Origin of the sequence: Streptomyces sp. NPDC006332 (genome assembly GCF_040612855.1) — a bacterium.
GTDB lineage: Bacteria > Actinomycetota > Actinomycetes > Streptomycetales > Streptomycetaceae > Streptomyces.
In genome coordinates this window covers 57330-152201 of the sequence record NZ_JBEXRA010000021.1, presented here as the reverse complement: position 1 = coordinate 152201, position 94872 = coordinate 57330, and the positions used below count along the sequence as shown (strand labels likewise).

Sequence of the window (94872 nt, the reverse complement as noted above, 5' to 3'; positions counted from 1 at the left end):
TGCGGAAGCGGCACGTCGAGGAGACGGTCGAGGTCGCGGTGCCGGTGCGGACGGCCGACCACGTCGCGGGCCGACCACGGGCCGGTCGACGGCGTGTTCCACGAGCAGTGAGCACTCGACCGTCGGGCGGCCCCGGCAGGTGCCGTACCGCCCGTCGACGTGCCGACCGGCCGCTGCGGCGCGACCGGTCGGCACGGCGTCACAGCGGGCGTACGGCCATCTTGTCGAGTGCCTCCAGCAGACCCGGCAGCTCCGGCCCACGGCCCACCGGGAGGACCTCACCGGGCTCGTCGTCGAGGAGGACGAACGCGATGTCGTCGGTCCGCGCCACGAGCGACCAGCCGGGGCCGTCGGCACGCAGGGTCCGCGCGTCTCCGGGGGCGAACGACGACCTGACCCGGCCGAGCGGCGGCGGCGCGTCCACGTAGGCACGCGCCTCCGCGAGGACACGCCGGATGCCACTGTGGCCGCCCGGGGCCCCCTCCTGCCGCGCAACTCCGCTTTCGGTCTCCTCCGAGGAGGTGCCCGCCTCGGGAGCGTCGGCGGACTCGCTGTCCCCCGAGACGGAGGAGTCATCTCCGCCCGCAGTCGGGAACTCGGCGTCGTTGATCTGCTCCCGCCAGGTCGCCCACTGGAGCGCGATCTCGTCGGCGCCCAGCCGCCGCTGCGCCGGCCCCCACCTGGAGGTGTCCGGTGGCGTCAGCGGAGCACGGTCCGCGATCTCGGGACCGGGATCGTGCGGGGCCGGCACGCCCGGGGCCGCCACGGCGACCGCGAGGGGCCAGCCGGGCAGTGCGGCGACCACCGTGCGCTCGTCCGGCGACAGATCGTGCTCCATGCCGCAGTCCCAGGACGCGATGGCGACGGCGACCAGCGACACGTCGTCGACGACCACCGTCCACCTGGAGCCGTCGCCGTCCTGGCCGAGCACCAGACCGTATCCCTCGGCCATCGGCGCGAGGCCCAGCGCCGCGCAGGCCTCCGGATAGTCGTCGCCCAGCACGCTCGGGAACTTCGCCGGCGTCAGCAGCACCGCCGTCAGCACATAGAGCGCCTCGTCCGCGGCGGCGACGGTGTCCTCGTCCGTCCCGGCCATCCCAGCCTCCCCTTTGGTTCGTCCAACGGCGCGCACCCTAGTGCGCCCGGAAGGCGCTTGTCACGGTTCTGCTGCCCGACCGGCCTGCAGTTTTCCGGCCGGAGGGGGCGAATCGACCATCAGCCGCCGCTGCCTCAGGCTGTCGGCAGGCCCAGAAGCGCACGCGCCACCGTTCGGGGCGACTCGTCGCGCTCCCTCGCGAGCGCGATCACGGCCCGGCACGCCAGCTCGTTCACCCCGAACGACAGGGCCTCCGGGGACACCCAGCCCGCGGTCTCCTCGATCCGTTCCTGGTCGTCCTCCGCGCAGGCCGCGACATGGGCGGCCGCGGCCTCGAACAGGTTGTGCGAGCGAACCTCCCGGCCGGTCTTCGCCTCGGTGCGTAACGCGTTGAACAAACCGGCACCCGACTCACGGACCCTGCCCCACATACTGACCATCGTGCCCCCTTGGTTGCCCTGACTGGTCGTGCATCTCCTGCTACTCAACGTAGAGTTGAAGCTCCGGCGGCAGAAGGGGGACAGCGCGGTGAAGCGCTTCGCGCGGCTCGAACACATCCGGAGCATGGACCCGGAGAAGGACGCTCTGGAGATCTATCGCCTCTCCTCCGCGTACGAGTTCCCCTGGGACTTCACCCGCGCACTCGAACTGGCCCTGTACCGCACCTACGCCGTGCCCCGCATCGGGCGCCTGCTCGCCGAGACCGCGGAGTTCACGGACCGGCCCCAGAAGCGCTACGACGACACGGCGCTGCTCCTCGACGCCATCGTCGAACACGGCTTCGACAGTGAGCAGGGCCGCACCGCGATCCGCCGCGTCAACCAGATGCATCGCAGCTACGACATCAGCAACGACGACATGCGGTACGTGCTCTGCACGTTCGTCGTGGTGCCCAGGCGCTGGATCGACGCCTACGCCTGGCGCAGGCTGTCGCGCCACGAGATCATCGCCTCCGCCGTCCACTACCGCACCCTGGGCAGGCACCTGGGCATCAAGGACGTACCGGAGTCCTACGAGGAGTTCGAGACCTGCCTCGACGCCTACGAACAGGCACACTTCGCCTGGGACGAGCAGGCCCGACGGGTCTCGGACGCCACGCTCGACCTGATGGCCTCGTGGTACCCACGCCCCCTCGCCCCGCTGCTGCGCGCCTCCACGCTCGCCCTGCTCGACGAACCACTCCTGAAGGCCTTCCGCTACACACCTCCGGGCCCCCTCACCCGCGACCTCGTCCGCGGCGCGGTCCGGATGCGCGGACGAGCCGTCCGGCTGCTGCCACCCCGGCGAGCGCCACATCACGCGCGGCAGAACTGGGAGATCAAGGGCTACCCGAACGGTTACCGGCTGGAGGACCTCGGCACCCGCCCCGTCCCGGGCCTGCGGGGCTGCCCGGTACGCCACCCGGCCCCGGGGGCGGTCACCTCCACGGACTGACCGGCGCGGCGGTCGTTGTTCCACGGACGGACCGACGCGGCCGCCGAGTTCTACGGCCCGACCGAGGCGCCGGTCGTCTCCAGGGCCGGGCTGACCGGCGCGGGGGGACGCTGGACGAAGACCGTCAGCCCTCGCGGACGGCCAGGGCCAGGAACCGGTCGTCCTCGTCGACGTACGACGTCATGCGCCACCCGGATCCGGCCAGCAGCGGACGCAGGTTCTGTTCCGCGCGCAGATCGTCCGGCGTGACCCGGCGACCCTGGCGCGCGGCCAGCGCCGCCCTGCCGATCGGGTGGAACAGGGCCAGAGTGCCGCCATAACGCACCACGCGCGCCAACTCGCGCAGATCCTTGGCCGGTTGGGCGAGATGGGAGACCAGCCCTGCCCCGAACACGGCGTCGAGCGACTCCGAGCGCAGCGGCAGCGCTGCCACATCGGCGCGCACCAACTGCCCGTCGCGGTCCCGCCCGGCCCGTACTGCGGCTTCCAGCATCGCCGGGGTCAGGTCCACCCCGACGACCACTCCCGTGGGCCCCACGGCCGCTCGCAACGGCGTCAGGGCCCGCCCGGTGCCGCAGCCGGCGTCGAGCACCCGGTCTCCCGCACGCAGCCCGAGGTCCGTGACCGCCGCGGCGTAGGCGGGGCCGTCATCGGGAAACCGCCTGTCCCAGTCGGCGGCCCGGGCCGCGAAGAACTCCCGCACGTGTGTCTGGTCGTCGCTCATGCCCCGCATGATCCCTCACCGACACGGATGACAGCCGGGTGCACACGTTCGAGCGTGCCGCGATCGTTCAGCTACACCTCTGCGCCATATTCCAACCGCTTTCGAAATGAGCCCTCTTTGTGCGCCCCTGTCCCGACTAGCGTCCCGGGGCCATGGGACACCTGGACCACGCAGCCCTGGGGTGGCTGACCCCCGTGCTGTCGTACGTGATGGCCTGCATCGGCGCCGCCCTCGGGCTGCGCTGCACCGTGCGCGCGCTCGGCGCCACCGGACGCTCGCGCCGGAACTGGCTCGTCACCGCCGCCTCCGCGATCGGCACCGGCATCTGGACCATGCACTTCGTGGCGATGCTCGGCTTCAGCGTCCACGGCACCGACATCCGCTACGACGTGCCGCTCACGATCGCGAGCCTGCTCGTCGCCGTGGTGGTCGTCTGCGCCGGCGTCTTCGCCGTCGGCTACAGCCGCGACCGCACCCGCGCGCTCTTCCTCGGCGGGCTCACCACCGGGCTCGGCGTGGCGAGCATGCACTACCTGGGCATGGCCGCGGTGCGCCTGCACGGTGACGTCGCCTACGATCCCGCGCTCGTCGGGCTCTCCGTCCTGATCGCGGTGGTCGCGGCGACAGCGGCCCTGTGGGCGGCCCTCAACATCAAGTCACCCGTCGCCGTCACCCTCGCCTCACTGATCATGGGGGCGGCCGTGAGCAGCATGCACTACACCGGCATGTTCGCGGTGAGCGTGCGCGTCGCCCCGTCCGGGGCGCCCCTGCCCGGAGCCACGGCGATGCAGTTCATCTTCCCCCTCGCCGTCGGACTCGGGTCCTATCTCTTCCTGACCTCTGCCTTCGTCGCACTGTCGCCCACCACAGGGGAGCGTCAGGCCTCCGCCTCGGCCCAGCGACCGGTCGAGAGCGCGGCCTCCTAGGGGGCGTCCGCGACGTCCCGCCCGCCCCGCCCGTACGGGCGCCCCGACCCACTCCCGAGCGAGGAGGCCATGCCTACACCACGTAGGACCCCCGAAGCCGACGCCGAGACGCCGGACCAGGCCCCGGTGCGCGGCCGCCGCGCACACGCCGGACCGCCCGCCGACGAACACCCCGACGAACAACCGGACGAACCCATGGACGCGATACCGGACGCGCCTCCCGCGCACGGGGGACGCTGGCGCCTCCGGCCGCGGACGGTGCGAGCCAAGATCGTCTGCCTGTTGATGGTTCCGGTCGTCTCGCTGCTCGCCCTGTGGGCGTTCGCCACCGTCTCCACCGCCCAGGACATCTCCAGGCTCCGGCAGTTGCAGCGCGTGGACACCACGATCCGCACCCCGGTCGCGGAGGCGGTGGCCGCGCTGCAGACCGAGCGGGCGGCCGCCGTCCGCTACGCGACCGACCCGGCGGCCGGGCAGAGCGGCGACCTGAGGAACCTCGCCCTGCGCACGGACCGCGCTGTGGCGAAGCTCCGGCTCGGCGACGGCAACACCGTCGCCGACAGCGAGGAACTGCCCGCCGGAGTGGCGCGGCGGCTCGAGACGTTCGTCGCCGGCGCCGAACAACTGCCCGCCCTGCGCACCGCCGTACGCGACCATCGAGCGGACTGGCACCAGACGTACGGGCGGTACACGAAGACCATCGCCAACGCCTTCGGCGTGGGCGGCGCACTCACCGGCATCCAGGACGCGGAACTCGGCTCCGACGCACGCGTACTGCTCGAGTTCTCCCGCGCGCAGGAGGCACTGGCCCAGGAGGACGCCGTCCTGGGCAGCGCACGCCTGGCCGGTGGGCTGTCGGGCGAGAGGCTGCGGCTGTTCACCGGCGCCGTCGACACCCGCCGGGCCCTCACCGAATCCGCCGTGGCCGACCTGCGAGGCTCCGAACGCGCCGCCTGGCGCGACGTCGCCGGGGGCAGCTCCTACGGCACCGTCGGCGCCACCGAGGACAGGGTCCTCGCCGCGGGCCCGGGCGGTCGGGCGCTCGCCGCGGCACCGCAGGCCGCCTGGGAAGACGCCCATGCGAGGGTGCGGGACGACATGCGGGCGATCGAGGCGGACGCGGGACGCGAAGTCTCCGAGCGGGCCGACCCGTTCAGCCGTGGTCTGCTCACCCCGGCCGGCGCCGCCGTCGTCCTCGGCCTCCTCGCCGTCGCCGCCTCCCTCGTGATCTCCGTGCGCATCGGCCGGGGCCTGGTCGTCGAGCTGGTGAGCCTGCGCAACAGCGCCCTGGAGATCGCCCGCCGCAAACTCCCCGAGGCCATGCGGAAACTTCGCGCGGGCGAGGAGATCGACGTCCGGGCCGAGGCACCGCCCGGACGGCCCGCGGAGGACGAGGCCGGACAGGTCGCCGAGGCGCTCGGCACCGTGCACCGCGCCGCGCTCCGGGCCGCCGTCGAGCGCGCCGAACTCGCCAGCGGCATCTCCGGCGTCTTCGTCAACCTCGCCCGCCGCAGCCAGGTCCTGGTCCATCGCCAACTCAGCCTCCTCGACAGTATGGAACGCCGCTCCGACGACCCGGACGAACTGAGCGACCTGTTCCGGCTCGACCACCTCACCACCCGGATGCGGCGGCACGCCGAGAGCCTGATCATCCTCTCTGGCGCCGCTCCCGGCCGCGCGTGGCGCCTGCCGGTCTCCCTGACGAACGTGGTCCGTGCGGCCGTCTCCGAGATCGAGGACTACGCGCGCGTGGAGGTGCGCCAACTGCCGGACGCGTCCGTCACCGGCACGGCCGTCGCCGACCTCACCCACCTTCTCGCCGAGGTCATCGAGAACGCCGCCCAGTTCTCGCCGCCGCACACCCGTGTGCGGGTCACCGGCGAGCCCGTCGGCAACGGCTACGCCGTCGAGGTCGAGGACCGCGGCCTGGGCATGGGCAAGGAGACCCTCGCCGAGGCGAACCGACGCATCGAACAGTCCGAGGCACTCGACCTGTTCGACAGCGACCGGCTCGGGCTCTTCGTGGTGAGCAGGCTCGCCGCCCGGCACGACATCAAGGTGCACCTGCGTACCTCCCCCTACGGCGGCACCACCGCGGTCGTCCTGCTGCCCACCGCGCTGCTGCACGCCGGAGCGTCACAACCGGCGCCGCATCGGTCGGTGGACGCGACACGGCGGGCTGAACCCGAGCACGCACGCGTGCCCGCCGCCGACCCGCGCCAGGAGTCCGTCCCCGCCTCGGCCGACCGGCCCGCACTGGCAGCTCCCCGGGCCACCACGAAGCGCCGTGCCCCGGTCGGCGACTCGCCTCCCGCGGGTGACCGGGCCCGCACGGATGCGCGGGCCACGGCCGACAACTCGCCTCCCGGAGTCGCCACCTTGCGTCTGCACCGTCCTCCGCACGACCTCGACGACGTCTCCCCGGACAGCCCCGACGACGCCTCCCACGACGCCTCCGACGACGCCTCCCATGGCGCCTCCCCGGAGGAATCCGACGACCTGCCCCGCCGGGTCCGGCAGGCCAGCCTCGCCCCGCAACTGCGCGAACGGGCGGCCGAGGAACCGGCGTGGACTACCGCCCGCCCACACGACGAGGGGCGCACCCCCGAACTCGTCCGGGACCGCATGGCGGCCTACCGCGACGGATGGACCCGCGGCGGCGGCAGGCGGCCCGGCAACGGTGCCTTTCCAGACTTCCCAGCGGGCAGCGACAGCAGCGAAGGAGACCCCGCATGATCCAGGACTCGAGCATGAGAGCCGCCCAGAGGTCCGGCGAACTGGACTGGCTGCTGGACGACTTGGTGGTGCGGGTGGGGGAGGTGCGGCACGCGGTCGTCCTGTCCAACGACGGCCTCGCCGTGGGCGCCTCCAGCGATCTGCACCGCGAGGACGCCGAACACCTCGCCGCCGTGGCCTCCGGTTTCCACAGCCTGGCCAAGGGCGCGGGCCGGCACTTCGGGGCTGGAGGCGTGCGCCAGACCATGGTGGAGATGGACGACGGTTTCCTGTTCGTGGCCGCCGCGGGCGACGGTTCCTGCCTTGCCGTCCTCACCGCGGTGACGGCGGACATAGGCCTGGTCGCCTACGAGATGGCACGGCTGGTCAAACGCGTCGGCGAGCACCTGTACACGGCCCCCCGCATGGGCGCGCGGCCCCCCGCAGCCGGATGAGGCCACGAGGCGGTCCACTCAGATGACCGAGAACCTGATCCACGCCGCTCAGATGACCGAGAACCTGATCCACGCCGCGCGAGAGCCGGGCAGCCAGTGGTACGACGGCGAGGCCGGGCCTCTGGTGCGTCCCTACGCCATGACGGGCGGACGCACCGAACCGGGCCCCACCGGAGTGCGTTTCGACCTGATCGCCCTCGTGACGCTGGACCCCGGCGCGCCCGGTTGCGACGACGACACCGCGCTCGGGCCGGAACACCGCGCCCTGGTCGACCTGTGCCGCACGGAGACCCAGTCGGTCGCGGAACTCGGCGCGGGCGCCGATCTGCCGGTGGGCGTGGTCAGGGTCCTCCTCGGCGACCTGCTGGAACTCGGCCTGGTCACCATCAGCCGCCCGGTGCCGCCCGCGCGGCTGCCTGACGAACGGATCCTGCGTGAGGTGATCGAAGGACTGCGAGCTCTGTAGATGAAGGTTCACCACCACCCGGACGCGTACGACGCCGACTCGACCCGGCCCTCCCGAGAGAAGTGATCGATGGTCTCCGAGCACTCCGACGCCCAGGACGGCGACACGACCGCGCTGGCGTTGAAGATACTGGTCGCCGGCGGATTCGGCGTGGGCAAGACCACCCTGGTCGGTGCCGTCAGCGAGATCCGGCCGCTGCGCACCGAGGAACTGCTCAGCGAAGCGGGCCAGTTGGTGGACGACACCGAAGGCGTGGACCACAAGGTCACCACGACGGTCGCCATGGACTTCGGACGGATCACCATCCGCTCAGGTCTGTCCCTCTACCTGTTCGGCACCCCAGGCCAGGATCGTTTCTGGTTCCTGTGGGACGAACTGTCGCAGGGCGCGCTCGGGGCGGTGGTCCTCGCCGACACCCGCCGCCTGGAGGACTGCTTCCCCGCGGTGGACTACTTCGAGCACCGGCACATCCCGTTCGTGGTGGCCGTGAACTGCTTCGCGGGCGCACGGTCCTACGGGGCCGAGGACGTCTCGCGCGCCCTGGATCTGGACCCGGGCACACCGGTGGTCCTCTGCGACGCCCGTGACCGCGACTCGGGCAAGGAGGTCCTGATCAGTCTGGTCGAGTACGCCGGGCGGATGCACACCGCCCGGCTGCTCGACTCGGTGGGATGACCCGCCCGTGACCAGGTACGGGCGGGTGCTCAGTCGGCGAGGTCCTTCTGCGCCAGGACCTTGTCGATCGTGACGCGGACCAGCAGTTCGCCGGGGACGCCGTTGCGGGCGCCGAACTCCTCGGCCCGCTCCTCGCCCATGTACCGCGCCCCGATACGGCCGGCCCAGTGCCGGACCTCGTCGAGTTCCTCGATCACCTGGGCGTGACCCTGGAGGACCACGAAGTGGAAGGGCGGCCGGTCGTCGTCGACGCACAGCGCGACCCGGCCGTCCCGGGCCAGATTCCGCCCCTTCACCGTGGTCTTGCCGGTGTTGAACACCACCTCGTTCCCGTCGAGCAGGAACCAGATCGGTGCGATGTGCGGGCTCCCATCGGCCCGTACGGTCGACAGCTTCGCGGTGCGGGTGCCGTGCGAGACGAACTCCCGCCATTCGGTGTCGGTCATGTTCTGTGCCATGTACCCATCCTCCTTGCCCGGACGCCGGTCGTGGGGAAGGGTGGCGAGGAGAGTCCTCCGGCCAGGGAGGAGACGTCGCACGGGGAGACGGGGAACGATGCTGCACAACCAGGGACTTGGCTGGCTGCTGGACGACCTGACCGAGCGGGTGGAACACGTACGGCACGCTCTGGTCCTGTCCACCGACGGGCTGGTGACGGGGGCGAGCACGGGACTGCGCCGCGAGGACGCGGAGCATCTCGCCGCCGTCTCCTCGGGCCTGCACAGCCTGGCCAAGGGCTCGGGACGGCACTTCGGCGCGGGCCAGGTGCGCCAGACCATGGTCGAGTTCGACGACGCGGTGCTGTTCGTCACCGCGGCGGGCACCGGCAGTTGCCTGTGTGTGCTCAGCGGCTCGGAGGCGGACATCGGTCAGATCGCCTACGAGATGACGCTGCTCGTCAACCGGGTCGGCGAGCACCTGGCCGTGGACGCCCGACAGCCCGAGCGAAGCCCGGCATCGGACCTCTGACCTGCTGCTTCGGCAGCTCAACTGGAGTTATCCACAGGCTCGCCAGGCGGCGGGCCGGACCGGCTACGGTTTGTGTCACGGCGAGCGCACACAGCGTGAGCACTGACTCCACGGGGGAGACCGGACATGCCGACCGACACCATCACGAGGCCATACCACCTTGCCTGCGCGGCCAGTCGCGCGGCCCGTGAACTGGGCCTGAAGCAAAGCGAGTTCGACCTCGCAGTGAACCTCGGCCACATCCGCACACTGCCCGACGAAGGAGGCGGAGGCCGACGCGTCCCGCGCTCCGAGATCGAGCGGCTGCGGGCGAGCGAGGGCTTCCCCGGCTCCTTGCGGGCGCGGGTGAGGACCGTGGGAGCCGAGGAGGGCGCGGCCGTCATGGAGGTGAGCCCCGGCCGTTTCACCTGCCTCGCCCGGCTGGGCATGGTGTCGCCGGTGACCTTCCGTCTCACCCGCCACCACGCCGTGATCTGGCTCTACCTGGCCGAAGAGCTACGGGAGGTCGCCGCCGAGGATCACGCCCCGCGGCTCGACGCCCGTATGCAGGCCGGACCACGCGAGCTGCTGGGGGAGGGCCTGGACCTGCGTCGCCGCAACTGGCGCACACGCCACCTGGGGTTCTTGATGCGACGGACCGAGGAGCCATGGGGGCGTGCCGGGGCGGTGGCCGCCTTTCTCGATCCGGTTCACGTCGCGGAGATCGTCCCGGACCCCTATGAGCGCTCCCATGTGAACCGTTTCCGACCTGGGCCGCCCGCCCACGGCGTGCCGGGCTCGCCCGTCGCGCGCCTCACCCAGCGGATCATGACGGCGGAGCACGCGGACGAGATCGGCTTCTTCAGGGCCGAGCTGACCGCGTTCGTGGCGGTGGCGCGCGATCACCGTCCCGCCCCTCGCTCCACACCTCGCCCCGCCCCGAAACCGTGCCACCCGGCACCGCGGCCGGCCACCGCCGTGCCCCACGGGCCGCAGCCGTCCCGGGTACTGTTCGGCCGGCTGCGGCGCCTTAGCCCCCGGCCTAGAGAGCTCTGAACAAGCCCTCCTGGACGACCGACACGAGCAGCCGGCCCTCCAGGTCGTAGATCCGGCCCCGGGCCAGCCCGCGCCCACCCGTGGCGATCGGTGACTCCTGGTCGTACAGGAACCACTCGTCCGCACGGAACGGGCGGTGGAACCACATGGCGTGGTCCAGCGACGCCATGTCGAACCCGCGCGGACCCCACAGGGGCTCGACCGGGATACGGACGGCGTCCAGCAGGGTCATGTCGCTCGCGTAGGTCAGCGCGCAGGTGTGCACCAGCGGGTCGTCGCCCAGCGGCCCGACCGCACGCATCCACACCGCGCTGCGCGGCTCGGCGTCCTTGACCTCTTCGGACGTCCAACGCAGCCGGTCCACATAGCGGATGTCGAAGGGCTGACGCCTGGCCATCCGCTCCAACTGCTCCGGCAGCGCGCCCAGATGCTCCCGGATCTCTTCCGTGACCGTCGGCAGGGAGTCCGGTGCCGGAACCTCGCGGGCCGGCGGCAGTTGGTGCTCGAAGCTCGCCTGTTCAGGTTTGTGAAAGGAGGCGGTGAGATTGAAGATCGTGCGGCCCTGCTGCACCCCGGTGACCCGGCGGGTCGTGAAGGACCGCCCGTCCCGCACCCGCTCGACCTGGTACACGATCGGCACACCGGGCCGGCCCGGACGCAGGAAGTACGCGTGCAGTGAGTGCACGGGACGGTCGCCCTCCGTGGTGCGGCCGGCGGCGACCAGTGCCTGGCCGGCCACCTGGCCGCCGAAGACACGCTGCAGCGACTCCTGCGGGCTGCGGCCGCGGAAGATGTTGACCTCGATCTGCTCGAGGTCGAGCAGATCGACGAGCTTCTCGGCCGGATTCGTCATGGGTGGGATTCTCCTGTGCTCACAGCTGTCCGACTTCGGTGACACGAACGATCGCACGCCCCTCGGCGTCGGAGGCCGTGAGGTCCACCTCAGCGCTGATGCCCCAGTCGTGATCGTCGTTCGGGTCGTCGAAGATCTGGCGGACCCGCCACAGCGCGTTCTGCGGCTCCTCCTCGATCAGCAGCAGCTTCGGACCGCGGGCGTCGGGCCCGGTGCCGAGGTCGTCGTACTCGTCCCAGTACTTGTCCATCGCCTCGCCCCAGGCGTCGGCGTCCCACCCGGCGTCCGCGTCCATCTCGCCGAGCTCCTCGACCTGGTCGAGGGCGGCGAGCTCGACACGGCGGAACATGGCGTTGCGGACGAGGACGCGGAAGGCGCGCGCGTTGCTCGTGACGGGCTTGACCTCGTCGGCCTTCTCCTGAGCCTCCTCCGCGGTCATCTCCTCCGGGTTGGCGAGCTGCTCCCACTCGTCCAGCAGGCTGGAGTCGACCTGGCGCACCATCTCGCCGAGCCACTCGATCAGATCCTGGAGATCCTCGGACTTGAGGTCGTCCGGGACGGTGTGGTCCAGGGCCTTGTAGGCGCCGGCGAGGTAACGCAGCACGATGCCCTCGGTGCGGGCCAGCTCGTAGAAGGACACCAACTCGGTGAAGGACATGGCCCGTTCGTACATGTCGCGGACGACGGACTTCGGGGACAGCGGGTGGTCACCGACCCAGGGGTGGCTCTTGCGGTAGGTGTTGTACGCGTGGAAGAGGAGCTCTTCCTGGGGCTTCGGGTAGCTGATGTCCTGGAGGCGCTCCATGCGCTCCTCGTACTCCACGCCGTCCGCCTTCATGGCGGCCACGGCCTCCCCGCGCGCCTTGTTCTGCTGGGCGGCGAGGATCTGCCGCGGATCATCCAGCGTCGACTCTACGACGGACACCATGTCCAGGGCGTAGGACGGCGACTCCGGGTCGAGGAGCTCGAACGCGGCGAGCGCGAAGGTGGACAGCGGCTGGTTCAGCGCGAAGTCCTGCTGGAGGTCCACCGTGAGGCGGACGACGCGGCCGTCGGCGTCCGGCTTGTCGAGCTTCTCTACGATGCCGCCGTCCAGGAGCGAGCGGTAGATGGCGATGGCACGGCGGATATGCCTGAGCTGCTGCTTGCGCGGCTCGTGGTTGTCTTCCAGAAGGTGCCGCATCGCCTCGAAGGCATTGCCGGGCCGGGCGATCACCGACAGGAGCATGGTGTGCGTCACCCGGAAACGCGACGTCAGCGGCTCCGGGTCGGAGTTGATGAGCTTCTCGAAGGTGCTGTCCGTCCACCCGACGAAGCCCTCGGGCGCCTTCTTGCGGACGACCTTCCGGCGCTTCTTCGGGTCGTCGCCCGCCTTGGCGAGCGCCTTTTCGTTCTCCACCACGTGCTCGGGAGCCTGCGCGACGACGTAGCCCGCCGTGTCGAAGCCCGCGCGTCCGGCGCGGCCGGCGATCTGGTGGAACTCACGGGCCCGCAGCGTGCGTACGCGAATGCCGTCGTACTTGGCCAGCGCGGTGAACAGCACGGTCCGGATGGGCACGTTGACGCCGACGCCGAGGGTGTCCGTACCGCAGATGACCTTCAGCAGACCGGCCTGGGCGAGCTTCTCCACCAGGCGCCGGTACTTGGGCAGCATCCCGGCGTGATGGACGCCGATGCCGTGCCGCACGTACCGGGAGAGATTGCGGCCGAACTTCGTGGTGAAGCGGAAGTTGCCGATCAGGTCGGCGATCTGGTCCTTCTCCTCGCGCGTGCACATGTTGATGCTCATCAGCGCCTGCGCCCGCTCCACGGCCTGCGCCTGCGTGAAGTGCACGATGTAGACCGGCGCCTGCTTGGTGTCCAGCAGCTCCGTCAGTGTCTCCGTGAGCGGAGTGAGCCGGTACTCGTAGGACAACGGCACGGGGCGGGTCGCCGAGCGGACCACGGACGTCGGCCGGCCGGTGCGCCGCGTCAAGTCCTTCTCGAACATCGCGACGTCGCCGAGGGTGGCCGACATCAGGACGAACTGCGCCTGGGGAAGCTCCAGGATGGGGATCTGCCAGGCCCAGCCGCGGTCCCCCTCCGCGTAGAAGTGGAACTCGTCCATCACGACCTGGCCGACGTCCGCGTGCCGTCCGTCCCGCAGCGCGATCGAGGCGAGCACCTCGGCCGTGCAGCAGATGACCGGGGCGTCGGCGTTGACGGACGCGTCGCCGGTCAGCATGCCGACGTTCTCCGTGCCGAACATCTTGCACAGCTCGAAGAACTTCTCCGACACGAGCGCCTTGATCGGTGCCGTGTAGAAGGTGACCTCGTCACGGGCCAGTGCCGCGAAGTGGGCGCCCGCTGCGATCATGCTTTTGCCGGAGCCGGTGGGCGTCGACACGATCACGTTCGCACCGGAGACCACCTCTATCAGCGCTTCCTCCTGGTGCGGGTAGAGCGTGAGACCGCGCTCCTTGGCCCACGACTCGAAGGCGTCATAGAGGGCGTCGGGGTCGGCGGTCGGCGGCAGCTGATCGATGAGGGTCACCCACCCATCTTGCCTGCCCTCTGGCCCGATGGGGGAATCGGCTGCGGGCGCGAAGATCACGAACGCTACGCTGTGTCGCCGACGGCGCGTCAGCGCGCCGTTTCAACTGGACAGTGGCACACGAGGAATGGGGCGGACACCGGCCATGATGGGACCAGCACACTCACTGTCGGGCGCCGCCGCCTGGCTGGGCGTCGGCGCGGCAGCCGCGGCTGCCGGGCACACGATGCCCTGGCCGGTCCTCCTCGCCGGGGCTCTGATCTGCGCGGGCGCCGCGCTCGCCCCCGATCTCGACCACAAGGCCGCCACCATCTCGCGGTCCTTCGGACCCATCTCCCGCTGGCTGTGCGAGATCGTCGACAAGCTCTCCTACGCCGTCTACAAGGCCACCAAGAAGCAGGGCGACCCGCGTCGTTCCGGTGGGCACCGGACGCTCACGCACACCTGGGTGTGGGCCGCGATGATCGGCGCGGGCGCCTCGGCGGCGGCGATCACCGGTGGCCGCTGGGCGGTGCTGGCGATCCTGTTCGTGCACATGGTGCTGGCCATCGAGGGTCTGTTGTGGCGGGCGACCCGTGGCTCCAGTGCGGATGTGCTGGTCTGGCTGCTGGCCGCGACCAGCGCGTGGATCGTCGCCGGCGTCCTGGACAAGCCGGGCAACGGTTCAGACTGGCTGTTCACGGCGCCGGGCCAGGAGTATCTGTGGCTGGGGCTGCCGATCGTGCTGGGCGCGCTCGTGCACGACATAGGGGACGCGCTGACGGTCTCGGGCTGCCCGATCCTGTGGCCCATCCCGCTCGGCCGCAAGCGCTGGTATCCGATCGGTCCGCCGAAGTTCATGCGCTTCCGGGCGGGCAGCTGGGTCGAGCTGAAGGTGCTGATGCCGGCGTTCATGCTGCTCGGCGGAGTGGGCTGCGCGGCGGCGCTCAACTTCATCTGAGCGGGCCGCGAAACGCGACCGCCGTCCTCAGCCGCGGGGGCTCACGATCCGCCGGTGCCGGCCCCCGGGACTCACGCCCCGCCGGATCGCCGGCCCGCCCCGCCACCGTAGCGCCGTTCGAACCGGGCGACGCGGCCCTCCGCATCCACCGTGCGTGCCCTGCCGGTGTAGAAGGGGTGGCTCTCCGAGGAGATCTCCACGTCCACGACCGGGTACGTCTCGCCGTCGTCCCACTCGATGGTCCGGTCGCTGGTCGCGGTGGACCGGGTCAGGAAGGCGTAACCGGCGGAGCGGTCGCGGAAGACTACCGGGTGGTAGTCGGGCCGTTTGTCCTGCTGCATGGGTCCTCCTTGTGCGACGCCGACCGGACGGCCGGCGGCACGGGGCCGGTGGGATCAGCCGGGCCGCGCCTCCTCGTCGACGATGTGCACCGCGGCCTCCTCGGCGGAGGCGGCAGCGCCGTCGATACCCACGTCCGTGGCGACCAGAGCGCTCTCCTCGTCCTCGTGAGCCCCCTCGTCCGGCGCCACGAGACGGCCGGAGCGGGCGGCCCCGACCTCGTTGTCGAGGAGTTCCCCGTCGGTTCCGTCGCAGTCACCGAGGCCGTCGCCGTCGGGCTCGGGCGGGTCGGGACGCTCTTCGGCGAGCCGCTGGTCCAGTGTCTCGCCCGTGTGGCGCTCCGCGGCCGTCACACCGGTGTGCTCCACCGCCCAGGGGCGTTCCGGAGGCGACCAGCCGCGGTCGAGGGGGTCACCGACTCCGTCGTTGTCCAGGGTGTCCTCCGCGTCGAGCAGCCCCGCGTCGTCCTGGATCTCGGATCCGTCGGGCTGGTAGACGTCGTCTCCCCATCCGTCGGCGCTGTTCACGGGTACCTCCAGGTGATGGGGCCGGGCTCCTTCTCCCCGTGGCCGGCGGCGGAGGGCGGACGTACGGCGCACAAGCCGCGCCCGTCGGTGAACCGCGCGGTTCGCGAACGCTCCCCGAGCCGGTGCCGCTTTCCAGCCTTCCACTCGACTTCGGCACCGCGCAACGGCACGGGCCGGGGACCACTCGTCCTCGACCCGCGCCGCCGCCGACACCGCACTCGCTCCGGCAAAGCCGCGCCGTCAGCCGTGCCAGGACCGCCACAGCGCCGCGTACGCCCCGTCGGCCGCGACCAGCTCGTCATGGCTGCCCAGCTCGCTGATCCGGCCGCTCTCCACGACGGCGATCACGTCCGCGTCATGGGCGGTGTGCAGCCGGTGGGCGATCGCGACCACCGTGCGGCCGTCGAGGACCCGGGCCAGGGACCGCTCCAGGTGGCGGGCCGCTCGCGGATCGAGCAGGGAGGTCGCCTCGTCCAGGACCAGGGTGTGCGGGTCGGCCAGCACCAGCCGGGCCAGGGCGATCTGCTGCGCCTGGGCGGGAGTGAGCGCCAGCCCGCCCGAGCCGACCTCGGTGTCCAGGCCGTCGTCCAGGGCGCGTGCCCACCCGTCCGCGTCCACCGCGCCCAGCGCCGCCCACAGCTCGGCGTCGGCCGCCTCGGTCCGGGCGAGGAGCAGGTTGTCGCGCAGGGACCCCACGAAGACGTGGTGCTCCTGGTTGACGAGGGCCACATGCGCACGGACCCGCTCGGCCGGCATCCGGGAGAGCTCGGCGCCGCCCAGGGTGATCCGGCCGTCCCGGGGCGCGTAGATCCCGGCGAGCAGCCTGCCCAGCGTGGACTTGCCCGCGCCGGACGGGCCGACCAGCGCCATCCTGGTGCCGGGCGCGACCTCCAGGGAGACCTCACGCAACACGTCCACGCCTTCGAGGTAGCCGAAACGCACCTGGTCCGCGTGCACGTCCCGCCCGTCGGGGGCCACCGTGTCGTCACCGGCGTCGGGCTGGATCTCCCGGACACCGACCAGCCGGGCCAGCGACACCTGGGCCACCTGCAGCTCGTCGTACCAGCGCAGGATCAGCCCGACCGGGTCGACGAGCATCTGCGCGATCAGCGCGCCCGTGGTGAGCTGCCCGATTCCGATCCAGCCCTGCAGCACGAACACACCGCCGACCATCAGCACCGAGGCGAGGATCATCACATGGGTGACGTTGACGACGGGGAAGAGCACCGACCGCAGCCAGAGCGTGTAGCGCTCCCAGGCCGTCCATTCCTTGATGCGCCGGTCCGACAGGGCGATGCGGCGGGCGCCGAGCCGCTGGGCCTCGACGGTGCGTCCGGCGTCCACGGTCTCCGCGAGCGCGGCGGCGACGGCGGCGTACCCGGCGGCCTCCGAGCGGTAGGCCGATCCGGCCCGTCTGAAGTACCAGCGGCAGCCCACGAGCAGCAGCGGTACGGCGAGCAGCACCGCTGCCGCCAGCGGCGGCGCGGTGATCACCAGCCCGCCCAGCAGCAGGACCACCCACACCACGCCGATCGTCAGCTGTGGCACGGCCTCCCGCATCGCGTTGGACAGCCGGTCGATGTCGGTGGTGATCCGGGACAGCAGGTCGCCCGTCCCGGCTCGCTCCAGGACCCCCGGAGGCAGTCCGACGGACCGGATGAGGAAGTCCTCGCGCAGGTCGGCCAGCATCCGCTCGCCGAGCATCGCCCCGCGCAGCCGTACCTCCCGCACGAACACCGCCTGGACGGCCAGCGCGCACAGGAACAGTCCGGCCGTCAGTTCCAGGTGGAGCTCGCGGGCGCCGTCCGAGACCCGCTCCACGAGGCCGCCCAGCAGCCACGGTCCCGCCATCGAGGCGACCACGGACACCGTGTTGACGGTCATCAGGAGCAGGAAGGCACGGCGGTGCCGGTGGAACAGTTCGGCCACGTAGGCGCGGACGGTCGCGGAGGTGCCGACGGGCAGGGTGTTCGCCGTCGTCGGGGCCGCCGGGTCGTACGCCGGGGGCGCCACGCCGATCATGCTGTCTCCTCGATTTCTTCCAGTGCGTCCAGTTCGGCGGTGTCCAGCGCCGGTCCCGCGCTCCATGCCTGGCCGGAAGCCGGCACGCCGCCCGCCTCCAGCACGTCGTCCCGCTCGGCCCTGGCCGTCACCTGCTCCGGTTCGGCGGCCTCCGCGTCGGTCTCCCGGGTCACCACGGCCCGGTACCGGGGCTCCTTGTGCACCAGCTCGCGGTGCACCCCGACCGCCGCGACCTCGTTCTCGTGCACCAGGACGACCTGGTCGGCCCGGTCCAGGAGCAGCGGGGAGGAGGTGAACACGACGGTCGTGCGTCCGGTGCGCAGCTCCCGCAGCCCGTTGGCGATCCGGGCCTCCGTGTGCGAGTCGACGGCGGAGGTCGGCTCGTCCAGGACGAGCACCTCCGGGTCCGTCACCAGCGACCGGGCCAGTGCGAGCCGTTGGCGCTGGCCGCCGGACAGGGACCGTCCCCGCTCGGTGATCCGGGCGTCCATCGGGTCCTCGGCGTCGATCGACCCCTGCACGAGGGCGGTCAGCACGTCCCCGCACTGCGCGGCCGCCAGCGCCTCCTCGGCGCTGACGCCGCCCGAGGCGGGCACGTCGAGCAGTTCACGCAGCGAGCCGGACAGCAGGACGGGATCCTTGTCCTGGACGAGGACGGCCGTACGGGCCGAGTCGAGCGGCAGGTCGTCGAGCGGCACACCGCCCAGCAGGACCGACGCGCCCTCGTCCGAGGGGTGTCCGCCCAGCCGCTCCGCCAGCAGCCCCGCCGCGTCCGGGTCGCCGCACACCACGGCGGTGAGCCGGCCGGAGACCGCGAGCAGACCGGTGGCTGGGTCGTACAGGTCACCGGACGGGGTCTCGGCGGCGCGCGAGCCCCCGGTGTCCGTGGCGCGCTCCAGCGACAGCACGCGCGCGGCACGCCGGGCCGACGGGCGGGAGAAGGAGTAGGCCATCGCGATCTCTTCGAAGTGCCTCAGTGGGTACGTGAGGAGCATCACCGAGCTGTAGACGGTGACCAGTTCACCGACGTCGATCCGGCCCTCCCGAGCCAGGCGGACGCCGTACCAGACGACTCCGATCAGCAGCAGCCCGGGCAGCAGGACCTGGATCGCGGAGATCAGCGACCACATCCGGGCGCTGCGCACGGCCGCGTGGCGCACCTCCTGGGAGGCGCGGCGGTAGCGGTCGAGGAAGAGGTCCTCGCCGCCGATGCCACGCAGCACGCGCAGACCGGCCACGGTGTCCGAGGCCAGTTCGGTGGCGCGCCCTGCCTTCTCCCGCTGGATGTCGGCACGTCGGGTCGCCCGGGGCAGCAGCGGCAGCACCGCCAGAGCGAGGAGCGGCAGGCCCACCGCGACGACCACGCCGAGCGCCGGCTGGTAGACGACCAGGCCGACACAGACCAGCACGATGGTGACGACCGCCGCGGTGAACCGGGAGACGGACTCCACGAACCAGCCGATCTTCTCGACGTCGCCCGTGGAGACGGCCACGACCTCGCCGGCCGCGACCCGTCGGGTCAACGCCGAGCCCAGCAGGGCGGCCTTGCGGGCCAGCAGCTGCTGGACGCGCGCGGCGGCCGTGATCCAGTTGGTGATCGCCGTGCGATGCAGGAAGGTCTCGCCGACCGCGTTGCCGACGCAGCACACCGCGAGCAGGCCACCCGCGAGGGCGAGCCGGTGACCGGAGCGGTCGACGACGGCCTGCACGGCCAGGCCGACACAGAACGGCAGTACGGAGACGGACCCGAAGTGCAGCAGGCCCCAGGCAAGCGACTTGAGCTGTCCGCGCAGCTGGTTACGGAAGAGCCACCACAGGAAGCGGGGACCCGAGCGCGCGTCCGGCGAACCGGGGTCGGGGTAGGGAAGGTCTTGAATCTGCATGACGGTCCAGTGGCTCGTGTCAGGGGGGTGGGGGGAGGGGGTGGGGGGACCGCGAACGGCGGCAGCAAACCGTGAAAGGTTCGCGTTCCGGCGTGGTCGGAAGCAACCGGTTTTCCGTAGCGGCGAACAGAACCGGCTGCCCGCGATGCGACCATGGAGCGATGCGCAGTGGTGATGTACGGCGTGCGGCGCTCGTGACGGCGGCCCTGGGAGCCCTCCTGGTCTCGCTGCCCGGCTGCGGCGGTCCTGGCCCGGCTGGACGAGGCGCGACGGGGACGAGAGCCGTGGGCAACCCGGCCGACACCCGCCAGGACACCGGCCCGACACGCATCCCCCATGTGGGCGACCGGCTGCTGCGGCGGATCCCCGCCGACACTCGCCAGGTTGTCGCCGTCTACGGCGACGGCAGAAACTCCGCCGAGTCCACCGTCGTCCTCTACACCAGGCACGGCACCACCTGGGAGCGCACCGGCAACTGGCCCGCGCACAACGGCAAGAAGGGCTGGACCACGAACCACCACGAGGGGGACCACCGCAGTCCCGTCGGCGTGTTCACGCTCAGCGACGCGGGCGGTGTGCTCCCGGACCCCGGGGCCCGGCTTCCCTACACCCACTCGGCCGCCTTCGCGGCCCCGCGCTGGTGGCCCAAGTCGTACTGGCACGACTTCGACTACGTCATCGCCATCGACTACAACCGCGTCAAGGGCGCCCCGCCGAACGACCCGACCCGCCCACGGGGACAGTCCGAGGGCGGCGGGATCTGGCTGCACATGGACCACGGCAGCGGTACGTCGGCGTGCGTCAGCCTGTCCAGGCCGGCGATGCGGTATCTGCTGCGCACCCTCGATCCGCGGCGGCATCCCGTGGTCGTCATGGGGGACAGGGCCGACCTGCGGACCTGAGGTGGCCGGGGGAGGCCTCATTGCGGAGGGCGCCCGACTCGCCGTAGAACACCGGCCATGAAGAGACGGATCACCATGTCCATGCTCGCCGGAGCGACCCTCCTGGCGAGCACCCTCCTCGGGACGAGCCCGGCCCAGGCGGCTTCGGCCCTGACCCAAGCCGACTCAGCCGCAGCGGCGTCAGCCGTGCGAGGCCCGGTCCAACCCGCGCGAGCCGAGGCCGTATCCGGGGACACTCCGGCCCAACCCGCCGACATACCGGCCGAGTTCGGGACCAACTGGCACGACCCGGTCACCGCGGCTCCACCCATATCGAAGCCCGCCGGGAAGTCCTGCCGAGTCACCCTCGCCGAGGCGCAGTTCCGTGACTTCACACCGTACCGGGGCTCCTACACGCCCCCCGAGCGATGCGGCGACCGCTGGAGCAAGGTGGTGCTGCGCTTGGACGGCAAGGTCAAGGGACGGCAGTTCGACCGGCTCGGTTACGTCCATGTCGGTGGCGTCGAGATCCTCCGTACGTCGACGCCCCAGCCCTCGCCCGACGGCATCGAGTGGTCCGTCGAGAAGGACGTCACGCGCTACAGCGACACCTTCCGCGGCAGCCGGGATGTCGAGATGCTGATCGGGAACGTCGTCGACGACACGTACACCGGCGTCATCGACGTGAAGGTCACGCTCACCTTCTACGCGGGAAGGCAGGCTCCGGCGCCGGACCGCGTGCTGACCCTCAAGGACGACACGCTCACCACTCCGCGCAACAGCGAACGCATCGTCGCCGAGGTGTACGCCACCGGATCCGGCGGCGGCTGTGAGGAGTACTGGTACCTGACGGTGCCCGATTCGGCCCCGTACTCCTGTCAGGCAGCGGGCGGCCCCTACCGTGAGGTCCAGATCAAGGTCGACGGCCGCCTCGCCGGGATCGCCGCACCGTTCCCGACCGTGTGGACCGGCGGCTGGTCCAACCCCTTTCTCTGGTACGTGGTTCCGGGACCGCGCGCCCTGGACATCAAGCCGATCGAATACGACCTGACGCCGTTCGCCGGGATCCTCAACGACGGCCGCCCGCACCGGGTCGAGGTCTCGGTCGTCGGCGTCCCCGAGGGGCAGAGCGGCTGGAGCACCCCGGTCAACGTCCTCGTCGACCAGGACACCAGGAGCACGCGCGTGGGCGGGAAGCTCACCACGCACAGGAGCACGGACGTCGTGAACTCCTCGACGTACACGCCCGGTACGGAACACCGCGTGGCCACCGAGGGCGGTCATCGGCTGACCGTCGCCGGATACGTCGACACCTCGCACGGCAGGGTCACCACCACCGTCAGCCGCGCACTCGCGAACACCTCCACGCACCGCTGGACCGACGGAGAAACCCTCGACGCGCTGAACGCCACCTGGGCGGACGACGAGTCGGTCACCGTCGACGGGCGCGGACCGGCCCGTACGACGCACACCCGGCGGACGTACACGATGGACGGCACCACCACGCTCGGCGCCGGCGACCGGCTGCGGACCGTGTTGACCCTCGGTGACCGTGCCGCGGTGACTCAGGCACACGGCGGTCGGCGCACCGCGTGGACGCGGCTCGACGACACCTACACGGGCGACGCGACGTACACGGTGAACGTGCCCCGGGACCAGCGCCACGCGGTCGGTACGACGAGCGAGCGCTATCGGATCCACGGATCATCCGGGTGCTACGACCGCTCTCTGACGGCCGTTCAGGGACTGCTCACCCGGGATCACCGAGGCTGCTGAGGACAGTTGCGTGCGATGCGTCACATGCGGGCGGGATTAACGCGAGTGAAACACGGTGGTCTTGTGTGGGGTCGGCGAGACCCCCAAAGTGAACGGCACGGAATCCGCCTTCCGTATCGCAGAAGTCCTGATCAGGCTTCTGAGTGCCACCGTCCCCCCTCAAGGAGTGCCCGTGCCGCCGTCCGTCCCGTCCCTGCCGCGACGCGTCGCACGCATACTGCGTACCTCTCTCTTCGCGCAGGTCGCCTGCGCGCTCGTCCTCGGAATCGTCGTCGGAAAACTGTGGCCGGACGCGTCCACGCAACTCCAGCCGCTCGGCGACGGTTTCACCCGGCTCATCAAGACGATCATCTCCCCCCTCGTGTTCTGTGTGGTCGTCGTCGGCATCGCCAAGGCCGGTGACCTGAAGGCGTTCGGCCGGATCGGACTCAAGGCCCTCGTCTGGTTCGAGGTCGCGAGCACCGTCGCCCTGATCGTCGGGCTGCTCGCCGCCAACGTCGTGCAACCCGGCTCGGGAATGCACGTCGACCCGTCCCAGCTCGACACCTCGGCGGTCGACGCGCAGACCGGCGGCGGTTCGCTGCCCTCGACGACCGAGTTCGTCCTCAACGCGCTGCCGCAGAGTTTCCTGGGCGCCTTCGCCGAGAACGAGCTTTTGCAGGTACTGATCCTTGCCTGCCTGGTCGGCGCCGCGCTGCTGCACCTCGGCCACACCAAGGTGCCGAAGGTGCTGCCCGCCGTCGAGCAGGCCCAGGAGATCATCTTCGCGATCGTCGGCTTCATCATGCGCCTCGCCCCGATCGCGGTGTTCGGCGCGATGGCCTCCCTCATCGGGCAGTACGGACTCGGCGTGATCGAGACCTACGCCAAGCTGATCATCCTGTGCTATGTCGCCGCCGCGTTCTTCCTCGTGCTGCTCGGCGTCGCTCTCAAGGCGGTCACCGGGCTCAGCCTCTGGAAGTTCGTCCGCTACATCCGCGAGGAGATGCTGCTCGCGCTCGGCACCGCGTCCACCGAGTCGGTCATGCCGCGGGTGATGCAGAAGCTGCGCCGGGCCGGTGCCCGCGACGACGCGGTGGGTCTGGTGCTGCCCACGGGTTACTCGTTCAACCTCGACGGCGCCTCGCTCTACCTGTCCATCGGCACGCTGTTCATCGCCCAGGCCGTGGGCGTGGACCTGAGCCTGAGTCAACAGATCACGGTGGTCCTGGTGCTCATGCTGACCAGTAAGGGCATGGCGGGCATCCCCGGTTCGGCCTTCCTCGCCCTGGCCGCGACCGCCTCCTCGCTGGGTGCGATCCCCGCCGGCGCCGTCGCCCTGCTGCTCGGCGTGGACCGCATCATGGACTCGATGCGCGTGGTGACCAACCTGCTCGGCAACTGCGTCGCCGTGTTCGCCGTGTCCCGCTGGGAGGGCGCGCTTGATACCGACAGGGCGAAGAAGGTCCTGGACGGCGCGATCGTGCCGACGGAGGGCGATGGCGAGAGCGTGCCCGTCGTCCCGGAAGCGGACGGCGGCAAGGGTGAGCCGTCCGCGACGAAGGCGCCGGGCGCCGACGCCCCGGTGGCGCCGGTCGCGGCCGATAGCGACGGCGGGCTGGCGGCCGTACCGGCCCAGCCGGTCAAGGAACCGGCCTCGGAAGCCGACTGACGACCACGACAGGACAGACCGTGGGCCGCGCTCCAGCAGCAGGGAGCGCGGCCCACGGCGCGTTGGATCAGCCGCTCAGCCGCTCAGCCGCTCAGCCGCTCAGCCGGCTCAGCCGGCTCAGCAGCCTCGCCCCCGCCCCGGCTCCGGTACCCCGTCCACCAGCGTGTCCAGCAATCCGCCGAGCAGCTCCCGTTGTCCGCCCGTCAGCGGGGCCAGGATCTCCTCCGCGGCGGACCTGCGTGCGCCGCGCAGCTCCAGCACGGCCTTGCGTCCGTCGTCGGTGAGCTCGACACGGATCACGCGGCGGTTGGTCGGGTCCGGTGCCCGGCGCACCTTGCCGCCGGCCTCCAGCCCGTCGACGAGCGTGGTCACGGCCCTGGGCACCACCTCCAGCCGCTGGGCGAGATCCGCCATCCGGGGCGGCGCGTCGCAGTGCGCGAGGGTGCGCAGCAGCCGGGACTGGGCCGGGGTGATGCCGAGACCACGGTGCTCCAGATGGCGCTTCTGGATGCGCTGCAGCCGACGGGTCAGCCGCAGCAGCTGCTCGGCGAGCAGGCCGTCGGAATCAGGGGTGGTCATGGAGGAACAATATCAGGACCATGTTCATTGTGAGTATAGGTAACAATGAGCTAAGCTCCGTAAATCCTCATCACCTCACCCTCCGTAGGAGACCATGCCCCGCGACCACATCGACTGGACCCCCTCTCCCGGCACCCCGACCGAACAGCCCCGGCAGGTGCGCCGCATCCTCAAGTTCTTCAAGCCGTACCGGGCCCGGCTCGGGATCGTCGGCCTGCTGGTCGGCGCCGCGTCGCTGGTCACCGTGGCGACCCCGTTCCTGCTGAAGGAGACGCTGGACGTCGCCATCCCCGAGGGCCGCACCGGCCTGCTGAGCCTGCTCGCGCTCGGCATGATCCTGAGCGCCGTCCTCACCAGTGTCTTCGGTGTGCTGCAGACCCTGATCTCCACCACGGTCGGCCAGCGCGTCATGCACGACCTGCGTACCGCGGTCTACGGCCGACTGCAGCGGATGTCCCTCGCCTTCTTCACCCGCACCCGCACCGGCGAGGTCCAGTCCCGCATCGCCAACGACATCGGCGGCATGCAGGCCACCGTCACCTCGACCGCCACCTCCCTGGTCTCCAACCTGACCAGCGTGGTCGCCACGATCATCGCGATGGTCGCCCTCGACTGGCGGCTTACCGTCGTCTCCCTGGTGCTGCTGCCGGTCTTCGTGTGGATCAGCCGCCGGGTCGGCAACGAACGCAAGAAGATCACCACCCAGCGCCAGAAGCAGATGGCCGCGATGGCGGCGACCGTCACCGAGTCGCTGTCGGTCAGCGGCATTTTGCTGGGCCGCACGATGGGCCGTTCCGACTCGCTCACCCGCTCCTTCGCCGAGGAGTCGGAGGAACTGGTCGACCTCGAGGTGCGGTCGAACATGGCCGGACGGTGGCGCATGGCCGTCATCTCGATCGTCATGGCCGCGATGCCCGCCTTCATCTACTGGACCGCGGGTCTCGCCCTCCAGGCGGACGGCACCCAGATCTCCATCGGCACCATCGTCGCCTTCGTCTCGCTCCAGCAGGGCCTGTTCCGCCCGGCCGTGAGCCTGCTGTCGACCGGCGTGCAGATCCAGACCTCGCTCGCGCTCTTCCAGCGCATCTTCGAGTACCTCGACCTGCCCGTCGACATCACCGAGCGCGACCAGCCGGTGCGTCTCGACCGCGTCAAGGGCGAGGTTCGCTTCGAGGGCGTCGAGTTCCGCTACGACGGCAAGGACGGCCCGATCCTCGACGGCATCGACATCACCGTCCCCGCGGGCAGCTCTCTCGCGGTCGTCGGCCCGACCGGCGCCGGCAAGTCCACGCTCGGCTATCTGGTGCCGCGGGTGTACGACGTGACGGGCGGCCGGGTCACCCTCGACGGCGTCGACGTGCGCGACCTGGACTTCGACACCCTCGCCCGGGCGATCGGCGTCGTCTCCCAGGAGACGTACCTCTTCCACGCCTCGGTCGCCGACAACCTGCGCTTCGCCAAACCGGACGCCACCGACGGGGAGATCGAGCAGGCGGCCAAGGCGGCCCAGATCCACGACCACATCTCCTCCCTGCCCGACGGCTACGACACCGTCGTCGGCGAACGCGGCCACCGCTTCTCCGGCGGTGAGAAGCAGCGGCTGGCCATCGCCCGGACGATCCTGCGCGATCCGCCGGTGCTGATCCTCGACGAGGCGACCAGCGCCCTGGACACCCGCACCGAACACGCCGTCCAGGAAGCGATCGACGCCCTGTCGGCCAACCGCACGACGATCACCATCGCGCACCGGCTGTCCACCATTCGGGGCGCCGACCAGATCGTGGTGCTGGACTCCGGGCAGGTGGCCGAACGCGGCTCGCACGAGGAGCTGCTGGCGCGGGACGGGCGGTACGCGGCCCTGGTGCGCCGAGACGCCCGACTGGAGTCGACAAGCTGACGATATGTCGGGTTTGTAGAGATTTGCGGGTTACCGTGCCCGCATGCACATGAACACACCGCCACGGAGCAGGATCCGACTGACGCGCCGGGGCCGTCTCGCCCTGATCGTGACCGGGGCCGTCGTGGCAGGCACCGCCGTGGCGGTGCCGCTGCTGACCCTGGACAGCGACGCGGAGAAGAAGCCCGCCGCCTTGGTCGTCCCCGAGGGCTGGCGCGCCGGCCAGGTCTACGACGCCGTCGACAAGGCCCTCGCCCTGCCCGCGGGAACGACCAAGAAGTCGCTGGGCAAGGCGGGCCTGAAGCTGCCGACCGACGCGAAGGGCAACCCGGAGGGCTACCTCTTTCCGGCGACGTACCCGATCAAGGAGAAGGCGACCCCGGAGCAGCTGCTGCGGTTCATGGTCGACACCGCCGACAAGAAGTTCAACGGCGCCCCCATCGCGGCCGGCGCGCAGCGCAACGCCCTGAACGTCTACCAGGCCGTCACCGTCGCGAGCATCGTCCAGGCCGAGGCGGCTTCCAAGGCCGACATGGGCAAGGTGGCCCGGGTCGTCTTCAACCGCCTGAAGCGCGGCATGCCGCTGCAGATGGACTCCACCATCAACTACGCGCTCAACCGCTCCACCCTGACGACCACCGAGGCGGACACCCGGATCGACAGCCCCTACAACTCGTACCAGCGCATGGGTCTGCCGCCGACCCCGATCGCGAACCCGGGTGAGGACGCGATGCGCGCCGTGATCAACCCGCCCCCGGGTGACTGGCTGTACTTCGTCACGGTCAAGCGGGGCGACACGCGCTTCACCGCCGACTACGCGGAGCACCAGCGCAATGTCGCCGAGTTCAACCGGCTGCAGCGGCGGAGCCCGGCCGCCGCCGGCTGATCAGACACGGACGGTCGTCGGCCACCACCGGCCGTACGGGAGATCAGGCGGCCACGCGCTCCTCGGCCAGCAGTCGCCTGATGTCCCGTACCGCCGCGCGCCCCGCCCGGTTGGCGCCGATGGTGCTCGCCGACGGGCCGTAGCCGACGAGGTGGATCCGTGGATCGGCCACCGCGCGGGTGCCCTCCACCCGGATGCCGCCGCCGGGCTCGCGCAGCTTCAGCGGCGCCAGGTGGTCGATGGCGGCCCGGAACCCGGTCGCCCACAGGATGACGTCGGCAGGGACGCGCCGGCCGTCTTTCCACGCCACACCGTCGGGGGTGATCCGGTCGAACATCGGCAGCCGGTCCAGCACCCCGTCCGCGATCCCCTGACGGATCGCGTCGTTGAGTGGAATCCCCGTCACCGACACGACACTCTTCGGCGGCAGCCCCTGCCGTACCCGCTCCTCGACCAGTGCGACCGCGGCCCGGCCCACGTTCTCGTCGAAGGGCCCCTCGCGGAACACCGGCGGCCGCCGGGTGACCCAGGTGGTGGCGGCCGCGTACGGGGCGATCTCCAGCAGGTGCTGGGTGCCGGACGCGCCCCCGCCCACCACGACGACCCGCTGCCCGGCGAACTCCTCGGGCCCGGAGTAGCGCGCCGTGTGCACCTGGCGCCCCCGGAAGGTCTCCTGGCCCGGGTAGCGCGGCCAGAAGGGCCGGTCCCAGGTTCCGGTCGCGTTGATCAGCGCCCGGGTCGACCAGGTCCCGTCGGAGGTCTCGACGAGCAGGCGGCCGCCCTCGCCCTCGCGCACGGCACGGACCTCGACGGGCCGCCTGACCCGCAGGTCGAAGGCACGCTCGTACCTGTCGAAGTACTCGGTGACGACCTCGGCGGACGGCCTGGCCGGATCGGCCCCGGTGAGTTCCATGCCGGGCAGCGCGTGCATCCCGTGCACCTTGCCGTACGTCAGCGACGGCCAGCGGAACTGCCAGGCGCCGCCGGGGCCGGGGGAGTGGTCGAGCACCACGAAGTCCCGGTCCGGCAGGTAGCCCGTGCGGCGCAGGTGATAGGCGCCGGCCAGTCCGGCCTGCCCGGCGCCTATGACGACCACCTCGACCTCGCGCGTGTTGTTCACGGTTCTACCAACACCGCGAAGGCCGTGGATCTTCCCCGGCGGTCAGCGCCCGCTGCCCACGAGGAACGGCCTGCCGGCCGGCGCGGTCTCGACCAGCCCACGGGACGCCAGTTCGGGGATGACCCCCTCCCCGAACCAGTACGCCTCCTCCAGGTGCGGGTACCCCGAGAGCACGAAGTGCTCGACGCCCAGCGCGTGGTACTCCTCGATCAGGTCGGCGACCTCGGCATGGCTGCCGACGAGGGCGGTGCCCGCGCCGCCGCGCACCAGGCCCACGCCCGCCCACAGATTCGGATGGATCTCCAGGTCGTCGCGCGAGCCGCCGTGCAGGGCCAGCATCCGCTGCTGGCCCACCGACTCACTGCGGCCGAGCGCCGTCTGCGCCGCCGCGACGCTGTCCGCGTCGAGGTCGTCGAGCAGCCGGTTCGCCGTCGCCCAGGCCTCGGCCGCCGAGTCGCGCGAGATGGTGTGCAGCCGGATCCCGAACCGGACCGTGCGGCCCTCCCGCTCGGCGAGCGAGCGGATCCAGTCGATCTTCTCCTTGACCTGCGCGGGCGGCTCGCCCCAGGTCAGATAGACGTCGGCGTGCCGCGCGGCGACCGGCCCGGCGGCAGCGGAGGAGCCGCCGAAGAACACCTGCGGCACCGGGTCCGGCGGCAGCGCGGTCAGCGCACCGTCGACCTGGTAGTGCGTGCCCTGGAAGTCGTACGGCTCACCCCGCCACACCCCGCGGACCACCGACAGGAACTCGTCCGTACGGGCATACCGGTGGTCGTGGTCGAGTCGGTCGCCGAAGCGGCGTTGTTCGGTCGAGTCGCCGCCCGTGACGACGTTCAGCAGCAGCCGCCCACGCGTGACCCGCTGGTAAGTGGCCGCCATCTGCGCGGCGAGCGTCGGCGAGATCAGCCCCGGCCGGAACGCCACCAGGAACTTCAGCCGCTCGGTGTGCTGGGCCAGCGCCACGGTCGTCAGCCAGGCGTCCTCGCACCATGTGCCGGTCGGGGTGAGTACCGCCTCGAAGCCCAACTGCTCGGCTGCCTTGGCGATCTGGGCCAGGTACTCGATGTCGGGCGCACGCACCCCGCGCACCCGGCCGGACCCGTTGGAGGCGTACGCGTGCCGGTCGACCAGCGTGCGGCCGTCGCCGCCCGTCGGCAGGAACCAGTGGAGACGGACGGTCATGTCACTTCTCCTTGAAGACGCGCGGAGCGGTCGTGGACGGCGGCAGGTCCCCGTTGAAGCGGGTGTCGGCGAACTTCCCGAAGTCCACCGTGCGCGGGATCAGCTTCAGACCGGTGAAGGCGTCCGCGATCTGCTGCTCGGAGGCGATGAGCGGCTTGTCGACCGCGACCGGGATGCGGGAGGCGTAGGTGCGCTTCACCGCGGCCAGCGCGGCCTCGTACGGCAATCCCGTCTCCTCGGCCCACACCTTGGCCCATGCCTCGGGGTGGTCGTACACCCAGGCGTAGGCGCGGCGCAGCCGGTCCAGGTAGTCCTTGACGGCGGCGGACTTCTTCTTGTTCTTCAGCGCGTCCGGGGAGGCCACCTGGAAGCTGAGGCCGTTGGTGATGCCGTCGCCGGTCGTGAGCACGCGGCCCTGCTTGGCCTGGAGCACCTGCGAGGTGTACGGGTCCCACACCGCCCACGCGTCGACCTTGCCGGAGGTGAACGCGGCCAGCGCGTCCGCGGGCTGGAGGTACTTCACCTTGACGTCGCCGAAGGTCAGCCCGACCTTCTTCAGGTTGGCGACCAGCTGGTAGTGGGCGGAGGAGCCCTGCGCCACGGCGATGGACTTGCCCTTGAGCTGCTTGGGGTCGGTCAGCTTCGAGTCGTCGGGGACGAGGATCGTGTCGCCCTTGGACGTACCGTGCCAGGCGGCCACCACCGAGATCTTGGAGTTGGCGCCGGCCGCGAACACCGGCGGGGTGTTGCCGACGCCGCCGATGTCGACGGCCTTGGCGTTGACCGCTTCGAGGAGTGGTGGCCCCGAGGTGAACGTGGACCACTTGATCTTGTACTTGAGGTTCTTGAGCTCTCCGGCGGCCCGCAGGATGGCCTCGGAACCACCCTTCTGGTCACCGACGTCGAGCGTGAGGGAGCCCTGGCCGTCGGTGCCGTCGCCCATGCCGGTGCTGGCCGACGAGTTGCCGCCGCAGGCGGTGAGGACGAGAGCGAAGGGGAGGAGCAGGGCGGCGGGGGCGAGGCGTCGTCGCATGGGGGGATCCGTTCTGTGCGGTGCTGCTCGGGGGAGGATCAGACAGTCGCTGACCAGGCGTCGGGTGGTTCAGGCGGCCTCGGCGGCCGGGTCGACTCCGAGGCGCTCCAGGAGTTCGGCGCGCAGCTCGGCGAACCGAGGGTCGGTGATGTCCCGAGGCCGGTCCAGGTCGATCTGCTGCTCGTGCGCGATGACACCGTCGTCCATCACCAGGACCCGGTCGGCGAGCAGCACGGCCTCCTCGACGTCGTGCGTGACAAGCAGGACGGCGCAGCCGCGGCGCCGCCACAACTCGCCCACCAGACGCTGGGCCTTGATCCGGGTGAGCGCGTCCAGCGCACCGAACGGCTCGTCGAGCAGCAGCAGATCGGGCTCACGGACCAACGCCCGTGCCAGTGAGGCACGTTGGGCCTCGCCGCCGGAGAGCGTCTTGGGCCAGGCGTCGGAGCGGTGGTCCAGGCCGACCTCTTCGAGGGCCCGGTCGGCGAGGGCACGTTCGGGCCTGCCGGGCAGCCCGAGCAGCACATTGCGCCACACCCTCTTCCACGGCATCAGCCGCGGCGCCTGGAAGGCCACGGCCTTGCGGCGCGGTACGAGGACCGTGCCCTGGATCTCACGGTCGAGACCGGCGAGGATGCGCAGCAGCGTGGACTTGCCGCAGCCGCTGCGACCGAGCAGTGCGACGAACTCGCCCTGGCGAATGTCGAGTCGCAGGTCGTCGATGACGGCACGGCCGTCGAAGGAGCGGGTCAGCCCCTCGACGCGGACGGCCTGGGAGGCGGGGGACACCTGGAGGTTCACCGGCCGGTGAATGTCGGTCGCCATTGCAGCAGCAGCCTTTCGAGGGTACGGACGACGAAGTCGGCGAGCAGGCCGAGGAACGCGTAGACGATCAGGCAGACCACGATCACGTCGGTCCGCAGGAAGTCCCGTGCCTGCACCATCAGGAACCCGATGCCGGAGTCCGCGTTGACCTGCTCGGCGAAGACGAGGGCCAGCCAGGAGATGCCCAGGGAGTAGCGCAGGCCGGTCATCGCCCCCGGCAGCGCGCCCGGCAGGACGACATGCCGCACGAGCCCCCACCGCGACAGTCCGAGGGACTCCCCGGCCTCGATCAGCTGGGAGTCCACACCGCGGATGCCGGCGTACACGTTGAGGTAGAGCGGGAAGGTCACGCCGAGCGTGATGATGGCGATCTTCGGTGCCTCGCCGATGCCGAACCAGATGATGAACAGCGGGATGAGACCCACGAAGGGCACGGTCCGCAGCATCTGGACGGGAGCGTCCACGAGGTCCTCGCCGATCCGGAACAGGCCCGAGACCAGGGCGAGTCCGGTGCCGACGACGACGCCGAACAGCAGTCCGGCCGCCACGCGCCGCAGCGAGGTTCCCATCGCGGAGGTCAGCGAACCGTCGGCGAGCAGATCCCGGCCCACCTGTGCGATCCGTCCCGGTGAGGCGAGCACCTCGGGGGTCAACACGCCCGTGCTGCTGAGGAGTTGCCACAGAGCCAGCAAGACCAGCGGACCGGTGGTGCGACGCAGCCAGCGAGGGACGCGGGTGCGGCGGGTGGAGCTGGGGACGAGGGGGAGGAGGTCGAGCGAAGGCCGCTCGGTGGCCTCGGGTTCGGCGGGATTCCCAGGAGTTCCGGCAGAACTGGAGGGCGATATGTCAGAGATTTCGGGTTCTGGAGAGCCAGGTGGGGCATGGCTGATGCTCATGAATGCTCCATGGGCAGGAGAGCGGCTGGTGAGGGGCGCGCCCGGCCGCCGCCACGTCTCAGGGGTGACCGGGACGTGCGGGGGTGGCGGCGCGGATCAGACGGCGGTCAGATCCGGACCGGGCGAGGAGAAAGCGAGGGGAGAAGCGCGAAGAAGAGAGACGCGAAGGTGAGAAACGCGAAGAGCGAAATGAGCGTCAGCGGCCGCGGCGACACGCGGCGGAGGTCACCCGCAGCAGGTCGATGTGACCGCGCGTAGTGAGCATGGCTGAACGCAACATGCCGTCGAACGTAGTCAGATGACATGGTCAGGGTCAATGGTGTCTCGCGGAGTGAAACGCTCGTATCGAGTGGTGGTCGACCGGGTGGGTGTGAAACGTGATGTGGGGGTGAGGATGGGGGTATGTCTGACGCCTTCACCACCCGAGTCCTGAATGTGGCCACCGGTTCCACGGAGCGGATCGCCGACCTCACCGGCGACTGCGAGGCCTTCCTGCGCGAGGTGGCCGCCGGACGCGACGGCCTGCTGAATCTCTTCGTCCCGCACGCCACGGCCGGTGTCGCGATCATCGAGACGGGCGCCGGCAGCGACGACGACCTCCTCGCCGCCCTGCGCACCCTGCTCCCCGCCGACGACCGCTGGCAGCACCGCCACGGCAGCCCGGGCCACGGCCGCGACCACGTCCTGCCCGCCATCGTGCCCCCGCACGCGACGCTCCCGGTGGTGGACGGGCGGCTGGAGTTGGGAACCTGGCAGTCGGTGTGCCTGGTGGACACGAACGGGGACAACCCGAACCGTCAGGTGCGGCTGACCTTCCTCGGCTCCGCCTGAGGCGGAGCCGAACCCGCGCCGAACCCGCGCCGAACCCGCGCCGAACCCGCGCCGAACCCGCGCCGGACTCAGCGGCCGGCTCATTGGCCGGGCTCCTCCCAGGTCAGCCCGTCCTCAGAGGCCACCAGGCCGCCCGGCCGCACGGGTGACTCATTCTCCAGCGGGCCGCCGAAGACACCGCGCTCCTGGAGGACAGCGCCCTCCTGGAACACCTGACGCACGGTGGCGGACTCGAACAGCGGGTTGCGCAGGCCGTCGGAGTCCGGGAGCCGGCCCACGGCCTCGTCGAGCCCCGAGGAGGCCGCCGCGAGGCGGGAGCCCGCCGCCGGCCCGCCGAGGGAGGGGTCGCCGGAGGCCAGTCCGCCCACCAGGTCCACGAACGCCTCCAGCTCCGTCGACCCGACGTGGGTGACCTTGCGCGCCTGCCAGAAGTACGAACGCTCGTCCTGGTGCAGGTCGTAGAAGGCGACCAGGAACTCGTGGAAGAGGCCGTACTCGTGCCGGTAGCGGGCCTCGAACTCCTCGAACAGACGGTCCTCGGGGAGCGTTCCGTCGAGGGCACTGTTGAGGGAACGGGCCGCCAGCAGGGCGCCGTACGTGGCGAGATGCACGCCGGAGGACAGCACCGGGTCGACGAAGCAGGCCGCGTCGCCGACCAGCACCATGCCGGGCCGCCACAGCCTGGACTTCCAGTACGACCAGTCCCGGCGCACCCGGACCCGGTCGTAAGGCGCCTCGGTGGCCCGGGGCACCCCGTGCAGGAGGTCCCTCACCTCGGGGCACGCGTCGATCATCCGCCGCCAGGCAGTCTCCGGGTCCCGCTGGATCTCGGCCGCGTTCTCCCTGCTCACGACCGCTCCGACGCTGGTGAGGTCGTCCCGCAGCGGGATGTACCACAGCCAGCCCTCGTCGAAGGCGACGCAGAAGATGTTGCCGTCATTCGGGCGCGGGAGCCGGGCGCCACCCGCGAAGTAGCCGAACACCGCGAGGTTGCGGAAGAAGTCGGAGTACGTCCGCCGGCCGCCGACCTCGCTGTGGATCCGGCTGCCGTTCCCGGAGGCGTCCACGACATGGCGGGACCGCGCCTCGCGGACCTCGCCGCCGGGTCCGGCCCAGCCGACGCCCCGCACCCGCTCCTCGTCGGCCAGGACGCCGGTGACGCGGCATCCCTCCCGTACGTCCACGCCGACCCGGCGGGCGTTGTCCAGCAGGATCGCGTCGAACCGGGACCGCTCGACCTGGTAGGCGTACGAGGTCGGGTCGGCCAGCCGGGGAGACAGCGCGAACGAGAACTGCCACGGGTCCGGGTTGCGGCCCCACCGGAACGTTCCGCCCCGCTTCGGCTTGAAGCCTGCCCGGGCCACCTCGTCCTCCACGCCGAGGATGCGGCACACCCCGTGCACTGTGGAGGGCAGCAGCGACTCGCCGATCTGGTAGCGGGGGAACGTCTCCTGTTCGAGGAGGAGGACGCGGTGGCCGCGCAGCGCGACGGCGGTGGCGGCGGTGGCACCGGCCGGGCCGCCGCCCACGACGACGACGTCGAACTCCTCCGACGCCGTCCGCTCACCGAGGGGATTCACCGGTCTCCTTCCGTGGCCGGCGCCGAGCGCGCGCCCGGACGGCTGAGCGAGCCGATCCAGGTGCGCACGGCCGCCGCCGTGCTGAGGGCGTGGTCCTGGAGGAACGAGAAGTGGTCGCCGGGCACATCGACGACGGTGTGCGGAAGTGGCCACGACGTCGGCCACTCGTCGGGCTCAGCGCCCGCTGCCATCGCCGGGGTCGGCTCCGAGGCGCGGACCAGCAGGGTGGGGGTGTGGACGGGTTCCGGCTCCCAGCCGAGGAACATGCGGGTGTACGCGCCCAGCGCGGCCACCCCGCTGTCCTCGTCACCGGTGAACTGGTCACCGCCCAGCCGGGGCGCGATGACGGCGGGCAGGGACAGCAGCCACTCCTTGTCGCTGTTGCCGTCGTCGATGAGGTACGTGTCGAGCAGCACCTGCCCGAGGGGAGCCGACCCCACCGCTTCGAGTCGCCGGGTCACGGCGTGCGCGGCGGCGCCTCCGGTGCAGACGCCCACGACGACGAACGGCCGGTCGCCGACGTGCCGCAGCACCGTCTCGGCGTGGGTCCGGGCGAGCGTCTCCCGGTCGGCCGGTACGGCCCCGCCCGCACCGACGCCGGGGTGCGGGAGCTCGAGGACGTCGAACTCGCCCTGGAAGCAGCCGTGGAAACGGGCCCACTCCCCGCCCGGGGCGGCGAACGGCGGATGGTACCCGGTGAAGACCACCAGTACCGGGCCCCCGCCGGGCCCCTCGGCGCGCCGCAGCGGAGGCAGGGCATACGCCCGGCTTTCGGCCGGGCCGTACGTCGGTACCGCCCAGGACGCCGTGACCAGCATGCGCATCGCGTCGACCACCTGACCGGCCTCGCAGACCTGCCGGTAGAGGGATGACAGGGTCCGCGCGGGCCGGTCCTCCGCCGGGGCGGGGGCCGACCCGGGTGCGTGCTCCGCGTGACCCTCGTGCCCCTCGTTCTCCTCGGCAGTGGCGGGCAGGTCGTCGAGCAGGCCGAGTACGTGGCGGGCCAGTTGGTGGGCCGTCGGGTGCTCGAAGACCACGGCCGCCGGCAGCCTGAGCCGCAGGGCCATGCTCAGTCGGTTACGGACCTGCACCGCCATCAGGGAGTCGAAACCCAGCTCGGCGAAGGACCTGCCGACGGGCAACGCGTCGGCGTCCGGGTGGCCGAGCACGGCCGCCACGTCCGCGCGCATCAACTCCGCCAGCGCGTCCACCCGTTGCGCGACGGGCAGCGCGGCCAGCACCTTCCGCCAGGCTCCCGGCTCCGACGGCTGCTCCGCTCCGGGCGCGGGTCCGGCCGCGGCCGCGGGCCCGCGTGGGCGTACCACTCCGCGCAGTGGCGGCGGCAGCGGCGCCGGGGCGTCCCGGAGACGGGCGCGGTCCAGCATGACGGGCGCCAGCACGGGCTCGTCCAGGCGCAGCGCCGCGTCGAACAGCGCCAGGCCCTGTTCCACGGTGAACGCTCTCACCACGTCGTCGTACTTCCCGTCCCGCTCCCGGAGTTGTTCCGCCGCCATGCCCCCGCCGGAGTTCCACGGTCCCCACGCCAGCGACAGCGCGGGCAGCCCCAGCGCGGTGCGGTGGTGGGCCAAGGCGTCCAGGAAGGAGTTCGCCGCCGCGTAGTTGCCCTGACCGGCGCGTCCCAGCAGCCCGGACGCCGACGAGAGCAGCACGAACGCCGACAGATCCAGGTCCCGGGTCACCTCGTGCAGATGCCAGGCCGCGTCCGCCTTGGGCCGGAGCACCGCGCCCATCCGCTCGGGAGTCAGGGCGGCCAGTACGCCGTCGTCCAGCACCCCGGCGGCATGGACCACGGCGGTCAGCGCCGGCGTACAGCCCTTGACCAGCTCGGCCAGCGCGGTAGGGTCGCCCGCGTCGCAGGCGACGATCCGCACCTCGGCACCCAACTCCGCCAGCTCGCCGCGCAGTTCCTCGGCGCCCGGCGCTCCGGGCCCCTGCCGTCCGGTCAGCAGCAGGTGTCGTACGCCGTGCGAGGCGACGAGATGGCGGGCGAGCTCCGCGCCCAGTGCACCGGTACCGCCGGTGATCAGCACGGTGCCGTCCGCACCGAACCGGCCGGAGCCGGTGGCCCCGGCGTCCCCGGTGGCGCTCTCCGAGGACAGTCGGGGCACGGTGAACCGCCCTGCGCGGACGGACAGTTGGGGCTCATCAGTGGCCACCGCCCCGGGCAGCAGCCGCAAGGACTCCGGTCGTCCGTCCACGTCGACGAGGACGACCCGCCCGGGCAGCTCCGACTGCGCCGTGCGCACCAGCCCCCACACCGCCGCACCGGCCAGATCCGGCTCCGTCGTGGTGGCGTTCCGCGTCACCACGACCAGACGGGCCCCGGCCGTACGCGGGTCTTCCTGCCAGTCCTGCACCGTGCGGAGCACCCTGGCGGTCAACTCGTGGGCGGCGGTCAGCGGATCGGCGTCCGCGGCCGGATGGACGGCGGTGACGACGACGATGTCCGGTCCGGTCGTGCCGGTGCCGGTGCCGGTGGCGGTGATCTCGGGGATCGACGCGCGCAGGTCCAGCCCGTCCTCACCCACCAGCTCCCAGGGCCCGGTGCCGGCGCGGGATTCGCCGCCGGCCGGATCAGCCGTGATCCACTCGGGCCGCAGCAGCGCGCGGCGTACCACGTCGTGGTCCGCCGCGGACGGCATCTCCCGGGTGGTCAGGGACGCCACCTCCGCGACCGGTAGGCCCGCGGGGTCGGCGAGCGTCACCGAGACCGCGTCCGTCCCGGCCGGGGAGACGCGGACCCGTACCTCCGAGGCGCCCGCCGCGTACAGCCGTACGCCGTTCCACGCGAACGGCACGCGGATCGCGCCGGATTCCGCGCCGCTGAGCACGGACGCGTGCAGTGCCGCGTCCAGCAGCGCCGGATGGATCCCGAACCGGTTCGCGTCCGACGACTCCGCCTCGGGCAGTCGTACCTCGGCGAACAGGTCGTCACCGAGCCGCCAGGCCGCCCGTACCGCTCGGAAGGCCGGCCCGTACGCCAGGCCACCGTCCGCGAGGCCCTCGTACGCGTCGGTGAGGTCCACCTCGGTCGCGCCCCGCGGCGGCCACACCGACGGTTCCGTGGACGAGGTGGCCGTGGGGGCCGGTCCGGTCGTCGGTCCGATGAGCCCCGAGGCGTGCCGGATCCAGGCGGCCTCGGGTGCGTGGGGCCCGGCGGCGGGCTCGTCGGACTGTGCGAAGACGTCGACCGGGCGACGGCCGGAGTCGTCCGGGCCGCCCACCACCACCTGGACGCGTACGCTCCCGGCCGTGGGCAGGACCAGCGGGGCCAGGACCACGAGTTCGTCGAGCCCGCCGGCTGAGACCTCCTCGCCCGCGCGAACGGCCAACTCCACGAACACCGTCGCGGGAACGAGGACGGACCCGGCGACCACATGATCGGCGAGCCAGGGATGGGTCGTACGGGAGAGCGGACCGGAGAACACCGTCCGGTCGGTGTCCGGCACGGTGAACGCCGGGCCCAGCAGCGGATGACCCTGGGCGTCCCGCGCGGGCGCCGGGCCGCGTGGCGCGTCGAGCCAGTACCTCCGTCGCTGGAAGGCGTACGTCGGCAGGTCCACCCGCCGCGCCCCGGACCCCTCGAACACCGCGGGCCAGTCGACGCGCGCCCCGCGCACATGGAGGCGGGCCACGGCGGACACCAACGTCCGAGGCTCGGGCTCGCCGCCGCGAGTCGCGGCCGCGAACACCGGACCGGTGTCGTCCGGAGTGCTCAGGCAGTCCTCGGCCGCCGCCGTGAGCGCGGCACCGGGGCCGACCTCCAGGAACGCCGAGACCCCGTTGTCGCCCAGCCATCGCACGGCGTCGGCGAACCGCACCGGCCGCCGGGCGTGCCGTACCCAGTACTCCGCGGAGCACAGTTCCGCCGCCCCGGCCGGACGACCCGTCAGGGCCGAGACCACCGAGATCCGCGGTGGCCGGAAGTCGAGTCCCTCCGCGACACGGCGGAAGTCGTCGAGCATCGGCTCGACCAGGGGCGAGTGGAAGGCATGAGCGACCCGCAGGCGTACCGTCCTGCGGCCGCGCGCCTCGAACCGGGCCGCGACGGCCAGCACCGCGTCCCGTGCGCCGGAGATCACCACCGAGAGCGGGCCGTTGACCGAGGCGATCTCCGGCCCAGCGCCCTGGCCGGCGGCGTCCGCGAGCGCGGCGAGCACCTCCTCCTCCGTCGCGTCCAGGGAGACCATCGCCCCGCCCGCGGGCAAGCCCTGCATCAGCCGACCGCGGGCCGCGACGAGTGCCGCCGCGTCGGGCAGGTCCAGTACGCCGGCCACATGGGCCGCGGCCAGTTCCCCCACGGAGTGGCCGGACAGGAAGTCGGCCCGCACGCCCCACGACTCCAGCAGCCGGAACAGCGCCACCTCGAAGGCGAACAGACCCGCCTGGGTGAAGTCCGTACGGTCGAGCAGGGCGGCCTGCGCCGTACCGGGCGCGGCGGACAGCACCGGACCCAGCGGCCGTTCCAGACGGTCGTCCAGCTCCCCGCAGACCTCCTCGAACGCGGTCGCGAAGACGGGAAACACCGCACTCAACTCGGTGCCCATGCGGGCACGTTGGGCTCCCTGGCCGGTGAACAGGAAAGCCGTGCGCAGCCCCGGATCCGCGACGGCCCGCAGCGTGCCGACGGTGTCCCGGCCCTCGGCGAGCGCGGTCAGCGCGGCCCGTGCGCGGTCCTTGTCATCGGCCGGCACCGTCGCCCGGTGGGTGAGCGCCGACCTCGACACGGCCAGGGAGAAACCGATGTCGGCAGCCGAGAGGTCGGGCCTGGACGAGAGACGGGCCGCGAGCTCGCGTGCCTGGGCCCGCAGGGCTGCCTCGTCGGCGCCGGAGAGCAGCCAGGGAACCGGCACCTTCTCCGGCTCCCGCGTCGGCACGGGTACTGGTGCCGACGCGGCTCGCGCCGGGGAGTCAGGCGCTCGGGGCGCCTCCTCCAGGATCACGTGCGCGTTCGTCCCGCCGATGCCGAAGGCCGACACACCGGCCCGGCGCGGACCGGCGTCCGTCGCCGGCCACGGGCGGGCCTCGGTCAGCAGTTCCACCCGGCCGGCCGACCAGTCGACGTGCGGGGTGGGTGTCTCGGCGTGCAGGGTCCGGGGAAGCTCCTCGTGCCGCATGGCCTGCACCATCTTGATGACCCCGGTGACCCCTGCCGCGGCCTGGGTGTGCCCGAGGTTGGACTTGACCGAGCCCAGCCACAGCGGCGGCCGGTCCTCACCCCGTCCCTGGCCGTAGGTGGCCAGCAGGGCGCGCGCCTCGACGGGGTCGCCGAGCGAGGTTCCGGTGCCGTGTGCCTCCACCGCGTCCACGTCCTGCGGTCCGAGTCCCGCGTCGGCCAACGCCTGGGTGATCAGGTGCTGTTGGGCCTGCCCGTTGGGAGCTGTCAGTCCGTTGGAGGCGCCGTCGGAGTTGACCGCGGAGCCGCGCAGCACGGCCAGCACCGGGTGACCGTGGCGACGGGCGTCGGACAGCCGTTCCAGCAGCACCAGTCCCGCGCCCTCGCCCCAGGCGGTGCCGTCCGCCGTCGCCGAGAACGACTTGCAGCGACCGTCGGGAGCGAGCCCCCGCTGGCGGCTGAACGCGGTGAACGGCTTCGGTGTCGCCATCACCGTGACCCCGCCGGCCAGAGCGAGCGAGCACTCGCCCGAGCGCAGTGCCCGCGCCGCCCAGTGCAGCGCGACCAGGGAGGACGAGCAGGCGGTGTCGACCGTGATCGAGGGTCCGCGCAGACCGTACACGTAGGAGATCCGCCCGGACGTCACGCTCCCGGCCGAGCCCAGGCCCAGGTGGGCCTCCAGCTCGTGCTGGGTGAAGCGGGCGGAGTAGTCGCCGTGCATCACGCCGACGAACACCCCGGTGTCGCTGTCGCGCAGCGCGGCCGGGTCGATGCCGGCCCGCTCCCAGACCTCCCACGAGGTCTCCAGGAGCAGCCGCTGCTGTGGGTCCATGGCCAGCGCCTCGCGCGGCGAGATCCCGAACAGACCCGCGTCGAACTCGGCGGCCCGGTGCAGGAATCCGCCGCTGCGGGTGTAGGAGGTGCCGATCCGGTCCGGGTCGGGGTCGTACAGGGCGGCCAGGTCCCAGCCCCGGTCGGTGGGGAAGTCCGAGATCGCGTCCCGGCCCTCCGACACCAGCCGCCACAGGTCCTCGGGGGAGTCGACATCGCCGGGACAGCGACAGCCCATCGCGACGATCACCACCGGATCGTCCGCGGGTTCCGCCGTCCGCACCTCGGGCGACGCCGTGGACACCGGGGCGAAGAGGGCCTCGTGCACCCGCCGGGCCAGCGCGTCCGGCGTGGGGTGGTCGAAGACCAGCGTCGAGGGCAGCGCAAGCCCGGTCGCCTCACTGAGGCGGTCGATGAGTGTGACCGCGCCCGCGGACGTCAGCCCGAGATCGGTGAAGGGACGGTCACCGTCGAGTCGTTCGCCCGGTCCGCTGCCGCAGACCGCCGCCGCCTCGGCGAGGACCGCCGCCCGCAGGGCCCGCTCCCGACCCTCCGGCGGCAGGGACAGCAGCCGCCGGCGCAGGGCCCCGTCGGTCGCCGTAGCGGCGGAAGGGGGGAGCGGGGCGGGGTCCGTGGGCCTGGCCAGTTCCGGCAGGACCGCGTGCCGGGCGATCTTGCCGGACGCCGTACGCGGTACGGCCGCGATCTCCAGGATCTCCACGGGCCACTTGTGGGGGGCCAGCCGGGCACGGCACTCGGCCAGCACCCGCCTCGGGTCCACGCCGTCCGGCCCGGCGACAACATAGGCCACTGGGACCTCGCCGAGGACATCGTGCGGCCGGCCCACCACCACCGCGTCCCGCACACCGGGACAACGCAGCAGGACCTGCTCGACCTCCGTGGGATGGATGTTCTCCCCGCCGCGGATGATCAGTTCGCTGACCCGGCCGGTGAGGGTGAGATGGCCGTGGTCGACGCGTCGGCCGAGGTCCCCGGTGCGGTACCAGCCGTCCCGCAGCGCCGCCTCGGTCTCCTCGGGCCGGTGGTGGTATCCGGTCATCAGACTCGGCCCGCGCACCCAGATCTCGCCCTCGGCCCCGTCCGCGACCTCGTCGCCTGAGCCGGGGTCGACGATCCGTACCTCCATGCCCGGCACCGGCGGCCCGCAGGAACCGTCGATCCGGGGACCGTCCGGACGGTTGACCGCGATCATGCCGCAGGTCTCGGTGCTGCCGTACGCGTCGAGCAGCGGCGCCCCGAGCACCTCCTCGACCCGGTGACGCAGCGTCGGCGCGCTGGGCGCGCCCGCCACGACACAGGTCCGCAGACGCGCCGGAATCAACGCCTCACCGGCCGACGCCGTCAACTGGTGGTATGTGGCGGGCACCCCGGCCAGCACCGTGTACGGGCCGCCCAGTGCCGGACCAGGCGCGCGGAGTTCTTCCCACAGGCCGCCGGGCGCGAGGAGGCCGCCGCTGATGCGGGCGCTCGCACCGACGGCGGTGACGCCCAGGATCGCGAAGGAGTGCCCGAAACTGTGGAACAGCGGGAGCGGCCACAGCACCCGGTCCTCGGACGAGAGCCCGAACAGCGGTGCGTAGCAGGCCGCCACCGACCACAGGGCGGCCCGCTGGGTGGACAGCACGCCCTTGGGGCGGTGGGTGGTGCCTGAGGTGTAGAGCATCCAGGCCGGCTCGTCGAGCCCGAGGTCGTCCCGGGGCGGATCGGACTGCTCGGTGCCCGCCACTTGCTCGAAGAGGACGGCGCCGTCGGGCGGGTCCATGGGATCGGAACGTGAGCCCGCGGAGTCCTCGCCGGTGAGCAGGACGCGCGTACGACGGTGCCCGGGGCCCGGGCGGCGCAGCCGGGCCAGGTGTGACGGGTCGGTGACGAGGACCGAGGCGTCGCTGTCCTCGAGGAAGTGGGCGAGTTCCGCGTCGGACGACCGGGGGTTGAGGGGCACTCCGACCGCCCCCGCCCGGACGGCGGCGAGGACACTCTCCACCAACTCCACGCGGTCGCCCAGGCAGATCGCGACCCGGTCGCCTCGCCGAAGCCCCGTCCGGGCCAGGTGGGCGGCCAACCGGCCGGTGCGCCGCTCCAACTCGGCGTAGGTGACGGCGCGATGACCGTCGGCGAACGCCACGCGTGACGGTGACGCCTCGGCGTGCGCCTTCAGCAGTTCCGGTAACGGCCGGATCAGTTCACTGTCGTGCGTCAAGTTCCCGCCCCCGGCACAGGCGGCGGCACGCTCGCCGCCACAGTCCTCGTCGATCAACGATGTCGAGCCTACGGGGCACAGGGCCGGGTGATCGAACGTTTCCGCGCCATAAGGCGTTCCACGGCCCGGAGTTCAGACCTTGAGGCTTTCCGTGAACGGTGTCACGGGACGGCTCCGGCGCTCGCCGTCCACGGTGATGTCCACGGCCTCGTTGTAGAAGGCCAGGAGCCCCCGCACGGCGGCCACCGGCGGCAACGGGTCCGGGTAGCTCCAGACGATGTTCCGCGGGACATCCCCCGGCCCGGTCCAGGTCCAGTAACAGGCCACGCCCTTGTAGGGGCAGCCGGTGCTGTGGTCGGTGGGTTCGAACAGGTCGAGCCGGACGTCCGCCCGGGGCATGTAGTACCGCGTCGGCAGACCCGTCTCGTAGACCAGCACCGACCGGTGGGTGTCGGCGACGAGCAGACCGCCGACCTCCACCTGGACGTGACGGCCGCTGGGCAGGGCGTCCACGCGTTTGTGCGGGTCACGGGGGTGGATGAAGATCTCTTCCTCCTCCTCGTACCAGTGGTCGAGACCGCTGTCCCAGTGCCTGAACCACTCGAAGGCGATGTGACCGGCCAGGTCCTCGGCGGGGAACGTCCAGGCCGCGTTCTCCACCACCACTCCGCCGACCGTGAGGTCGTAGAAGATCCGCGACCCGGTGTGGCTGCCCGTCGGGGGCCGCTCGGCCGGGCGCAGCAGATCCTCGCGGACGTCCTCGCGCGGGAACGCGTACAGCGGTACGGGTACGCCGGGCTCCCAGACGAGGACCGGGTGCCTGCTGTCCACGACGGTCACATCGCCCTTGCGCCCGCGCACCCAGCGTTCACTGGGCTCCCACAGGAGCCCCTCCGGGGTGCTGCGGATGCTCTGCTCGGCGGGATGAATGGTCATGGTCCGGTCTCCTTCGCACCGTGGAGGTGCCGAGTCCTGTCCCTGCCCCTTCCATCATGACTCACCGGCCCGCGGGAGCCGATCCGATGTCGACCACGCGTGCCCAGTCGGGCGGCGTGTCCGGTTCGTAGTCGGGGTCGTCCTCGTCCCAGGACCGGTGATGCCGGGGGAACAGGCCCACCACCGTCCGGCACGGCGGCCGGGTGGCCGGCCAGGGAGTCTGGCCGTCGGTCAGGACCACGACGACATCGGGCGTCGGCCGCGCGCGGAGCGCCTTGGCGAAGCCGGTGCGCAGGTCCGTGCCGCCGCCGCCCAGCAGCGGAATTCCCTCGCCGCGGCACAGCGGGTGCACGATCCGGGCCGCCGCGTCGCACGGAACCACGGTGACCAGGTCCCGACGGCCGCCCACGGCACGCGCGATCGCGGCGACCTCCAGAAGCGCGCTGCCCAGTTCGACGTCACTGACCGACCCCGAGGTGTCGATGACCACCGACACCTGAGGCGGGCGGCGGCGCAGGCTCGGCAGCACGACGCCGGGCATCGAGGCCGAGCGGCGCGACGGCCGGCCGTACGTGTAGTCCTCGCCCGCCCCGGTGCCGGAGGCCGCCGCGCGGACCGCCGCTCCCAGCAGGTCCCGCCAGGGCTGCGGCGGGTGGAACGCCTCCTCCGCCCACCGCTGCCATCCCCGCGGGGCGTCACCCGGGCGGCCGGAGATGCCCTGCGCCACCCGGAACCGGACCGCGTCCTGTTCCTGCGCGCTGAGCCCGTGCGCGCCGTCGGGTCCCCGATCCACTCCCGGTCCAGCCCGTCGGCGCCGCTCCCGCAGTCCAGCCAGGCCAGGTCCTGCGTCCCCGGTCCGAGCCGGAACTGACGAAGGTAGTCCTCCATCAGCTGTCCCGGGCGCAGCCGCAAGGTCTCCGGGCAGCTGGTCGGCCCCGGACCGGAGCCGCAGTTCGTCACTTCGGCTCGCGTCCCACAGGTGGCGGTGCAGGTCGAGTCGGAACCGGCGGTTGGGACGGGGATGCGGATGGCGGCAGGCACCGCCCTCGGTGCGGGAGCCGTCCCACAGGGTGAGGCTGATGCGCTGACCGGCGTCCGCCCAGGCCGGAGGGGTCCGGGCCACGAGGTGCACCGAGCCGGAGCCGGTCCGCCCCACGGCGTCGTAACGAGCCAGGGAGAGCGTCAGGCCGGGGCGCAGCATCCCGTCGGGGGCGATCCTCGGCATGTGCCAGCGCAGCAGGTCAGGGGCCAGTCTGCGGAGGTCAGCCCGGACCCGGCCCGCGAGGTCATGGCCGTGGGCGCGCGCCACGGAACGCAGACTGACATCGACATCGACATCGACACCGGCGGCGGCACACGCCCCCGCCCAGTCGCCGGCGCGGCGGCGCGCGGTCGCGGTCGCGATCATGGAGGGCGGCACGGCGAACTCGCGCACGCGCAGCCACAGGGAAAGGCGGGGATTCCCGTTCGCGATCTGAGTGAGCATCAGCACTCACCTTGCGCGGACGGGACCCCCGATCTGTCAACAGATTGAGTCGTCATCGCGGCGGAGCCTACCGCTCGCGATCAGCTCTGTCAGTCGCCTTTTTTACGCGGCGCCGTGTGGGCAACCCACGGTGGCCTCAGGGACGAGGCGGGGTGGCGGCCCAGGTGTCGTCGTCCACGGCGAGCAGTCGTGCGGTCCCCGCGCGCGGGGGCATGACGGGAACGTCGTCCCTGGTCCGCAGGGCGGCGGCGGCAGCGAGGTGGCCGAGGCGCAGCCGGGAGCGTTCGTCGCGGGACTCCAGCACTCCGGCCAGGTAACCGGCCGCGAACGCGTCGCCCGCGCCGACCGGTTCGACCACCTCGGTGGGCAGGGCGGGCACGAACGTGCGGACACCGCCCGCGTACGAGGTGGCGCCGTGCTCGGCGTCCTTGACCACCACGACGGGCGCGGAGCCGAGCAGGTCCGCGATGTCGTCCGGGCGGGCGGTGCCCCACAGCGCCTCGGCCTCGTCCCGTCCGACGAACACGATGTCGGCGGCGCGGGCGAGCGTCAGCAGGGTCCGTGCGGCGCCCGCGGTGCTGTCGCGCCAGAGCGCCGGGCGGTGGTTGACGTCGAAGGAGACGGACGGTCCACGGGTGGCGTCGTCGCGGCCGAGGAGCAGTGCCTCCAGCAGTTGTGCGCAGGTGTCGGAGAGGGCCGCGGCGACGCCCGACAGGTGCACGATCCGGGCCTGCCGGAGGGCGGGATGCCGGGCCAGGTCGGGTCCCATCCCGCTGGCGGCCGATCCGCGTCGGTAGTAGTGGGTACGGGTGTGGTCCGGGCCGGGGTCCTTGAAGTAGACCCCGGTGGGGCTTCCCGGATCGGTCTCGACACCGCTCACGTCCACGCCGCGCGCCGTGAGTTCGGCGAGGATGCGGCGGGCGAACGGGTCGTCACCGAGACGGCTCATCCAGGCGGCGCGGTGTCCGAGCCCGGCCAGCCCGCACGCGACGTTGGACTCCGCGCCCCCGATGCCGAGGCTGAGCGCGGGCTGCTCGGCGAGCGGTCGGGCGTCCGGCGGACTGAGCACGGCCATCGTCTCGCCCACGCACACGACGTCGGGCGTCTGCTCCTGGTGGTCGACGGTGAGGTGAGGGGGTGGCACGGGTGTGTGTCTCCTGGCGGACGGTAGGTGAGTGTGTACGGGGGGGCGTAGCGCGGACTTGTGCAAAACGTGCCTGGTACGGGGGCTGGGCGGACACGTGACCGGCCTCAGGGGGCGACGGTCCCCACGGGCCGGTCACGTGTCCGCCCCCACGAACCGGCGCCCGCCCGCCAAGCGGCCCGCCGGGCGTCACGTGTCGGTCAGGCGCAGCATGACCTTGCTGCTTCCGCTGCCCGGGTCGGCTGCGACGGTGAGTGCCTCCTCGGCCCGTTCCAGCGGGAAGCGGTGGGTGATCAGCGGGGTCACGTCCAGGCCGTCCCGCAGGGCGCGCAGCGCGTCGTCGATCTCCTCGACGAAACGGTACGAGCCGATCCAGGTGATCTCCCGGGTCACCAGGTCACCGAGGACGGCCGGCGCGGCCGTACCGGGCAGGTTGCCGACCTGGACGAGGGTGCCGCCCCGGGCGGTGGCCCGGAGCACCGGCCCGAGCGCGGCCGGGGCGCCGGACGCCTCGAAGACCACGTCCACGTCCTGGGGCAGCGCGGCGCCGCCGGACAGGTCGCGGGTCTCGTCGGCGCCCATGGCGCGGGCGACGGCGAGCGAGGAGGACGACAGGTCGGCGGCGACGACCCCGCCCGCGCCGCGGTGCCGGGCGGCGGCGACGACCAGGGAGCCGATCGGGCCGCAGCCGTTGACCAGCACGGTACGTCCCCGGAGGTCGGGGACCCGGCCCACGGCGTGCAGGGCGACCGCCAACGGCTCGGCGAGGGCGCCCTGTTCGGTGCCGACACCGTCCGGCAGGGGCCGGATCTGCGGTGCCGCGACCGTCCGGTACTCGCTGAACCCGCCGTCGGTGTGCGGTTCGAAGGCCGCCGAGCCGAAGTAGCGGACGCGCGGGTAGAGGTTGGTCCGTCCGGCGATGCGGTCGGGAAGCACACCGTCACCGACGAGCTGAGCCGGGTGGACGGTCACCGGCTGCCCTTCGTGGAGGCCGGTGACCCCGGCGCCGAGCGCGGCGACCCGGCCGGCGACCTCGTGCCCGAGCACCAGCGGGTGGGCGAGCGCCGCGGTTCCGGACGCGCCCTTCTTCCAGTACGCGATGTCGGACCCGCAGATCCCGCCCCACTCCATGGCCAGCAGCACCTCGCCCGCGCCCGGTACCGGCCGGGCCCGTTCGTCGACGCGCACATCGCCGGGACCGTGCACCACCACCGCCCTCATCCGGTGGTCTCCCAACGCCGCTCGCACCGGGGCTCCTTCGGTGATCGTGTTCATACGGCTTCCTCCAGGCGGACCAGGTCACGTCCGCGGGTCTCGGGCGCGAGGTACGCGCTGACGCAGGTGATGAGCGAGTAGACGATGAGCATCGCCGCGATGGGCCACCAACTGCCGGTGACCGCCGTGAGGGTGGCCGCGAGGACCGGTCCGATCGCGGTGGCGAGGATGCCGCCGATCTCCTTGGCGAGCGCGAGCTGGGTGAACCGGGTCCGGGAGCCGAAGAGTTCGGCCATCGTGACGCTCTCCAGCGAGAACAGGCCGAGGACTCCGACGTTCAGACCGAGCACCATGCCGAGCATCACGCCCGGCGTCGAGCCGGAGGCGATGAGGAGCATCACCGGGAAGGCAAGGACCATGGTCAGCAGCGAGAGCACGAGGTAGACCGCGCGGCGTCCGAACCGGTCGCCCAGCAGGCCGATCACCGGCACGGTGGCGAAGCCCACCAGCGAGCCGTACACGATCGCGTCCGTCGGGACGGACCGGCCGACCGTCAGGTTGGTGGCGATGTAGCCGACCAGGAACGTCTGCACCAGCCCGGAGTTGCCCGCCTGGCCGAAGCGCAGTCCCAGAGCGAGGAAGAACGCCTTGCCCTTCCGCTGGCGGATACCGGCCGCCAGGACGCTGCCCTCCTGCTCATCGGCCGTGGCGATGGCGGACTCGACCTCGTCGCGGGCCAGCGCCACCCCGTCCACCACGTCCGGGCGTTCCTCGAAGACCGGGCTCTCCTTGAGGCTGCGGCGCAGCCAGACCGCGAAGATCATCAGGGCGAAGCTCAGCAGGAAGGGCAACCGCCAGCCCCAGGAGAGCAGTTGCCCCTCGCTGAGCACCGCGAGCAGCACGGCCCACAGGCCGGAGGCGGCGAGCGTCCCGGAGTTGGTGCCGAGCGACACCAGCGAGGAGATCAGGCCGCGCCGCCTCACGGGCGCGTACTCGGCCAGCATCACCGTCGCCCCGGCGATCTCGGCACCCGCGCCGAACCCCTGCACCAGACGCAGCGCCACGAGCAGGATCGGCGCGAGGATGCCGATCGAGGCGTACGTCGGCAGGGCCCCGATGAGGGTGGTGGAGGCGCCCATCAGCAGGATGGTGAGAAACAGGACCTTCTTGCGGCCGATCCGGTCGCCCATCCGCCCGAAGTAGACGGCCCCCGCGAGCCGGGCGACGTACCCGACGCCGTAGGTGGCCATCGCGGCGATCAGCCCGATGGCCGGGCTGACGTCCGGGAAGAAGATCTTGTTGAAGACGATCGCGGCGGCCAGCGAGTAGAGCTGGAAGTCCATGAACTCCATGGCCGTGCCGAGCCAGCCGGAGACGGCGGCCCGGGTCAGATCTCTGGTGGTGCGCTGGGCAGGAGGCGTCTGCTGAGCGGCCATGACGCTGTCCTTCATCGTGAACTCCGTTGTTCGGGGACGGTGACGACGCTGTGTGAAGGGGGAGTGGGAAGGGGGAAGGGGACGGGCACTCAGATCTCGACACGTCCGGCCCGCAGGGCGGGGAGCCGGTCGGCGACGGCGCCGGTGAGGGCGTCGTCGTCCGCCAGGTCCGCGGCGCCGAGCACGCGTAGCAGCGCGCGTACCGTGTCCGCGGGTCGGGCCGCCGGGCCCCAGCAGGCGGCGAGCTTCGTGGCGGCGGGATCGGCGGGCGCGTCGGCCCGGCTGGTGGCGTGGGCCCAGGCGGCGAGGGCGAGTTCGAGGACGGGGGTGCTCAGGCCGCGGCCGCGCAGGTCACGCAGGGCGGGCAGCCAGCGCTCCGTGATCTTCACCGACCCGTCGGAGCCGATCTGCCGCAACAGGTGCCGCATCGCGGGATTGCGGAACCGTACGACGAGATCGTCGGCGTACCCGACCGGGTCCGGGCCGCCTGCGGGGAGGGTGGGGGAGACCTCAGCGCACAGCGCCCGGACGAGCCGCTCGCCCCAGTGGGCCGCCATGGTGTCGGCGATGGTGGCGAGACCCGCGGCCGTGCCGAGGTAGGCCAGGGCGGAGTGGGAGCCGTTCAGCAGCCGCAGCTTGGTGAGCTGGTAGGGGGCGACGTCCGGGACGAACAGGGCTCCGTCGAGCTCCCAGGGCGGCCGGGGCGCGGTGAAGGTGTCCTCCAGCACCCACTGCCGGTACGGCTCACCGGTCACGGGGAGGGCGTCGCGCACCCCGAGCGCGGCGACGGCCGCCGTCCGGTCGGCGTCGCTCGTCGCGGGCACGATCCGGTCCACCACCGTCGCGGGGAAGGCGACGGCCCCGGACATCCGGTCCAGGATCTCCGTGCGGTCCGGCCAGGGGGAGGCACGGACGAAGTCGTGGACCACGCGGGCCAGCGCGACGCCGTTGTCCGCCATGTTGTCGCAGGACACGAGGGCGATCGGGGGCGCGCCCGCGCGCATCCGCGCCGCCAGTCCGGCGGCGAGCCGCCCGACCACCGTGCCGAGGGGCCCGTCGGGGTTCGCCGCGAGGTCGGCGGCGACCGGCGCGGACGCCGTGTCGAGGCCGCCGGTCGACGCGGAGCGGTGGTAGCCCTTCTCGGTCACGGTGAGCGTCACCACCGTCACCTCCGGGTCGGCGAGCAGGGCGTCGACGGCCTTGGCGTCGGGCCCCATGGCCAGCGCGCCGACGATCGCGCCCGCGACCCGCGTGCGATGTCCGTCCGGACGGCGCTCGGTGACCGAGTACAGACAGTCCTGGTCCCGCAATGCTTGTACCGTCTCCGCCGAGCGGGGCGCGACCGCGGTGATGCCCCAGGGCTCGCCGGAGCGGGCGGCGGCGTGCTCGGTGTACACCGCCTGGTGGGCCCGGTGGAAGGCGCCGATCCCGAAGTGGACGACACGGGGGCGCAGTCCGGCCGGGTCGACGGCTGGCCGCAGCTCCGCGGCGAGCCCGGGGAGCGCCGCACGGTTCAGGGCGTCGGCGCTCACCAGTCGTGCACCGACCCGTCGAGGCGGCGCGCGACGGGGAGATAGCGCCGCTGGTACGGGAAACGCTCGGCCGCCTTCTCGTCGTACTCGACCCCGAGGCCCGGTTCCTCGGACGGGTGCAGCATGCCGTCGGCGAAGGTGACGCCGGTACGGAAGACCTCCGCGGTCTCCTCGGGGTGGCCCATGTACTCCTGGATGCCGAAGTTCGGCACGGCGATGTCGAGGTGCACGGCGGCGGCCATGCTGACCGGGGAGAGGTCGGTCGCCCCGTGGGAGCCGGTGCGCACCTGGTACAGCGCGGCGAGGTCGAAGATCCGCCGCAGGTGGGTGATGCCGCCGGCGTGCACCACGGTGGTGCGTACGTAGTCGATGAGCTGTTCGGTGATCAGGTGCTGGACGTCCCAGATCGAGTTCATCACCTCGCCGACCGCGATCGGCGTCGTCGTGTGCTGCCGGATGAGCCGGAACGCCTCCTGGTTCTCGGCCGGGGTCGGGTCCTCCATCCAGAACAGCCGGCAGCTCTCCACGCTCTTGCCGAACCGTGCCGCCTCGATCGGGGTCAGCCGGTGGTGCACGTCGTGCAACAGGTGGAAGCCGAAGCCGAAGCGTTCCCGCACGGCCTCCAGATAAGTCGGCGCGAAGCCCAGGTAGGCCTCGGTGTCCCACGGCTGCTCGTCGGGCAGCTCGGTCGCGGCGGGTTCGTACACGGTGCCCTTGCGCACCCCGTACGTCCCCCCGACGTCGGGCACGGCGGCCTGGGCACGGACGGCCTTGTAACCCAGCTCCAGATAGCGCTCGACATCGTCGAGCAGCGAGGGCACGTCGGTGCCGCTGGCGTGCGAGTAGACGAGCACGCCGTCCCGGGAACGGCCGCCGAGGAGCTGGTGGACGGGCAGGCCGGCCGTCTTTCCCTTGATGTCCCACAGCGCCGTGTCGACCGCGGCGATCGCCGTCATGGTGACCGGCCCACGCCGCCAGTAGGCGCCCTTGTACAGGTACTGCCACATGTCCTCGATGCGGGCCGGGTCCCTGCCGATCAGCAGGGGGGCCACGTGATCGCGCAAGTAGCTCGCCACGGCCAGCTCACGGCCGTTCAGGGTGGCGTCGCCGAGTCCGGTCACACCGTCCGTGGTGGTGACGCGGAGCGTGACGAAGGTACGGCCGGGGGAGGCGACGAAGACCTCGACACGTTCGATGGTGCTCACAGCGGCTCCTTGCCCATAGCGACTCCTCGGTCGGGAAGTACTTGTATACAAGCATCTGTCGTGCAGTACGGCAATACTTGTGTCGCCGCTCTACGTACGATGGGCCCATGGCTCACACCAACGGGCGGACGACGAGTCGGCGCGAGATCTACCTGAAGTTGCGTCAGATGGTCCTGACCCTCGAACTCGCCCCGGGCGCCGCCCTGTCGGAGAACGAACTCGCCGCGTCGCTGGGCGTCAGCCGCACACCGGTGCGGGAGAGCCTGATCCTGCTGGCCCAGGAAGGCCTGGTGCAGGTCTTCCCGAAGATCGGGTCGTTCGTGTCCCGGGTGGACGCGGCGCAGGTCGCCGACGCGCAGTTCCTGCGGGAGGCGGTGGAACTCGCCTCCCTCGACGACCTGCCCGGCGCACTCGACCCCGCGCTCGTCGACGAACTGCGGGACAACCTGAAGCGCCAGCGGCAGGCCGACCTCGACCTGGAGGAGTTCTTCGCCCTGGACGAGGCCTTCCATCACGGCCTGATGCGGCTGAGCGGCCACGGTAACGTCTGGACCACCGTCGCCGCCGCCAAGGGCCATCTGGACCGGGCCAGGCGCCTGGGTCTGCACGAGAACGTGTCCCCGGCCGTGTTCGCCAGGCAGCACCACGAGATCCTCGACGCCGTCGTCGGGGGGAACGTCCCGCTCGCCCGCACCGCCATGCGCACCCATCTGAGGGCCGTCTTCAACGACATCGAACGCATCCGCGCCCACTCACCGGAACTGTTCGCAGCCGACGCCTCGACGGTGCCGGTGCGGCGCAACGTCGTGGTCTGGGAGTGACCCTCCCGGACCCTGCCGTCGAGTGGTGACGGTCAGGGCACCGGCGTACGGTCGAACGGTGGATGCCACCGTTCCCCCATGCGCCACGGGGGCGTGAGCCCTCGAGAGACGGCACACCATGAGCAGCAGACCACAGCCGACCTCCGCGCCGCAGGCCGCCACCGGGGAACCGGGCGGCGGCAAGAACGCGATGGCCCTGCTGGTCATCGCCTCGTGTCAGCTGATGGTGGTCCTGGACATCACCATCGTGAACATCGCGCTGCCGGACATCCAGCGCTCCCTGGACTTCTCCACCACCAGCCTGGCCTGGGTCGTCAACGCGTACACCCTCACCTTCGGCGGACTGCTGCTGCTCGGTGGCCGCACCGGCGACATCCTGGGCAGACGGCGTGTGTTCATCTTCGGCGTGCTGCTGTTCGCGCTCGCCTCCCTGCTCGGCGGGTTCGCCCAGAACGAGGCTCAACTCCTTGCCGCACGCGCCGTCCAGGGCGTCGGCGGCGCCATCGCGTCCCCGACCGCCCTCTCCCTGGTCAGTACGACCTTCCGCGAGGGCCCCGAACGCAACCGCGCCTTCGGTGTGTTCGCCGGTGTCTCGGCGGCCGGCGGCGCGATCGGGCTGCTCGCGGGCGGGATGCTCGTGGAGTGGCTGAACTGGCGGTGGGTCCTTTTCGTCAACGTCCCGATCGGCCTGCTCATCGCCCTCGCCACGCCCCGCTACATCAGGGAGTCCGAACGCCACCCGGGTCACTTCGACATCGCCGGCGCGCTGACCTCCACCGTCGGGATGGTCCTGCTGGTGTACGGGTTCATCAGGGCCGCCCAGGAGGGCTGGCGGGACGCGCTCACCCTGGCCTCGTTCGCCGGGGCCGTGGTCGTCCTCGCGGTGTTCATCCTGATCGAGCGCAGGTCCCAGCAGCCGATCACGCCGATGCACATGTTCGCCGACCGCAACCGTGCCGGCACCTACGGCATCATGCTCTGCCTCGCCGCCGCGATCTTCGGCATGTTCTTCTTCCTCACCCTCTTCGTGCAGGACGTGCTGAACTTCAGCCCGCTGGCCACCGGGATCGCCTTCCTGCCGGTCAGCGCGGTCATCGCGGTCGGCGCGGCGCTGGCCTCCCGGTTCCTGCCGACGTTCGGCCCCAAACCCTTCCTGGTGGGGGGCGCGATTCTCGCCGCGGGGGGCCTGGCCTGGCTGACCCTGACCGATGTCCACTCCACCTACGCGGGCAGCATCCTCGGCCCCTTCCTCGTCTTCGCCCTGGGCATGGGCATGGAGTTCGTCTCGCTCACCCTGATGGCCCTGTCCAATGTCTCGTCCCCGGAGACCGGCGCGGCCTCCGGGCTCCTCAACGCCACCCAGCAGGTCGGAGGCTCGCTCGGGCTGTCCATCCTGGTCACGGTGTTCGGCACGGCCAGCACCAACGAGGCCGAAAAACAGGTGCCGAGCTTCCTGTCCCAGGCGACCCCCGCCGAGCGCCTGCGCTTCCGGGAGACCCATCAGCTTCCGAGTCCCTGGTCCGACGAGGTCCTCACCTCCGGGGTCTCGTCCGCCTTCGTCGTGGCCGCGATCTTCGCCGGGATCGCCGCGCTGATCGCCCTCCTGGTCATCCAGGTGCGCCAGTCCGACCTGGAACGCCTCAAGGGCGGCACCTCGCCCGGACCGGTATGAGTACGGCCGAGGCCCGCTGAGTCCTTCCACGCATCCGAAACGTGATCCTGGTCGCATGGCACAGCCGGGGTATAGCCGGGAGCATGGTGTTCTTCACCGGCAGCCCGAAGGGAACGGTAATGCTCCGCAAGGTACTGGTCGCCAACCGTGGTGAGATCGCGATTCGCGCGTTCCGCGCGGGCTACGAGGTGGGCGCGCGGACCGTCGCCGTGTTCCCGCACGAGGACCGCAACTCACTGCACCGGTTGAAGGCCGACGAGGCCTACGAGATCGGTGAACCGGGCCATCCCGTACGGGCCTACCTGTCCGTCGACGAGATCATCCGCGCGGCCCGCCAGGCGGGCGCCGACGCCGTCTACCCGGGCTACGGCTTCCTGTCCGAGAACCCCGAACTCGCGCGGGCCTGCGAGGAGGCGGGCATCACCTTCGTCGGGCCGAGCGCGCAGATCCTGGAGCTGACGGGCAACAAGGCACGCGCGGTGGCCGCGGCCCGTGCGGCCGGCGTCCCGGTGCTGGGCTCCTCCGCCCCCTCCAGTGACGTGGACGAGCTGGTCGCCGCCGCCGACGACATCGGCTTCCCGGTGTTCGTGAAGGCGGTCGCCGGCGGCGGCGGGCGAGGAATGCGCCGGGTCGAGGAACCCGCGCAGCTGCGGGAGTCCATCGAGGCGGCGGCCCGCGAGGCGGCGTCCGCGTTCGGCGACCCCACCGTCTTCCTGGAGAAGGCCGTCGTCGAGCCCCGGCACATCGAGGTGCAGATCCTCGCCGACGGCGACGGCAACGTCATCCACCTCTTCGAGCGGGACTGTTCGGTGCAGCGCCGCCACCAGAAGGTGATCGAGCTCGCCCCCGCGCCCAACCTCGACCCCGGGCTGCGCGAGCGGATCTGCGCCGACGCCGTGCGGTTCGCCCGCGAGATCGGCTACCGCAACGCGGGCACCGTGGAGTTCCTGCTCGACCGTGAGGGCAACCACGTCTTCATCGAGATGAACCCCCGCATCCAGGTCGAACACACGGTCACCGAGGAGGTCACCGACGTCGACCTGGTCCAGGCGCAACTGCGCATCGCGGCCGGCGAGACCCTGGCCGACCTCGGACTCTCGCAGGAGACGGTCACCCTGCACGGCGCCGCCCTCCAGTGCCGGATCACCACCGAGGACCCCGCCAACGGCTTCCGCCCGGACACCGGCCGGATCAGCGCGTACCGCTCGCCCGGCGGCTCGGGCATCCGCCTCGACGGCGGCACCACCCACGCCGGTACGGAGATCAGCGCGCACTTCGACTCGATGCTGGTGAAACTCACCTGCCGGGGCCGGGACTTCACCACCGCGGTCAACCGCGCCCGGCGTGCCGTCGCCGAGTTCCGCATCCGCGGCGTCTCCACCAACATCCCGTTCCTCCAGGCCGTCCTCGACGACCCGGACTTCCAGGCGGGCCGTGTCACCACGTCGTTCATCGAGCAGCGCCCGCACCTGCTGACCTCCCGCCACTCCGCCGACCGCGGCACCAAACTGCTCACCTATCTGGCCGACGTGACGGTGAACAAGCCGCACGGCGAGCGGCCCGAGCTGATCGACCCCAGCGGCAAGCTCCCCAACGTCGCCGGCATCGAACCCGCCGCCGGTTCCAAGCAGCGGCTCACCGAACTCGGCCCGGAGGGCTTCGCCCGCTGGCTGCGCGCCTCCCCGACCATCGGCGTCACCGACACCACCTTCCGCGACGCCCACCAGTCGCTGCTGGCCACCCGGGTCCGCACGAAGGACATGCTCGCCGTCGCCCCCGTCGTCGCACGCACCCTGCCCGAACTGCTCTCCCTGGAGTGCTGGGGCGGCGCCACCTACGACGTGGCCCTGCGCTTCCTCGCCGAGGACCCCTGGGAGCGGCTGGCCGCCCTGCGCGAGGCCGTCCCGAACCTGTGCCTGCAGATGCTGCTGCGCGGCCGCAACACCGTGGGCTACACGCCCTACCCCACCGAGGTGACCGACGCCTTCGTGCAGGAGGCCGCCCACACCGGCATCGACATCTTCCGGATCTTCGACGCGCTCAACGACGTCGGCCAGATGCGGCCCGCCATCGACGCCGTACGCGCCACCGGCACCTCGATCGCCGAGGTCGCCCTCTGCTACACCTCCGACCTGTCCGACCCGAACGAGCGGCTCTACACCCTCGACTACTACCTGCGTCTCGCCGAGCAGATCGTGGACGCCGGCGCCCACGTCCTGGCCGTCAAGGACATGGCGGGCCTGCTGCGCGCCCCGGCCGCCGCGAAGCTGGTCTCCGCCCTGCGCCGCGAGTTCGACCTGCCGGTCCACATCCACACCCACGACACGGCGGGCGGCCAGCTCGCCACCTACCTGGCGGCGATCCAGGCGGGCGCGGACGCGGTGGACGGGGCGGTGGCCTCCATGGCCGGTACGACCTCGCAGCCCTCCCTGTCGGCGATCGTGGCCGCGACCGACCACTCCGAGCGGCCCACCGGACTGGACCTGAGGGCCGTCGGAGACCTGGAGCCGTACTGGGAGAGCGTCCGCAGGATCTACGCCCCCTTCGAGGCGGGCCTCGCCTCGCCCACCGGACGCGTCTACGACCACGAGATCCCCGGCGGTCAGCTGTCCAACCTGCGCACCCAGGCGGTCGCGCTGGGCCTCGGCGACCGTTTCGAGGACATCGAGGCGATGTACACCGCCGCCGACCGCATCCTCGGCCACCTCGTGAAGGTCACCCCCTCCTCCAAGGTGGTCGGCGACCTCGCCCTGCACCTCGTCGGCGCCGGAGTGACACCTGACGAGTTCGAGACGACGCCCGACAAGTTCGACATCCCGGACTCGGTCATCGGATTCCTGCGCGGCGAACTGGGCACGCCGCCCGGCGGCTGGCCGGAGCCGTTCCGCAGCAAGGCGCTCCAGGGCCGCGCCGACGCCAAGGCCGTACCGGAACTGACCGCCGAGGACCGCACCGGCCTGGACAAGGACCGGCGCGCCACCCTCAACCGGATGCTGTTCCCGGGGCCGACGCGCGAGTACGAGACCCACCGGGACACCTACGGCGACACCAGCGTGCTGGACAGCAAGGACTTCTTCTACGGCCTCAGGCCCGGCAAGGAGTACGCGGTCGACCTCGAACCCGGCGTCCGGCTCCTCATCGCGCTGGAAGCCGTCGGTGAGGCCGACGAACGCGGCATGCGGACCGTGATGTCCACCCTGAACGGTCAACTGCGGCCGATCCAGGTGCGCGACACCGCGGCCTCCTCCGAGATCCCCAGCACGGAGAAGGCCGACCGCGCCAATCCCGGCCATGTCCCCGCGCCGTTCGCCGGGGTGGTGACCCTCACCGTCGCCGAGGGCGACGAGGTGGACGCCGGGGTCACCGTCGCCACCATCGAGGCGATGAAGATGGAGGCGGCGATCACCGCCCCCAGGGCCGGGCGGGTCTCCCGGCTGGCGATCAACAAGATCCAGCAGGTGGAGGGCGGCGACCTGTTGGTCGAGATCGCCTGAGTTCCACCGGGCGGCACCCGCGTCGCAAGGGTGCCGCCCGCTGCCGGACAGGGGCTCCACGGCGGTGGCTCCGGACTGCGCCAAGTCTTGACGTGTACTCGACGTAATGGCTTCATGGGAGCGCTCCCATACTTCTGTCGATGCCTGAGTTCCTGGCGCTCACCCCCTGGAGCCGCAGTGAGAACACCACGCAGCACGACACGAGACAACCCCTTGACCAGGCTGTTGACCGGCCTCGCGACCCTCGTCGGACTCGTCGTCCTCGGTGCCCTGTGCCCGGCCGTGGCGCACGCGCAGGCACACGCGCAGTCGCCCTCGACCAAGGCCACCGGCCTCCACATCAGCGACGGCCGGCTGGTCGAAGGCAACGGCAACGACTTCGTCATGCGCGGCGTCAACCACGCCCACACCTGGTACCCGAACGAGACGCAGTCGCTGGCCGACGTCAAGGCGCTCGGCGCCAACACCGTCCGCGTCGTCCTGGCCGACGGCCACCGCTGGACCGCCAACAGCGCCGCCGACGTGGCCGACGTCATCGCCCAGTGCAAGGCCAACCGGCTCATCTGCGTCCTGGAGGTGCACGACACCACCGGCTACGGCGAGGACGCCGCCGCCGGCACGCTGGATCAGGCCGCGGACTACTGGATCGGCCTGAAGGACGTGCTGGCCGGCCAGGAGAACTACATCATCATCAACATCGGCAACGAGCCCTGGGGCAACACCGGCCCCGAGGGCTGGACCGCCCCCACGACCGCCGCGGTCAAGAAGCTGCGCGCCGCCGGATTCCAGCACACGATCATGGTGGACGCGCCCAACTGGGGCCAGGACTGGCAGGGCGTCATGCGCGCCAACGCCCAGAGCGTCTACGAGGCCGACACCACCGGCAACCTGATCTTCTCGATCCACATGTACAGCGTGTTCGACACCGCGGCGGAGATCACCGACTATCTGAACGCCTTCGTCAAGGCGAAACTGCCGCTCCTCATCGGCGAGTTCGGCGGTCCCGCCGACCAGTGGGGCGACCCCGACGAGGACACCATGATGGCCTCCGCCCAGCAGTTGAAGCTCGGCTACCTCGCCTGGTCCTGGAGCGGCAACACCGACCCGATCCTCGACCTGGCGATCGACTTCGACCCCAAGCGGCTCAGCTCCTGGGGGCAGCGCGTCTTCAACGGCGTCAACGGCATCGCCCAGACCTCCAGGGAAGCCACCGTCTTCGGCGGCGGCAACCCGGGCGACACCCAGGCCCCGACGGCTCCCGGCACCCCGGCCGCCTCCGCGGTGACGGCCACGTCCGCCGCCCTCACCTGGGCCGCCGCCACCGACGACGTCGGCGTCACCGGCTACGACGTCGTCCGGGTCGGCGGCGCCACCGAGACCAAGGTGGCCTCCTCGACCACCACCTCCGTGACCGTGACCGGCCTCACCGCCGGCACCGCGTACACCTTCGCCGTCTACGCCCGGGACGCGGCCGGCAACCGCTCGGCCCGCTCCGCCACGGTGAACGTGACCACCGGCAGCGCCCCCGCCGGGACCTGCTCCGTCGGCTACCGCGTCGTCGGCGCATGGCAGGGCGGCTTCCAGGGCGAGATCGTCATCCGCAACACCGGCACCGCCGCCATCAGTGGCTGGAAGCTCGCCTTCCGCTTCGCCGACGGCCAGACCGTCTCCACCATGTGGGGCGGGACCCCGACCCAGAGCGGCGCCTCGGTGAGCGTGACCCCCGCCTCCTACACGTCCACCATCTCCGCGGGTGGCTCGGTCACCGTCGGTTTCATCGGCACCAAGTCGGCCACCAACACGGCTCCGACGGCCTTCACCCTCAACGGCAGCGCCTGCTCCACTGCCTGACGGGTCATCGCCTGCCCGCGGGGGTTGTCCGCCTCCGCGGGCAGGCGTCGGTGTACCGGGCCCAGGGTGACATCGGGGCCCGGGTCCGGCGAGACGTTCGTGCTCGGCGCGTGCGTCCGAGCGTGCATCCTGGCGGCAAGGGCCGCCTCGCGCCCTGGCGCCTCGCGTCCGAAACTCGTCCTTGCTGACCGGACGAGCGCCCACTACGTTCGGTACTTGCGGACAGCTGTCCGTTTGAGTGCACTCCAGGTGTCGGACCTCGCCCCGACCCACCCCGGACACACGCGAAAGAAGACTGATCATGGCCCCACCCCCCGCGACGACACACAGTGCCGTCACTTTGAAGATCAACGGCGAGAAGCACACGCTGTCCGTGGATCACCGCACCACCCTGCTGGACGCCCTGCGCGAGCGCCTCGACCTGACCGGCACCAAGAAGGGCTGCGACCAGGGGCAGTGCGGCGCCTGCACCGTCCTGCTCGACGGCCGCCGGGCGGTGTCCTGCCTCCAGCTCGCCGTGGCCGCCGAGGGACGCGAGATCACCACCATCGAGGGCATGGCCGAAGGCGATCGACTGCACCCCGTGCAGCAGGCCTTCCTCGACCTCGACGGCTATCAGTGCGGCTACTGCACGCCGGGTCAGATCTGTTCGGCCGTCGCGGTGATCGAGGAACACGCGGCCGGCTGGCCGAGCGCCGCCACCGACGACGTCAGTCCCGAGGCCGGGCCGCCACCCCTGAGCGCCGAGGAGATCCGGGAGCGGATGAGCGGCAACCTGTGCCGCTGCGGCGCGTACGTCTCGATCGTCGAAGCGGTCGCCCGCGCGGCCGGGAACATGACCACGGAGGCTTCGGCATGAGGGAGTTCGACTACCGGCGCGCGCACGACGTCTCCGGCGCACTCGCCCTGCTCGACGCCGATCCGGGGGCCCGCTTCCTCGGCGGCGGCACCAACCTCGTCGACCTGATGAAGACCGGCGTGGAACGTCCCGCCCGGCTCGTCGACGTCCGCGAACTCCCCCTGGACGACATCGAGGTGACGGCGGACGGCGGGCTGCGCATCGGCGCGACCGTCACCAACAGCGACCTCGCCGCCCACCCCGAGGTCCGCCGCCGCTATCCGGCGTTGTCCCAGGCGGTCCTGGCCGGCGCCTCAGGACAGCTCCGTAACATGGCCACCGTCGGCGGCAACCTGCTCCAGCGCACCCGCTGCGGCTACTTCGCCGACCTGGCCAAGCCCTGCAACAAGCGTGTCCCCGGCAGCGGTTGCCCCGCGATCGCCGGCGAGCACCACAACCACGCGATCCTGGGCGCCTCCGACCACTGCGTGGCCACCCACCCCTCCGACATGGGCGTGGCGCTGGCGGCCTTCGACGCCGTCGTCGAGTACGAAACAGCCGACGGGCCCGGCGAGTTGCCGCTCGCCGACTTCTACCTCCCGGTGGGTGACACCCCGCACCTGGAGACCGCGCTGCCGCCGGGCGCGTTGATCACCGGCGTGAGCCTGCCGCCCGCCCCGGTCGCCGCCCACTCCCGCTACCGCAAGGTGCGCGAGCGCGCCTCGTACGCCTTCGCTATCGGCTCCATCGCCGCCGCGCTCGACGTCCACGACGGCGTCGTCCAGGACGTGCGGCTGGCGTTCGGCGCGGTCGCCTCCCGGCCGTGGCGGGCCCGCGCGGCCGAACGCGCGCTGACCGGCGCGCCCGCCGACGCCGCGACCTTCGCCGCCGCGGCCGACGCCGAACTGGCCGCCGCGAAAACACTGCCGCACAACGGATACAAGGTGCCCCTCATGCGCAACCTCGTGGTGGCCGTCCTGACCGAACTCGCCGAGGAGGCCGCCCGATGACCACAGCCCCCACGGCCCGCAAGAACGCCGTCGGCACCGCACACACCCGTATCGAGGGCCGGGACAAGGTCACCGGAGCCGCACGGTACGCGGCCGAGATCCCGTTCGCCGAACTCGCCCACGGCTGGCTGGTGTTGTCGACCGTGGCCCGTGGCCGGATCCGGTCGGTGGAGGACGGTCCCGTCCTCGCCATGCCGGGCGTGGTCGCCGTCCTGCACCACGGCAACGCCCCACGCGTCGACACCGGCTACGTCGGTCTGCTGGGCGCCCCGGACCAGACGGTGGGTGTCTTCCAGCACGACCGGGTGCCGCACATGGGCTGGCCGGTGGCGCTGGTCGTCGCCGACACCTCCGAGCAGGCCCGGGAGGCCGCCGAGGCGCTGGTCGTGCACTACGAGACCGAGCCGCACGACGTCACGTTCTCCGGCGAGCACCCCGACGCGTACGCGCTCGACGCGCATGGGCCCGCGGTGACGGAGAAGGGCGATCTCGACGCCGAACTCGCCGCGTCCGCGGTGGTCGTGGACGAGGAATACACGACTCCGGAAGAGCACCACAACCCGATGGAGCCGCACGCCGCGACCGCCCGGTGGGACGGCGGCCGGCTGGAGGTCGTCGACTCCAACCAGGGCACCACCTGGGTGGCGAGCGAACTGGCGAACCTGTTCTCGCTCGACCCGGCCACGGTACGGGTGCGGTCCGAACACGTCGGCGGCGGCTTCGGCAGCAAGGGTGTCCGAGCCCACCAGGTGGCCGCCGTGATGGCCGCGACCGAGCTGCAGCGTCCGGTCCGGGTCGTCATGACCCGTCGTCAGATGTTCTCGCTGGCCGGTTACCGCAGCCCCACCCGGCAGCGCCTGCGGCTCGGCGCCGACGCCGACGGACGGCTGCGCGCGCTGGAGCACCGCTCCCTGAGCGCCACCTCCACCGTGCACGAGTTCATCGAGTCGGCCGCCGCCCCGTCCCGCACGATGTACGACGCCGCTGCCCACCACACCGGCAACCGGGTCGTACGGCTCGACGTGCCGACCCCGACCTGGATGCGTGCGCCGGGCGAGGCACCGGGATCGTTCGCGCTGGAGTCGGCGATCGACGAACTCGCCGAGAAGTGCGGCCTCGACCCGATCGAACTGCGCGCCCGCAACGATCCCGACCGGGGCCCGGTGTCCGGCCTGCCGTTCAGCGGCCGCAACGTGATCGCCTGTTTCCGGGAGGGCGCCCGCAGGTTCGGCTGGGCGGACCGCGACCCGCGCCCCGGGCTGCGGCGCGAGGGGCGCTGGCTGCTGGGCACCGGCACGGCTGCCGCGTCCTTCCCCGCGGGTGCCGGCCCGTCCACGGCGGCCGTGACGGCGGAGGCGGACGGCACCTTCACCGTGCGGGTCAACGCCGCCGACATCGGCACCGGCGCCCGGACCGCGCTCACCCTGGTCGCCGCCGACGCCCTGGAGACCACGACGGAACGTGTCCGGGTGCGTATCGGCGACAGCGACCTCGGCCCCGCGTTCATCGCCGGCGGTTCCATGGGCACCCGCTCCTGGGCCTGGGCGGTCATGGCCGCCGCCAAGGAACTGCGGGAGCGGCTCGCCCTCGGCGCCGACATCCCGGCCGAGGGGATCACCGTACGGTCCGACACCACGGAGGCCATCCGCGCCCTCGCGCAGAAGGAACGGCACTCCTTCGGCGCCCAGTTCGCCGAGGTCGCCGTGGACCCCGCCACCGGCGAGGTGCGGGTGCGCCGGATGCTCGGCATCTTCGCGGCCGGCCGGATCGTCAACCCGCTCACCGCCCGCAACCAGTTCGTCGGCGGCATGACCTGGGGCATCTCGATGGCCCTGCACGAGGAGGGGGTCCGGGACCTGGCCTCCGGCGGCCACTACGGCGCCGACCTCGCGGGCTACCACGTCGCCGCGCACGCGGACGTCCCGGCCATCGAGGCGGACTGGGTCGACGACCCCGACCCGGACGACCCGGTCGGCATCAAGGGCATCGGCGAGATCGGCATCGTGGGCGCGGCGGCCGCCGTCGCCAACGCGGTCTGGCACGCGACCGGCGTACGCCACCGCGACCTGCCGATCCGGCCCGACCGCATCCTGCTGGCGGGCGGACATGCTTGACATCGCCGCGGAGCTGCACCGCTGGGCCGAGGAGGGGCGGGAGTTCGCCGTCGCCACCGTGGTGGCCGTCGGCGGCAGCGCCCCGCGCGGCCCCGGCGCGGCCCTCGCCGTCGACAGTGAGGGCACGGTGATCGGCTCGGTCTCCGGCGGCTGTGTGGAGGGCGCGGTCTACGACCTGTGCGAACGCGCCCTGCACACCGGCGAGACGGTCCTCGAACAGTTCGGCTACAGCGACGAGGACGCCTTCGCGGTGGGGCTGACCTGCGGCGGAGTCATCGACATCCTGGTCACACCGGTTGGCGCGGGCGCCCCCGCCCGGCCGGTGTACCGGTCCGCGCTGGCGGCCGCCGCCGAAGGTGAGCCGACGGCCGTCGCCCGGGTGGTGCGCGGACCCGCCGAACTCCAGGGCACGGCTCTGCTGGTGCGGGCCGACGGCTCGCACCAGGGCGGACTCGGCGGCCCCGCGGCACTGGACGGCACGGTCGCCGCCGAGGCCAGGGCCCTGCTGGAAGTCGGCCGGACCGGCACCCTCGACCTGGCGGACGGCCCGCACTGCCCAGGCGGACTGACCCTGCTGGTCGAGTCGAGCGTGCCGCCGCCCCGCATGATCGTCTTCGGCGCGATCGACTTCGCCGCGGCGCTCGTGCGGGCCGGGAAATTCCTCGGCTACCACGTGACCGTGTGCGACGCCCGGCCCGTCTTCGCCACCCCGGCCCGCTTCCCCGAGGCCGACGACATCGTGATCGACTGGCCGCACCGCTATCTGCGGGCCACCGCGACCGACGCGCGCACGGTGCTGTGCGTGCTCACCCACGACGCCAAGTTCGACATACCCCTGCTCACCGATGCCCTGCGGTTGCCGGTCGCCTACGTCGGCGCGATGGGCTCCCGCCGCACCCACCTCGACCGCAACCGACGGCTGCGCGAAGTCGGCCTGACCGAACGGGAGTTGGCCAGGCTGCGGTCACCGATCGGCCTCGACCTGAACGCCCGTACGCCGGAGGAGACCGCGTTGTCCATCGCGGCGGAGATCGTCGCGACCCGGCGGGGCGGGACCGGCGCACCGCTGACCGGCGCGGGGACGCCGATCCACCGTGCCGAGCCGAACGGTTCGGCGCCGGTCAGTGCGACGCAGCCCCCGACGGTGCGGGGACGAGGCCGAGCCGTTGAGCGCGCAGCACCGTGCTGATGCGGTCGTGCGTGCCGAGCTTGCGGTAGACGTTGGCGATGTGCTTGTGGACCGTACGGTCCGAAATGCCCAGGCGGCGGCCCATGGCGGTCGCCGTCAGGGCGTCGCTGAGCAGGACCAGCACGGCCGTCTCCCGGGGCGTCAGACCGAGGTCCGTGACCGGCTGCTCCCCGGGAGCGTCCCGGACGAGGTTGCCCGCGGTCAGGAACTGCCAGCGTTCCAGAAGCTGCCGCTGCTGCTCGACGGCCGCCAGCAGCGGCTGCACCTGCTCGGCGACCCGGACGTGGTCGTCGGAGAAGTCCCGGCCACGACGGTAGACGAGGCACCCGGTGATCGGGGCGGCCGACCGGGGCAGCGGAATCCCCAAGACATGGTCGGCGTCCAGGAGGTCGCCGATCAGCCGGGCGGTCTCACTGGCGGACCAGGCCGCTCCGGCCGCCTGACGCGCCGTGACGGGCGCCCGGTCCGGTCCGGTCGCGTAGTGCCGGGCGAAGGGGTAACCCGTGCGCAGCAGACCCATGGCCTCGTCCCCGAGCCGCCCGAACCGCGCGGCGGCGGCCGGCGACACACCGACCGTGCCCGCGCTCTCGTTCCAGTCGTCCAGTTTGTAGATCACGGTCTCGGCGCCCAGCAGATCCGGCAGGGCGTTCGCCAACAGGGGCCACAACCGGCGGGGTTCACGCTCGTGAAGTGCCGCGACAGCCACCGACACCATGCGCTCGTAGGCGCCGCCCAGCCCCTGTGCCATGTCCCTCTCCGTGTGTCCGGCCGTCCGGGTACGTAGTTGTACCCATACCGGCGCGCCCTGTCGCTGTTCCACAATCCAGTTGCGCGACAGCGACGTTCTCGGATGTAACTCCAGCACACGGCGCCTGCGCGCAGGAAGCGGGGGGAACGGGCCGCGGTCGTCACCCGGTGTGAGGCCCCGCAGCTTCCGGGTGGGCCGCCGGCGCGGGGGACCGGCGGCCCACCCGGGCCTTCGACGGGACGTACCTCTCCAGGAATGGTTCCGGTTCGATCGCGCTGCGCCCTACTGGGCGGGAGCGTCCACGCCCGGCGCGTACCCGGGGTCCGGGTTGAACACCGGGTGGTAGCTCTCCGGTGGCGCGAGGTAGGTGGCCGGAAGCCCACCGGTGTCCACCACGATCTGGTCCACGGCGATCGCCGCGTCCACCATGAACAGCCGCAGGACGTGCTCGCCGGGTTCGCCGACGGTCACGGTGGTGGTCAGCTTCTCCACGCCCTCCTCGACGTTGCGGGCCCAGGCGTCCCCCCGGTTGCCGGTGGCGACCGCCTGACCGGACAGCACGGTGGCCGGCTGGTCGTCGAGGGCGACCGCCACCCGGCGCAGCCCACGCTCGTCCAGGGAGGGCAGCCGGAACACCGTCACGGCGAAACTTCCCGCACTCGCGAACCGCACCCGGTACCGCAGTTCGGGGGCCCGGCTCGGGAAGTCCCCGGTGATCGGCGCCGCGGTCGACGGAACCGCCTCCACGGCACCCCCGCGACGGCCCAGCCCGCGCACGGTCCGCCAGCGGGCCCCGCCGCGCGCCACCCGCCGCTCGGTGTGCGCGGCGTCGATCGACACGTATCCGTGGGCCTCGACGAACCCCCGGGCCCGACGGCGCGCCCGTTCCCCGTCGTTGACCACGCGCAGCGGCACCTCGACCCGCTGCCCGGCGCCGGCGACGGTCACCGTGGCGCTGTGCGTTCCCTCCGGCACCCGCGCCCAGTCCACCTCCACCCACACCCGGGTCTGCTCGGTCAGCGAGCCACCCGCCGTACTCAGCCGCACCCAGGGGTGACTGGCCTCGGCGCTCCAGTCCAGCGTCAGGAAACCGGTGTTGAAGACGTCCACGAAACGCCGGTCGCGGGTGAACGAGGAGAAGGACAGCGGCCGGTTGGCCCCGGTCTCGTTGCCCTCGGCGGCCACGCCCAGGCCGGAGGTCTCCTGCCGGGTGATCCGGGTGACGGCAGGCCGGCCCGGTGCCTTCGGGATCTGCGAGGGGTACGGGTTGACGATCCCGTCCCACTTCCCGCCCGCCACCTCGGTGTTGTACCGCCTGGTGATCGCCGCCTCTTCGGCGTGGGCGGCCTCGGCCAGCTCCGCGAAACGGTTGGTCCCCGCCCCGCGCCCCTGCCGGACCGCAAGGGCGTTGCGGTCCGCCCAGTAGTACTTCAGGTTCATCAAGTACGCGCCGTGCACCGGGTATTCGACGAGCTCGTAGAAGGCGTCCCGGTAGGCCTCGGGCAGCTCGGCGCCCAGCGCCCGAGCCCGTGCCAGCAGCCGTTCGTGGGCCGCCAGGCGGCGTCCCGCCTCGTCGCCGTGGTGCACGACGGAGAACATCTGGCGGTCGATGAACTCCGGTCGCCGCTCGCCCGCGAGGCGGTAGTACTCGGTCCGGACGGCGGATATCTCCCGCGCGTGGCGCCGCCCGAACTGCCGCCCGTACCACTCCGCCAGGAAGTCCTCGACGGTGTCGGCGCTCCACCGGTCCACGTCCCAGGCCACGTCCATGGCGAAGGACAGGCCGGTCTCGATCGACTTGAGGTCACCCACGTTGAAGATCCACATCCGGTCGACGCCGTGCTCGTACACCCGGCGTAACTCCTGCCAGACCTTGGCGATCTGGGTGGTGTCCAGCCACAGGTAGCTGCGCGGACGACCCCAGTAGGAGAGGTGGTAGTAGATGCCGTTGCCGCCCGGCCGATCCCGCTCCGCCTCGTTCGGCAGCTGGCGCATGTTGCCGTGGTTGTCGTCCGGCCAGATCAGCGTGACGTCCTCGGGGACCCGCACGCCCGCGTTGTACAGCTCCAGCACTTCCTTGTACGGGATGAAGATCTGCGGCTCGGCCTCCGCACCGACCTCCTCGGTGAGGATCCGGCGCTGGTCGGCGATGATCTCGTTCATCACCGCCACCTTCTCCGGGACGGTGGTGGCGTGCTTCGTCTCCAGCGCGCTGTCGTGCAGGCCGCGCATGCCGAGCGTCCAACTGCTCTCGTAGGTCGCGTTCTGTGTCGCCCGGGCTCTCCAGTAGTCCGAGATGACGCCGGGGTTCACCGTGTAGTCGTACACCGGCAGTCCGCCGTCCGGGCCCCGGTGCTCCGCGGCCCACGGGTCCCACTCGTGGACGCCGTTGCGCAGCAGGGCCTCGGGGTGGCTGGAGCCGACGACGATGCCGTACCGGTCCGCGAGGTCGGGGTTGTCCCGGTACTTGTTGAAGAAGTCCGAGTACGGATGCATGGCGGGCCACAGATAGTTGGCCTTCAGACGCAGCAGCAGTTCGAAGACCCGTTTGTACGTCTCGGGGCCGATGTTCTTGTCCGGCTCCTGGGTCCGCTGGGACCAGGTGGTCAGGTTCTGCTCGTCGTTGATGAAGACGCCTCGGTAACGGACCGACGGCTCCCGCCGCTTGAGGGGGCCCGCGGGCACGGTCACCGTGTCGCGGTGTTCGACGGGGACGTCGGCCCACCAGTACCAGGGCGAGACCCCGATGCGCTCCGAGGTGTCGTAGACGCCGTAGACCGTGCCGCGCCGGTCACTTCCGGCGATCACCAGGGCGCGGCTCACTCCGGGCAGCGGACGGTCCACCACCTGGGTCACCGACGCCTCCCAGCGCCCCTTCACCCCGGAGACGTCCAGGCGCCGCTCGGCGACCAGCCGGTCGACCACCGGGCTCGCTCCCAGGGTGCCCACCACGACCAGGAGTCCCGCGCGGTCGGGCAGGGCGTGCCGCAGCAGGGGGCGGACGCCGGTGACTCGCTCCACGTCCGCCTGGAGGTCGCCGGCGGCGCGGATCACGGCGGGGTCGTCCGCCGCGTCCACGAAGACGTCGACGGCGGCGCCGTCCCGGGCCAGCGGGAACGCCGGGCGCCCCGACGGTGCGGCCTCGGCGACGGCGGGCAGGGCGGCCGGGAGCAGTGGAGCGACTCCGACGGCGGCCATGCCGCGCAGGAACGACTTGCGGGTGGGCGGCTGCGGCGGGACCTGCGGTTCGTGGTGCGGCACGAGACGCTGCCTTTCCGCGCCGGCGCGCGGACGGCTGAGGGTGCGGGCCGGCGGCGGAGCCGAGCGCATGGACGGTCGAAGGGTGGCCGGGGTGCGGGGAAGACGGTGTGCGCGCATTGGCATGGTCAGGCCAGAAAGCGCTTGCTGTGCACCCTAGGTCAGGCAGAGAGGGGCGTCCAGAGGTGTGCGTGAGTGGGGTGGGGGGCCTGGGGCGCCGCGCCACGGCCTGGTGTCTCCTGGGCCGTCACGCCACGGCCTGAGGCGCCTTGGGCCGCCGCGCCACGGCCTGGGGTCGGCGTCGCGTCGCCCGTGCCGGCGAACGGTGTACCGGCCATGGTCTGGCGGAGGCGGACGCACTGCCCGCTCTGCCGGATGTCGAGCCCGTCCCGTCCTGCACGGCGGCGGGGCAGCGGGCCCGCAGGGCGGCGCGTGGCGGAGACCGGCAGCGATCGAGAAGCGGTGGGCCGGGCCGTGCACGGTCGAAGTGAACCGTGCGCGGCCCGGCCGAGGTGACGGGTGCGGCGCCCTTGCGGCGCCCGGACTCAGGCGGGGCGCACCGCGCCGCGGATCGCCGCCTCGCCGGCGTGGAAGACGGACTCCTCGCGGATGTACGCCCCCGGGCCCGGCGCGTGGATCATCGTGCCGTTGCCGATGAAGAGGCCCACGTGACTGAGGTCGTCGAAGAAGAAGATCAGGTCCCCGGCCCGGGCCTCGTCGAGGGGGACCGCCATGCCGGCGGTCGCCTGTCCCTGCGCGGTGCGCGGGAGTCCGACCCCGGCGGCCTTCCAGGACGCCTGGGTCAGTCCGGCCGCGTCGTACGAACCCGGCCCGGCAGCGCCCCACACGCACGGTCTGCCGATCTGGGCGCGGGCGAAGGCGACCACCTTGGCGGCCTTGAGGTCGTACCCGGCGTCCGGCGCCTGGGCGGCCGGAACGGGCGCGACAGGGGCAGGGGCAGGGGCGGCGGGTGCCGCGGCGGCGTACGCGGCGACCGGGGTCACGGGAAGGCCGGGCGCGAAAGTCTGGTCGGTCGGCGGGCCGGCGGCGTACGCGGGGGCCGGGGTGGCGACCGTGCTCGGGGTGGGGGCGAAGGCGGCCGGGTTCGCGGCGTACGCGGGCGCCGCGGCGGTGGGCAGGCCGGGGGCCGGGGTCACCGGCACGCCGTGTGGCGGCGTGGAGGTCGGGTTCGCCGGGAGGCCCGGGGCGAGCGTGGGGGCCGGAGTGGTCGCCAGGTTCGTGGCGAACGCAGGGGCCGGGGTCACCGGCACGCCGTGCGGGGGCGTGGAGGTCGGGTCGGCCGGGAGGCCCGGGGTGGTCGCCAGGTTCGTGGCGTACGCGGGGGCCGGGGTCACTGGCACGCCGTGCGGGGGCGTGGAGGTCGGGTCGGCCGGGAGGCCCGGGGTGGTCGTCAGGTTCGTGGCGTACGCGGGGGCCGGGGTCACTGGCACGCCGTGCGGCGGCGTGGAGGTCGGGGCGGTGGGCAGGCCGAGGGCCGGGGGCACCGGCACGCCATGTGACGGTGTGAAGGTCTGGTCGGCCGGGAGGCCCGGAGTGGGCGTGGCGGCCGTGCCGGCGGGAAGGGGGCTGGTGAACGTCGGGGCGGCCGTGACCGGCAGCTCCGCGGATTGCGGATAGCTCGGGTTGGCGGACGCGTCCGGCGTGAGGTCGGCGGCCTGCGGGAAGAGCTGCCAGTGGGTGCCGGTCTGGTCCGGGGCCGCTTCCGCGGGGGCGGGCCAGGTGTCCTCGGCGGGGCGGGACTCGATCGCCGGGAGCTGCGTGCCGAGATGTGCGGCGCGATGGGTGGCCAGCAACTCGCGGGCCTGGGTGAGCTTTTGCTGGTTGCGCTGCTTGGTGGCCCGCAACGGCGACGACCCGGCGTCGGTGGCGGGCGCGGTGGACGCCGCGGACAGCGCTCCGGGGGCATCCTGCGCGGGCTCGGGCGCGCTCGGCAGCGCCGGAACGGGTCTGGAGGTCAGCTCGGACGCGGACCCGGCGGTCAGCTCCGGGACGGCCCGGTCGGCCGTCTTCGGTCCTTCGAGGGCGAGGGCGTTCGTCGGCGGCTCCGCCGGGCGGGACGGCCGGGCCTGCGGCGCCCGGGCCGGACGGGGCGGCGTCCGGTCGCGTGGCAGAGCGGCCGGGACGGTCGGGCCCAGCTTGGCACGGGCCACATCGAACCACTGCCGGGCGACGTCACCGAGCGCGGGAGCGGCGGGCTCACGGGCGCTGTCGGTGTCCGGAGCCGCGCCGCGACGCCCCGCGCTCGCGGGCGCGCTGCTCCGCTGGCGCGGGATCGCCGCCGCGCGGGTCGCGTTGTAGTTCCCCGTGTCGCTCTCGGCGCGGTCGTAGAGGCTGTTGACCCGCTGCTGCACCTCGTCGCGGCTCGGCGCGTCGTCTCCCGTGGCGGCCGCCGCGCCCGCGGTCTGCGAGAGCAGGGCCACCGAGGTGAGGGCCGCCGTCGCCAGCGCGGAGTTGCGCATACCCGGGAGACCGTTTCCACCGGGGCGCGAGGTTCGTTCCGGCGCCATGGGGGCCGTACTCCTTCCGTGCTGGGGTACGCGACTCGGCGGGTTCGCCGGAGGGAGTCGTGTGATCCACGAACTAACTTAGCCAACTTGTGTGACTAGTGTGAAGATTGAGGTGCCAAATGTCCGATAGGTTGCTGTGACCTTCATCCCTATGTGCTTTCAGGGGGCATGAATGCGTCATCTCCTGCCGGTGCGGTGTCGCCACGCCTCGTAGTGATCGAGCACAGTCTCCTCGATCGGGCGGTAGCTGAGGCCCAGTTCGCGCACGCTCCTGCTGTTGTCCACCCGGAACCGGATGCCGAGGTGCTTACGGATGTAGTCCTGGGTGAGCCCGAAGGCCGGGCCCAGGATCCGCACCGGCCAGTGCGGGAGGGTGGTTCGGGGCAGGCGCGGATCACGGGGGTACCGGGTGCGGATGACGCGTGCCATCTCGTGGAAGGACGTCATCGTCGGCGCCGCGACGATGTAGCGGCCCTTCGCGTCGGCGTGCTCCGCGGCCGCGATGTGCGCGTCGGCCACGTCCCGTACGTCCGCCGTCGTGAAGCTGAAGTCCGGGGCGCCGTAGAAGAAGTAGCCCTTGAACAGTTCCTCAAGGAGGTACAGGCTGCCCGACTCCGAGGCGGGCGCGAGCGAAGGGCCCAGGATCAGGCCCGGGTTCACGGACACCATGCGCCAGCGGTCCTGGGCCGCCTCCGCCTCCCAGGCGGCCTGTTCCGCGACCGTCTTCGCGTAGTGGTACGGGTTGTTCTCCACCGTGCTGGTGGTGTTGACGTACTTCTCCGACAGCACCTGGCCGTCCATCTCCAGAACGTCGGCGTAGTCGCCGAAGATCGCGCCTACGGTGGAGGTGAACACCAGCCGTTCGACCGTCGGGGTCCGCTCCACGCTCGCCAGCACGTTGCGGGTGCCGAGCAGCGCGGGATCGACCATGTCCCGGCGGCCGTCCTTGATCTTCTCCGGCATGAAGAACGGCGACGCCACATGGAAGACCACCCGGCAGCCGGTCATCGCCTCGTCGAAGGACCCCTCCCGCAGCAGGTCCGCCTCGAACAGGGTCAGCCGGCCGGGAAACGCCCGCCGCATGTCCCACAGCGGGCGCACCTTCGCCGGGTGTCTGACGCCGCGTACGGTGGCGTGGACGCGGTGGCCCCGCTCCAACAGCCGCCGCACCAGATGGCTGCCGACGAAACCACTGCCGCCGGTCACCAGCACGGCCTGCTCCCCGACTTGGTCCACGTGCTCTCCTCTGTCCCGGTCACCGCTCCGTCCGAGGGCGAGACGACCCGCGCCCTTGCTACCCCTCCACATACCCCTCGGTCCACTCGTCCTCGTCGAGGACGGACTCCTGGATGGAGAAGCAGTCGGGTTCGTCGGCGAACCCGGGGAGCCTGCGGGCCCTCTCGATGCGCATCAGCGCGGCCTCGCGGCTCGAATAGGTGCCGAGGAGTTTGACGTCGTCACCGGCCTCCTCGTCGGACCAGAAGTCGTCGGGTTCGGTGAAGTGCCGGATCCCGCCGTCCTCTTCGGCGCGGTGGTGCACATGCCAGAGCAGGTAGACCGTGGTGGTCCCAGCCATCGTTCTCACGCTTTCTTTCTGTCGTCAGGGCTCAGCGGCCGTGCTCTCGGCACCTGCGGCGCCGTCAGCCGTGAGCCTGTCTCCCGGTGCCCCGTCGGGCCGGCTCGGGGCGGTGGATGCCACGTGGGCGGTAGCCGAGTTCGTCGGAGCGGCCCAGCAGGTCGGCCAGGAGCCAGATGATCGCCAGCCACATCTCGGTGCCCTGGAGGCCGGGTTCAGGGCCCGGGCCCGAGACGCCGGGACCGAACCCGAAGCCCCGGCCGTCCTGCCAGCGGGAGAGGGCCGTCTCCAGCTGCCGCTCGGCCCAGGCGCGGATCTCGGCCGTACGGTAGCCGTGGCCGCCGTCCGCCTCGAGCCGACGGGTGCACAGCCACAGGGGGTGGGCGACGTCCAGGACGTTGCAGGCGTTCTCCTGGCCCGCGCCGAAGTACCGCGCGTCGCGGGCGTGGTCCAGGACCGCGTCCACGACCCGTTCCGGGTGCGGCACCGGCAACCCGAACTGGGCGAACGAGCCGCGCGTCAGCCGGTAGTAGCCGTTGACCACCTGCAACCGGCCCGCCTCGGGCGAGGGGGTGCCCCACATCCCGGTCCACGGATCCGCGCGGTCGAGCAGCCACCCGAACAGCGCCTCCACCGCGCCGGGTTCCATACCCCCGTCCCCACTCCCGTCCTCGGAACGCCGCAGGTTCCAGTGGGCGGCGGTGGCCCAGGCATCCACCCAGGCACCGGCGCCCCACGCCTCGTCACGCCAGGGCAACTCGTCCAGTCGGCCGACGAGGTGACGAGCAGTCATCTTCTGTACTGCGCGCACCGGATGGGGCAGGGAGGAGCCCAGCAGGTCGAGTGCGTAGCCGACACAGAGGACGTGGTACAGCGCCGCGCCCGCCCGAGGGAAGCCGTCCTCCGACAGGTTCTCGCCGAACTCCGGCACCAGCCCGGTGCGCGGATCCTGGAGCGCGGCCAGGCGTCCCCTGTGCTCGTCGGCCGTGAGCTGCTCGGGCGCCGATCCCAGGAGCAGGTCGGCGATCTCCACGGCGTCGCAGTGGGCCCGAACGGTGGGCACTTCACCGGGACGGTCGACGTAACGGTCACCGTCCCAGCTGCGGGCGAGGAGGTCGGGGGCCTGGGCACGGACGATGTCGGCGAAACGGGTCAGCTCGTGACCGGCGAGGCTGCTCGACGCGGTACGGCCGACACGGTTCGGTCCGGTGTCGTGCCGGTCGCGGCTCGCCCCGCCGTCCCGTCGGTCGCGGATATGACGGGCCGGGTTCCCGGCGGCCACCGCCCAGGCCGGCAGGTCCCTGGTCACCACCGCTCCGGCACCGATCACACAGTGGTCGCCGATGGCCACCCCGTCCACCACGACCACGTGCGAGCCGATCCACACGTCGTCCCCGATCCTGATGCCCCGGCTGGTGAGGGGCTGTTGGAAGACCGGGCGGTCGGGAGCCATGGAGTGGTTGAAGCCGAGGAGTGAGGTGTGCGCCCCGATCCGGACCCCGCTGCCCAGCACCACGGCACCACGCACGGTCGTGAACGGGTTGAGCGTGCAGTCCTCACCGGCGGTCAACTCCCCGGTCACATAGGCGTGGGCGGCGATGTACGAGCCCTCCCCGAGCCGCAGCCGGTCCGGGAACACCGCCGCCGACTCGGCGACGTAGCACCACTCGCCGATCTCAGTGTCCCCGCCTATCGACTGTTGCCGTTCTCGCTGGGCCGAGCGCTGATCCTCGCTCGCCTCCCCGGCGAACAGCCACGGACAGTGGTCGAAGTGCCGCACGGACGGTACAGGTCGCAGATCCATGAACCGCACGCTAGCGACACCCCCTCGGTAGCGCGGGGAGTGATCTGCCTCACAGGCTGTCACGGCGGTCGCACCGGCGGTGTCTTGAGGCCGAACCCCTGCAGCCGAAGGAGACACCATGACGGAGAACACCGGTATGACGGAGAACGTCGACGTGGTCGTGATCGGTGGCGGATACGCCGGCGTCATGGCGGCCGATCGCCTGACTCGGCGCGAGGGCGTGACGGTGACTCTGATCAACCCGCGCCCGACCTTCGTCGAGCGGATCCGCCTGCACCAGCTGGTGGCCGGTTCGCACGACGCGGTCGTCGACTACCGGGAGGTCCTGGCCGACGGCGTCCGGCTGGTGGTCGACACCGTGACACGCATCGACGCGGCCGAGCGCGCGGTGCGGCTGGCGACGGGCGGCACGGTCACCTACGACTACCTGGTCTACGCGGTGGGCAGTGGCAGCGCCGACCCGACTGTCCCCGGGGCGGCCGAGTTCGCCTACCCGATCGCCACATTCGAGGAGGCGCGGCGGCTGCGGCCGGTCCTCGACGCCGCGCCCGCCACGGCCGCGGTGACGGTCGTCGGCGCCGGCCCGGCCGGCATCGAGACCGCCGCCGAACTGGCGGAGCAGGGCCGCACCGTGACCCTGGTCTGCGGAGAGGTACTCGGCCCGTACCTCCACCGTCGGGGCCGACGCGCGGTGGCCGAGCGGTTCGCCGAACTGGGGGTGACCGTGCTCGAAGGCCCCGACGCGACCGTGACGGCTGTGACGCGCGACGCCGTCCGGCTCAGTGGCGGCCGCGAGCTGCCGAGCGCGGTGACCGTCTGGACCGCCGGATTCGGCGTGCCGGACCTGGCAGCCCGCAGCGGGCTGAGCACCGACGCCCTGGGCCGCCTGCTCACGGACGAGACCCTGACGAGCGTGGACGACGTACGCATCGTCGCGGCCGGCGACTCGGCGGCACCGTCGAACCTGCCCCTGCGGATGAGCTGCCAGGCCGCGATGCCGTTGGGCGCGCGGGCCGCCGACACCGTGCTCAGCCGGATCGCGGGTGAGCTGCCCTCGCCCCTCAACCAGGTGTTCGCCGGACAGTGCATCAGCCTGGGCCGACGCGCCGGCATGTTCCAGTTCGCCCACCGGAACGACGTGGCGGTGTGGTTCCACATCGATGGTCGCCCTGGCGCGAAAATCAAGGAGTTCGTGTGCACGGGCATCGTCAAGCATCTGGCGGGCGAGGCACGCAAGCCCGGTTCGTACAGCTTGCACCGCGTCTCGGGAGGGGCCAAGCGCCGGCAGTTGCTGGAGGCCGAGCACGGTGAGGCGCGGGCCACCGCCGGACAGAAGGTCACGCTCTGAGCAACGGACGAACCCGTGAACCTCGCTCTGTGGCGCACGCGGACCTTCAGCGCGAACACCGGGCCGCCCTCGCCGGACTGCCGGCCGCTGTCGGCCTGACCCTGCCCGCCGTTGTCCACATCGCACCGGTCATGGTGCCGGTTTCCGCCGTCTGCTGGGTTCTGCCGGCGGCGGAGGGCGATGATCACCCATGGCCGCCTCGGCCCCTTCACGTTCGTGATGCTGAACGCGGCCTGCTCGGCGCTCGCGCTCTGCGTCGCGTGGGGCCGCTTCGGCTTTCAGGCTTTCACCGGCCAGTGGCCCCCAGGAAAGGGATCGACAGATGAGCGACCACGCCACCGACCCGGCGACCGAGACCTTCGTCGCCCACCGCAACCTGCTCTTCACCGTCGCCTACGAAATGCTCGGATCCGCGGCCGACGCGGAAGACGTCCTCCAGGAAACCTGGCTGAGATGGGTCAAGGTCGACTTGGAGGAGGTCCGCGACCAGCGCGCCTACCTGGTCCGGATCACGACCCGGCAGGCGCTCAACCGGCTGCGTTCCCTGACTCGCCGCAAGGAGTCGTACGTCGGCCAATGGCTGCCCGAGCCGCTGCTCACCGCGCCGGACGTGGCCGAGGACGTGGAGCTCGCCGAGAGCGTGTCGATGGCGCTCATGCTCGTCCTGGAAACGCTGTCGCCGACCGAGCGCGCCGTCTTCGTGCTGCGCGAGGCCTTCGACGTCAGCTACGACGAGATCGCGGCCGCCGTCGACAAGAGCCCCGCGGCCGTCCGCCAGATCGCCCACCGTGCCCGTCGGCATGTCGAGGCCCGTCGACCGCGCGAGGTGGTCTCCGCGAGCGAGACCCGGGCGGCTCTGGAGGCGTTCCGGCGCGTACTCGAGACCGGGGACCCGCAGGACCTGCTCGACGTGCTCGCCCCCGAGGTCGTCCTCATGGGCGACGGCGGCGGCATCAAGCAGGCCGCACTGCGACCGATCACCGGCGCCGAGAAGGTGGCCCGCTTCATGGTCGGTGGTCTCGGCAAGAACAAGCGCCCGGTCACCGTCGCTCCCACCGTGGTCAACGGCAGCCCAGCACTCCTGGTACGTCTGGACGGCGAGATCGACGGCGTCATGGCCATCCAGGTCGAGGACGCCCGCATCACCGGTCTCTACTACGTCCGCAACCCGGAGAAGCTCTCCCGTCTCGCCTACGAGACCCCGCTCACCCTTCGCTGACGCACCACCAGCAGACGCGGCGGCGTCGGCCCGGGACCGCCGCCCCGGGCCGACGGCACCTGCACCCCCTCACCAGCGCGGGAGCCTGAGCTCGTACTCCGGCTGGATCCGCCGCATGTATCCGGTGTCGTCACGGCCGCGCATCCCGGAATCCACGTACACCCGGTGCTGCCGCTCCAGGGCGTCGTGGTCCAGTTCCACCCCGAGACCCGGGCCGGTGGGGACCTTGACGGCGCCGTCGCGCAACTCCAGCGCGCCGGGGACGATCACGTCGTCCGCCGAGTTCCACGGGTAGTGCGTGTCGCAGGAGTGGTCCAGGTTCGGGATGGCGGCGGCCACATGGGTCATGGCGGCGAGGCTGATGCCGAGGTGCGAGTTGGAGTGCATGGACAGCGCCAGCCCGAACGCCTCGCAGACGGCGGCCAGTTCACGGGTGCGGCGCAGCCCGCCCCAGTAGTGGTGGTCGGTCAGCAGGACCTGGATCGCGTTCTGCTCGATGCCGGGCCTCAGATGCTCCCAGGCGACCACGCACATGTTGGTCGCCAGCGGCAGCGGTGAGTCCCTCGCGACCTCCGCCATACCGGGGATGCCCTGGGTCGGGTCCTCCAAGTACTCCAGTACGTCGGCCAGTTCGCGAGCCACGTACTTCGAAGTCTCCACCGTCCAGGCCGTGTTGGGGTCCAGACGCAGCGGCTGTCCGGGGAAGGCCTTTGCCAGCGCCCTCATCGCGGCGATCTCCTCGTCGGGCGGGAAGACCCCGCCCTTGAGCTTGAACGACCGGAAACCGTACCGCTCCTGCATCAGCCGCGCCTGCTCGACGACGCCGGCCGGGTCCAGGGCCTCGCCCCAGTCGTCGCCGACGGCCGCGCGGCCGTCGAGGGCGGGGTGCTCGGCCCACTTGTAGAAGAGGTACGCGGCGAACGGCACCGAGTCGCGGACCGCGCCCCCGAGCAGGTCGCTGACCGGACGCCCGAGCAGCTTGCCCTGCGCGTCGAGGCAGGCCACCTCCACCGCGGACGTGGTCCAGCCCCGTTCGTGGGAGCTGGGCACGGTCGGCAGCAGGGCGGCGTCGATCGCGGCCGTGACGGCCGTCGTGTCGAAGACGTCCATCCCGACGACCACCTGCGCCGCCGCCTGAAGTCGCTCCAGCCGTACGGTGCCACCGGTCGACTCGCCGAGCCCCACCGTGCCGTCCTCCAGCACGAGTTGCAGGATCACCCGCAGTGCGAGGGGCTCATGGACTCCGTTGGAGTTGAGCAGCGGCGGGTCGCCGAAGGCGATCGGGGTGATGATCAGTTCGCGGATCCTCGTGTCACCTGCGGTGCTCATACGGCGATCACCTCCAGGCCGTGGTCGACGAGCTTCGCGAGCCGGGCGATGTGCTCCGGCGTCGGGTCCAGCAGAGGTGCCCGTACCCCGCCCACGTCCAGGCCGCGCAGCGCCACCCCGGCCTTGACGAGGGACACGGAGTAGCCGGGGACCTCGTCACGCAGGGCGACGAGGGGGCCGTAGAACTCGTCGAGCAGCGTGTTGACGAGAGTCTCGTCGCCGTCGGCGAGCGCGCGGTGGAAGGCCAGGGCGATCTCCGGGGCGAAGGCGAACACCGCGGAGGAGTACAGGTCGACGCCGATACCGCGGTAGGCCGGCGCGGTCATCTCGGCGGTGGGCAGGCCGTTGAAGAACTGGAAGTCCGCCCCGCCCGGTACCGCGCGCACCGCGCGGACGATGCGCTGCATCCGCTCGATGTCACCGACGCCGTCCTTGAGGCCGACGACGTTCGGCAGAGCGGCGAGCTCGGCGGCCGTGGCCTCGGTGAGCAGGGCCGTGCCGCGCTGGTAGAACACGACGGGCAGGCGGGAGGCGGCGGTGACCTCCTCGACGTAGCGCACCAGCCCCCGCTGCGGGGCGCTCACCAGATACGGCGGCAGCAACAGGATGCCGTCGGCGCCCGCCTGTTCGACGCGGGCGGCCTGGTCGCGGGCGACCGGCGTGGGGCCGCCCGCGGCGGCCAGGACCGGCACCCGGCCCGCGGTCGTCCGGGCCGCGACCCGCGTGGCCCGCTCGATCTCGTCGGACGTCAGAGCGTGGAACTCGCCGGTGCCGCAGGCGACGAACACACCGCCCGCGCCCGCGGCCACACCGGCCTCGATGTGCTGGGCGAGCAGTCCCTCGTCCAACGACCCGTCCGCCGCGAACGGCGTGACCGGAAAGAACAGCACTCCGTGGAACTTCATGTCTCCCTCGTGACTACAAGTGTGTGTGGGGGGTGGGACAGCGGGATCAGCCCTTGGTGGCCCCGGCCGCGATGCCGGAGACCAGCGAGCGCTGGAGGAGCAGATAGACGATCAGACTGGGCACGAGGGCGATGACCGCACCGGCGAGCACCACCCCGGAGCCGACCTGGGGGTCGGTGCGCAGGATGGACAGGGCGACGGTGACCGTGTAGTCGGTGGGGTCCTTGGAGGCGATCAGGGGCAGCAGGTACTGGTCCCAGATCATCACGAAGCCGAGCACGCCGGCCACTCCGAGGGCGGGCTTGCACAGCGGCAGGACGACCTGCCACAGCATCCTGAACTCGCCCACACCGTCGAGCCGGGCGGCCTCCTCGATCTCGGTGGGGATGTCCTTCATGAACTCGGTCAGGAGCATCACGGAGAAGCCCCAGGCGCCGAGCGGCAGGATCACGCCCCAGACGGTGCCCTTCAGATCCAGGCCGACCACCGGAACGTGACCGAGGACCAGGGACAGCGGGATCGCGATGACCTCCTCGGGCAGCATCATCGTCAGCATGAACAGGGTCAGGACCAGCGCCTGGCCACGGAACCTGTGCCGGGCCAGCGCGTACGCGGCGAGCACCGACACCGCGAGCTGCAGCAGCAGCGCGCCGCCCGCGATGAACAGCGAGTTGCCGAAGTAGTCCCAGATCCCGCGCTCACCCGCGACCTCGAAGTTCTGCAGCGTGCTGTGGTGCGGGAGGAAGGACAGCGAGGAGCCGCTGGCGTGCGTGGTGAAGGCGCCGGAGAGGATCGTCAGGAACGGCGCCGCGAAGACGCCGAGCGCGATCGCGCACAGCAGGATCCGCAGACCCCAGGAGACGCCCGGCCGGTCGCTCCAGCCGAGCGCGGTGTCGAAGCGTGCGGGGGTGGCGCGCCGGGACTCGGCGGACGTGCCCTTCCCGGCGGCCGGGGCCGATGCCCGGACGGGGTCGATGGCGGGGGCGCTCATCGGACGTCTCCCCTCTTGCGGAAGTAGTTGACCGTGACGGTCAGCAGCAGGGTCACGCAGAGCAGCACCACGGAGGCCGCGGAGGCGCCGCCGATGTCGTTGCGGGTGAAGCCGAGCGTGTAGGCGCGGGTCATCCAGACCTCGGTGGACCCGGCCGGGCCGCCTCCGGTGAGGACGTACACCTCGGTGAACACGCGCAGTCCGCGGATCGCGGCGAGGGTGAGGACGATGCTCAGGGCGGGGCGGATCGCGGGCAGTGTCACGTGCCGCAGCCGCTGCCACAGCGAGACGCCGTCCATCGCGGCGGCCTCGTACAGGGTCCGGTCCACGCCGGCGAGTCCGGCGAGGATGATGACCATGTTGTAGGGGGCGAGCATCCAGATGCTCATGACCATCGTGGCCCACAGCGCGGTGTTCGGGTTGTCGAGGAACTGCGTGGGCCCGAGGCCGAGGAAGCTGAGGCCGTGGTTGATCAGACCGTCGGAGGTCGGGTAGTACAGCAGCCGCCACATCTCGCCGACCACGGCGGTCGCGGTGACCACCGGCAGGAAGACGGCCGTACGCATGATCTTCAGGGACCGTGCCTGGCCTTCGAGGAGCAGCGCCAGCAGGAAGCCGACGACGATCGCGCCGAGGGACTGGCCGAGACCGAGGAGGAGGGTGTGGCCGATGGCGTCCTGGAAGCGGTGGTCGGTCAGGACCCGGGTGTAGTTGTCGAGGCCGACCCACTTGTCCCCTAGGAAGGGCCGCACGTCGAAGAAGCTCAGCCAGACGCCCTTGCCCATGGGCAGGAACTTGAAGACCAGGGCGATCAGCAGCCCCGGGGCGAGGAACACCCAGGGCAGGACGGCCTTCTTGCTGAGGACCCGGGCTCTGCGCGCCACGGGCGGTGTCACGGTAGCGGTCATTTCAACAGGTCCTGGTCCTTGAGGTCACCGGCGAGGGTGTCGTTGAGTTCCTTGAGGCTCGAACTGACGTCGCTGCCGCAGTACGTGAAGATCGCGTTGAGGGTGTCCGCGGTGTCCTGCTTGATGGGGGCGAAGTCGAGCGCGTTCGGGAACTGCTCCGAGGCGTGCTCGTAGGCCTTCTGCACGACGTCCCAGCGGGCGTCGTGGTGCACCTTCGCGGCGTCCAGCGTGGAGTTGGCGGGGATACGCACGACGGGCTGGTGGCCGGCGTCGTCGGCCATGGCGATCTTCTGGCCCTCGGGGGAGACGAGGAAGGCGCCCAGGGCCTGCTCCTGCTTCGTCTTGCCGGTCTTGGCGCCGAAGTAGACGTTCTCGCCCTCGGCCAGCACGTCGGACCCTGCCGGACCGGCGGGGGCGGCCACGACCTCGTACTTGCCCTTGCCGACCGTGCCGTCGAACGTGGCCATGTTGTAGGGGCCGGTGAGGTACATGCCGGCGTTGCCGTCCTGGAAGTTGGTTGCGGTGCCGGTGATGGCCGTGACCGCTCCCGGCTGGATGACACCGTTGTCACCGCAGAAGAGGTTGTCCTTCATCCAGGTGACGGTGCGCACGGCCGCCGCCGAGTCCATGGCCGGGCGGTAGCGGCCGTCGCCGTCCGCTTGGATGATCTTCGCGCCGCCCTGCCAGAGGTAGCTGGCGCCCCACCAGGCGGCGTAGCCGTTCTGGGCGCTGCCGGGGACGACCATGCCGTAGGTGTCGGCCTTGCCGTCGCCGTCGGGGTCCTCGGTGGCGAAGGCCTCGGCGACGGTGAGCATCTGCTGCCAGGTGGTGGGCGCCTTCAGGCCGAGCTTGTGCAGCCAGTCCTTGCGGATCATCAGGGTCATGGCCTGGCGGGAGTAGGGGATGCCGTAGTGCTTGCCGTCCAGGCCCACCGTGGACGACCAGCTCTTGCCGCTGATCTGGTCGCTGCCCGCGATCGACTTGGGATCGACGGGCTTGAGCAGACCCTGCCTCTGGTAGCTGCCCATCAGGGCGGTGTCGTTGATCATGACGTCGGGCAGGTCCTTGGTGGACGCCCGGCTCTGGAGCTGCTGGTCGAAGTTGACGACCGGCTGGTAGTCGACCTTGATGCCGGTCTTCTTGGTGAAGGCGGCGAACACGCGGTCGTAGGTGGCGGCGGAGGGAGGGTCGCTCCGGGTCCACACCTCCAGCGTGTTCGGGCCCGCGCTGCCGGCACTGTCGGAACCGGAGCCACAGGCGGCTGTGGTGAACGCCAGCCCTGCGACAGTGATGACGGCAGTGAGGCGGCGACGTCGTCGGCGATCGCCCATGGGCACTCTCCGTTCATATTCGTGAACTCGCTTCACGAATCTAAATAATCGCCCAAGCTACGAACTGTCTCTTCCGCATGTCAATACATGGCTGAAATGTTTCACCGGTGCCACACCTCAGTGAGGGTGAGCTTGCCCGATGCACGAAACGGGGAGGAACAGGCGTCCAGGCGTACGGCCGGATCTCTCCCATGGGCGGCCTGCTCGGGTACACACTGCTGCACATGCACCTCACCATTCCCTGGCACCTGCGTGAACGTGACGCCCCCGCCCTCGGCACGCCGACCGCGCTCGCCGAGGCCTGGTTCGGCGGTACGAAATGAGCCGCCGCCCGACACCCATCGGCGACGAGGGGCCCGGTGCCGTGGCGGCGCGACTCACCGGGCGTCCGGTGCGCACCGTGCGCCCGCTGTCCGGCCCGCTGACCGAAGTCACCCTGGCGGACGGGCACGCGGTGGTGGTCAAGCGGGGCGAGGGCCCCGGCACGGTGCGGGCCGAGGCGGCGGGGCTGCGCTGGCTGGCCGAGGCCCGAGCGGTCCAGGTCCCGGCCGTCCACGGGGACGATCCGCGATGGCTGGTGATCGACCTGGTTCCCGAGGGACGCCCGAGCGCGGCTGCCGCCGACCGGTTCGGCCGGGACCTGGCCGCCCTGCACGCCTGTGGCGCCCCCGCGTTCGGTGCCCCACCGCCCTGCGGCCCCGAGGACGCGTACATCGGACGCGCCCCCATGCGCAACACCGAGGGTGGCGACTGGCCCGACTGGTACGCCCAGCACCGGGTGCTGCCCTACCTGCGCCTGGCGGTCGACGCCGGCACCGTACGTCCCGCCGAGGCCGTCGTCGTCGAAGAGCTCTGCGGGCGGCTGCCGGAGCTGGCCGGCCCGGCCGAACCACCGGCCCGGCTGCACGGCGATCTGTGGAACGGCAACGTGCTGTGGGGCGGCGACGGCCGGGTGTGGCTGATCGACCCGGCCGCGCACGGCGGCCACCGCGAGACCGACCTCGCGATGCTCCACCTCTTCGGCTGCCCCCACCTGGACCGGGTACTGGAGGGGTATCAGCAGGAGGCGCCGCTCGCCGACGGCTGGAGGGACCGCATCGGGCCGCACCAGCTCTTCCCGCTCCTGGTGCACGCCGTGCTCTTCGGCCGCGGCTACGCCGAACAGGCCCTCAGGTCGGCGCGAACGGCGCTGGCGCGCTGACCCGCCGAGCGGAACAAGGTCAGGAGGGCTCGGTCCGCTCGGCGTTCTTCTGCTTGATGCGGGCCGTCTCCTTGCGTACCTCGGCCTGGGTGGCGCGCTCCTTCTCCAGCCAGTCGGGCTGCTCCTGCCTGAGCGCCTCGATCTGCTCGGTGGTGAGCGCCTCCGTGACGCCGCCGCGGGCCAGCCCGGCGATGGACACGCCGAGCCTGGCCGCCACCACGGGGCGCGGGTGCGGGCCGGTGCGTCGCAGCTCCCGCAGCCACTCGGGCGGGTTCGCCTGGAGCTCGTTCAGCTCGGTGCGGGTGACGACGCCCTCCTGGAACTCCGTGGGGGTGGCCGGGAGGTACACACCCAGCTTCTTCGCCGCGGTCGCGGGCTTCATCGTCTGGGTGCTCTGGTGCGACTTCATGGTGTCCAGACTATCGACCGCGCGCAGGCCCTTTGACCACGGCGGGTAGCCTGGCGAGGTGACTGGCTCTGCGGCATCCCCCTCGTTCCGGCTCGCCTACGTCCCCGGAGTGACCCCCGGCAAGTGGGCGCGGATCTGGAACGACCGTCTGCCCGACACCCCGCTGGAACTCGTCGCGGTCCCGGCCGCCGAGGCCTCCCGTGTGTTGCGCGACGGCGACGCGGACGCCGCGTTCGTACGGCTCCCCGTCGACCGTACGGTCTTCAGCGCGATCCCCCTCTACACCGAGACGACGGTCGTCGTGGTCCCCAAGGACCATGTCATCACGGCGGTGGACGAGGTGTCGTGCGCCGAACTCGCGGAGGAGACCGTGCTGCACCCCCTCGACGACGTCCTGGACTGGGAACGGCCGCCGGGGGAGCCCGCCTTCGAGCGGCCGGCCACCACGGCCGACGCGGTCGAGCTGGTCGCGGCGGGCATCGGCGTCCTCGTCGTCCCCCAGTCGGTGGCACGTCTGCATCACCGGCGCGACCTCACCTACCGCCCCGTCGTCGACGCCCCCCAGTCCGGTGTCGCCCTCTCCTGGCCCGAGGACGCGACCACCGACCAGGTCGAGGACCTCATCGGCATCGTCAGGGGCCGTACCCCGAACAGCACCAGGGGCCGCGCCAAGCCCGCGAGCGAGTCCGGTGCCGAGCGGGGGCGCACCGAGAAGAGCACGTCCGCGCCCCGCAAGAACGCCGGGCAGGGATCCCGGGGCGGGGGCTCCGCAGGCACCCGAGGCGGTACCGGCCGCGCCGGTGGACGCTCCGGCTCCGCCGGCGCCCCGAAGGGGACCCGGCGGGGCAAGCCGCGCCGACGGTCCTAGTTGCCGGAACACGGCAGTGGAAGGGAGCCCCCTCCGCCGATGTGACGGTCCGTCGAGGTGCGTGAGGGCTTCAGGCCCTCAGATCTCCTGTTCCGGCCAGCCCAGCAGCCGTGCCCCGATGACCGCCGTCTGGAGCGTGTACCGGTGCATCGGGTCGGGCGGGTCCGCTCCGGTCAACTGGTGGATGCGTTCCAGGCGGTAGGTCAGGGCCCGCACACTGAGGGCCAGGCGGCGCGCGGCCTCGGCGGCCGTGCAACCGGACTCGAAGTACACCTCCAGGGTGCGCAGCAACGGCTCGGCTCCGCCCCGGGCGTTCCGCAGTGGACCCAGCGCGCTGAGCACCAGGTCGGCCATGGCCTGCCGGTCCCTGGTGAGCACCGGGTAGACGAGCAGATCGGCGGCGCGCACCACCGGCTCGTCGAGCGTCAGCCGGTCCGCCAGGTCGAGCGTGCTCAGCGCCTCCTCGTACGAGTGCACCACACCGCCCGCACCGGGCTGGGGGCGCCCGATGGCGACGCGGCTGCCGTCCGTCGCCGCGTGTGTCAGCTTGGCGAAGTGGGTGAGTACCTCGGGCTGGTCGCCCGGCGCTACACAGATCAGCAGGCCGCTCTTGGTGGCGAGCAGGATCCGCCGGTCACCGAAACGGGAGATCAGCGCGGTCTCCACCCGGCGGGTGACGGGCGCGGTGTCGTCGTACGCCTCGGGTCCCCGGGCGACCGCGACGGCGTGCGCGTGCGAGAGGAGGAGTCCGAACCGTTCGGCGCGTTCCGCGAGCCGGCCCAGGTCGCTGCGTCCGTAGAGCAGGTCGTCGATGAACTCGCGGCGCGCGGCCTCCTCCTGGCGCACGGCCTGCCGTTGGGCCCGCTCGTACCCTTCCGCGAAGGCGTCCACCGCCTGCGCCACCGCGCTCAGGACACCGTCCGCCGCGCCCGGCGCGTCGGGCCACGCCGACCGGGTGGCCTCCAGGTGCTGCCGGACCAGAGCGCGCAGGCTGAGCCCGTCGTGCGCGGCCCGTTCCCCGAGCGCACGGCGCTGGTCCAGTGCGGCGCGGGTCGGACGCCGACCGGTGACGGAGACCTCCGCCAGCAACTCGGCGTACCCGTCGACATAGTGCTCAGCCGCCCCCGGCTCGGCCACCGAAGCCCCCTTGGTTTCCCCGCTGCCACTCCGCCACCCCTGGCACCGTTGACGCGTTCTTGACACCGTCGGCACCGTGAACGTAGTCAACGTTGCCGGAACACGGCAATGCGGGCCGTCGGTCTGGTCGGGCATCATGGTCGCGGGGAGCCGCAGGAACCCGGTGCCGGGCCGACGAAGGGCCACGGCACCGGGTTCCTGCACAACAGCCTGCGGATCAGCGCGCGTAGGACGCCTTCCGTGCCGTCCGCACCACCGTGTCGCCGTCGGCCCGTCCCAGCAGCCCGGCAGACACCCACGAGTCCACCGTGCTCCGCACCCGCGAGACCAGCGCGTCCTTGTTCCGGAACGGGGCCGCGGCCCAGACCTCGTCCAGCAGAGTCGTCCCGTCGCTCTTCGCGGGGTTGGCCACACCGGAGTCCAACGAGCCGAACACGACCCGCGGTTCTGACCGCCGGAAGTAGGCGTGGGTGGGGTCCTCGGTGCCCTCGAAGAACGGCGCGAACTCCGTGCCGTCGAGGGTGTGGTGGAGCGGTTCGCCGCTCACCGGGGTCAGGGAGGGCAGCAGATCTCCGGAGAGCCCGGCGTTGCGGTACAGGCCGAAGTGCAGGTGGTCCGTCGCGGGATCACGGGCGACGAGGTTGACCGGCCCGTAGAAGAGGGTCTGCAACGACGGGTCGTCGAGGGCCTTCTCCACCCGCAGCCGGAAGGGCATGGCGACGCGCACGGTGTCACCGGGGCGCCACGTCCGGGAGACGGTGAAGTAGCTGCCCGGTGTCGGAGTGCCGGACACCGCACGCCCGTTGACCGTCACCCGGAACCCGGCGGTCGCCCAGGACGGCACCCGCAGCCGCAGCGCGAAGGCCGCGCGCCGGCCTCCGATGGTGAGGGTGCTGCCCTGTTCCCTCGGGTAGTCGGTGGTCTGGGTGACCGTGACACCCTTCTCCGCCCAGGTCAGCTCGGACGGGCTGTACAGATTGACGTACAGGGCGCTGCCGTCGGCCTGCCTGAAGTACACCGAGTCCTGGTACTTCGTGGCGCTCTCCATGCCAGTGCCCTCGCAGCAGGTGGTGCCCTGCTTGGGCGTGTAGTCCCGGACATGACCGGGAGTCAGCCCGATGAAGTACGTGACGAGGGGCTTCTCCGCGTCCGCCGTGTCCTGCTTCGAGCCCAGCACCTGGTTGTAGAGGGCCCGCTCGTAGTAGTCCATGTACTTCGGTGACTGCTCGTGGAAGAACAGCATCCGGCTGAGCTTCAGCATGTTGTACGCGCAGCACGTCTCGGCGGTCGTGGCGCTGAGGGTGCCCGCGATCACCCCGGACGCCTTCCAGAACTCCGTGGTGCTGGTGCCGCCGATGCCGTACATGCGCCCCGGTACGACCATGCTCCAGAAGTTCCGGGCGGCGGTGAGGTAACGCTCCTCGCCCGTGGCGTCGTACAGCCGGACGAGCCCGGTGAAGATCGGGATGTGCTGGTTGGCGTGCAGGCCGTCGAGGATGTCGTGGTCCGCCGCGCACGCGTCGATGAGTTTGTCGAGGTCGAACAGCCGGGCCAGCGCGAGGTGTTCGGCCTTGCCGGACAGCGCGTGCAGATCGCAGACCGCCTCGACGATGCCTCCGAACTCGCCGCTGGAGAAGAGGCCCCACATGCGCTGCAGCGTGGCGGCGGGCAGCTTCGACAGCCGGGAGTACATCCAGTCGCACATGCCCGTCGCCAGGTCGAGTGCCCGGGCGTCGTCGGTGGCGGTGTACGCGTCGAGCAGACCCCGCAGGATCTTGTGCGCGGTGTAGTAGGGCGCCCACACCTTGGTGTAGTCGGATCCGGTCATCGACTCCAGCTGGATGAACTGCGTCTCCGGGTACGCCGCCAGGAACCCGGGATGGCTGGGCGCGCCCCAGGTGCGGCGCAGGGTGGCGGTGAGGCCCCGGCCGGAGGCGTCCGCGAAGACCGATCCCTCGGTCTCGTCGAAGGCGTACGACGCGAGGTCGCCCGGGCCGACGGGGGCGTCGGCGGCGCGGCTGTCCTGGAGGGCGCCGATCTCCGCGGCGGTGAGGGCCCGGGACCAGACGTTGAACTCGTCGACGGCGCCCGCGAAGACGGGGTCGGCTGGGTAGTTGGAGCGGCCGAGCCAGTTGTTGGCGAGGGTGCCGAGGGCCGCCGGGGTCAGGGACATGGACGTGTTCCGCGCGACGGCGGTGCCGTCCACGTACAGGGTGCCCGTGCCGCCCGCGAGGGTCACCGCCAGATGGCTCCACCGGTTCAGCGGCAGCGGCGCCGTGCCCTCGAGGCCCTGCTCACCTCCGCCGCCGCTGGTGGTGATGGCGAAGCGCGGCACGCCGCCCGCGTTGCGCGCGGCCAGATACAGGTAGCGGGTGGTGTCGTCGCCGAAGTCGAGGACCCGGGCCCAGGCGGCGTCGTGCGTGGGCTTCACCCAGACCGACAGGGTGAGCGCCGAGGCGCCTCCGAGCACGCCGGAGGGGAGGTCGACGTACTGGTAGGAGCCGCGGACCTGCTCCGGCGCCGTCCCGAACCGTCCCGCGCCGCTGAGTACGCGCGGTTCCTGCCGCAGCGCCTCGCGCACCTCGGTGAGCGCCTCGACGATGGTGCGGGTCTTGTCGATGAACACCTGCTCGCCGGTGCCGGCGTACGCCTGCGCCAGCATGGTGAGGAAGTGACCGGTGTAGTGCCCGCGGAGGTTTCCGTTGGCCTCGCCGTCCAGCCCCTCCCAGCCGCCGGGCGCGACCGCTCCGCCCGTGGGGAGACCGGCGTTGGCGCGGAAGACCTGCACCAGTCGGTTCACGTCGTAGCCGCGCGCGTGGTCGAGCATCAGCTGCCGCTTGTCGGCGAACAGCCCCTGACCGAGCGCCACCTCATCGAGGGCGAACGGCTGTACGGTCCACACGGATGGTGCCTCCGAAGCCGCGGCGACGGCCCGGCCGCTCGCCGCATACGAGAACGCGGGCGTCACCGCGGCGATCGCCGCCGACTGGAGAAGGTTCCGTCTGGAGAGGGGCGGTGCCATGTGTGCGCCTCCACGAGTCCATGGTTCCACGGGTGTTCACGGGTACCGCCACTGTTCGAGATGGCGAACGATGTGCGGATGATCGACCAGACGATAGAGAGGGGACGGGGGAGCGTCAACGGGGCGGGAGCGTTCAGTTCCGGCCGCGCTCGAGCCGCGTCCCCGGACCGCAGAACGGTCAAGCCGCCGACGCCGTGCGCGCCAGCCAGTCGTACGCCGCCCGGGCGGTGAACTCGGCCTGACCGCCCGGCAGGAGCAGATCCGCGGTGGCGAACTCCGGGGCGTCGGCCTGTGCGGCGATGTACGGCACGGCGACGCAGCGCATCCCGGCCGCGTGCGCCGCCGCTGCGCCCGGGGCCGCGTCCTCCACCACCACGCAACGGGCAGGCGCCGCGTCGAGTCGGCGGGCCGCCTCCAGGAACACGTCCGGCGCGGGCTTGCCCCGGGCCACCTCGTCGGCCGACACCGTGGTGCGCAGGTGCGCGTCCAGGCCCGTGCCGGCCAGGACCGCCTCGATGGCCTCGGGCGACGAACCCGAGGCCACGGCCATCGGGACGCCGTCCGTCGCCAGCAGTTCCACGAACTTGGCCATCTCGGGGTAGGTGCGCGTCGAGGTGCGGGCCAGCTCCAGGTAGAGCCGGTTCTTGGCGGCGAAGAGCTCGTCGGTGGAGGCTCGCAGACCGTACTGGTCCTTCCAGACGGCGATCGTCTCCAGCGTGCTGATCCCTACGAACCGCTCGTGGTCCGACCACGTGTAGTCCGCGACGCCGTGCGCGGCGAGGACCTGCCGGCCCGCCTCGTAGTAGTTCGGCTCGCTGTCCACGAGAGTTCCGTCGAGATCGAAGATGACCGAGGTTCCGCCGAGAATGCTCATGACGCCAGGATGTCAAAGGTCATTTCCGAGCTGCCCGCCCGATCGACTCCACCAGGGGCAGCAGCCGGTACGGGACGCGCTCACGCAGGGCCACCTCGGTGCGGGTGCGGACGACTCCCGGAAGGCTGATCAGCTTCTGGATCACGTCCTCCAGCTGCGCGTTGTCGCGCGCCACGACCCGGGTCAGCAGATCGCCGCTCCCGGTGATCGAGAAGGCCTCGACGATCTCCGGTACGGCGGCCAGCTCGTCGCCCACGTCGTCCAGATGCCCCTGGGTGACCTCGATGTGTACGAACGCCAGCACGGGGTGGCCGAGCGCGGCGGGGGAGAGGGAGGGGCCGGTACCGGTGACCACCCCGTCCCGCTCGAGCCGGTCCAGGCGGGCCTGCAGGGTGCCGCGGGCGATCCCGAGGATTCGGGCGTACTCGCGCACGCTCGTGCGGGGCTGCTCCAGCAGCAGCCGCAGGATGCGGGTGTCCAGCTCGTCCACGGACATCTGTCCGCCTCCTCTTGCTTGGTTCGTCGGCCGGCCCGGCTCGGCGCGTCCGGCTGGGGCGGGTCCGGCCGGCTCTGGTGAGTCCGTCCAGCTCAGGCGGGTCCGTCCGGCTCGTCTGGTCCGTTGGCTCGTCGGTGGACGGGCCGGAATCGGTATGGCTGTGCCAATGGTCCAGCATTTCGGAGGTCACTTGAGCCGACAGGGTCGGTAGTGCTCTCATGAGCCGGTCGATGGCGCTGCGGATCCCGCGGCGCCTTTTGCATGCCGGGAGTCGAAGTGCTCACTCGCACGAGGGGCCGGAGAGGGCGGGAAGCAGTGCTGAAGAGGGTGTTCGTGGCGCCGGACCCGGGGCGGGTACGCCTGCGGTTCGCGGCGCGTGCGGTGTTCGGGATCGGGTCGGCGGTGGTCCTGTGCGGGCTCGCCGGACACTCGCTCATCGGTGCGGTCGCCGGCGGACTCGCCGCGCTCCTGACCCTGTTCACCGTCACGGACGCGACGGTGCGCGGCCAGGCCGTCACCACCGCGCTGCTGCCCGCCGTGGGCCTGCCCGTGCTCGCCGCCGCGGCCCTCCTGCATGACCACCCCGTAGCGCGGGACCTCGCCTTCCTCGCCGTGGTCGGCGCCGGCGTGTACGCGCGGCGCTGGGGGCCGCGCGGGCACAGCCTCGGCGTGTTCGGGTTCATGACCTACTTCGTGGCGCAGTTCCTGCACGCCACCACCGACCGACTGCCGGAGCTGTACGCCGCCGTCCTGCTGTCCGTGCTCACCGCCGCGACCGTGCGTTTCGGAGTGTGGTGCTACGAGCGCCGGTTGCCCCCTGCCCCCGTTCCCGCCCCGCCGGGCGGCAGCGGTCTCGCCCGGGTGACCACCCGGCAGGCGATCCAGGCGACCGCGGGCGCGGGCTTCGCCCTGGTCGTGGGACAGCTGGTGTCCGGACAGCGCTGGTACTGGGCCGTCGGCGCCACCTGGTGGATCTTCGTCAACACCACCTCGCGCGGCGAGACCCTGGTGCGCGGCTTCCGCCGGGTCCTCGGCACCGTGATCGGCATCGGGCTCGGCCTGCTCGTCGCCCTCCCGCTCGACGGTGCCGTGCTGCCGACGGTCCTGATCCTCGCCGTCTGCGTCTTCGGCATCTTCTACACGGCCGCTGTGTCCTACACCTGGATGATGCTCTGCGTGACCCTGCTCGCCGAGCTGCTCTACGGCCTCCTCGGCGTCCTGGATCCCGGGCTGCTGGCTCTGCGGTTCCTGGAGACCGGCGTCGGAGCGGTCGGCGCGATGCTCGCCGTGCTCCTCGTCCTGCCCGTCACCACGCACACCGTCACCGACGGCTGGATCCTGCGGGCGCTGCACGGCGTGCGGGCCTGCACCGCCGAGGCCGCGGCCCGCCTGGCCGGCGACCCGCACGCCGATCCGGCGCCCCGCGCGGCCGAACTGGAGCAACTGCTCGGCCGGGTCCGGCTGTCCGTCGCCCCGCTGGTGCACCCGCTCAACCCGATGCTCGGCCGCAAGCGGCGCGCCCGTCGGGTCCTTGCCCTGCTCGACGACTGCGCGAGTGAGATCCGCGGTCTGGTCACCGTCGCCGCCGACCCTGAAGCCTCCCACGACACCCGCCTGACCATCGCCTGCCGACGGGTCGAGACAGCTGTGGAAGCGCTGACCGGGGGCGCGCTGACAGGTGGTGTCCCCGCGGACCCCCTGCGCGAGAATCCCGCGACCCCTGTGCCGCCGCGCGCGCCCGTGCCCGTACTCGCGTCGGCGCCCGCCCTGGCTCACCTGCACGGCCTGGAGCGTGCCCTCACGGAACTCGCCGCGCCCCTGCGGCGGGTCATCCTCCTCCCGCCCACTCCCGCCGCCCTCCCCGATCAGCAAACCGGCCCCTTGGTCTAGACCTCATGTGATCGGCTGCTACCGTCGCCCCACGGCACAGGACCGAGAGGGGACTGCGGTGGCACACGGCAGGCGGGGGCGGCGGGCCTTCATCGGGTCATTCACGGCGGCCGGAGGCCCGGGCATCGTGACGGCGGCCGTGACCGAGGGCAGCGGCGCGTTGACTCTCCTGGGCAGCCTGGACGGCCTGCCCGATCCGTCCTACCTGACCCTCGCCCCTGACGGCCGCACGCTCTACGCGGTGAGCGAGACCGCCGAGGGCGCGGTGGCCGCGTACAAAGTGAACGGCGACAGACCCGAGCCGACCGGTCCACGGGTGCCGATCGACGGAGACGGCCCCACCCACCTCAGCGTCCACGCCGGTCACGTCCTCACCGCCAACTACGGCTCCGGCAGCGTCACCGCGGTCCCCCTGCGCCCCGACGGCACTCTCGCGGGCGCGCCGTCCGGCGTGTTCCGGCACACCGGCTCGGGTCCGCACACGCCCCGCCAGCACGGCCCGCACGCCCACCAGATCCAGTCCGACCCGAGCGGCCGCTGGGCCGTCAGCGTCGACCTCGGCACCGACTCGGTGCGGGTGTGCACGCTGACCGACGGCGGCCTCGTACTCCACCGGGAGACCGCCCTACGGCCCGGCTCCGGCCCCCGCCACCTGGCCTTCCACCCCGACCGGGCGCACGCCTACGTCGTCAACGAACTCACCCCGACCGTCACCGTCTGCCGCTGGGACGCCGCGAACGGCACGCTGAAGCCGCTGGCCGAGACACCGGTCCTGCCAGGGCCCCCGGACGGCCACGCCTATCCCTCGGGGATCGTCGCCTCACCCGACGGGCGCTTCGTGTGGACCGCGATCAGGGGCGAGGACGTCCTGTCCACGTTCGCCGTCGAGGGCGAGACCCTGCGGCTGGTGGGCACGGTCCCCTGCGGCGGCCACTGGCCCCGGGCACTCACCGAGGCGGGCGGGTTCCTCTACGTCGCCAACGAACGCTCCGGCGACGTCACCTGGTTCGCCGTCGACCCGACGACCGGACTGCCGCACCTCGAGGGCGCGGTCGAGGTGACCGCCGCCTCCTGCGTGGTCATCGGCTGACCAGCCGCATGGCGAAGGGCCCGCTCCAGTGTGAAGCGGGCCCTTTCGCCGTACGGTCGTACGCCCGCGTCAGCGGACCGGCGTGCCCTGCGGCTGAGGCGGGGTGATGCCCAGCGCGGTGGTGTACTTGGCCAGGGCGAGCTTCCCGATCGCCGGGTAGGGGCCGAGCGCCTCGGCGGCGGAGCAGCCGACCTCCCGGGCCGCCTCCTCGATCAGGCCCGGATCGATCTCCGGCCCTATCAGATACGGCGCGAGCGCCAGCTGCTGCGAACCCGAGGACCGGAGCTGCTCGGCGACGGACACGATCGAGCCGTCCTGGTCGAGCGCCGCCGCCATCACCGGCACGGCCAGGCGCGCGGCGAGCAGCATGCCGGTGATCCCGGCCGCCTGCACCGCCTCGTCGCCGCCCACGGAGGCCAGGATGATGCCGTCCGCCGCGGTCGCCACGGTGAACAGCCGGGCACGGTCGGCGCGGGCCAGACCGGCCTCCGACAGCCGCACGTGCAGTGCCTCGGCGAGCAGCGGGTGCGGGCCCAGGACATCGGTCAGGTCGGCCGCGATCCGGCTCTCCATCACGGCCTGGCGGACCCGGCGCAGCAGCGCGCCGTCCGGACCGGCCAGCAGGGGCACGACGACCGCCACCGGGCCGTCGGGCTCCCTCACGTCCATCCCCGCGGCCTTGGCCTGCGCGTACCGCGCGGTGCGCTCCTCCGCGGCGTGCGTCAGCACGGCCTGCAGCGTGGGGAACTCCGCGTCGTCGCCGTCGAGGTACCCGATCCGGGCATCCAAGCCGGGGAGCTCGGAGCGCGCGATGCTCACGACCTCGTCGGCGAGACTGCGCGTGGCGACACCCGGGGTGCCCGGAACCGCGAGAACAAGCGCGGGGGCGCCCTCGGGAGCCGCCAGTGGCTCGGGTCGGCGGTGCCGCCCGGGCTGGCGAGGTCGCGGCATTCGTACTGGGAGGCCGGACGCGGGTCCAGTGGGGGAGCTCATGGCGTCGCATGTTACTGGTTTCCTGGGCTCCCCTGTTCGGGGAGGGTCCAGGTGAGCGGTATACGTCCGGTTTTGTCTGATGAGTC

Annotated in this window: 72 protein-coding genes; 29 read left to right on the top strand and 43 right to left on the bottom strand. The window is 71.9% G+C overall.

Translation table 11 applies throughout. The features are described 5' to 3' along the window. Positions 1–199: 199 nt before the first annotated feature. On the bottom strand, positions 200–1096 hold the full coding sequence (locus tag ABZ027_RS20690) for a hypothetical protein (RefSeq protein WP_356770290.1): 897 nt from the start codon (positions 1094–1096) through the stop codon (positions 200–202). Positions 1097–1230: 134 nt separating this feature from the next. After that, positions 1231–1527: a hypothetical protein gene (locus ABZ027_RS20685; RefSeq protein ID WP_356770316.1), complete on the bottom strand. Its 297-nt coding sequence runs from the start codon at positions 1525–1527 to the stop codon at positions 1231–1233. 97 nt (positions 1528–1624) lie between these two features. Here ABZ027_RS20685 and ABZ027_RS20680 point away from each other — a divergent pair, with 97 nt between their 5' ends. Beyond that, entirely contained in the window at positions 1625–2530 is a 906-nt protein-coding gene (locus tag ABZ027_RS20680) for an oxygenase MpaB family protein (RefSeq protein WP_356770288.1), read from the top strand. A gap of 124 nt (positions 2531–2654) precedes the next feature. Here the strand turns inward: ABZ027_RS20680 and ABZ027_RS20675 are convergent, their stop codons facing one another. Next, the gene (locus tag ABZ027_RS20675; RefSeq protein ID WP_356770286.1) at positions 2655–3254 is read right to left on the bottom strand and encodes a class I SAM-dependent methyltransferase; all 600 of its coding nucleotides are present in this window, start codon (positions 3252–3254) and stop codon (positions 2655–2657) included. 152 nt (positions 3255–3406) lie between these two features. Here ABZ027_RS20675 and ABZ027_RS20670 point away from each other — a divergent pair, with 152 nt between their 5' ends. The 5 genes from ABZ027_RS20670 to ABZ027_RS20650 all read left to right on the top strand — a co-directional run bounded on the left by ABZ027_RS20670 (position 3407) and on the right by ABZ027_RS20650 (position 8491). After that, positions 3407–4180: an MHYT domain-containing protein gene (locus tag ABZ027_RS20670; protein WP_356770284.1), complete on the top strand. Its 774-nt coding sequence runs from the start codon at positions 3407–3409 to the stop codon at positions 4178–4180. 69 nt (positions 4181–4249) lie between these two features. Beyond that, positions 4250–6916: a nitrate- and nitrite sensing domain-containing protein gene (locus ABZ027_RS20665; protein WP_356770282.1), complete on the top strand. Its 2667-nt coding sequence runs from the start codon at positions 4250–4252 to the stop codon at positions 6914–6916. Further along, positions 6913–7350, top strand: coding sequence for a roadblock/LC7 domain-containing protein (locus tag ABZ027_RS20660; protein WP_356770280.1), 438 nt, complete (start codon positions 6913–6915; stop codon positions 7348–7350). Before ABZ027_RS20665 ends, ABZ027_RS20660 begins: the two co-directional genes overlap by 4 nt. A 52-nt stretch (positions 7351–7402) precedes the next feature. Beyond that, a complete protein-coding gene (locus tag ABZ027_RS20655) occupies positions 7403–7816 on the top strand; it encodes a DUF742 domain-containing protein (protein ID WP_356770314.1) in 414 nt (137 codons plus the stop codon). Positions 7817–7885: 69 nt separating this feature from the next. Next, entirely contained in the window at positions 7886–8491 is a 606-nt protein-coding gene (locus ABZ027_RS20650) for an ATP/GTP-binding protein (RefSeq protein WP_356770278.1), read from the top strand. 29 nt (positions 8492–8520) lie between these two features. Here the strand turns inward: ABZ027_RS20650 and ABZ027_RS20645 are convergent, their stop codons facing one another. Further along, positions 8521–8949, bottom strand: a complete 429-nt coding sequence (locus tag ABZ027_RS20645; protein WP_356770276.1) for a PPOX class F420-dependent oxidoreductase — start codon at positions 8947–8949, stop codon at positions 8521–8523. 97 nt (positions 8950–9046) lie between these two features. Here ABZ027_RS20645 and ABZ027_RS20640 point away from each other — a divergent pair, with 97 nt between their 5' ends. Then, complete coding sequence (locus ABZ027_RS20640) at positions 9047–9460, top strand: roadblock/LC7 domain-containing protein (RefSeq protein WP_356770274.1); 414 nt, start codon at positions 9047–9049, stop codon at positions 9458–9460. 126 nt (positions 9461–9586) lie between these two features. Then, positions 9587–10495 carry a DUF6397 family protein gene (locus tag ABZ027_RS20635; RefSeq protein WP_356770272.1) on the top strand — a complete coding sequence of 303 codons (909 nt, stop codon included), beginning with the start codon at positions 9587–9589 and terminating at the stop codon, positions 10493–10495. On the opposite strand, the gene ABZ027_RS20630 is transcribed toward ABZ027_RS20635, so the two are convergent. After that, a complete protein-coding gene (locus ABZ027_RS20630; protein ID WP_356770270.1) occupies positions 10482–11348 on the bottom strand; it encodes an acyl-CoA thioesterase II in 867 nt (288 codons plus the stop codon). The genes ABZ027_RS20635 and ABZ027_RS20630 overlap by 14 nt on opposite strands. Before the next feature lie 19 nt (positions 11349–11367). Beyond that, a complete protein-coding gene (locus ABZ027_RS20625; protein ID WP_356770268.1) occupies positions 11368–13881 on the bottom strand; it encodes a DUF3516 domain-containing protein in 2514 nt (837 codons plus the stop codon). A 145-nt stretch (positions 13882–14026) separates the two neighbouring features. On the opposite strand from ABZ027_RS20625, the gene ABZ027_RS20620 reads away from it, so the two are divergent. Continuing rightward, on the top strand, positions 14027–14821 hold the full coding sequence (locus ABZ027_RS20620; RefSeq protein WP_356770266.1) for a metal-dependent hydrolase: 795 nt from the start codon (positions 14027–14029) through the stop codon (positions 14819–14821). 71 nt (positions 14822–14892) lie between these two features. Here the strand turns inward: ABZ027_RS20620 and ABZ027_RS20615 are convergent, their stop codons facing one another. From ABZ027_RS20615 to ABZ027_RS20600, 4 genes are all read right to left on the bottom strand, one after another. Further along, positions 14893–15162 carry a type B 50S ribosomal protein L31 gene (locus tag ABZ027_RS20615; RefSeq protein WP_356770264.1) on the bottom strand — a complete coding sequence of 90 codons (270 nt, stop codon included), beginning with the start codon at positions 15160–15162 and terminating at the stop codon, positions 14893–14895. Between the two features lie 54 nt (positions 15163–15216). Continuing rightward, entirely contained in the window at positions 15217–15687 is a 471-nt protein-coding gene (locus ABZ027_RS20610) for a DUF5709 domain-containing protein (protein ID WP_356770262.1), read from the bottom strand. Between the two features lie 240 nt (positions 15688–15927). Beyond that, entirely contained in the window at positions 15928–17709 is a 1782-nt protein-coding gene (locus tag ABZ027_RS20605; protein ID WP_356770260.1) for an ABC transporter ATP-binding protein, read from the bottom strand. Next, positions 17706–19592, bottom strand: a complete 1887-nt coding sequence (locus tag ABZ027_RS20600) for an ABC transporter ATP-binding protein (RefSeq protein WP_356770258.1) — start codon at positions 19590–19592, stop codon at positions 17706–17708. Before ABZ027_RS20600 ends, ABZ027_RS20605 begins: the two co-directional genes overlap by 4 nt. Positions 19593–19753: 161 nt before the next feature. On the opposite strand from ABZ027_RS20600, the gene ABZ027_RS20595 reads away from it, so the two are divergent. From ABZ027_RS20595 to ABZ027_RS20585, 3 genes are all read left to right on the top strand, one after another. After that, on the top strand, positions 19754–20494 hold the full coding sequence (locus ABZ027_RS20595; protein WP_356770256.1) for a hypothetical protein: 741 nt from the start codon (positions 19754–19756) through the stop codon (positions 20492–20494). A 186-nt stretch (positions 20495–20680) separates the two neighbouring features. Continuing rightward, the gene (locus ABZ027_RS20590; RefSeq protein WP_356770312.1) at positions 20681–22249 is read left to right on the top strand and encodes a peptide-N4-asparagine amidase; all 1569 of its coding nucleotides are present in this window, start codon (positions 20681–20683) and stop codon (positions 22247–22249) included. Between the two features lie 172 nt (positions 22250–22421). Beyond that, a complete protein-coding gene (locus ABZ027_RS20585) occupies positions 22422–23900 on the top strand; it encodes a cation:dicarboxylase symporter family transporter (RefSeq protein ID WP_356770254.1) in 1479 nt (492 codons plus the stop codon). 117 nt (positions 23901–24017) lie between these two features. Here the strand turns inward: ABZ027_RS20585 and ABZ027_RS20580 are convergent, their stop codons facing one another. After that, a complete protein-coding gene (locus ABZ027_RS20580; RefSeq protein ID WP_356770252.1) occupies positions 24018–24479 on the bottom strand; it encodes a MarR family transcriptional regulator in 462 nt (153 codons plus the stop codon). 94 nt (positions 24480–24573) lie between these two features. Here ABZ027_RS20580 and ABZ027_RS20575 point away from each other — a divergent pair, with 94 nt between their 5' ends. Continuing rightward, a complete protein-coding gene (locus tag ABZ027_RS20575) occupies positions 24574–26376 on the top strand; it encodes an ABC transporter ATP-binding protein (protein WP_356770250.1) in 1803 nt (600 codons plus the stop codon). Positions 26377–26419: 43 nt separating this feature from the next. Beyond that, positions 26420–27262 carry an endolytic transglycosylase MltG gene (gene mltG, locus ABZ027_RS20570; RefSeq protein ID WP_356770248.1) on the top strand — a complete coding sequence of 281 codons (843 nt, stop codon included), beginning with the start codon at positions 26420–26422 and terminating at the stop codon, positions 27260–27262. A gap of 43 nt (positions 27263–27305) precedes the next feature. Here mltG and ABZ027_RS20565 read toward each other — a convergent pair whose 3' ends face one another. The 6 genes from ABZ027_RS20565 to ABZ027_RS20540 all read right to left on the bottom strand — a co-directional run bounded on the left by ABZ027_RS20565 (position 27306) and on the right by ABZ027_RS20540 (position 32583). After that, on the bottom strand, positions 27306–28382 hold the full coding sequence (locus tag ABZ027_RS20565; protein WP_356770246.1) for an NAD(P)-binding domain-containing protein: 1077 nt from the start codon (positions 28380–28382) through the stop codon (positions 27306–27308). Between the two features lie 42 nt (positions 28383–28424). Further along, positions 28425–29564 (bottom strand): LLM class flavin-dependent oxidoreductase, encoded by a 1140-nt coding sequence (locus tag ABZ027_RS20560; protein ID WP_356770244.1) that lies wholly within the window; start codon positions 29562–29564, stop codon positions 28425–28427. A 1-nt stretch (position 29565) separates the two neighbouring features. Beyond that, positions 29566–30597: an ABC transporter substrate-binding protein gene (locus ABZ027_RS20555; protein ID WP_356770242.1), complete on the bottom strand. Its 1032-nt coding sequence runs from the start codon at positions 30595–30597 to the stop codon at positions 29566–29568. A gap of 69 nt (positions 30598–30666) precedes the next feature. Next, positions 30667–31422, bottom strand: a complete 756-nt coding sequence (locus tag ABZ027_RS20550) for an ABC transporter ATP-binding protein (protein WP_356770240.1) — start codon at positions 31420–31422, stop codon at positions 30667–30669. After that, a complete protein-coding gene (locus ABZ027_RS20545; protein ID WP_356770238.1) occupies positions 31395–32318 on the bottom strand; it encodes an ABC transporter permease in 924 nt (307 codons plus the stop codon). Before ABZ027_RS20545 ends, ABZ027_RS20550 begins: the two co-directional genes overlap by 28 nt. 196 nt (positions 32319–32514) lie before the next feature. Continuing rightward, positions 32515–32583, bottom strand: a complete 69-nt coding sequence (locus ABZ027_RS20540; RefSeq protein ID WP_356770310.1) for a putative leader peptide — start codon at positions 32581–32583, stop codon at positions 32515–32517. A 137-nt stretch (positions 32584–32720) separates the two neighbouring features. Here ABZ027_RS20540 and ABZ027_RS20535 point away from each other — a divergent pair, with 137 nt between their 5' ends. Then, entirely contained in the window at positions 32721–33149 is a 429-nt protein-coding gene (locus tag ABZ027_RS20535; protein ID WP_356770235.1) for a secondary thiamine-phosphate synthase enzyme YjbQ, read from the top strand. 80 nt (positions 33150–33229) lie between these two features. On the opposite strand, the gene ABZ027_RS20530 is transcribed toward ABZ027_RS20535, so the two are convergent. The 9 genes from ABZ027_RS20530 to manD form a co-directional block, all read right to left on the bottom strand. Further along, a complete protein-coding gene (locus ABZ027_RS20530) occupies positions 33230–34729 on the bottom strand; it encodes a tryptophan 7-halogenase (RefSeq protein WP_356770233.1) in 1500 nt (499 codons plus the stop codon). Next, the gene (locus ABZ027_RS20525; protein ID WP_356770231.1) at positions 34726–42918 is read right to left on the bottom strand and encodes a type I polyketide synthase; all 8193 of its coding nucleotides are present in this window, start codon (positions 42916–42918) and stop codon (positions 34726–34728) included. Before ABZ027_RS20525 ends, ABZ027_RS20530 begins: the two co-directional genes overlap by 4 nt. A 132-nt stretch (positions 42919–43050) precedes the next feature. Beyond that, entirely contained in the window at positions 43051–43854 is an 804-nt protein-coding gene (locus tag ABZ027_RS20520) for a DUF427 domain-containing protein (RefSeq protein WP_356770229.1), read from the bottom strand. A 61-nt stretch (positions 43855–43915) separates the two neighbouring features. Further along, a complete protein-coding gene (locus ABZ027_RS20515) occupies positions 43916–45340 on the bottom strand; it encodes a VWA-like domain-containing protein (protein ID WP_356770227.1) in 1425 nt (474 codons plus the stop codon). A gap of 136 nt (positions 45341–45476) precedes the next feature. Then, a complete protein-coding gene (locus ABZ027_RS20510) occupies positions 45477–46484 on the bottom strand; it encodes a sugar kinase (RefSeq protein ID WP_356770225.1) in 1008 nt (335 codons plus the stop codon). A gap of 189 nt (positions 46485–46673) precedes the next feature. Continuing rightward, positions 46674–47759 carry an L-idonate 5-dehydrogenase gene (locus ABZ027_RS20505; protein ID WP_356770223.1) on the bottom strand — a complete coding sequence of 362 codons (1086 nt, stop codon included), beginning with the start codon at positions 47757–47759 and terminating at the stop codon, positions 46674–46676. After that, positions 47756–49150: an MFS transporter gene (locus ABZ027_RS20500; protein WP_356770221.1), complete on the bottom strand. Its 1395-nt coding sequence runs from the start codon at positions 49148–49150 to the stop codon at positions 47756–47758. Before ABZ027_RS20500 ends, ABZ027_RS20505 begins: the two co-directional genes overlap by 4 nt. Positions 49151–49224: 74 nt before the next feature. After that, positions 49225–50667: a mannitol dehydrogenase family protein gene (locus ABZ027_RS20495; RefSeq protein WP_356770219.1), complete on the bottom strand. Its 1443-nt coding sequence runs from the start codon at positions 50665–50667 to the stop codon at positions 49225–49227. After that, positions 50664–51872: a D-mannonate dehydratase ManD gene (manD, locus tag ABZ027_RS20490; protein ID WP_356770217.1), complete on the bottom strand. Its 1209-nt coding sequence runs from the start codon at positions 51870–51872 to the stop codon at positions 50664–50666. Before manD ends, ABZ027_RS20495 begins: the two co-directional genes overlap by 4 nt. Before the next feature lie 107 nt (positions 51873–51979). On the opposite strand from manD, the gene ABZ027_RS20485 reads away from it, so the two are divergent. The 8 genes from ABZ027_RS20485 to ABZ027_RS20450 all read left to right on the top strand — a co-directional run bounded on the left by ABZ027_RS20485 (position 51980) and on the right by ABZ027_RS20450 (position 64861). Next, entirely contained in the window at positions 51980–52693 is a 714-nt protein-coding gene (locus ABZ027_RS20485; protein ID WP_356770215.1) for a GntR family transcriptional regulator, read from the top strand. A 190-nt stretch (positions 52694–52883) separates the two neighbouring features. After that, positions 52884–54365, top strand: coding sequence for an MFS transporter (locus tag ABZ027_RS20480; protein WP_356770308.1), 1482 nt, complete (start codon positions 52884–52886; stop codon positions 54363–54365). A gap of 119 nt (positions 54366–54484) precedes the next feature. Next, entirely contained in the window at positions 54485–57859 is a 3375-nt protein-coding gene (locus ABZ027_RS20475) for a pyruvate carboxylase (protein ID WP_356770213.1), read from the top strand. A gap of 177 nt (positions 57860–58036) precedes the next feature. Then, positions 58037–59710, top strand: coding sequence for a cellulase family glycosylhydrolase (locus tag ABZ027_RS20470; protein ID WP_356770211.1), 1674 nt, complete (start codon positions 58037–58039; stop codon positions 59708–59710). A gap of 301 nt (positions 59711–60011) precedes the next feature. Further along, complete coding sequence (locus ABZ027_RS20465; RefSeq protein WP_356770209.1) at positions 60012–60569, top strand: 2Fe-2S iron-sulfur cluster-binding protein; 558 nt, start codon at positions 60012–60014, stop codon at positions 60567–60569. Then, positions 60566–61558, top strand: coding sequence for a xanthine dehydrogenase family protein subunit M (locus ABZ027_RS20460; protein WP_356770207.1), 993 nt, complete (start codon positions 60566–60568; stop codon positions 61556–61558). The genes ABZ027_RS20465 and ABZ027_RS20460 overlap by 4 nt, the downstream gene beginning before the upstream one ends. Then, a complete protein-coding gene (locus ABZ027_RS20455; protein ID WP_356770205.1) occupies positions 61555–63672 on the top strand; it encodes a xanthine dehydrogenase family protein molybdopterin-binding subunit in 2118 nt (705 codons plus the stop codon). The genes ABZ027_RS20460 and ABZ027_RS20455 overlap by 4 nt, the downstream gene beginning before the upstream one ends. Then, positions 63665–64861, top strand: a complete 1197-nt coding sequence (locus ABZ027_RS20450) for an XdhC/CoxI family protein (protein ID WP_356770203.1) — start codon at positions 63665–63667, stop codon at positions 64859–64861. The genes ABZ027_RS20455 and ABZ027_RS20450 overlap by 8 nt, the downstream gene beginning before the upstream one ends. On the opposite strand, the gene ABZ027_RS20445 is transcribed toward ABZ027_RS20450, so the two are convergent. The 6 genes from ABZ027_RS20445 to ABZ027_RS20420 form a co-directional block, all read right to left on the bottom strand. Beyond that, a complete protein-coding gene (locus ABZ027_RS20445) occupies positions 64794–65609 on the bottom strand; it encodes a LuxR C-terminal-related transcriptional regulator (RefSeq protein WP_356770201.1) in 816 nt (271 codons plus the stop codon). The two genes, ABZ027_RS20450 and ABZ027_RS20445, sit on opposite strands and share 68 nt — an antisense overlap. 282 nt (positions 65610–65891) lie before the next feature. Further along, the gene (locus tag ABZ027_RS20440; protein ID WP_356770306.1) at positions 65892–68807 is read right to left on the bottom strand and encodes a glycosyl hydrolase 115 family protein; all 2916 of its coding nucleotides are present in this window, start codon (positions 68805–68807) and stop codon (positions 65892–65894) included. 605 nt (positions 68808–69412) lie between these two features. Then, the gene (locus tag ABZ027_RS20435) at positions 69413–71395 is read right to left on the bottom strand and encodes an NlpC/P60 family protein (RefSeq protein ID WP_356770199.1); all 1983 of its coding nucleotides are present in this window, start codon (positions 71393–71395) and stop codon (positions 69413–69415) included. A gap of 177 nt (positions 71396–71572) precedes the next feature. Then, the gene (locus tag ABZ027_RS20430) at positions 71573–72631 is read right to left on the bottom strand and encodes an NAD-dependent epimerase/dehydratase family protein (RefSeq protein WP_356770197.1); all 1059 of its coding nucleotides are present in this window, start codon (positions 72629–72631) and stop codon (positions 71573–71575) included. Between the two features lie 58 nt (positions 72632–72689). After that, complete coding sequence (locus tag ABZ027_RS20425; protein ID WP_356770195.1) at positions 72690–72971, bottom strand: hypothetical protein; 282 nt, start codon at positions 72969–72971, stop codon at positions 72690–72692. A 64-nt stretch (positions 72972–73035) separates the two neighbouring features. Then, positions 73036–74775, bottom strand: coding sequence for an acyltransferase (locus tag ABZ027_RS20420; RefSeq protein ID WP_356770193.1), 1740 nt, complete (start codon positions 74773–74775; stop codon positions 73036–73038). Between the two features lie 136 nt (positions 74776–74911). On the opposite strand from ABZ027_RS20420, the gene ABZ027_RS20415 reads away from it, so the two are divergent. Both ABZ027_RS20415 and ABZ027_RS20410 read left to right on the top strand, forming a co-directional pair. Next, positions 74912–76123 (top strand): FAD-dependent oxidoreductase, encoded by a 1212-nt coding sequence (locus ABZ027_RS20415; protein WP_356770304.1) that lies wholly within the window; start codon positions 74912–74914, stop codon positions 76121–76123. A 322-nt stretch (positions 76124–76445) separates the two neighbouring features. Continuing rightward, complete coding sequence (locus ABZ027_RS20410) at positions 76446–77342, top strand: RNA polymerase sigma-70 factor (RefSeq protein ID WP_356770191.1); 897 nt, start codon at positions 76446–76448, stop codon at positions 77340–77342. 69 nt (positions 77343–77411) lie between these two features. On the opposite strand, the gene ABZ027_RS20405 is transcribed toward ABZ027_RS20410, so the two are convergent. Genes ABZ027_RS20405 through ABZ027_RS20385 form a run of 5 tightly spaced genes read right to left on the bottom strand, consistent with a single transcriptional unit; the run spans position 77412 to position 82806 of the window. Then, on the bottom strand, positions 77412–78671 hold the full coding sequence (locus tag ABZ027_RS20405; RefSeq protein ID WP_356770189.1) for a glucarate dehydratase family protein: 1260 nt from the start codon (positions 78669–78671) through the stop codon (positions 77412–77414). Continuing rightward, entirely contained in the window at positions 78668–79576 is a 909-nt protein-coding gene (locus ABZ027_RS20400) for a 5-dehydro-4-deoxyglucarate dehydratase (RefSeq protein WP_356770187.1), read from the bottom strand. The genes ABZ027_RS20405 and ABZ027_RS20400 overlap by 4 nt, the downstream gene beginning before the upstream one ends. A gap of 46 nt (positions 79577–79622) precedes the next feature. Next, entirely contained in the window at positions 79623–80567 is a 945-nt protein-coding gene (locus ABZ027_RS20395) for a carbohydrate ABC transporter permease (RefSeq protein WP_356770185.1), read from the bottom strand. Further along, positions 80564–81475, bottom strand: coding sequence for a sugar ABC transporter permease (locus ABZ027_RS20390; RefSeq protein WP_356770183.1), 912 nt, complete (start codon positions 81473–81475; stop codon positions 80564–80566). The genes ABZ027_RS20395 and ABZ027_RS20390 overlap by 4 nt, the downstream gene beginning before the upstream one ends. Then, a complete protein-coding gene (locus ABZ027_RS20385; RefSeq protein WP_356770181.1) occupies positions 81472–82806 on the bottom strand; it encodes a sugar ABC transporter substrate-binding protein in 1335 nt (444 codons plus the stop codon). The genes ABZ027_RS20390 and ABZ027_RS20385 overlap by 4 nt, the downstream gene beginning before the upstream one ends. 319 nt (positions 82807–83125) lie before the next feature. On the opposite strand from ABZ027_RS20385, the gene ABZ027_RS20380 reads away from it, so the two are divergent. Next, a complete protein-coding gene (locus ABZ027_RS20380) occupies positions 83126–84007 on the top strand; it encodes a fructosamine kinase family protein (protein WP_356770179.1) in 882 nt (293 codons plus the stop codon). Positions 84008–84026: 19 nt separating this feature from the next. Here the strand turns inward: ABZ027_RS20380 and ABZ027_RS20375 are convergent, their stop codons facing one another. Further along, positions 84027–84416 carry a DUF5997 family protein gene (locus ABZ027_RS20375; RefSeq protein ID WP_356770177.1) on the bottom strand — a complete coding sequence of 130 codons (390 nt, stop codon included), beginning with the start codon at positions 84414–84416 and terminating at the stop codon, positions 84027–84029. Positions 84417–84474: 58 nt separating this feature from the next. On the opposite strand from ABZ027_RS20375, the gene ABZ027_RS20370 reads away from it, so the two are divergent. After that, positions 84475–85284, top strand: a complete 810-nt coding sequence (locus ABZ027_RS20370; protein WP_356770175.1) for a LysR family substrate-binding domain-containing protein — start codon at positions 84475–84477, stop codon at positions 85282–85284. A gap of 78 nt (positions 85285–85362) precedes the next feature. Here the strand turns inward: ABZ027_RS20370 and ABZ027_RS20365 are convergent, their stop codons facing one another. The 4 genes from ABZ027_RS20365 to ABZ027_RS20350 form a co-directional block, all read right to left on the bottom strand. Next, complete coding sequence (locus ABZ027_RS20365; protein ID WP_356770173.1) at positions 85363–86421, bottom strand: helix-turn-helix domain-containing protein; 1059 nt, start codon at positions 86419–86421, stop codon at positions 85363–85365. Positions 86422–86638: 217 nt separating this feature from the next. Continuing rightward, positions 86639–89443, bottom strand: coding sequence for a beta-L-arabinofuranosidase domain-containing protein (locus ABZ027_RS20360; protein ID WP_356770171.1), 2805 nt, complete (start codon positions 89441–89443; stop codon positions 86639–86641). 178 nt (positions 89444–89621) lie between these two features. Then, positions 89622–90317: an HAD family phosphatase gene (locus ABZ027_RS20355; protein WP_356770169.1), complete on the bottom strand. Its 696-nt coding sequence runs from the start codon at positions 90315–90317 to the stop codon at positions 89622–89624. A gap of 19 nt (positions 90318–90336) precedes the next feature. Then, a complete protein-coding gene (locus ABZ027_RS20350) occupies positions 90337–90813 on the bottom strand; it encodes an Lrp/AsnC family transcriptional regulator (protein ID WP_356770167.1) in 477 nt (158 codons plus the stop codon). A gap of 315 nt (positions 90814–91128) precedes the next feature. Here ABZ027_RS20350 and ABZ027_RS20345 point away from each other — a divergent pair, with 315 nt between their 5' ends. After that, positions 91129–92703, top strand: coding sequence for an FUSC family protein (locus tag ABZ027_RS20345; protein WP_356770165.1), 1575 nt, complete (start codon positions 91129–91131; stop codon positions 92701–92703). A gap of 58 nt (positions 92704–92761) precedes the next feature. Then, positions 92762–93793: a lactonase family protein gene (locus tag ABZ027_RS20340; RefSeq protein WP_356770163.1), complete on the top strand. Its 1032-nt coding sequence runs from the start codon at positions 92762–92764 to the stop codon at positions 93791–93793. Between the two features lie 69 nt (positions 93794–93862). Here ABZ027_RS20340 and ABZ027_RS20335 read toward each other — a convergent pair whose 3' ends face one another. After that, positions 93863–94786 carry a hypothetical protein gene (locus ABZ027_RS20335; protein WP_356770161.1) on the bottom strand — a complete coding sequence of 308 codons (924 nt, stop codon included), beginning with the start codon at positions 94784–94786 and terminating at the stop codon, positions 93863–93865. Between the last annotated feature and the right edge of the window lie 86 nt (positions 94787–94872).

What these genes read in the sequence shown, in the direction of transcription:
- ABZ027_RS20690 (WP_356770290.1), bottom strand. Translation starts at nt 1,096, where the DNA reads ATGGCCGGGACGGACGAGGACACCGTCGCCGCCGCGGACGAGGCGCTC.
- ABZ027_RS20685 (WP_356770316.1), bottom strand. Translation starts at nt 1,527, where the DNA reads ATGTGGGGCAGGGTCCGTGAGTCGGGTGCCGGTTTGTTCAACGCGTTA.
- ABZ027_RS20675 (WP_356770286.1), bottom strand. Translation starts at nt 3,254, where the DNA reads ATGAGCGACGACCAGACACACGTGCGGGAGTTCTTCGCGGCCCGGGCC.
- ABZ027_RS20670 (WP_356770284.1), top strand. Translation starts at nt 3,407, where the DNA reads ATGGGACACCTGGACCACGCAGCCCTGGGGTGGCTGACCCCCGTGCTG.
- ABZ027_RS20665 (WP_356770282.1), top strand. Translation starts at nt 4,250, where the DNA reads ATGCCTACACCACGTAGGACCCCCGAAGCCGACGCCGAGACGCCGGAC.
- ABZ027_RS20660 (WP_356770280.1), top strand. Translation starts at nt 6,913, where the DNA reads ATGATCCAGGACTCGAGCATGAGAGCCGCCCAGAGGTCCGGCGAACTG.
- ABZ027_RS20655 (WP_356770314.1), top strand. Translation starts at nt 7,403, where the DNA reads ATGACCGAGAACCTGATCCACGCCGCGCGAGAGCCGGGCAGCCAGTGG.
- ABZ027_RS20650 (WP_356770278.1), top strand. Translation starts at nt 7,886, where the DNA reads ATGGTCTCCGAGCACTCCGACGCCCAGGACGGCGACACGACCGCGCTG.
- ABZ027_RS20645 (WP_356770276.1), bottom strand. Translation starts at nt 8,949, where the DNA reads ATGGCACAGAACATGACCGACACCGAATGGCGGGAGTTCGTCTCGCAC.
- ABZ027_RS20640 (WP_356770274.1), top strand. Translation starts at nt 9,047, where the DNA reads ATGCTGCACAACCAGGGACTTGGCTGGCTGCTGGACGACCTGACCGAG.
- ABZ027_RS20635 (WP_356770272.1), top strand. Translation starts at nt 9,587, where the DNA reads ATGCCGACCGACACCATCACGAGGCCATACCACCTTGCCTGCGCGGCC.
- ABZ027_RS20630 (WP_356770270.1), bottom strand. Translation starts at nt 11,348, where the DNA reads ATGACGAATCCGGCCGAGAAGCTCGTCGATCTGCTCGACCTCGAGCAG.
- ABZ027_RS20620 (WP_356770266.1), top strand. Translation starts at nt 14,027, where the DNA reads ATGATGGGACCAGCACACTCACTGTCGGGCGCCGCCGCCTGGCTGGGC.
- ABZ027_RS20615 (WP_356770264.1), bottom strand. Translation starts at nt 15,162, where the DNA reads ATGCAGCAGGACAAACGGCCCGACTACCACCCGGTAGTCTTCCGCGAC.
- ABZ027_RS20605 (WP_356770260.1), bottom strand. Translation starts at nt 17,709, where the DNA reads ATGATCGGCGTGGCGCCCCCGGCGTACGACCCGGCGGCCCCGACGACG.
- ABZ027_RS20600 (WP_356770258.1), bottom strand. Translation starts at nt 19,592, where the DNA reads ATGCAGATTCAAGACCTTCCCTACCCCGACCCCGGTTCGCCGGACGCG.
- ABZ027_RS20595 (WP_356770256.1), top strand. Translation starts at nt 19,754, where the DNA reads ATGCGCAGTGGTGATGTACGGCGTGCGGCGCTCGTGACGGCGGCCCTG.
- ABZ027_RS20580 (WP_356770252.1), bottom strand. Translation starts at nt 24,479, where the DNA reads ATGACCACCCCTGATTCCGACGGCCTGCTCGCCGAGCAGCTGCTGCGG.
- ABZ027_RS20575 (WP_356770250.1), top strand. Translation starts at nt 24,574, where the DNA reads ATGCCCCGCGACCACATCGACTGGACCCCCTCTCCCGGCACCCCGACC.
- mltG (WP_356770248.1), top strand. Translation starts at nt 26,420, where the DNA reads ATGCACATGAACACACCGCCACGGAGCAGGATCCGACTGACGCGCCGG.
- ABZ027_RS20560 (WP_356770244.1), bottom strand. Translation starts at nt 29,564, where the DNA reads ATGACCGTCCGTCTCCACTGGTTCCTGCCGACGGGCGGCGACGGCCGC.
- ABZ027_RS20555 (WP_356770242.1), bottom strand. Translation starts at nt 30,597, where the DNA reads ATGCGACGACGCCTCGCCCCCGCCGCCCTGCTCCTCCCCTTCGCTCTC.
- ABZ027_RS20550 (WP_356770240.1), bottom strand. Translation starts at nt 31,422, where the DNA reads ATGGCGACCGACATTCACCGGCCGGTGAACCTCCAGGTGTCCCCCGCC.
- ABZ027_RS20545 (WP_356770238.1), bottom strand. Translation starts at nt 32,318, where the DNA reads ATGAGCATCAGCCATGCCCCACCTGGCTCTCCAGAACCCGAAATCTCT.
- ABZ027_RS20535 (WP_356770235.1), top strand. Translation starts at nt 32,721, where the DNA reads ATGTCTGACGCCTTCACCACCCGAGTCCTGAATGTGGCCACCGGTTCC.
- ABZ027_RS20520 (WP_356770229.1), bottom strand. Translation starts at nt 43,854, where the DNA reads ATGACCATTCATCCCGCCGAGCAGAGCATCCGCAGCACCCCGGAGGGG.
- ABZ027_RS20515 (WP_356770227.1), bottom strand. Translation starts at nt 45,340, where the DNA reads ATGCTCACTCAGATCGCGAACGGGAATCCCCGCCTTTCCCTGTGGCTG.
- ABZ027_RS20505 (WP_356770223.1), bottom strand. Translation starts at nt 47,759, where the DNA reads ATGAACACGATCACCGAAGGAGCCCCGGTGCGAGCGGCGTTGGGAGAC.
- ABZ027_RS20500 (WP_356770221.1), bottom strand. Translation starts at nt 49,150, where the DNA reads ATGAAGGACAGCGTCATGGCCGCTCAGCAGACGCCTCCTGCCCAGCGC.
- ABZ027_RS20485 (WP_356770215.1), top strand. Translation starts at nt 51,980, where the DNA reads ATGGCTCACACCAACGGGCGGACGACGAGTCGGCGCGAGATCTACCTG.
- ABZ027_RS20480 (WP_356770308.1), top strand. Translation starts at nt 52,884, where the DNA reads ATGGCCCTGCTGGTCATCGCCTCGTGTCAGCTGATGGTGGTCCTGGAC.
- ABZ027_RS20475 (WP_356770213.1), top strand. Translation starts at nt 54,485, where the DNA reads ATGCTCCGCAAGGTACTGGTCGCCAACCGTGGTGAGATCGCGATTCGC.
- ABZ027_RS20465 (WP_356770209.1), top strand. Translation starts at nt 60,012, where the DNA reads ATGGCCCCACCCCCCGCGACGACACACAGTGCCGTCACTTTGAAGATC.
- ABZ027_RS20460 (WP_356770207.1), top strand. Translation starts at nt 60,566, where the DNA reads ATGAGGGAGTTCGACTACCGGCGCGCGCACGACGTCTCCGGCGCACTC.
- ABZ027_RS20455 (WP_356770205.1), top strand. Translation starts at nt 61,555, where the DNA reads ATGACCACAGCCCCCACGGCCCGCAAGAACGCCGTCGGCACCGCACAC.
- ABZ027_RS20450 (WP_356770203.1), top strand. Translation starts at nt 63,665, where the DNA reads ATGCTTGACATCGCCGCGGAGCTGCACCGCTGGGCCGAGGAGGGGCGG.
- ABZ027_RS20445 (WP_356770201.1), bottom strand. Translation starts at nt 65,609, where the DNA reads ATGGCACAGGGGCTGGGCGGCGCCTACGAGCGCATGGTGTCGGTGGCT.
- ABZ027_RS20440 (WP_356770306.1), bottom strand. Translation starts at nt 68,807, where the DNA reads ATGGCCGCCGTCGGAGTCGCTCCACTGCTCCCGGCCGCCCTGCCCGCC.
- ABZ027_RS20435 (WP_356770199.1), bottom strand. Translation starts at nt 71,395, where the DNA reads ATGGCGCCGGAACGAACCTCGCGCCCCGGTGGAAACGGTCTCCCGGGT.
- ABZ027_RS20425 (WP_356770195.1), bottom strand. Translation starts at nt 72,971, where the DNA reads ATGGCTGGGACCACCACGGTCTACCTGCTCTGGCATGTGCACCACCGC.
- ABZ027_RS20420 (WP_356770193.1), bottom strand. Translation starts at nt 74,775, where the DNA reads ATGGATCTGCGACCTGTACCGTCCGTGCGGCACTTCGACCACTGTCCG.
- ABZ027_RS20415 (WP_356770304.1), top strand. Translation starts at nt 74,912, where the DNA reads ATGACGGAGAACGTCGACGTGGTCGTGATCGGTGGCGGATACGCCGGC.
- ABZ027_RS20410 (WP_356770191.1), top strand. Translation starts at nt 76,446, where the DNA reads ATGAGCGACCACGCCACCGACCCGGCGACCGAGACCTTCGTCGCCCAC.
- ABZ027_RS20405 (WP_356770189.1), bottom strand. Translation starts at nt 78,671, where the DNA reads ATGAGCACCGCAGGTGACACGAGGATCCGCGAACTGATCATCACCCCG.
- ABZ027_RS20400 (WP_356770187.1), bottom strand. Translation starts at nt 79,576, where the DNA reads ATGAAGTTCCACGGAGTGCTGTTCTTTCCGGTCACGCCGTTCGCGGCG.
- ABZ027_RS20395 (WP_356770185.1), bottom strand. Translation starts at nt 80,567, where the DNA reads ATGAGCGCCCCCGCCATCGACCCCGTCCGGGCATCGGCCCCGGCCGCC.
- ABZ027_RS20390 (WP_356770183.1), bottom strand. Translation starts at nt 81,475, where the DNA reads ATGACCGCTACCGTGACACCGCCCGTGGCGCGCAGAGCCCGGGTCCTC.
- ABZ027_RS20385 (WP_356770181.1), bottom strand. Translation starts at nt 82,806, where the DNA reads ATGGGCGATCGCCGACGACGTCGCCGCCTCACTGCCGTCATCACTGTC.
- ABZ027_RS20380 (WP_356770179.1), top strand. Translation starts at nt 83,126, where the DNA reads ATGAGCCGCCGCCCGACACCCATCGGCGACGAGGGGCCCGGTGCCGTG.
- ABZ027_RS20375 (WP_356770177.1), bottom strand. Translation starts at nt 84,416, where the DNA reads ATGAAGTCGCACCAGAGCACCCAGACGATGAAGCCCGCGACCGCGGCG.
- ABZ027_RS20360 (WP_356770171.1), bottom strand. Translation starts at nt 89,443, where the DNA reads ATGGCACCGCCCCTCTCCAGACGGAACCTTCTCCAGTCGGCGGCGATC.
- ABZ027_RS20355 (WP_356770169.1), bottom strand. Translation starts at nt 90,317, where the DNA reads ATGAGCATTCTCGGCGGAACCTCGGTCATCTTCGATCTCGACGGAACT.
- ABZ027_RS20350 (WP_356770167.1), bottom strand. Translation starts at nt 90,813, where the DNA reads ATGTCCGTGGACGAGCTGGACACCCGCATCCTGCGGCTGCTGCTGGAG.
- ABZ027_RS20335 (WP_356770161.1), bottom strand. Translation starts at nt 94,786, where the DNA reads ATGAGCTCCCCCACTGGACCCGCGTCCGGCCTCCCAGTACGAATGCCG.